Below are 115343 nucleotides of genomic sequence, written 5' to 3'. Positions count from 1 at the left end.
AGCTGAGAATACCGAGCAAGGCCAGGAACACCGGCACTATCAGGGTGAACAACTTGCCCCACTCCGGGTTCAGGTTGCCCATGCCGGAAACGAAGGCGATCACCAGGAATGACTGCGCCGTGAGGTAGGCGTCGGTGCGGTTGGCCAGGATGGTGGTTTCGTATTGGATTTCGCGCCGGTAAAAATCCAGGCGGTCCTTGGGCGAGCCGAAGATTTTCGCGTTGTGTTCGCTGTGATCGGTCAGGTTCGCTTCCGGGGTGTCGGGTGAAATGATTCTGGGCACATCCGTGCTCCCTGCTGGGCTGAGATACCTTAGAAGAATCGGGCTGGGGTGAAGTTCAAGTTTGTTCATGCGCCGATAGGAAACCTGCTGCGACTTGCGTAAGACGTTGTCGTGATAACAGCCAGATAATGAACTGCGCCGTGAAGGAACCAATTCAAGAGCCAGAGCGACATAGGGTCAGCGCCACGGAGGCACTTCAGAGCAGGAGCCCCGCCGAACCCTTCCATTGGCAAGTACTATGAACACTGTTTCCAGTCAGCCCCCTACAAAACCGCAGTTTTCGCTCCCACAGAGCATGCCCGCCACGCCCCCACAAGAGCGTGAGGCTTCCTACGCCCCAGCGCCACCAGCGGGCTCGCGCATCGAGGGTGATCGCGAGCTGACACGCGAGTATCGAAATGCGCTGTTAAGCACTGCCGATCACCGGCCGGATGCCAAGATCCATCCCATCCCTCCCCACTCCACATTCGGCCAGTGGTGGGCCCAGTTGCACGGCGCTTTCCAGTCACCCGACGTTAAGCAGTGGATTCAAGACAAAGGCATCGCCGTTGGGTCGATCAGACTCAACCCGGAAACGGGTCAAATCTCGTTTTCGCTTCAACGCTCGCTGGATGCAAAACAAACGATCCATACCCTCGGGCAAGACGATCCGCACTGGCGCGCGATCAGCGGGCCTATCCTCCAGGCCGCACGGGTGCTCGCTGCAGGACACCTCGACACGACATTCGCGCCGCCGGTAAGCGATATCGCTGAGCCTGTTCCATATGAGCTGGTGGGGCGTTTTTATAAAGAGAGGTTGGGCCTGACGGAACCGGCAATGCGCAAACGTGCTGAGGAACTCGCCGAAACCAAGACGTTTACCGCTCTCGACCCGACCACTGATACAAGTTTGATCGCATCGCGCAGCGAGAGCGCCCTTCAAGACCAGAAATCGCATTTGGGCGACCTGGTCAACCGGCAACAAATCGTTGTAGAACTGCAACACTTGGCCGCCAACGCAGACGCAGGGTCCATTGAGGATCAACTCAAGACCAAGAGGGTCAACCTGGCCTCCGACAGTACCTATCCTGTCAAAACCCACGCAAGCCTTCAGCAACTGCTGGAGGATCATGGCTGGGATATCCCCACCACTCGCGAAGAGGTGTTGAACCTCGCAAAATCCCTGTCGACTCCGGCCTCCAACGCACCACCGGATGGCAACCTGGGTGGCGCGTTGAACTGGCCCGTACCGCTTGACCAGAACAGCCAGCAACAATTGCAGGCGGATGTACGTGCGGGCAAGTTCGGCGATCTGGTGTTGAGCCCCTTTGGCAACGTGTTGGACTACCTGCTGAACGGCAGGCAAATTTCTCCAGAGGAGCAACGTGATCCGCGCAAGTTGATCAACGAATTAATCAATTCACCCAGGGGCAAGGCATTGGGCCAGGCCATTCAGGCGACCTTCGAGGCCCGTTCGGTTAAGGGCAGTGCCACCGACTGGTTGCTGGCGGCCTTGAACGTGACGAGCAGCAAAGGCGTCGGCACCCCGGCGTATAGCCGTACACCGGGCGTTATTGAAGGTTACCGGCCGGTCTCGGCCGACAACATGGGTAAACCTCCAGCGACGGTCATTCAGCAGTTGGCTAACCACCTGGTCGCCACAAGCAAAGCGTCATCTCCCGAGAATGCTGTGATCCAGGCACACATTTTACTGGCTAGCCAGGCACCGGAGTTCCTGGTCAAGGACATTCCGGAACAAGTGTCAGTGGGCACCCACAGCTGGGTCAGCTTCACCACGGCGGTCGCCCGTATGGAAGCAAAAGTGCCAGGCTCGACAGCGATGGCGAGCTACGCGCAAATCATGCTCGAAGCCGACATAGCACCGATCACCGAAACAGAGCGCGCTGTCGAATATGCGGCTCAGAACGAGGCTATCAAGCAATGGGGGGTCGCCAACGGCATGAGTTATCCGGTGACGGAAACTGCGATAAAGGCCGTGCGCGAGCAATTCACGGCACAAGTAAGCGAACTGAAAGCCGCAGCCGAAACCCACGTCACAGAAATGCCGACTGTCGAGTCCATTGCTTTGGAACAGCTGAAGAACGCCTTTCCAGACATGGACCCGGTACTGTTCGAGCAAAAAAATATAACGTTGCATCCTTCAAACCGGCATTACCCTGGGCCCTACTCGATACTGGATCTCTATATCGATGGTCGAGCGCTCCAGGGTTCTCCCGCGTCGGCGGATAACTGGGGTAAATTTGGTCGTACTTTTGTGCAGGTAACAACTTTAGGTGTAAAAAAAATTGATGCAGATGGAAAACCGACTGCGTGGGTCTCCTCATCGAGCGAGATAGACGTACCGAATATCCTGGAAAAGCTTAAACAGCTGCCACGCCCGGATGCACTGTTCCAGGAACCGTTTAGCAACTACGCCAATGCGGTCAAAAAAACCACTGCCGCACACTTCAAGTACCTTATTTCCAAGCTGCCGCCGGAAGACCGTGAGAATTTGGAGCATGGTAAATTAACCCCCCTCGAAGAAGTTAGATACCCTGAAACCAATCAACGCGATCGAGTGGCAGATGGCGTGTTGATATTTCAGACTGAGCGAAATGGCAAGGCCACCTACTACGAGTTTGATCGAACAAAGGGTTCCATTTCAAAGCTTCCAGAAAAAGATTACATACGGCACGCAGACCTTGTTGCTAGACCTAGCCACACCGGGATATTGGTCGAAAGAGTACAACGTGAGGGAGAGCACTCACCTGGATTACTGGATGAAAAAACCGGTATGCCAACCGTACAGAATTGTTTCGGAAGTGCCAGGACCCAGTACATTGTCAATACACTGATCGCGGACATGAACTTCCCCGCAGTAGAACGTTATGCCAAAGGCGCAACCACCTTTGACACCGAAGTGCCAGTGCATGAAAAAGTCTCGAAAGTTGCACTTGATTTTATCCCATTCTATTCAGCCATCAAAAATTTCAAATCGGGCAATATTGGCGGAGGCACTTTCGATTTGACCCTCGATATCTTCGGTTTCGCGGTCGGCTTCGGCAGTGCCTTCGCCAAGGGCGCCAAAGTCGTTGCGAGCACAGCGTCCGCACTGTCAAAAATAGGTAAGGTTGGCAGGATCGTTGGGCGGGCGGCGCTTGGCGCGCTCAACCCGTTGGACGGTGTGGATGATCTGGGGCGTGGCGCCCTTAAACTCGGTCGTGTGGCGACGGGAACTGCCTACAAAGGCGTCAAAAGCCTGCGCGGTTCCTACCAGAGTGTAAATCTGCTTGAACTGTCGAAGCGGCGTGATATCGCCGAAGGCTCGTATAAAGCCGCCAATGGCGCCGCTGAAAGCAAAACCCTGGCTAAATTAGATGAGGCGACCAACAAGTGGTACGCCTATGATCCGATCACGCAGCAGACTTACGGCAAGGCGCTGGATAACTTTGTCAGCGACACCCCCTCGGCAAACGCCCCCGACAGCTTGGGTGCCGTGGCCCACCCTAGTAAGTCGGCATCCAGTCGGCAAAGGATCGGCCTGAAGTCGCAGAGCAGTGTAAAGCCCGGCGAAGGGGCAAAACCGAATACTGTCATCAGTCAAAGCACCTTTGCACAGATGGGCGGAGCGATGAATGAGGTTCACGTGCTGGGTGGCGCAGTTCACACCTATACGGATGCCCACAAGGGCGGCACGCGACTTAATGTGGTTGCTCACGGCGTTGACCGCGGGATACTGGACAGGCTGCAGAAAAAGCCCGCTCTGGTGGAGGTTGACGACAAGCATTACACCGCAAAAGAGTTGGTTGCTCATTTGAGGAGTAAAGGCATTGATCCGGCAGACTCGCGTTATAGCAATATCCGGCTTTTGATCTGTTACTCCGCAGATGGCGCAGATAACTCGTTTGCCAAAGAATTTCAAAAAGAGGTGGGTAAGACTGTAAAAGCCTATGAAGGTACGGTGACGTTAAAATTCGGCTCGACAAGTATGGAAAAAATCCGTGACTACCTAGAGACGCAAGTTCGCGGTGAGTTTCCCAGCCTAGCTGAAAACGAAATCCATCTATTGGTAGATAGCAGAATCCAGAATATGTATAGCGGGCAAAAGGTCCAACACATCGAAAAAAACAACGGTACCCAAATACAGATCAACGTCGCAGCTCAAGGCAAAACGCCCGTGTTTGAAACACTCAAAATTGAATACAAACCGGTGCATTTCAGCTAAATCCCCCTGGCGGTAAATCAAGGTAAAAAGGCGTCGGCTCGAACCCATCAATGCCCTATCTTGGGGCGCTCTCAGCAACCCAAGATGGTGCGGCCTTGCCTCGCGCTCAGTGCGTAGCCCAGCGCAAGCAAGCTCACTTTCGCGATCAAGCGCTGAAGCGGCCTACCCTAAGGGCTTAATCAGCGTTACATGCTCATTCCGGCACAAGCATTGCTTTATCCATTCATCTGCCCGGATACAGGAGCATTCGTTACCCCCCGACCCAGAGCCGACCCCATAAGAAAGTAAGGACCAGGTCTGTTGGCACCATCAGCCACGGGCTCATAAAAAAATGCGTTTTTTAAAGCGGCAGTGCCACCCCACGCACCCCTCGGCACTGACAAGGTACTGGAATGGCTCGATCTTTCTTTGATGAAATGAATGATGCAAACGGCGAGTGCCGTGCGCACTATCAGGATTTCTCCCGCTGGCTGGCCAACACGCCGCCGGAACTGCTGGCCCAGCGTCGACGCGAAGCCGATTTGCTGTTCCATCGCGCCGGGATCACCTTCACCCTTTATGGCGACGAGCAAGACACCGAGCGCCTGATCCCCTTCGACATCATCCCGCGCAGCATCCCCGCCAGTGAATGGAGCGTGATCGAACGTGGCTGTATCCAGCGCGTCAACGCGCTGAACATGTTCCTCGCCGACATCTACCACGACCAGCGCATCATCAAGGCCGGGATCATTCCCGCAGACCAGGTGCTGGGCAACGAGGGTTACCAGAAGGCCATGGTCGGCCTGGACCTGCACCGCGACATCTACTCGCACATCTCCGGTGTCGACCTGGTACGCGACGGCGACGGCACCTATTACGTGCTCGAAGACAACCTGCGCACTCCCAGCGGCGTGAGCTACATGCTTGAAGACCGCAAGATGATGATGCGCCTGTTTCCGGAAGTGTTCGCCAAGCAGCGCATCGCACCGGTGGACCACTACCCCAACCTGCTGCTCAAAACCCTGAAAAGCTCCAGCCGCTTGGACAACCCCAATGTGGTGGTGCTGACCCCGGGCCGCTTTAACAGCGCGTTTTTCGAGCACGCATTCCTGGCCCGTGAAATGGGCGTGGAACTGGTGGAGGGCGCCGACCTGTTCGTGCACGACCTCAAGGTATTCATGCGCACCACCGACGGGCCGAAGCCGGTGGACGTGATTTATCGGCGTATCGACGACGCCTTCCTCGACCCGAAAGCCTTCAACCCCGACTCCATGCTTGGCGTGCCCGGCCTGGTGGCCGCCTACTGCGCCGGCAATGTGGTGCTGGCCAATGCCATCGGCACCGGCGTGGCTGATGACAAATCGATCTACCCCTACGTGCCGGCGATGATCAAGTTCTACCTGGATGAAGCGCCGATTCTGCAAAACGTGCCGACCTTCCAATGCCGCAAACCCGACGAGCTGTCCCATGTGCTGGCCAACCTGGCAGAGCTGGTGGTCAAGGAAACCCAAGGCTCCGGCGGCTACGGCATGCTGGTCGGCCCGGCGTCCACGGCGGCCGAGATCGAAGACTTCCGCCAGCGCATCAAGGCCCGCCCCCACGCGTACATCGCGCAACCCACCCTGAGCCTGTCCACCTGCCCGACTTTTGTCGAAAACGGCATCGCGCCCCGGCACATCGACCTGCGGCCCTTCGTGCTCTCTGGCAAGGAAACCCGCCTGGTACCCGGCGGCCTCACGCGGGTGGCGCTGCGTGAAGGCTCGTTGATCGTCAACTCGTCCCAAGGCGGCGGAACCAAGGACACCTGGGTGGTGGAGGGCTGAGTATGTTGAGTAGAACCGCAGCAGATCTGTACTGGATGTCCCGTTACCTGGAGCGCGCCGAAAACCTGGCGCGCATGCTTGAAGTCAGTTATTCGCTGTCGTTGATGCCCCAGGCCGGGCGCAGCGATGGCCTGGATGAATTGGCCATGTCGTTGCTCAGCAGCGGCACGCTGGACAGTTACCTCGAGCGCCACCAGCAGTTGGATGCCGAGCGCATGCTGCATTTTTTCGCCCTCGACGAAGAAAACCCCGCCAGCATCTACAACTGCCTGCGCGCCGCGCGGGGCAATGCCCACGCCGTGCGTGGGCGCATCACCGCCGACATGTGGGAAAACCTCAACGCCACCTGGCTGGAAATGCGCAGCATCGCCGCCGGCGGCCTGGCGCGGCATGGCATCAGCCACTTCTGTGATTGGGTCAAGCAGCGTTCACACCTGTTCCGTGGCGCCACGTCCGGCACCATCATGCGCAATGACGCGTATCGGTTTATCCGCCTGGGCACCTTTGTCGAGCGCGCGGACAACACCTTGCGCCTGCTGGATGCACGTTATGAGATGTTCGGCGAAGAATCTGAAGAAGTCAGCGACTTGTCGGCACGCGGCTACTACCAGTGGAGCGCCCTGCTCCGCGCGTTGTCGTCGTTCGAGGCGTATACCGAGCTGTATCCGAATGCCTTGAATGCGCGCTCGGTTTCGGAACTGCTGCTGCTGCGCAGCGACGTGCCGCGTTCGTTGCATGCGTGTATCGAGGAACTGAGCCATATCCTCGCCGACCTGCCGGGCAGCTACGGCCGCACGGCGCAACGGCTGGCGGCAGAGTTCGAGGCGCGGCTCAGGTATACGGGGATTGATGAGATTCTTGAAGACGGCTTGCACAGCCGCCTCACGGACTTTATCGACACCGTGCGCGAGCTGGCGCGAGCGATACATAGTTCCTACCTGGAAGTGGTCTAGGCCAGACTGAGGACTCAACTGTGGGAGGGGGCTTGCCCCCGATGGCGGTGGTGACTGACACACCGCAATCGGGGCAAGCCCCCTCCTACATTGGGTTTGTGGCGTTTATTGGTTTTTGACCAGGACGGGCTCTGCGCGGTATCTGTCGGGGAAGAGTTTTTTGAGCTGCGCCACCTTCGGCAAATCATTGATCACGATGTACGGGTAGGACGGGTTCTCGGTGAGGAAATCCTGGTGATAGGCCTCCGCCGGGTAGAACGCCTTGCCCATCTCGATTTTAGTCACGATGGGTTTGTCGAAGGCCTTGGCGGCGTCGAGCTGGGCGATATAGGCCTGGGCGACTTTCTGTTGCTCGGCATTCTGCGCAAAGATCGCCGACCGGTACTGGGTGCCGGTGTCCGGGCCCTGGCGGTTGAGTTCGGTGGGGTTGTGGGCCACCGAGAAGTAGATCTGCAACAGCTTGCCGTAGCTGACCGTGGCCGGGTCGTATGTCACTGACACTGACTCGGCGTGGCCGGTGTCGCCTTCGCTGACGGCCTCATACTGGGCCGTACCCGCCGCACCGCCGTCGTAGCCGGACACCGCGTTTTTCACCCCTTGCACATGCTGGAACACCCCCTGTACACCCCAGAAGCAGCCGCCGGCGAACACCGCGGTTTGCAGGTTGCCAGGCTCGCCGGGCAGGTCCATGGCCGGCGGGGCTATCGTGACGCCCTCCTCGGACGATCCAAAGGAAAACGCTGAGCTTTGACCGACGAAAGCGGCGAAAACCAGCACCGGTAAAAATTTGAAGAATTTCATCACAGTCACTCCAGTGCTACGGAATAAACGGGGTCAACCTGTGGGAGCGGGCTTGCTCGCGAATGCGGTGTGTCAGTTGAAGCATTGGTGACTGGTTTAGCGCATTCGCGAGCAAGCCCGCTCCCACATTGGTTGGGTTATCAACTCAGAAGATCAGTTAGCCGAAGGTGAAGGCATACGCCGACACATGCGGATCAAGAAACTCGATGGTGAACGTGCGGTCCTGCACGGCACCCGGCTGACGCACAAGCTGGTACAGGCGCTGCTCAGTCACGGTGCCGCTGCCATCCGGGGCCACGTCGGTGCCGTGGGCATCGCCCGGGGCCTGGCCGTCAATCATCACCTTGAAGCGCACCGGCTTGCCGTCTGCAGCGGGGCCGAGCACCAGGTGCAGGTCGCGGGCATGGAAGCGGTAGACAATGCGCCCGCCGGCCCCGTCGAGGGTGGCTTGCTGGCCGCCGACGTTCCATTGGCCTTCCAGGGTCCAGTTGTTCAGGGCCAGGTTGCCGGCCGCCGGGTAATTCACTACCTGGTTGGTGGCCAGGGTGGCGGTGGTGACGAAGTTTTCCGCGCGCTGGAAGCCCAGGTAGGTTTCCGGCGACTGCGCTTCATTCATGTCCGGCGCCTGCTGCACGCCCTTGGCGTCGGCTTCGATCAAGCCTCCGGCGACGTTTTTCGCCCCGGCTTCACGCAGCAGCTGCTGGATCACCCGCTCCGACTCGGCGTGGTCGCCCTCGCCAAAGTGGTGGTAGCGAATCTGGCCCTTGGCATCGGCAAAGTAATGCGCCGGCCAGTACTGGTTGTTGAAAGCGCGCCAGACCTTGTAGTTATTGTCGATGGCCACCGGGTAGGTGATGCCCAGGTCCCGCATCGCCTGGGTGACATTGTTCACGTCGCGTTCAAAGGCAAATTCCGGGGCGTGCACACCAATCACCACCAGGCCCTGGTCGTGATACTTCTCGGCCCAGGCCTTCACGTACGGCAGGCTGCGCAGGCAGTTGATGCAGGAGTAAGTCCAGAAATCCACCAGCACCACCTTGCCTTTGAGCGCTTCGGCGCTCAGCGGCGGGCTGTTGAGCCACTGCACGGCGCCGTCCAAGGACGGCAACGCACCTTCAATCGGCAGTGCGTCACTGTGGTTGGCGGCGGCCATCATCGCGCCCCCAGCCATCATCGCCCCACTCTTCTGCTGCGGCTTGGCGCTGAGGGTGTCCACCAGGCGTTGTTCAATGCCGCCGGTGGAAGCGGTCGACAGCCGTGCCAGCACACCGGTGTCCAGGCCCAGGGCAATCGCGGCCACACCGGCCAGCATCAGTGCGCCCAGGCCACGGCGCAGCCATTCACCGGCGCCGAGGGAGCGCTTCATAAACCCAAAGACTTTACCGCCGACCAGCAGCGCCAAGGCCAGGGATGTGGCAGCACCGGCGGCGTAGGCCAGCAACAGCAAGGTAGTACCGATACTGGCGCCTTGCAGCGCGGCGCCGGTCAGCACCAAGCCGAGGATGGGCCCCGCGCACGGTGCCCAGAGCAGCCCGGTGGCCACGCCAATGAGGAACGAGGCGCCCGGCCGCGGCTTTGCGTGCGCGCCGGCTGCTTCCGACAGGCGACTGCCGGCGGCCACCAATGGCCGTGTCAGGCGTTCCGACAGCTGCGGCAGCAACAGCGTTAAGCCGAACAGGGCAACGCACAGCAACGCGAGCCAACGCCCGTATTGATTGACTTGCACCACCCAGCCGCCGCCCACCGCCGCCAGCGAGGCGACCAGGGCGAATGTCACCGCCATCCCCGCCAACAGCGGCAAGCCACTGCGCAAAAACGGCTGCCCGGTGCGAGCGAAGACAAAAGGCAGAACCGGCAGGATGCACGGGCTGACGATTGTCAGCACGCCGCCCAGGTACGCGAGAACCAGAAGCCACATGAGATGAACCCTTATAAGAATAAATAAACATCGGCTTAAGCCGCCGTAAACGTCATGGCTGCGCCGTTCATGCAATAGCGCAGGCCGGTAGGTGCCGGGCCGTCATCGAACACATGCCCCTGGTGACCACCGCAGCGCCGGCAATGGATTTCCTTGCGGACCACGCCGTAGGAGGTGTCGACATGGCTGGCCACCGCGTTCTCCAGCGGCTGCCAGAAGCTCGGCCAGCCGGTATGGCTGTCAAACTTGGTCGCCGAGGAAAACAGCGGCAACGCGCAGCCGGCACAGGCAAAGGTGCCGGTGCGGTGTTCGTCGTTGAGGGCGCTGGTGTAGGGCCGTTCGGTGCCCTCCTCGCGCAGGATGCTGTATTGCGCCTCACTGAGCAGGCTGCGCCACTCGGCATCGGTGTGGCTGACCTCGAAGGTCTCGGCGGCCTCGGCCGCGCTGAGCATGTTGACTTGCCTCAGCAAGCCACCGGCCAGGACGGCGACACCCAGGCCACCACCGGCCAGGAGTATTTGTCGACGTGAGTACATAATTGCCTCCTATAGATGACGAGCCAACGATCTTGTGTGGCGAGCGGGCTTGCCCGCGTTGGAGTGCGCAGCGCTCCCGCTTTTTTTGGGGGCCGCTACGCAGCCCAACGCGGGCAAGCCCGCTCGCCACACAAGCTGGTGCACCACAACAGCCCAATAACCACCACATCAACCACAAGCAATGAGCCCATCTTGAGCCTTGGCCGGTCGCGGAATCCTCACGCAGAGTTAAACAATTCGTGATAACTACACTGCGGCAAAAGCCGCACAATGCGCGAACTCCAAAGCAAGGTTTCTCTACATGGATCAGCCCAAACGTGTCCTGGTGGTCGAGGACGATGCCCATATTGCCGACCTCATCTGCCTGCACCTGCGCGACGAGCAGTTCGACGTCACCCACAGCGCCGACGGCAACGAAGGCCTGCGCCTGCTGGAACAAGGCGGCTGGGATGCGTTGATCCTCGACCTGATGCTGCCCGGCGTCGACGGCCTGGAAATCTGCCGCCGCGCCCGCGCCATGGCGCGCTACACGCCAATCATCATCACCAGCGCGCGCTCCAGCGAACTGCACCGCATCCTCGGGCTTGAGCTGGGCGCCGACGACTACCTGGCCAAGCCGTTTTCCATGCCGGAGCTGGTGGCGCGGGTCAAGGCCCTGCTGCGCCGGGTGGATGCGATGGCGCGTAACCTGAAGATGGACGCCGGCAGCCTCGACCTCGGCCAGCTGTTCATCAACCCGCTGACCCGTGACGCGACCCTGCAAGGTCAACGCCTGGACCTCACCCCACGGGAATTCGACCTGCTCTACTTCTTCGCGCGCCAGCCGGGCAAGGTCTTTTCTCGCATGGACCTGCTCAACGCCGTATGGGGCTACAGCCATGAAGGCTATGAACATACGGTGAATACCCATATCAACCGCCTGCGCGCCAAGGTCGAGAGCGACCCGGCCAACCCGGCGCGCATCCTTACGGTGTGGGGCCGCGGCTACAAGTTTGCCGAGAGCCCACCATGAAGCTGACCCTGACCCAGCGCCTGTCGGTGGTGTTTGCCGTGTTGCTGGTGATCTGCAGCGGCACCTCGGCGTGGCTGCAAGTGCGCTCCAACCGCATGCACGAACTGGAAGTGGTGCAAGGCCTGTCCCGTGACCTGGCCGCGCATATTGCCCGTGATACCCAATTGATGGACGCCGATGGCCTCAAGCCCGACGCCGTGCGCAACCTGTTCAGCCAGTTGATGCTGGTGAACCCGAGTGTCGAGGTGTACCTGCTCGACATCAACGGCCGCGTGGTCGGCAATGCAGCGCCCAGCGGGCACCTGCTGCGCGATAAGGTTGACCTGGCACCGATCCGGCGCTTCCTCAGCGGCGCCATGCTGCCGATCCTCGGCGATGACCCCCGCAGCATGGACGGGCGCAAGGTGTTCAGCGCGGCGCCGCTCAAGGCCAACGGCGAGCAAACCGGCTTCCTCTATGTGGTGCTGCTGGGCGAGGCCCATGATGTGTACGACGCCAAGGACGCCACGGGCATGGCCCTGAAGATCGCGCTGTGGTCCATCGGCCTGGTCGCCCTGTTGTGCCTGTTGGCGGGCTTGATCGCATTCGCCTGGATCACCCGGCCGTTGCGCCAGCTCACCGATAAAGTCGGCCAGTTCGATATCAACGGCGCGCCGAAAACCCAGCAACCGGCCACGCCGGCACTCGATAGCGGCGATGAGATCGCCGTGCTCGACCACGCCTTCGTGCAAATGGAAAACCGCCTCGGCGAGCAATGGCGCGCCATTACCCATCAGGACCAGGAACGCCGGGAAATGGTCGCCAATATCTCCCACGACCTGCGCACGCCGCTGGCGTCCCTACACGGCTACCTCGAAACCCTGTCCCTCAAGGACGCCAGCCTCAGCGCCGAAGAGCGCCGACGCTACCTTGGCATCGCCCTGGACCAGAGCCGCAAGGTCGGCGGCCTGGCCCAGTCGCTGTTGGAGTTGGTGCGCCTGGAACATGGTTTTGTGCAGCCGGTAATCGAGGGTTTCTCGCTGCCTGACCTGGTGCAGGACATCTTCCAGAAATTCGAGCTGACCGCCGAAGCCCGCGCCATCACCCTCACCGCCACCCTGCCGCCGCAGGTGCCGACGGTGCTGGCCGACCTGGGGCTGATTGAACGGGTACTCACCAACCTGCTGGACAACGCCCTGCGCCACACCCCGGTAAATGGCGAAGTCGAAGTAATCCTGAGCCCCGAAGCCGGTGCGGTGGCCGTGACCGTCACCGACAGCGGCCCGGGCATTGCTGCCGAGTTGCGCGAAGGCTTGTTCCTGCGCGCCTTTACCATCGGCGGCGCGCGCCGCGATGGTGGCCTGGGCCTGCGCATCGTGCACCGCATCCTGCAACTGCACGGGCGCAGCATTCGCCTGGTGGACCGGCCGGGTCGCGGCGCGACCTTTACCTTCTCCCTAGAAACTCGAGCATCAACGCGTTGACCTGCTGGCCTCTCTCGTTCTGGATCCAGTGACCACAGTTGGCGAGCACCCGCTGCTCCAGGTCTGGCACCGCCTCCGGCATGCGCTTGAGGGTATGCGCTTCAAATACGCCGACCGGGTCACGGTCGCCGATCAGGAACAGCGTCGGCTGCAGTACCTGCCGCCCCGCCAGAATCTCGGTGCGCTGCCAGTTGCGGTCGAAATTGCGGTACCAGTTCAGCGGGCCACGAAAGCCGTGCTCGGCAAAGGTCTGCACATACACATCGAGGTCAGCGGGCGAACACCATTGCGGCAACGCGCCGGGGGGTGAGGTGCCTTCGAGCAAGCGCGCATCCGCCGGTTTCTTCTGCAAGAACACGTCCTGGTCCTGCATGAACAGGCGCAGCGTACGTTCGATATCCGCATTCAGTTCCTGCTCGGCCACGCCCGGCTCCTGGAAATACAGGATGTAGTTGAAGCGGTCCGCGTACAGCTCGCGCAAAATCTCGATCACTGGCCGCCGCGCCCGCCCGGCGAATGGCACCGACAGTGTGATCAAGCGCGTGACCCGCTCCGGCTCAAGCAACGCCAAATGCCAGGCCACCACGGCGCCCCAGTCATGCCCAACCATCACCACCTGCTCGTGGCCAAAGTGATCCATGGCCTGCTGGATATCGGCGCACAGCGTCAGCAGGTCGTAGTCGGCAACCTCGGCCGGTGAGCTCGACTGCCCATAGCCGCGCATTTGCGGGGCGAACACCCGATAGCCTGCCGCTACCAATGCCGGGATCTGCTCGCGCCAGGAGTGCCAGCACTCCGGAAAGCCATGCAGCAGCCAAATCGCCGGCCCGTCCTGCGGCCCGGCGACGTGAACACACAGCTCAATACCGTTGACAGCGATCATGTGGCGCATGGGCGTGGCCTTTCTGAAGGTTTTGCCTAGCCTGCGGGTTTCACGGCGCAGGCACCAGCATCATTGACGCGGGGAATAATTCAATCTACGACCCACCAGCGCGGCAGCAACTGGCGCACCCGCGCCTCGCCGAAACGGTCGTCGATCAACAGCACCACGCCGCGGTCGTGCTGGCTGCGGATCACCCGGCCCGCGGCCTGCACCACCTTCTGGATGCCGGGATACAGGTAGGTGTAGTCGTAGCCGGCGCCAAAGATCGCACCCATGCGCGCTTTCATTTGCTCGTTGACCGGGTTCAGTTGCGGCAAGCCCAAGGTGGCGATGAACGCGCCGATCAAGCGCGCGCCGGGTAAATCGATGCCCTCGCCGAAGGCGCCGCCGAGCACGGCAAAACCAATACCCTGGCTGTGCTCGGTGAACTGGTCGAGAAAGGCCTGGCGCTCGGCCTCGGCCATACCGCGCGACTGCTGCCACAGCGGGATCTGCGGGTAACACTCGGCCAGCAGTTGCGCCACCTGTTGCAGGTAGTCAAAGCTTGAGAAAAACGCCAGGTAGTTGCCCGGTTGTTGCGCGAACTGGCGAGCGATCAGTTCTACGATGGGCGCCAATGACGCCTGGCGATGCACAAAGCGCGTCGAGACTTGATCGACAATGTGCACCTGCAATTGCTCAGCCTTGAATGGCGATTCCACATCGATCCACGCCGTGTCCGCTGGCAGGCCCAACAGATCGGCATAGTAATGACGCGGGCTTAAAGTCGCAGAAAACAGCACGCTGCTGCGTGCGGCGGTCAAGCGCGGGCGGATGAACTCGGCGGGCACCACATTGCGCAGGCACAGGATTGAACTACTGCGCTTGCCACTGAACTGGCGCTTGCTGATATCGAAGATGAAGTGTTCATTGAACAGCTCGGCCACCTTGGCAAACTGCAGCGCTTCAAAGTAGAAGGCTTGCAGATCACCCGCCAGCGCCTCGGGATGGTCATTGAAGTAGTCGCCCATCGCGCTGGCGCACAGGCTCAGGGCCTGCAGCAGTTTTTCCGGGCGCGCAGCATAGGCCTGGTACGGTGCCAGCTGATCCTTGTGCAGCGCATTCCATTCGCGATTCAGGCGCTGCAAGGGTTTCTTCAAGGGCTCGGGCGCCATCTCGCGCAGGGTTTTGAGGCTGTACTGGTCGAGGCTCGCGCTGTACATCGAACGAGCGCGTTCTACCAGGTTGTGGGCTTCGTCCACCAGCACGGCGGCGCGCCACTGGTTAAGCTGGGCGAGGCCGAAGAGCATGGCGCCAAAATCGAAATAGTAGTTGTAGTCGGCTACCACCACGTCGGCCCAGCGCGCCATTTCCTGGCTCAGGTAATAGGGGCACACGTCATGGGCCAGGGCCACGTCGCGCAGATTGCGCTGGTTCAGCAGGCGCACCTGTGACGCGGCGATCCGTGCGGCGGGCAAGCGATCGTAGAAACCCTTGGCCAACGGGCAGGAATCGCCGTGGCAGGCTTTGTCCAGGTGTTCGCAGGCTTTGTCCCGCGCCACCAGCTCCAGCACCCGCAGTTGCAGCTCGGGGCTGCTGGTAAAGAGCACCTGGGAGGCATCGAGGGCCAGCTTGCGCCCGGGCGTCTTGGCGGTAAGAAACAACACCTTGTCCAGTTGTTGCGGCGCCAGGGCCTTGAGCAACGGAAAGATCGTGCCGATGGTTTTGCCGATGCCGGTGGGCGCCTGGGCCATCAGGCAGCGCCCGGTGGAGGCGGCCTTGTACACCGACTCGGCGAGGGCGCGCTGGCCGGGGCGAAAGTCAGCGTGGGGAAAACTCAAGGTTTGCGCGGCAGCGTTGCGCGCTTCGCGGTGCTGCATTTCCTGTTGGGCCCAGCCGAGGAACAACGCGCATTGCCTGTTGAAGAACGCTTCCAGTTCGGCCGCCTGGAAGTGTCTGTTGAGCTGTGTTTCGCCTTCGCCGACGATGTCGAAGTACACCAGCGCCAAGTTGATTTCCGTGAGGCCGAGCTTCTGGCACATCAACCAGCCGTACACCTGGGCCTGGGCCCAGTGCAGTTGTCGGTGGTTGGCCGGCTGGGCGTCGAGGTCGCCGCGATAGGTCTTTACTTCTTCCAGGCGGTTGGTGTCGGGGTCATAGCCGTCTGCCCTGCCGCGCACCTTGAGCTGCTGATACTCGCCGTCCAGGGCCACTTCATGTTGATAGTGCGCACTGCGCCGCGAGGCAACGGTGCGATGGCCGGCAATGCCTTCCTGAGCGCTGGGCGATGGCGTGAAGCGCAGGTCCAGGTCGCCGACCTTGGCCGTAAACTCACACAGCGCGCGTACGGCCACGGTATAACTCAAGCCGGCTGCTCCGCCCAGCGCACATAGCAGACAGTGACCGGCATCTGGTATTCGCCGCAGAACTCCAGCCAGCGCAGCTGGTTGTCTTGCAGGCGATCGCCGGGGCCCTTGACCTCGATCATGCGGTAGGTCTTTTGCGCAGGCCAGAACTGGATCAGGTCCGGCATACCGGCGCGGTTGGCACGGATGTCCAGCAACAGCCGTTCGAACCAGTGGCGCAGGTGTTCGGCGGGCAGGCAGTCCAAGGCCTGGTCCAGTAGCTCCTCGGTGAGCAGGTTCCAGAATACGAAAGGCGACTGTATGCCCCATTTCTCGGCAAACCGCTGGCGGATGCTGGTCTTGTAGCGCTCATCCTGCAGTTGCTCGAAACACGCGGCAAACAGCGGTGCGCGCCGCGAATGGAAGTCTTCGCTGTGCAAATCCGCCGGCCCACGCTGGAACGGGTGGAAAAACGACCCCGGCAATGGCGCGAAAATCGCCTCCCAGCACAGCAGGCCGAACAGCGAGTTGATCAGGCCATTTTCCACATAGTGCACCGGCGCCTCGGGTTCGCTGAGGTGGGCCTGCACGCAGTATTCCACCGATACCAGCGGTTCGAGCAAAGCGATTTCCAGGTCAATGCGTGTGACGGGCCGGGGCTTGGCCTTGGGCATCGCCGGCTCACCGAGCTTGCGCCGCAGGCGTGGCAACACCCGCTGCAGGTGCTGTTGCTCGGCGGGGGTTTCCGGTGCCAGGTACGCGGCGCTCGCCAGGGCCATCGCCTGGGCGTAATCCTCCTGGCGTTCCAGCACGCGGATCAACCGCGCTCGAGCGCCGGGGTAAGCGCAGTTGCGGTAGATCTGCTGCGCCAGGGCCAGCTCGGCGATGCGCTCGCAATGCTGGCCGATCTGGAATAACAGCTTGGCCCGGCGTTTTTCCAGCCAGGGGTTGTCCGTATTCAGTGTTGCCATCCGCGTCAGCACGTCTTCCAGCGCTTCGCCGCTTTCAAATGCTTGCTGGCACTGGTGCAGGAACAGGTAGCCGTGCACATCATCACGGCTGCGCAAACCACGGGATTCGGCGCAAATGTCGACCTTTTCATAGGTGTAGATGCCCAGGTCGGCCAACACAAACTCGGACCAATCCTGATACAGATTGCCGAAAAACATCAGCCGCAGGCGGTCGCACAAGTCCATGATGGTGAGGCTGTACAGGCTGTCGGCGAGGTCGGGGCACCACTCGGCAAAACTGCGCTGCTCGGTGAACTGCGCGGCCAAGCCGTCCAGCCAGTCGGCTTTATTGCCCTTGGGCTGGTCGATCCAGGGTTTGAAGGCTCCCAGCAGCTCGCTCTTTTGCAGCAAAGCGAAGAGCACTTCAAATGGCAGCGGGCAATGTGCCTCAACCCAGCCCTGCGTCAACAACGGTTCGGCTGCGGTATGGGCGCAACCGATCTCTGCGTAATTGAGTTTGCCCGCACGAAAATGCACGCCCTTGCGCATGACCATGCGCACCAGCAAGGCCTGGGAGGCTTGCGGCAACCTGTCAAATTGCTGAATGAAATGCACTTCTTCAGGATCAAGCAGGTCGGCATAGCGTTGCCCCAGCCAATGCAGGACCTGGCGGAAGTTATGCAGGTAATAGAGCGGGTCTTCGAGGGGGTTGGCCATGGTACGCAAGGATCAAATACTGGTTATGTATACAGAGTGACGACGTAAAAGCCTTGTTGCAATCGGTAATGGATAAATGGCGCAGGCAACTTTCTGGATAAAAGTGATCAGATGGGTGAGTCGATGGCGTAACATTTGTGGCCCGCGCCCATGGCGTGGGATTTTTCAGGGTTAAAGGTAAGGGTTATGAACATGAAGAATTTGGGTCTGCCACTGGTTGCACTCACTTTTCTGCTATTGGCCGGTTGCGCGACGCAAACCGTAGTGACACTGCAAAACGGCACGCAGTATTTGACCAAGGATTCCCCAAAAACCAAGACCGCCGACGGTTTCTACGAGTTCACTGACATTGCCGGCAAGCGCATCCGCGTCAAGGCCGACGACGTCGCCACCGTACGCAAAGAAGACTGATTCAGCCAATCAAATGTGGGAGGGGCGGTGCGACGACTCGACTAGCCCCCTCCCACAGGTTTAACCGATGATAATCCCCTCCCCCGTCAGCCCAACCACCCCCACCAACGTCACTGTATCCGCGCCGAAGCTGATCACCGTATCCGAGCCGTGTTCGCGCACGTCCATATTTCTCTGCACATCTTTAAACACCAGCGTGTCCGTGGGCTGATAGCCAATCACCCGGTCCTGGCCAAAATCGCCGCTGAACAACAAGGTGTTATGCCCGCTGTTGTCGCGAATCGTGTCATTACCCTTGCCACCCTCGATAAAGTCCGCGCCCTTGCCGCCCTGGATCAGGTCGTTGCCGTCGCTGCCGATGATAAAGGTCGGGCCCTTGTGCGGCTCGGCATTGCGGTTGAGGTCCTGCACCCAGGTGTTGGCCCGGGCCGGGTCGGACAGGTTGGCGACGATAATCGTGGCGTCGCGGGTCATCTGCTCATAGAACCCGGACTCCAGGATGCGCGTCATGCCGTCGCCATAACCGCTGGGCAAATGCGAAATCCAGGTTGGCAGGTTGGTGATGGAAAACGGCAGCACATTCCACAGCGTCGACGCGTAGTGGTCGTTGAAGCTGACAATATTGTCGGTGGTCGAGGCATGGGGTGTGTCGTGCACGCCCAGGGATGACCAATTGAAGGATGAGCCATCCAGCGCGCGAAACACCGGGTCGTTTTCATAGCCGACATTGAACACCTTGTCGCCGGCGCTCTGGGTCGGCGAGGCGTAGGCCACGTAGTGGGCATCCTTATAGAAACCCGCCCATTGGCTGCTGCTCAAGTCGGCCATGCTGTTGACAGCCAAGCCGCCCAGGCTGTGGCCGCTGACCAACACGTCCGCACCGCTCAGGCCATGGGCGGTGGCATAGTCGGCGACGTTTTTGAGCAAGCCGCCAAAGGCTTCACCGGCGTAGTTCCGCGCATAATCCTTGGGCCCCAGCGCTGCGAGCAGGTCGCTGACCAGGTCGCCGATGGAATCGCTGATCAAACTTTCCCGTGGGCCGGAGGTGCCACGAAAGCCAATGCCGATTTCCAACAGTTGGCCCGCGTCATCGTACTTGCCCAGCACCTCGACCTGGGCCGTGGTGTAGCCGGCCTTTTCACCAAAGAACGTGCCCCTGGCGTCAACCTTACCGGCGTAGCCCAGGGCGCTGGCGCTGATGGGCGTCCAGCCGGCTTTTTGCACCGCGTCGAGGGCGGCTTTTTCCGAATCGGGGTTCCAGGGGATACCCGGAATTACACCCTGTGAGTCGCTGCTGCCGAGCAGCGCACCGACCAGCGTGGCCGGCAGACCGAGACCCAACCCGTTGTGCTGATAGCCCACGGCAAAGCCGTTATCCAGGTTGTGGTAGGTATACAAGGTGATCGCCATGGCATCGGCGAACAGCACTTTGGAGCCCTCGGCCCCGAAGTTTTTATAGTCAAACACACCCATGGTATTGCCTCTTTTGTTATTGGTCGAAGAAGCGAATCAGTGCGGTGTCGGGCCAAAGGCCTCGTCCACCTTGGCCAGGTCGGTGTCACGCAGGTTGCCGGCGTAGTAATGCAATTTGGTCCAGGCCATCAAATAGTCGTAGCGCGCCTGGGCCAAGTCGCGACGGGTGCTGTAGAGCTGCTGCTCGGCGTTCAAGGCATCAAGGTTGACGCGCTCGCCACCGAGGATGCTTTGCTTGGTCGACACCACCAGCGCTTCCGCGGACGCCAGGGCCTTTTGATAAGCGCGCAATTTGCTCACCCCCGACAGGCACGCGCTGAACTGCCGGCGCAGCTCGATCAGGGTTTCGCGGGTCTTGCCTTCCAGCTCGTACTCGGCCTGCTCCATGGCGCGGCTGGCCTGGCGCGTGGAGGCCGAAATACCGCCACCGGCGTACAGCGGCAGGCTGACCTCGACACCAATGGTATTGGTGTCATAACGCTGGTTGTAGGTGTTGCCGCTGTCAGACTCCTGCTGGCGCGAGCTGGCATAGGCGGTGACCTTGGGCAAATGCCCGGCACGGTTGCGCTCCACTTCAAAACGCGCCACTTCCAGCGCCTGGCGTTGGGACGCGAGCGTGGGGTTGTTGCTGATCGCCAGCTCATGCCAAGTGTCGAAGTTGGCCGGTGCCAGGGTGAACGCGGCGAAACCCTGGTTCAACGGCGCAAGGTCATGGATGTCGACGCTCTGCACGCCAATCAATGCGCCCAGTTCACGTAGCGAAGCATCCTGCTCATCCAGCGCCTGGATCTCTTCGGCCGTGGCCAGTTCATAGCGCGACTCGGCTTCGAGAATATCGGTGCGCGTGCCCTCGCCCTGCTCGAACAGGTGCCGGTTCTGCTGGAACTGCTGCTCGAATGCCTTTTTCTTGGCGCGGGCAATGTCGATCTGGTCCTGGGCAAACAGCGCCTGGGTGTAATAGCTCAGCACCCGCACCAGCAGCGCCTGGCTCTTGTCGCGAAAGCTTTCATCGGCGAACAGTGCCTGGGCCACGCCCTTGCGGTAGTTGGCGTAGGCCTCGTAGTCGAACAGCGGCTGTTGCAGGCTGAAGGTCGAGCCGTAGCTGTTGTAGTTGCGGTCGTCGTGGTAACTGCCGCCGCGCCCGTCGGGCAAGGTCGCCTGGGAGTTGTTGCGGCCCTTGTTGTAGTTGTAGGACAGCTTGGGCAACAGGCCAGCGCGGCCGATAGCACGGTTTTCCAGGCCGGCGTCGCGCGCCTTGAGGGCGCCGAGGAATACCGGGTCGTTGCGCAGGGCCTGCTCGTACACATCGAACGGGCCCATGGCCGCCTGGGCATTGGCGCTGACCAGCAATAAGGCGATGAACACAGGTTTCATGCTCATTCCTCGGTCAACGCGGAGCCGGCGCGATCCAGCAGCGGCTTGAACAGGTAATTGAGCAACGACCGCTCGCCGGTGCGCACGAACATTTCGGCGGGCATGCCCGGCTTGATCACCAGGCCCTGGAGTTTCTCCAGCGCCGCTTCGCTCACCGTGGTGCGCAGCACGTAATACGGCGCGCCGGTCTTCTCATCCAGCATCTGGTCGGCGGAAATCAGGCTGACCTCACCCGGCACACGCGGGGTGCGGCTCTGGTTGAAAGCGGTGAAGAGGATATCCACCGGCAGGTGCGTGCCGACCTTATCCACCAGGTGCACCGGCAGATGCCCCTCCACTTCCAGCTGGGTGCCCTGGGGCACAATCTCCAGCAGGGTTTCACCGGCGCGCACCACGGCGCCCTCGGTATGCACGCTGAGGTTGACTGCAATGCCATCAGCCGGGGCGTTGATGTCGCTGTGTTGCAGGTCGAAGCCGGCCGAGGTGAGTTGCTGCTCCAGGGTCAGGCTGCGCAACTGCGCGTCGGCGAGCTGGCTGCGTACCTCCTTCTGGTATTCCTCACTGTGCTGTTGCAATTTCAGCCGCGATTCAAGGATGCCCTGCTCCACCCGGCCACTTTCACCGGTGTTCTGCGCCAGGTCCTGTTGCACCTGGGACAACTGGCGTTGGTATTCCATCAGCCGGTTGCGCGGGATGTAGCCGTTGTCGGCGAGGGGTTGCAGGTTGGCCAGTTGGTCGCGCAGGGATTGGGCCTGGGCATTCAAGTCGCTGCGGGCACGGCGCATGCCAGCGAGTTGCGCGGCGGCGCCGTCGATATTGGCGCGGATGCCCCCCTGCTCACGGGCAAAGGCTTCGCGGCGGCTGCTGAACAACTGGCGTTGGCCTTCCAGCACCAGCGCCAGGGCTGGCTCGGGGTTGGCGCTCAGCTCAGCGGGAAAGCGGATGCTGGCGTGGTTGTCACGCTCGCTCTGCCAGCGGGCCACACTGGCCCAGGCCATGCGGTACTGGGCTTGCAGGGATTGTACGTCGGCCTGGCTCTGGGTCTGGTCGAGACGAAACAATGGCTGGCCCTGCTTCACCGCCTCGCCCTCCCTCACCAGTATCCGGCTGACCACGCCGGGGCTGAAGGTTTGCACCGCCTTGCGTTTGCCCGACACCACCACCGTACCCTGCACCGGAATGCCTTGGTCCAGTGGCGCCAGGCTGGCCCAGAGGAAAAACCCACCGGCGCCGAGTACCGTCAGCCACCAGCCCAAACGCACGAAAAACCCCGCGTCGCGTTGCTCAAAAGTGATGCTGCTCATGCGCCTGGATTCCTTCCGGCTTGATACTGACGACTGAAACTCACCCCGGTCTTTTCCTTGGGCGCCTCCTGCTGGCCGGACAACGCGCGCAGCACCTCCTGGCTCGGCCCGAATGCCTGCAAGTGCCCTTCGCTGAGGACCAGCAGCTTGTCGGCCTGGGCCAGTGCCGAAGAGCGGTGAGTGACCAACACCACGCTGCTGCCCTGGGCCTTCATCTGCACGATGGCGCTGGCCAGTGCGGCTTCGCCGACGGTATCGAGGTTGGAGTTGGGTTCATCCAGCACGATCAGGCGCGGCCCGTCGTATAACGCACGGGCCAGTGCCACGCGTTGTTTCTGCCCGCCGGACAGGCCGCCGCCGTTGTCGCCCAGCAGCGTGTCGTAGCCTTGGGGCAAACGCAGGATCAATTCATGCACACCGGCTTGTTGTGCGGCCTGCACCACTAATGCCGGGTCAGCCTGGCGAAAACGCGCGATGTTGTCGGCGATGCTGCCGCTGAACAGTTCGATGTCCTGGGGCAGATAGCCGATGTGCGGGCCGAGGTCGTCGCGGTCCCAGCGATGGATATCCGCACCGTCCAGGCGTACGGTGCCGGCCAGGGTTGGCCACACACCCACCAGCACCCGGGCCAGGGTCGATTTGCCGGAGCCCGAGGCGCCGAGCACGCCCAGCACTTCGCCAGCGCTAAGGTTGAAGCTGACCTGCTGTAGGGTGGCCAGGCGCCGCCCCGGCGGGCCCGCGCTGACCTGTTCGAAACTAACCTGGCCCTTCGGCGCCGGCAGTTTCATCGGCGCACTGTCCGGCGGGCACTCGCGCAGCAGCTCATCCAGGCGCTGGTAAGCCAGCTTGGCCGAACTCCATTGCTTCCACACCGCAATCAACTGGTCGATGGGGCTGAGCACCCGGCCCATCAGGATGGAACCGGCGATCATCATCCCGGCGGTCATATCGCCCCTGATCACCAGCAGCGCCCCCAGCCCCAGCACCAGGGATTGCAGGCACAGGCGCAGGGACTTGCTCAACGCGGTGATCACCGAGCCGGTGTCACTGGCAGTGTTCTGCAACCCCAGGAATTTCGAGTGCACGGCAAACCAGCGGGCGCGCAACGCGCCCAGCATGCCCATGGCCTGGATGGTTTCGGCATTGTGCAAATGGCTGGTGGCCAGCTGGGTCGATTGCTGGGAGTAACCGCTGGCTTCGCCCAGGGGCTTTTTGGTCAGGTACTCATTGAGGCACGCCAGGCCAATCAACAGCACCGCCCCGGCGGTGGCCAACACGCCAAGCCAGACGTTGAAGAGGAAGATCACAAACAGATAGATGGGAAACCACGGCGCATCGAAAAACGCGAACAGTGCCGGTCCGGTGATGAATTGGCGAATATGGGTCAAATCCCCGAGCGACTGCCCGGCATGCCCCTGGCCGCGCTGCAGGTTGCGTTCAAACGCGGCCTTGTACACGCGCAAGTTGAAACGCCGCTCCAGCTGGCTGCCGATGCGGATCACGATAAAACTGCGAATAACTTCCAGGGTACCAATAAACGCGAAGAACCCCACGACCATCAGCGTCAACATCACCAAGGTGGTTTCATTCTGCGAGGACAGTACACGATCGTACACTTGCAGCATGTAAATCGAGGGCACCAGCATTAACAGGTTAATTAATGCCGTGAAGCAGCCAACACTGATCAAGATACTCTTATATTCACCCAGCGCTTTGAATAAAGGCGCCACGGCAGTGGGCTTGGCCATCTCTAATGATCTTCCTTGAACCAAACGACGCGCAATAGTTGCCCCGGCCCCTGATGCGGGGCGGCCAACTAATAAATACCGGTTTAACGCTAACTAAGGCACGCGCTGCAATACAACTACCGCGCCGGACGGGGTACGCCCCTGGTATTCACCTTCTTTCTGCCGATTCAAATGGGTAATGCCGCTGCCTTCGGCGTTCATCAGCCAGATGCCATCGGGTGTCGGCGACCAGCTCAGGGGTTTGTCCCCCAGCCATTGCGCAACACAGGCCACATCACCGCCCAGGGCATTCGCCGCTTCCAGCAGGTCCACGGCACATACCTGGCCTGCCTGGTGCAATTGCCAGTGCCCGGCCAACTGGGCGCTGGTGGGTAAAACAAGACTGCTCGCCATGACGTGGGCTCCTGCCGACACGAACATCACCTGCAAAACGCAGGCGATCAAGTTGAAAAAACGCTGCATCTTTACGCTCCCTGGGCAAAGCGCGGCGCCGAAACGCCGCGCTCTTGCATCACGCCACGATGTCGCTGACCGCCGCCTGGCCTACGGTGGTGACGAGGAAATCCGCCACGCCGTGCCCGGAAAAGTCGACTGCCAATGTCCCCAGGTTGCTGCCTGCCGCGTAGGTCAGCACCGCATCGCCGGCATGCCCGGTGAACGCGTTGACGAACGTCAGGCCTGCGCCTTTGGTGATGCCGCTGAGGTCGATCTTGTCCGAACCGGAGGTAAAGTCAAAGATCTTGTCCGCTGCACCCGGCTTGGAGTCAGAACTGGCGCCGAACACAAAGGTGTCGTTGCCGGCGCCGCCCCACAGCTGGTCTGCACCGCCACCGCCGTAGATCAGGTCATTGCCGGCGCCGCCCTTGATCACGTTGGCCGCATTGTTGCCGATAATCAGATCGTTGCCCGCGCCACCGAAGGCGTTCTCGATGGTCACGCCCTTGGCGATGGACACGTTGCCGACCAGGCCGCCAACGTCGGAGAACGAGGCCTCATTGAGGTTGATCTTCTGGTTCTGGGTAAAACCCGAGAAGTCGAGGGTGTCATTGCCGCCACCGTCCCAGACCGAGAACACCAGCTTGTCGGCGTTGGAGGTGGCGCTGAGGAAATCCCGCCCGGTGTTGGAATTGAAGCCGTAGGTGGTGTCACCGGCACGGGTGTTGTAGTTGGCGCCGTAGAGCTTCTGGATCGCCGCAATATCGTCGATCAGCGGCCCGGACGCATAGGCCTCGACCCCGCCTTTGCTGAAGTTCTGGTTGGTGTTGCTCTCGCTCCAGTAACTCATGAGGCTGTAGCCGCGCGTGTCCTGTCCATAGGTCGCGTCGTTGTAGGTCGGGTTGCCATTGCCGGCGTTGTAGTCGCCAGGGTGGGCCAGGCCGAGGGTGTGGCCGATTTCGTGGGTGAGGGTCTGCCGGCCGTAGTTGTTCAAGTCCGGGGTCTTGTTCGGCGTGTAGCTGCTGTTGGTCAGGTACCACGAGGTGCCGTCGTAGCCCGCGCCGGTGCCGGGCAGGTAGGCGAAGGCCGCAGCGCCGTCCTGGCCACCGCTGTAGTTGCCGAAGGTCATGTGGCCGTCACCGCCGCTGGCTTTCTCGGTGAAGGTAACATTGGCCACATCGGCCCAGGATTGCATGGCCAACACGGCCTGGGCTTTCTGCTGGGCGTTGAACTGGCTGAACCCGGAGATGCCATGTTTGTTCATGGTGCTCGAGGAGGCCGAGGTCAGGAAGGTGTAGGTCAGATCGATCTTGCCGTTGCCATCAGCGTCCCGGTAAGCGGCACCGTCACGCAGCAGCTGGGTTGCTGCCTGGTCGACGGAGTAGGACGGCTTGCCATTGACCGTGAGGTTGCCGCCACGGTCATACAGATGGCTGAAGCTATCGATTTGCGAATAAGCGGTGCTGGCTTGCGCCGCCGACACGATAGCCTTGTCTTTAACTTTTGACATAAACGTACTTCCTTGTTTGCAAGTGCATCAGTCTTTGATCGATAGGAACCCCGCGGGCGAGATCGTCCTATCACTCGCCTCTTTTGAAGGCGTAAGAAAACTGACACAACTTGAAATCATTCGTCTACATCTATTTGCGCGGCAAAAACATGCTGCGCAAATAACATCAGGAAGTACGAGGCCGTATCTATTGGGCGCCTTCAATTTTGTCCGACAAAAGACAGCGGGACTTATTTAAATATTAAATAGAGGTAAAGCCGCCCAAGTTGGGCGGCCTAGTTGAATAATGGATCCAATATATTGTCACGGTGTCATTAGCAACATTAAACAGCCACTACGGCTAATATAATTACAGTTGCCCCCGATAACCGGGACACCCATGTTATTTGTGGCGAGCGGGCTTGCCCGCGTTGGGGCGCGAAGCGGCCCCAGCAAAGACCAATGCGGTTTGTCAGGTAAACCCGGTGGCAGGTCTCGGGGCTGCTGCGCAGCCCAACGCGGGCAAGCCCGCTCGCCACACAGAGCCACGCCCTTTCTTCAGCGGCCGGTACGGATGGTGTTCCACACTCGCGTACGGATCCGGTCGATATTCAACGGCATCGCCTCCAACGCGAACAACTTGCCCATCATTTCCGGGCTCGGGTACACCTTGGTATCCGCCTTGATCGCCGGGTCCACCAGGCTGTCGGCGGCTTCGTTACCGTTGGCGTAATGCACGTAGTTGGTGATGCTGGCCATCACTTCCGGGCGCAGCAGGTAGTTCATGAACGCGTAGCCGGCTTTTTCGTCGGGCGCGTCGGCGGGCATGGCGACCATATCGAACCAGATGGCGGCGCCTTCCTTGGGAATGTTGTAGCCGATATTCACGCCGTTCTTGGCTTCCTTGGCGCGGCTTTCAGCTTGCAGGATATCGCCGGAGAAACCGACGGCCACGCAGATATCGCCGTTGGCCAAGTCCGCGGTGTATTTCGAGGAGTGGAAGTACGCCACGTAAGGCCGCACTTTCATCAGCAGGTCTTCGGCCTTCTTATAGTCCTCGGCCTTCTTGCTGTGGTGCGGCAGGCCCAGGTAATTCAACGCGGCAGGCAGTAATTCGGGGCCATTGTCGAGGATCGCCACGCCGCATTTTTGCAGTTTGGCCATGTTCTCGGGCTTGAAGATCAGGTCCCAGGAATCTACCGGAGCGTTATCACCCAACACCGCCTTGACCTTGTCGATGTTGTAGCCAATGCCGGTGCTGCCCCACAGGTACGGGAAGCCATGGGCATTGCCAGGGTCATTGTTTTCCAGGGCCTTGAGCAATACCGGGTTGAGGTTTTTCCAGTTGGGCAGCTGGCTCTTGTCGAGCTTTTTGAGGGCGCCGCCCTGGATCTGCCGGGCCATGAAATGGTTGGACGGGAACACCACGTCGTAACCGGATTTACCGGTCATCAACTTGCCGTCCAGCGTCTCATTGCTGTCGTAGACGTCGTAGGTAAAACCGATGCCGGTTTCTTTCTGGAAGTTCTTGGTGGTGTCCGGGGCGATGTAGTCCGACCAGTTGTAGATTTTCACCATCTCGGCGGCCTGGCTGAGAGAGGCCACCAACATCAAGGGCAACAGGGCAATGGCTTTCATGGTTCGATTTCCTGGCGGTTATAGGGCTGTTTTTATGGCAGGCGATCAAGGATCAAAGCGTTACAGAATCAATACGTAGGTCTTGCGCACGGTTTCCTGGATATCCCAGATACCGGTGCTATTGGCCGGCAACATCAGTGCATCGCCGGCTTCTATGTGAACGATTTCACCGCTGTCGGGGGTGAAGGTGCAGCGGCCCTGGATAAAGTGGCAAAACTCCTGGGATTTGATCTGCCGACGCCAGCGGCCCGGGGTGCATTCCCAGATGCCGGTTTCGACGCCGTCATTACGCTCCACGCTCAGGGTCGAGGCCACGGCGACTGGCTCGCCCAAGGGCACGGCCACCGGCGATGAGTCCGGCAGGTGGGCGTTCAGGGTGTCTTTGAATTGAGTGATGCTCATGGGTTTTCCCGTGTGAGTGAAACGACTTACTGCATGAACCCTTCCATGAACCCCGCCACGCCAGTCGCCAGCTTGCGGCGCCACGGCGCGCTATTGGGGTTGGCCAGCACTTGGTCTTCATGGACAAAACTGCGGATGATCGCGTTGTAACCCAGCCAGCGGCAGGGCTCGGGCTCCCAGGCCTTGAGCGCGTCCAGGCCGCGCTCGCGGATGACCCAGGGTTGTCGGGTCAACGGTGTATCGCGGCCCAGGATCAGGTCGGCCAGGGTCCGGCCGCCCAGGTTGGTGGCACCCACGCCCTCCCCGCCATAGCCGCCGGACAAGGCGACGCCGGTGTTGTTATCGCAGAGCATGTGCGGTCGGAAATTACGCGACATGCCGAGGTTGCCGCCCCAGGAATGGGTAATCCGCACGTTCTTAAGCTGTGGGAAGAGTTCACCGAACAGGTAGCGACGCAGTTCCACCTCGCTGTCGGTCAAATCAAAGTTATGCCGCAGCTTGCCGGCGAACTGATAGCCACCCCGGGCACCGAATACCAGGCGGTTATCCGCCGAGCGTTGGCCGTAGGTGACTTGGCGGCTGCTCTCGCCAAAGGCCTGGCCGTGGCTCAGGCCAATTTCATCCCAGGTACTGGCCGGCAATGGCTCGGTGGCGACAATCAGGCTTTGCACCGGCAGTTGAAACCGGCCCAACGGCGGCAAGGTATTCGCATAGCCCTCCACTGCGGGCACCACCCACGCGGCACGCACGCCGGCATGGGCGGTGCGCAGGCTGCCGGACTGCCAATGGGTGACCGGGCTGTTTTCATAAATCGTCACGCCCATGCTTTCCACCACCCGCGCCAGGCCACGTACCAGCTTGGCCGGATTGATCGTGGCAACATGGGGTGCATAGATACCGCCATAGGGCTTGGCGATGCGGATCTGTTCAGCCAATTGCTGCGGGCTCAGCCAACGGTAGTCGGCCTCGGTGAGGCCCTGGGCATGGAGTTTGTCCAGGTAGCGGCGCAGGCTGCCTTCCTGCTCGGGGTAGCGCGCGGCACAGTACAGCGCGCCGCCTTTGCGGTAGTCGCAGTCGATGCCTTCACGGGCCAGCACCTCGGCCACTTCGTCAGGGATAGCGTGCAGCAGGTCGTAGGACGCGCGGCGTTGTTCGGGCGCCAGGCCGGCCAGCAGGCGGTCTTCACCGAGCAGGTTGCCCATCAGCCAGCCGCCGTTGCGGCCAGAGGCACCGAAACCTGCGGTTTGCGCCTCGATGATCACGATGTTCAGCTCAGGCGCCTGGCGTTTCAGGTAATAGGCGGTCCACAGGCCGGTGTAGCCGGCGCCGATAATGGCGACGTTGACGTCCAGGTCATGGGCCAGCGACGGCCGTGCCTGCAGCGGGTCGTCCAACTGGTCCATCCATAAACTGATATTGCGCCATGCTGGCATGCCAAGCTCCCCTACCACGTTGCGATAGGGGGGATCCTAGAGCGCAGTGTCAGGGGCTGTCTTGCGCGCGTGCACGCAGGGAAATTTGTTTAACGTAGGCCTTGGGCGATTGGCCCGTATGCTGGCGGAACGCACTGTAGAACGCCGACAACGAGTTGAAACCGGCGGCGAAGGCCAGGTCGTCGACCTTTATCGGCGGCACGGCGCTGTCCAGCGCCGCGAGCAAATGCTGGAGCCGTGCGTGGTTGACGTAGCGATAGAAGCTTTGCCCCAGCACCTGGTTGAGCAAGTAGGAAATCTGATTACGGCTGTAGCCACATTCCCTGGAAACCCGTTGCAGGTCCAGCTCCGGGTCCAGGTAGGGTTGCTTGAGTTCGAAATACTGCTGCAGGTCATTGGCCATATGCCCCAGTTGCTGGGGCGACAGGCCGAGTCGGCTGACCGTGGGCCGCGATGCCTGGGCGGGCCGTTCATGCACCAGGGACGCGTATTCATTGACCCGCCAGATCAGCCCGTCACGCACAGTGATGGCCTCGCTGGTGCGAAACGACACCAGGCCCTGGCTCCCCCGCAAGGTGATGCGGTACTGGATAAACGCCGTGTCGCCATCGGCGCGGATACGGTCGGTGTGTTCAATCGCCTCGTCGGCCTCACGGGGCATGCTGGCTTGCAGGTACGCACGCAACTCGGCGTAGTCGATGACACGGTTCTGGAAGAAATCGTGGTACTGGATGTCCGGGTGGTAGTAGGACATCACCCCTTCGAGGTCGCGATGACGCCAACACAGGTGGTGGCGCAACACCAGGTCGCCCGTGGCTTGGGTGTGCTGGCAATCATCGTCTGGGGCGATGTCGGGCATGGACGGCTCTGCGGCGGGTAAACCTTGGAGATTGCCGAATTTTATCGGCACGTTCAATCACAGATTGGCGGTTCGGACTAATGGCCTTTTGCCTGGTTTTTTCCGAGGACATGACCTGCATCAAGTTAATCAAAAACAACTGCCGAACGGAGCGAAAAAAGTGCGCTCGGGGCTGCGAACGAATGCTATTTTTAGTGCTCCGACGCCACGACCAGTGACGGTCATGGCCCCCTGCCGCGAGCTAAAGGAAGCGCTCAATGAACAAGGTGGGCAAGATGAACAAAGTGACGTTCCCCAACGCCTGCCAGCTGATGCGCTGGCATTTTCATCCGATGGGTTTTGAGGGCAGCATGGATGCGCCGGGCAGTATGGTCGCCCGCCTGTTCGACCGCGCCAGCGGTGAAACCCTGATCGCGATCGCCGGCATCCCGTGCGCCACGGTGATGAACGCCGCTGATGTGGAACGTATTATCGAGGCGGTGGAGGATGAGTTGGAATGCTTTGTGCCGCCGCTATCGTTGCGGGCTTGAGCACGATTCAAAGTGGGAGGGGCAAGCCCCCTCCCACATTGGTTTCAGTAACCTTCAAGTACGCCGGTCGTCGAAGAACGCTTTTTTGCCATCCACCCGCTCCGACGCCTTCGGCACATTCACCGCCTGGCCTTCGGGCTTCTCCACATACCAATAGCAATGGCTGACCGCCCGGGTAATTCCGACATAGGCCAGGCGCAACACTTCGTCCTTTTGCGCGCTGTCATAAGGCTCGCTGTCGCCGTCCTTGCCCAGGCCCGCCATGCGATAGACCTGGTTCTTGTAGGGCGAGCTGGTCATGTGTTGGCAATCCCCAAGCAGAAACACTGCATCCGCTTGCAGGCCTTTGGCGCTGTGATAAGTCAGTTGCTTCAGGCGACGCGCTTGAGGCGGCAAGCTAGAATCTACATTAACTACAGACTGAATATGCTCTTGAATCAATAGCTTATCGCTACTTTTTCGATACAGCATCAACACCGAGTCACCCTTCTGATAGTGCTCCAGCAATTGCCGGCCCAGCGCGGCATCATCTCGCTCTTGCACCACCACCGGCACCAGCGCCTTGGGAATGCCACTGGCCTTGGCCTTTTTGCCAGGGATAGCCGGGGCGGCGCGCACGATATGCTCGGCCGCATCGATGACGTGCTGGTGACTACGGTAGTTCTCACCGAGCATCACGCGTGTGGTGCTCGGCGAAGGAAACTCCTGGTTGAACTCCATAAAGTACTTGGGCGAACTGCCGCGCCAGCCGTAGATAGACTGCCAGTCATCCCCCACGCACAGCAGCGAGGAGCGTTGCGCGCCACGGCCCACGTGCATCGCCGGGCCGCGACTACGGATTTCGCGCAGGCTGGCACGCAGCCACGAGACAATCTGCGGCGAAACGTCCTGGAACTCATCGATCATCAGGTGTGACATCGGCCGCAGCAGCGGGTCACTGAGCAGCTTGAGGTTCTCCGGGGTGTTTTCGCCAAACAACGAGAACATCCGGTTGTAGGTCATGATCGGCGGGGATTGGTCGAGCAGATGGTCTTCCAGGGCTTTCCAGAAGATGCTCAGGGCTTCAAAGAAGAAACGGTCCGGGTCGTCCTTGGCGAAACTCATCTGGCCAACGGCGGTTGGCACGTCGAGCCCGAGGTTTTCGATAAAGCCGGCTGCGGCGACGAAACTGTCCAGCAGCGGCGCCGACGCCAGTTCGCCCTTGACCTTGTAATCAAAGCCGGGACCGGCGCTGGCATCACCGGCCAGGCTGCTTAAAAGACGTCTTGATGAGTCGTAACTATCTAACCATATCAATGGCTTACGACAGAAAGCTTGAAACAGTGTGCGCTTTACCGCCCACTCTGCGCGCACCGACAGTTTTGCATTGGGGCGGCTGACCTGAGGGTTTTCCCGCGCATCGAAGCCCAGCACCACCCACGCGTCCAGCTCAGGGATGTAGCCGTGGCAATGAAACTGCGCGCCATTGATCTCGAAGGTTTCGCGGCTTGGCTCAATGCCTTTGATCGGCCAGGCGCCGGCGCGAAACCACAGGTCTTCGATCACATCGCACAGTTCTTCATCACGTTTGGCGGCCAGTTCGGTCACCGCTACGCGCTTCTGCACGTCCGGGTGGTCGCGCTCCAGCTCCCGGAGTTGCAGGCCCTGGCGGGCCAGCGGGGTGATCAGCTCGCGAAAACGCGCATGCTGGCCATGCAACCGGTGATAACAGGCGTTCATCTGCTGGCGCTGGGCGTCGCTGATGCGCAGGTCAAACGGATTGCTGTCGGCTTCTTCAACGCCGCTGCTGAGGTTCTCGAAGGCTTGCAGGCGCTCAAAACCCGGCAAGCTGCGCACCATCGGCAGGATACGTGAGTGAAAGGTACGCACCACCGCCTGAGCCTCTTTGAGACCAAGGGGTTGGCCCCACAGGCTGAGAATTTCCATGAGCTTGTTGACGAAGTCTTTGCGCGACTCACGGGTAAAGGTCACCACCGTCATCGAGCTCAGTTCAAAGCCGAGGTAATGGGTGAGCAGCAAGATACGCAGTACCAGCGAGGTGGACTTGCCCGCACCGGCGCCGGCGATCACCGACGTCGAAGGTGTATCGCTGAAGATCATCTTCCATTGTGCTGCGCTGGGCTGGGCCTGTGCCGGCAGCAGGCGGGCCACATCGGCCTTGATGCGCTTCTTGATATCGGCGCTCAGCGGCAGGCGCCAATCATCGAACAGGCTGTCATCCACGCCAGGCGCACGGTGCTCATCCGGGCGAAAGTCGCGAATCAGCAAGACCTGCCGGCCTTCTTCGATGCCGTCTGCCTTGCCTTCACGGTAACCGTATTCAACACCAGCCTCATGGCCACTGCGAAAACCGTCGGCTTGCCCATGCAACCAGGAAAACCGGTGCTGGGCGCGCAGGCGCGTCAGGCCGTGGCCGAACAGGCGCGCGGCAAGGCGCTTGAATAGCGGCATGTCTGCCAGGGGGCGCAGTTCGGGAGGCAAATCTGGCTTTTGTTGCGGCACGCGGACTCCTGCGATGAGCTGGGTTTCAACAAGTGCGCCATGGTCGCCGGAATCGACGTTCAGTTCCAGCCAATTGCTTTGCTGTCATGCAGTTAGGCGATGAAGTGAAAGTCAAAACGCCAGTAACCAATCTAATCGGTCGATAGGAATTAGGCACTTTTTACGCTTTTTATCGATCATGGGCTATTGGATGATAGGTGCATCAACAGGAGGCAATCATGCTTGAACTTCGACCTTTCAACTCTTTGGGCGGCGCCCACCATGGCTGGCTTGACGCCCATCACCACTTTTCATTTGCCGAGTACCACGACCCCAAGCGCATGCACTGGGGCAACCTGCGGGTGTGGAACGACGACATCATCGCCCCTGGCACCGGCTTCCCGCAGCACTCGCACCGCGACATGGAAATCATCACCTATGTGCGTGAGGGCGCCATCAGCCATGCCGACAACCTGGGCAACAAAGGCCGCACCGAGGCCGGCGATGTACAAGTGATGAGTGCTGGCACCGGGATCGCCCATAGCGAATACAACCTGGAGGCCACGCCGACCAAGATTTTCCAGATCTGGATTATCCCGAATGAAGCCGGGCTGCCGCCGTCCTGGGGTGCCAAGCCATTTCCACAGGGCGACCGCGAAGGTTTTGTAACCCTGGCCAGCGGCAAGGCCGGTGACAGTGAAAGCCTGCGTATTCGCGCCGATGCACGCCTGGTGGCGGCCAACCTGAAAGCCGGGGAAAGTGCCGAATACCGGCTGGACAGCGGGCGCCGGGCGTATCTGGTACCGGCCACGGGCGTGATTGAAGTCAATGGCTTGCGTGCGCAGGCTCGAGACGGGGTTGCGGTGGAGGATGAGCAGGTATTGCGGGTTACCGCGATTGAAGACAGTGAGATTGTGTTGGTCGATCTGGCTTGATCTCAACCCTGACCAATAACAACTGTGGGAGGGGCTTGTCCCCTCCCACATTTTTACATCAGGGTGTCAGTTATTCCGAAATGGCGCCGTCTACCAGCACCTGTGCCTCTTCCACCAGCTGCTTGAGGTGATCTTCGCCAATAAAACTTTCGGCGTAGATCTTGTAGATGTCCTCGGTGCCCGATGGCCGTGCGGCGAACCAGCCGTTTTCGGTCATCACTTTCAAGCCGCCAATCGCCTGGTTGTTGCCAGGCGCGTGGCTGAGGATCTGCTGGATGCTTTCGCCGGCCAGTTCGGTGGAGGTCACCTGCTGTGGCGACAGCTTGCCCAGCAAGGCTTTTTGCGCCGGGGTGGCCTTGGCATCGACACGAATGGCGAAGGGCTCGCCCAGCGCGTCGGTCAGCCCACGGTAGATCTGGCTGGGGTCCTGGCCTTTGCGCGAGGTCATTTCTGCCGCCAGCAAGGCCGGGATCAGGCCGTCCTTATCGGTGCTCCATACAGTGCCATCCTTGCGCAGGAACGAGGCGCCAGCGCTTTCTTCACCGCCAAAGCCCAGCGAGCCTTCGAACAAGCCATCGGCGAACCACTTGAAGCCCACCGGCACCTCATACAAGCGGCGACCCATGCGTGCGGCCACGCGATCGATCAGGCCGCTGCTGACCACGGTCTTGCCCACGGCCGCGTCGGCGCGCCAGTCAGGACGGTTCTGGAACAGGTAGTCGATGGACACCGCCAGGTAATTGTTCGGCGCCAACAGGCCGCCGGACGGGGTAACGATGCCGTGGCGGTCGTGGTCCGGGTCGCAGGCGAACGCGACGTCAAAGCGCTCCTTGAGGCCGATAAGGCTTTGCATGGCGTAGCTGGAGGACGGGTCCATACGGATCTGGCCATCCCAGTCGACGCTCATGAAGCGGAACGTGGAGTCGACTTCAGTGTTCACAACCTCCAGGTTCAGGCGGTAGTGCTCGGCAATGGCCGACCAGTAGCGCACCCCTGCTCCGCCCAACGGGTCTACGCCCAGGCGCAGGTCGGCGCTACGGATAGCATCCATGTCGATGACGTTGATCAGGTCGGCCACGTAGCTGTTGAGGTAATCGTGACGATGAGTCGTGTCGGCCTTGAGCGCCTGGGCGTGGGAAATCCGCTTGACCCCGGCCAGTTTATTGGCCAGCAGCTCGTTGGCTTTGGCTTCGATCCACTTGGTCACATGGGTATCGGCCGGGCCACCATTGGGCGGGTTGTACTTGTAGCCCCCGCTTTGCGGCGGGTTGTGGGACGGGGTAATAACAATACCGTCAGCCAGGCCGCTGGTACGGCCACGGTTGTAGCAGATGATGGCGTGGGAAATCGCCGGGGTTGGCGTGTACTCATCGCCTTCGGCCAGCATCACGTGCACGCCGTTGGCGGCCAGCACTTCCAGCGCGCTGGCACCGGCGGGCGTCGACAGTGCGTGGGTGTCCAGGCCTACGAACAGCGGGCCATTGATGCCTTGGGCTTCACGGTACAAGCAGATGGCCTGGCTGATGGCGAGCACGTGCCATTCGTTGAAGCTCAGTTCGAACGAGCTGCCGCGATGCCCGGAAGTACCGAAGGCCACGCGCTGGGTGGAGATTGCTGCATCAGGCTGGCCGGTGTAATAGGCCGTGACCAGTCGCGGGATATCCACCAGCAACTGGGCTGGCGCCGGCTTGCCCGCAAAAGGACTGATTGTCATGCATAAACCTCGAAAAGAAGGATTTGGAAAAAATGGCAGTTTACTGAGAGTTGGACTGCTGCGCGACGGTATCGATCCTACAGCATCAAGAGAAACTTCACGCACTCAGCCTATCTGGGCCTGACGCAGTGCTTCGCTTAATGCCACCAGGGCCTCATGCAGGTTGGGCTGCCCATGAAATGTATGGCTCATGCGCAAATGCTGGTGGTGCAGGCCACTGACGCTGAACAGTTCGCCGGGCGCCATCACCACCTGCCGGGCCAGCAGCTGCTGGAACACCTGGCGCATGTCCACGGCCCGCGTGGACCCCAGCCAGAAGGTCGCCCCGGCGGCTGGCGGCCGGTAGGTGATCTGATCCCCCAGATGCTCGTCCAGGCGCAGGCACATTTCTGCTGCCTGCTCCTGCAGTTGTTGACGCAGCGCACGCAAGTGCCGGTCAATCCGCCCACTTTGATACAGGCGGGCAATGGCGCGCTGGCGGATCGACGACAGACGGAATGAGCGCAGCAGGAACTGACGCTGCAATTCACTGCTCATGCGCCGCGACAGCAGATAACCATAGGGGGCTTCCGGCCCCAGGACTTTCTCGAACGAAGAAAATACGATCAACCGCTCCGGGTTCACCAACTCCCGCAACGCTGTTTGCGGCTCGGTGAAACTCAGGTCGCCAACGGTGTCGTTCTCCAGCAACCAGCAGCCATGTCGGTCCAACAGTTGCGCGACTCCCAGCCGGTCGCTGGCAGGCATGGCCACCCCCGAGGGCAGGCTTACCGCCGACGACAACATCACCAGTTGCACCGGCTCATCGCGTAATAGTTGATCAAGTCTCGCCAGGTCCAGGCGCCCTTCGGTTGTCCAGGGCAACTCGATGATGTGCACTCCGGCATCCTGGAACAGGCGCAGGATCAACCACTCGCAGGGCGACTCGACAATCACGGTGGCGCCCCTCAGGCCCAGCACATCAGTCAGGATGTCAAGCACACCACGCAAGTCTGCGCCGATATAGACATCGTCGGCGTGCCAACAGCGCCTGGGCGATGAGGTATAGCGTGCCGCCAGCATCGCCCGCAGCTCCCACACGCCGCACGGCTGGGACCAGGGTTGCAGATGCCGAGGATATTGGCGCACCAACTCTCGTTCCTGTCGCAACAACGTTGCATCCAGGGACGCCAGCAGCGCCGGCTCGTCGCCGCTGAGCACCACCATTCCTGGGCGGCGTGCCGCAGCGTAGAGCCGGTCAAGCAAATCACCACCCGCCCAGTTCGACGGGTTTGTCGACATGGGCCAGGCGTAATAGCCCGACTTCGCTACGGAATAGACCCTACCCTCCTTCTCCAACAGCGAATAGGCATACTGGATCGTCGAGATCGACACATTCAGGCGCCCAGCCAATTGCCGCAGGGATGGCAGCTTTACCCGCGCATCGGTGCTGACTTCGTTGATCAGGTTGATCATGTAGCGATAGACCGCCTGATAGGCGAAGTCGGCCTGCCGCTCGCCGCGCAGGATCATCGGCCGGACAATTGAAAGGCCTGCGCAGTGTTGCGCGCCGTTGCACGGGCAGTGCGCAGCATGCCGTTCGCGCCGGCCAGCGGCCGTTTGCGATACAGGTGCTGCAACAAGGGCATGGGCAGGCCGCTGGTGTCCATAGCCCACTGTTGCAACATTTCGGCGGATGGCTTGCCTTGCAGCACCTTGTGCAATTCGGGGAGTGCCACCAGCATGCCTGGGTGGCACTGGCGCAAATACCCTTCCAGCCTTTCGCCATGATGGATAAACGGCGAGAACAGCAGGCAGGTCAACTGGGTTTCGTCCAGACCAAAGAACTGGCTGGCGGAAGTGCTCGACAGCATTCGCCCTTCACGGGTGCTCGCCTCGGCCAACAATTCCTCGGACAGTTGCAGGCGACGCATATAGGGCACCGCCTGTTGGATAAAACCTTCCACCCCCTCTTCGTAGTCCAATTCACGCAGGCTTTGAGCCTGCAACCCACGCAGGTGAGCCATCAGCAACGGGTTGGAAAACGACGGGTGGCTAAAGTGAAAGCCCAGCGGGTCAGGGGCATAGTCCATGAACTCGCACAGCAAGGACGATGCCCGCAGGTCAATGTCGCCCAGCAGGTCGGCAATGCCGATGTAAGCCAGGTTGCGGTGCCCGGCGCTGCTCGGGTTGTCATGCGCTACGTAATGCTCGCCATACACATCCCGGTAGTAGCCGGCGCTCCACTCTTCCATTCGCGCGAATAACCCGTTGAGCGACGGTGGCCAGCCTTTGGAGATAGGCACACCGGCGCCCTGCGCGGTTTTCTTGAGCCAGGCAAGCAGGTGGCTTTGCTTGCGTGGCGAGTCACCACTGACCAGTGCATGCACCCCGCCGTGCCAGGTGGAGGCACGCTGGTAGAAATCCCCCAGGGCCAGATACGTATCGTTGCACAGCATCGCACGGCAGTCTCCGGAGGTCAGGTGCCCCATCATCAGCCTATTGCGCTGGCTGATCTCGCGGCCGACGGCCGAGGCCGGGCGCAAGTGGTTGAAGGGCTGGACTTCCTGGTTTTCCACCATCAGCAGCTCAACCCGGGGATCGTCGTGGAGAAACAAACGACTGTAGCCTCGATTGACGGTTTCGAGCCTGCCCTCGGTCATGCCAGCGTGCCGCAAGGTCGCGACACGCAGGTGAAAGGTACGCGGAGCGCGCCCGGCAATGGACAATTGCGCCGCGCGTAGCATCGCCAGGGCGTAGCTGCTGGTTTCGCCGCCACCATGGGCGATCAGCACCTTGTAGTCCCCGACCTGCTCCATGCCCCCGGCCGCCACAACGATTCGCTGGATCAGCAATTGCAGCGCCGTACGTTCAGCGCGATTAAAGTGTCCATTCAAGCGTTGCAGAACTTGCTGGTAAACATAACTCATAGCCTGTTCGTGAATAGTGCTCATCGTTCTACTACCTGAGTTGAAATATCAGTTTCAAGCAAATGCTTAACGTATTCGCTCGACTTATTTTACGCGGGCTAAGAAGTTCGCGCGTCATTACACCCGTCAGTGAATAGACACTAGCACCGAAGAACAAAATGACACGCTTAACCTCAGGTGCGGCCTACACGCCACAAGCGCTTCAACGCCCGGGCTTGCTGGGTCAGCGCGATCCAAGGCTGCAGCCTTAGGACCGTTCCGACAAGGTCCTACACATCTTTCACCAGCAATTTAAAGAAGTGTCCGACAAATAGACGCAAGTAACTTTCCCACTTGCCGACTGGATACAGTTTTGCGTGTGCGCCTATTTCCCTGGCACAACACTGGCGCTGCCCTATTAGTTCGAATAACTCGCGACCGACAAGCTGGGTATTCAATCATGGCTCAATCCTTGAGATGAAAGTGAAGGCGCAATTATCAGTGCTTGAATAATGATTAATAGATACAGAACACGCGCATAAACCAGTGCAGATGCGCAACGGCCGAACTATGAATGGCGCACACACAACAACGCCGCGCTGAAATCCAGAGCGGCGTCCAAGGGTAACGGTAGGAATCAGGGGCTGAAGCGCCAAACCGGTCACTTGTCGCCTGTACAGGATCAGCCCTGTAAATTGGCGCATTTGCCCCATGCGCCAGCGGTCAGGAATACTCGTTTGCGAATATTCCTACGCTTTAAACAGCTTCGACCTGCAACGCCACACGCTCACGGCACGGGCATTCGTCCATGTAACGGTGCGCTTCCACGAACTGATTGAACGGGAACACCGTGGTTTTCAACGGCACCAGCACGCGGTCGGCCGTGAGCTGGTTGATATCACGCAAGGCACGCTGCAAGGCTACCTGATCCTGGATGATGCCCAGTTCTGGCTTGCCGGTGAAGTTACCGATGCAATGCACGAAGAACTGAATGTTCTTCTGGAACGCTGCACACGCCGGGAACGGCGTCTGGTTGCCACCCTGCAGGCCATACAGCACCAGGCTGCCACGGGGCGCCAGCACATCACCGAGCAACGACATCTGCGGGCCGCCCAAGCCATCGAACACCACGTCTACGCCGCGATTGTCGGTGAACTTGTTGATTTGCATCAGCAGGTCCTGCTCTTCGGTGACGATGACCTTTTCCGCGCCAAGGGAGAGCAGGTACTCACGCTCGTCGCTGTCCTTGGTGGCAGCAATCACGCGCACCCCCAGGGCTTTGCCCAATTGCACAAACGAAGGGCCGGCGCAGTGGCTGGCGTCAGTCACCAGGGCGAATTGCCCGGGTTTGACCCGTGCCAGGTCTACGTAAGCAAAGTAGGCGATCAGCAGCGGCGTGTAGTGCACGCTGGCTTCAATAGGGCTCAAGACATCCGGATAACGGGTCAGGGCCGAACGGGGCAGGACGATCTGTTCGCCATACACCGGGTAATCATTGGGGCTCTCGGCCGGAAAACTGGCCACCTTATCGCCCACGGCCAAATCATCCACGCCGTCGCCTACGGCAACCACAACCCCGGCCATCTCATGGCCAAGGCCGGACGGCAGGCGTGCATGGGAAGACGCCAGGTTCTGGCGCCACAAAATGTCATACCAGCTGATGCCAATCGCTTCGACACGCACCTGCACTTCGCCCGGTGCGGGCTGCGCGGCTGCATGCTCTTCGCACTTGAGCACCTCGGCCGGACCAAACTTGTGAAAACGGATCGTGCGGGACATCGCAAACCTCGTCAAAGTAACCTCTAATGCCATGAACTCTATCTGGGCTTTCCGGGTAAGACCACCGGTCGCCGTTAATAGTCGACATGTCTGTCATTGATTCCGCAACTGAGGGATAACCCTCAAACAACGCAGGAAAACTCAATTAGCCGGTGCAGAGTACCAGTCTTTACCCGTAAGATTCATGCCGGTCATGCGTCTAATAGAACCTGATGGTTCTGATTATGGCCGCTCTCGTCAAGTAAGCTGACTCTTCCAGGACACAAGATGAACCGTAACGACCTGCGTCGTGTCGACCTTAACCTCTTGATCGTATTCGAAACCTTGATGCATGAGCGCAGTGTGACCCGCGCGGCCGAGAAATTGTTCCTTGGCCAGCCGGCCATCAGCGCGGCGTTGTCACGCCTACGTGGGCTGTTCGACGACCCGCTGTTCGTGCGCACCGGACGCAGCATGGAGCCTTCGGCCCGTGCGGTGGAAATCTTCGCCCTGCTCTCCCCGGCCCTGGACTCGATTTCCACGGCAGTCAGCCGCGCCGCCGAGTTCGACCCGGCCACCAGCACTGCGGTGTTCCGTATCGGCCTGTCCGACGACGTCGAATTCGCCCTGCTGCCACAACTGCTCAAGCGCCTGCGCGCCGAGGCCCCCGGCATCGTGCTGGTGGTGCGGCGCGTCAACTACATCCTGATGCCGGGCCTGTTGGCCTCCGGCGAAATCTCCATCGGCGTCAGCTACACCGCCGACCTGCCAGCCAACGCCAAGCGCAAGGTATTGCGCCGCAGCCTGCCAAAATTGCTGCGCGCCGACAGCGTACCGGGCTCCCTGAGCCTGGACGACTTCTGCGCCCGCCCCCACGCCCTGGTGTCATTCGCCGGCGACTTGAGCGGGTTTATTGACGAAGAACTGGAAAAACTCGACCGCAAGCGCCACGTCGTACTCGCCGTACCGCAGTTCAACGGCCTGGGCACCCTGCTCGCCGGTACCGACATCCTCGCCACCGTACCGGACTACGCCGCCGAGGCACTGACCTCAGCCGGCGGCTTGCGCGCCGAAGACCCACCGCTGCCGGTGCGTTCGTTTGAATTGCATATGGCTTGGCGTGGGTCGCAGGATAATGATCCGGGGGAACGGTGGTTGCGGTCGCGGATTCAGATGTTTTTTGGGGACCCCGATAGCTTGTAATGGAGTTCCAGTAAATTCCATAAAACTGTCTTATAACAGGTGCTTATTGGTAATTTCGGTCCATTGCCGCCTGTCCAAATCCAATGAAATCCACGACTCATGGGGGCATAATTGGGGGCAAATTTCGGTTCCTTAAAAAGGATGCCCCCACCGATGCCCCCTGATAATGCGGTTGTTTTGAAACGAAAACTCAGCGATGCCTTGATCCGCTCGCTGACCGAACCCGGCAAACACGCCGATGGCGAAGTTCCTGGCCTCTACTTGGAGGTAAGGGCGTCGAGCAATGTCGGCAAATCCCCTTCCAAGTTCTGGCGCTTGAAATATCGGCTGCATGGCAAGGAAAACCGCTTCTCAATCGGCGCTTACCCCGAAATAGGCTTGAAAGAAGCAAGGGACATTGCCCGCGGTGCACGCCGTGACGTGGCTAACCACACCGCTCCGCTCAAAGCTAAGACTGCCAAAATCGAGGCGCAACTCCTCAACGAGGTGCGCACCTTCGAGTATGTAGCCAAGCAATGGTTGGCATTCAAATCTGCCGAACTGGTGACTAAATCCATCTCAGGGTTTAGCGGAGCGCTGAACAACCACATCTTGCCTGCCATTGGTAAAAAACCGGTCACCGAAATCAAGCTGGAGCACATCACCACGATCATTACCGAACTGCGCCGCCAGCGCACAATGGCGATGGCCCGGCGCGTGCGCACCATCATCCGTGCCGTCCTGGGATTTGCTGAAGGGCGCGGCTGGGTTGAACGCAACGTAGCGCTCAGCAACACTGAGGAATTGAAGATACGGCATGTCGTCACCAGCAATCCGGCGATCGAAAGGCCAGCCGACCTAGGCAGGTTTCTCCTGCGTCTGGATGACTGCAACGACGGCAGCGTTGCCTCCGCGATGCGCCTGCTGATTATGTTGCCGGTCCGACCAGGCGAACTGGTGCAGATGCGCTGGGAAGATGTCGACTTGGTGGGTGCCGATTGGCGTTATGTGGTGAGCAAGACCAAGCACCTGGACAAGAGCAAACACATCGTGCCGTTGCCTGAGCAAGCCTTGGTTCTGTTACGCGAGCTACATAAAACCCGCGTGGTGGATGAAGAAGGCAAAGGCTGGGTGTTCATCTCGCCAGTCTATCCGGGTCGCCCCATAAATCCGACCTCCATGCTCAAGTCCTTTCAGCGCATCTGGCCAGAGTATGACATCACAGCCCACGGCTTTCGCGCAACCTACAGAACCATTGCCCACGAGCACTTGGGGATTGATCCAATTGTGCTCGAACTGTCGTTATCCCACCGGATGCCGGGGGCGCTAGGGGCTGTATACGCGCGCGCCCAACTGCTGGTACAACGGCGGGCAGCGGCTCAACAATGGGCTGACTATTTAGATCAGTTGCGGCAAAACGCTGCGCGAGTTACCACAGATTGACGATACAGCGAATAAAAATCAGTAGATTGAAGCTGGAAACGAGACTCGCATCTGGTATCCGCCCCATTGAAATCTAAGGGGTTTCTTTTCCACCCGGAGCAGAAAAAGAATCAATTCTGGACTTGTTTTTGGGGTGTTTCAAGAACGAAAAAAGGGATAATTCTAAGCAAGGCTGTTAGCTTCTACCCAAAGCCAATGGACGAACTATTATCAAGCTGGTGTCATTTTCACAGGATCAACAGGGTACAAGCCACCCGAAAAGACGTACCCAACTCCCCCGCTCACCAGTCAACTCAAAACCGACGAATATCGACCAACGCAGGCAACTCTTCGGGCTGGTAGACCGTAAGCAGATGTTCTGGAGCCCCCCGCCCTTGGTTTAAAAGTCATCAGCTCAGTTAGCGAACATGACCTGCGGAACTTGGTACGATCCGTAATGGCTCGAGATCCAACTCGTCAGGCCATGAGCCTCTTTTCGGATATCGTTCAGATGTTTGGATGGGCCCAGAAACGGCAACTATGGCGAACACTACTGACTGACTGAAACCCAGCAGACTTGGTAGAAATCCATAAGCTTGTACCCATTGACTACTAGGAGAAGCGAACTCGGATCCTCTCCTCTATCGAGCTTCAGCAGCACTACCTGCCGGCGCAAAGTACAATGGGATTCGCCCACTCAAACTAGAGCCCCAACTTGCGCTTTGCATCTGCCTGGGAACGCTGTGCCGGATCGGGGAGCTGCTTCAGACAGAATGGAAAAACATCCATCTGGAATATGGCGTTTGGTTTATACCCGTTGCGAATGTCAAAGGCAGCCGGAGAAAGAAGCAGACCACCACGTGTTCCTATCTGCGTTTACAACTCACTATTTCATCAAGCTTCGGCAGCTGACAGGACATTCTCAATGGTGCTTCCCCGCAAAGCATCATGACGGGCATGTTGATCTCAAGGTCATCAGCAAACAGGTTGGAGACCGACAATCACGCTTTAAGAATCGCAAGCCGCTAGCACGTCGCCGACATGATGACACCTTGGTGCTGTCCGCTGGTTTGAATGGCGAATGGCCCGCTCATGACTTGAGACGAACTGGGCAACCATGGTGCAAGCCTCGGGGATAAGCCTTGATGTATTAGATCGGTGCCAGAACCACGTGCTGGCAGGTTCCCGAGTCCGTCGCCACTACTTAGACCATGGTTATGCTGCAGAGAAAAAGCTGCTTGGAACCTGTTGGGCGAGAAGCTCATCGACATCTTGATCGACCAGGATGAACTTGGAGGGATTTGAACACCCAAATGAGGAGATACTTTGAGTGTGGGCCGCGAAACGAAACTCGTACCTAGCATCCGGCTCATTAAGATCTAGAGGTTTCTTTTGCTGACATAGCAGGAAAAGACTTAATTCTGGATTTGTTTTTGGAGAGTATCAAGGGCGAAGAACGCGTGATTCCGGGCTATGCCATTTTCTTCGCCCCATTGCCAGCCGGACGGAAAGGGGTCGTCGGCGAAGGATGATGTCCACCCCAGGCCGAGCATCTCTCAATTGACAATGTCGCAGTCCGATGGGAGTCCTGCCATCTCAGCCATTTCGCAGCTTAGTAACATGAGCTGCTGCCTAGTTACCGTCCCACGCGTCACGCGCCGCTATACCGCCGCGTGTTATACGCGAAACTGATCCATCAGCTTCATCTGTTGATTGGCCCGTGCGTTGAGCTGACTGCTGATCTGCGCCGATTCGGCGGCCTGTTCAGTCAGGGTCTCGGTCACACCGCGGATGGTCGAAACGTTGCGATTGACCTCTTCGGCTACTGCACTTTGCTCCTCTGCCGCGCTTGCAATCTGCAGGTTCATGTCGCTGATCACCGTTACCGCGTCGCTGATCTTGCCAAGCGCCTGCGCGGCCTGATGGATCTGCCCGGCGTTGTCCTGGGCGAGCGTCTGGCTGGAATGCATGGTCGCCACCACGCCCCGCGTGCAGGTTTGGATGCGTTCGATGACCATGCGGATTTCTTCGACGGAATTCTGGGTGCGCTTGGCCAAGTTGCGTACTTCATCGGCCACCACCGCAAAACCCCGGCCACTTTCCCCGGCGCGCGCCGCTTCGATCGCGGCGTTGAGTGCCAGCAGGTTCGTTTGCTCGGCAATACTGCGGATCACTTCCAGCACCGAACCGATCTTCTCGCTGTTGACCGCCAGGGCTTCGACTTCCGTCACGGCCTTACTGACCTCGCGGGCCAACGCATTAATGTCCTGGGTGCTGCGCTCAATGAGGGTGATGCCTTCCCTGGACGCCTGGTCGGCACCGCGCGCTGCCTGGGCGGCACTCGAGGCGCTGTGGGCGACTTCATGCGCAGTGGCGCTCATTTCGTTGGACGCAGTTGCCAGTTGGTCGATCTCGCGAAATTGCACCTGCATCCCTTCACTGGTCAGCCGCGCGATTTCCGAAGACTGGTCGGCGGTACCGCGCGCATCGGTAATGCTCTGCTTGATCTGCGCGACGGTGGGCTGCAGTTTGTCGAGGAAACGGTTGAACCAGTTCACGAGCTCGCCCAGTTCATCTTTCTTGCGGTAGTGCAGGCGCTGGGTCACATCGCCGTCGCCACTGGCAATCGCCTTGAGCATCTGCGCGACACTGTTGATCGGGCGCGTCACCCCGGAGGCGGTGAACCCGATGAGCAGCAGGCCCAACAGGCCTGCGCCTATGGCCACGAGCAGCGACTTCAGGGTGTCGCGGGTTTGGGTCTGATCAAGCAAGGTCTGAAGCGCTACCGAGTCGGCCAGCAATACTTGTTTGGGCAAATCAATCACCACCCCCCAAGCCGGCGCATCGGGGATTGGGGAGACGGGGTAGACGGCGCGGATCAAATCATTCTGTGCCAGCACCAGCGGTTTTTTTTGCGTCAATGCTGCGAGTATCGCCTTGCCGTCCTCGCCCATAGTGATGCTGACAGGTTTGCCGACCTGACCTGCGTCCTTGCTGTAGGCTGCGAGTACACCACTGCCGGATACAATCAGCATGCTTCCAGAGCCTTCGAACAGGGTACGCTGAGCATCGCTTGCGGCCGCTTGTAGGGCGCCGAGTGCGAGGTCTACGCCCAGGGTGCCGATCACCTTGCCATCGGCAATCAACGGCATAGACAGCGTAGTCATCACTTGGGCTTGCCCGTCCAGGTTGACGGCGTAAGGCGCCGTCAGGCACGTGCGCCACGTGTCTCGGGGGCAGGTGTACCAACTGTTGTTTGCGGTGCCGCTAATGCTCAGCTCGGTATTCTGCAGATCGATCTCTGTAATCATCAAGCTCATCGATTGGCCGCCACCCCGATTCCAGGCGCTGCTAAAGCGTCCGCTTTCGTTGGAGGCGCGCGCTGCGTCGTTAACGAACTCGCTGTCTTTACCGTCCAGCGCATTCGGTTCGTACACCAGCCAGAACCCAAGAATCTGCGGATTGTGCTCGAATGTTATCTTGACGCTATGGTTCAGTTCCTCACGCAATGTAGCGGCCGGCAACCCACGCTGGCTGGCCATGTTACGCAAGTTGTTCACCTGGTCGGCCAGAGCAGAGATAAGCAGCAAGCTGTTACCGAAGACATGCTCGAAGTTTCTAGCCTGTTCGCCGGCCTTGGCCTGCAGCAGACTCTCACCGCTGTCGGTCAGCATCTTACTACTCGAAGCACTGATCAATCGGTTGTTCTGGTCGCCTTGATAGAGGTTCATGTAGACGATCAAACCGATCACCCCCATGAGGCACAAGCCGGACAGCAGGATGATTTTCAAGCGGATGGAGAGTGCGTCGATCATCGGAGTATCTCGTGAGTGAACAGCGGCCAGTTGACCATCAGGTGGCCTGGGCCACTGACTTCTTATAGGTGATGTCATTACACCGGCCGGTCTCGCGATTTAACGAGACCGACTTGGTGATTTTGAACTGTTGACTCATGACTGCCGCTGGTCTTTACGCCGTTACTTCGCATGGTTAGTTAGTTCTGGCCAGCGGCTCGACGGTGGTGCTGGCGATGTTCGCCTACAATATTCAGCAGATCGCCCTAGGTGTGCTAGGTGAGTCGCCTAGATTCAATACAGGAATCTAGGGCCGAACATCGCTACGAAAATGTTCCCCAACCTTTTGAGACTTGACGTCGATGGTGTGAGACTGCTCGAGCGTAGCGTTTTGAGAGGCCGTCGAACATTCGTTACTCTCGTCGTCAGTCATTGATTTGCGAAAACCCTTTATGGCTTCGCCAATGTCTCCGCCCAAACCTTTTATCTTCTTTGTCCCAAAAATCAAAATCACTACAGCTAGGATTACTAGCCAGTGTTTCCAATCAAAAACTCCCATGGGTAAAGCCTCTCTCGGTAAAAATCTTGAAGAAGCGAAATTCGCTTTTTTGCGCCTAGGTCACGAAGCCATTTGGTGGCAAGAACAACGGGATAGGAAGCAATGCATATATCGTTGAGAGACGTATCGCCTCCCTGCATTCAAAGACTTCACCCCTCGAGCGCGCGAACTCGCTCGTGACGTTGCTGTTCTTTAGGTTGATCGGATAATTGAAGCGTAAAGTCGAAATCGATCTCAGCGAAGCGGCCAGTAATGCCATACGCTGCAGCGCGCTCAGGATCATCGGTAAAAATGATCTTCGCGATCAGTTCATCACGGGTGGCGTAGGCGAAATCGTCATGCAGATACCGATCGCCATCCAAATTGATTTGCGTGGTCAGATGGCGATGATCGGGCGCCGAGATGAAAAAGTGCACGTGCGCCGGGCGCTGGCCATGACGACCCAACTGGTCCAGCAATTGCTGCGTAGGGCCATCTGGGGGGCAGCCATAGCCCGAAGGAACGATACTACGAAAACGGTAACGGCCGTTGGCATCGGTAACGATGCGGCGACGAAGGTTGAACTCCGATTGAGTAGTATCAAAGTAAGAATATGTGCCGAGGGTATTAGCGTGCCAAACGTCAACTACCGCACCTGCCAATGGTTCGCCGGAGGTATTTCTAACTTGGCCTTGCATGAATAGCACAACACCTAGATCGGTACCGTCGTCTAATCGTGCCTCAAAATCCGAGAGCGGCGCACCTGCGACGTAGAGCGGACCTTCAATGGTCCGAGGAGTGCCGCCGGACTTACCCGCCAGCTTATCTTCAGCATCCATGAGGAGGTCCAGGTAATGCTCAACACCGAGTCCTGCAACCAAAAGACCGGCCTCTTGACGAACGCCAAGAACGTTGAGGTAGTTAACCGCTCTCCAAAACTCCTCAGGAGTTACCGAAAGGTCTTCGATAATTTTCACGGAGTCGCACAGAATTCGGTGAATCAGAGTTTTGACTCGTGGGTTGCCGGCACTGTTGGTGAGGCCGCTAGCGTCCTCAAGAAATTTCTGAGCATTGCTGGTATGTGAAATCATAACGGCCATTTTTTATCCTCCTCTTGTAACTCTTAAAACAGAAAAATTAAGAAAGTCGGACTTAGAGGTCACCTTCAAGAATCGACGAGGTTTGCTGGTATAGCCGTACAACCTCAATAGCCTTGAGGGTCCCTAAGAAGAATATATAAGCAGCGCATAGGCACATCCCTCAAAGGGACGGGCCTTGCGCCTTAAAAAACTTAAAAATGCGTGAGAAAAAGAACCTGACTATAAATATTACGTCGATCAGTACCGATTTGAGAACCACCTTCTAAATCAGAAGCATCAGGCTTATAAATACCCAACAAAGGCACCACTGTAAGTTCTTTAGTTGCCTGCCAACTTGCATATATATCCACCTCATTTCCGCCAAGGTTAGAAAATGTTCCAGCCCTCTTACTTAATGTATCGAAATTATATAGAAGCACACCCAGCGAGAGCGACTCAACGGGGGTGAATGAAAGAGCAACCTGATGAATTCTTGTATTAGAGTTAAATGGGCCTGCGTAATTCGAAGCCACTTCGCCCTGAAACCAAGTTCCAAGCCCGCGAATATTTCCAAAGAAGAAAGGATCGTAACCTTCAGAGAATCGGCTGTAACGATAATTTACAGAAGGTGTACCATATACATCCGAGAACTTCCAACCTGCCTCAAGATACCACGCACTTTCATTGCCAGCAGGGCGGTCCTGCCATGCATATTCGCCAGAAAGAAAAAGATCTGGGTGGCCTAAGCTACCTTGGCCTCTAACGGTATAGGTCTTAGTTCCGTTTCGACGAATTAAATCAAACTTATCATCGGTATTCAATACATCCATATATGTGAAACCGACAGTTCCTTTTTCACCCACGTTTTCTAACGTGGCGACGAAGGACTCTGCTTTGGCTTGGGCAGGGTTATCTGACTTCAACCACATCAAATCACTGCGCAAACCTTCACGCCCACCGATCCGAAGGACTGCGGTCTGGTCAAACGCCTTACGTGGAGTGATGTAATACGCACCACCACGATTCAGAGTTCCGTTAGAGATCCCTTTGCCAAGGTTCAGCGCGTCACCGCCAATAAGAAATCCATCGCCCACAACAATATTTTGCCGACCAAACGATAAATCAATTCCGTCAAGCCCAAGCGCGGGAAAGTAATTTCCCGATTTCCAGCCAAGATATGCGTCTTCGACTTTGGTAGTCCGCTCTGTGCCATCAGTCCATCCGGCAGCATCTCCTTGGCCGAACGTCGCACTACTAACCCAGTTTAAAGCACCATACACTTTTTGCTTCTGTTCGCCCGCAGAAACCCAACCGGATAATCCGTACTTAAAATATGCCTCTTGCCAATCAGTCCCCCCTTTCTTCAAAGTTCCAGACTGAGCATAATTTTGTTGGCTATGATAAATTCCAATACCGCCATCCAGATCGGCATTTAACCCGTAGCTTTCGTCCGAATATAATTCCAACGCGCCTACGCCGCTAGAGCACAGAGAAAAAGCCATAAAATAGAAACTAACTGACACGGTTCGAAGAGACGTATTCATAACTACCCTCAACATATTAGGCTTTTTATTTTTAAGCAAATCGAAGATTCGATTCACTCCTCAATAAATCATTTCAAGCTACCCAGGAAATCGAAAAAAACGGCGTAAACAAGTGGAATCGTCCCCACTACTGTTTACGTAGTTATGAATCTTCTTAACTTGATCACTAACGTAAATTGCAACGAGGTTCCACATGAGAGAAAGGATGCTGCAAGTGGCAGCATCCTATTGCGAAACTAGCTATTGCTGCCCTGAAGATTGGGCAACAGTTGATTTGCCTTTCCAAGCCAATACGCCGAGCCAAAAGAACCAGATAGGGGTTGCGTACAGAACACCCTGGAGACCCAAGCCGGCAATTTCACCGGCATCTAGTATTTTCGCAGCACTCGATAACAACCCAAAACAGCCGTTCAAAAAAGTTACAGTAGCGAAGCCTTTACGGTGCGGCCAAATGACCAACGCTAGACCTACGTACCAGACCCCGGAAAGGAAGAACTCTAAACGCCCCCACATGCCGTCCTGAACAAACATGGTGATTACACGAAAAAGCTCCGTGTAAATTTGAGCGGCGGAAGGATCCGATGCGGTAGCTGTTGCAATCGTAAGCACAGGCCACGCTACAGACAGAATCGATGCACCAATAGCACCTACCAATGCGAAAAATATGCCTGCAACTGTTGCCAGCGATACCAGAAACGGATTTTCCTGCTTAAAGTTCATCCATAGATAAATAGCAGCAGGAATGCTAAATAGGTAAAAACCAAACGTATCGCTCAGCATCATCCATTTGAGGTTGGCAGCGCCTGCGACACCAACTTGCAACTGCGCGGCAACATCACCAGCGGCCTCATATTCGAAACTACCGGCTTGGATTGCCAAGTATGTTGTCAACATACAGAAACAAATAGCTAACCAACTGGTCACTGAGACCAGCCTATTTCTACTGAGAACAAGCTGTTTGTCTAAACTATTCACAATGGGTGCTCCAATCTATATTTATAAGGTTAAGTGGACTTTATTTTGCAGATAACGGCCGCTCTGTCTTCGGGGTTTTTAAGGCCGCTAAAAGGCATACGCGTTTGAGGCACTACATCTTGGGGAGCGGCCAAGAACGCATCAAGCTTCTCGATCGTAAACACTACATCCGAGGCCTTCATCGCTGGCGAATAAATAAACCCCTCGAGCGAGCCCGCTTTTCGGCCAATAACGCCATGTAGGTTCGGGCCCAGCATCGAGTTATTACCCTCTGCAAGAGAATGACAAGCTGCACACTTCCCCCACGCTTTTTCTGCGGTCTCTGGCGAACAGTTAGCAGTATCCGCTTCTGCCAAATTCGAAACCAACATAAAAGTCAGAACCAGTGTTGTTTTTTTCATCTGAAGCCCCTCACCCCAACTGCTTCAATACAATTCTTGACGCCCGCAATCCTGTTTCAATCGCACCGTCGATAAACCCCCGCCATCCATTGGCTATGTCGGAGCCAGCAAAAACCACGCGGCCCTCGTCTTTGCGCATATCCTCGCCATACTTGCTCCACATCCCCGGCTTGTAATCGCACCAGGTCCCCTTCGAATACGGGTCGGAATTCCAGTCGTAGGCGAAACTTTCCATGATTTCGGCTCCCGGTAACAAACGAGTAAATGCTTCACGAACATTATCGTCGTCGTTTACATCGAAGCCGGGCACTGAATATCCCATAGCTACAAACTTGGTATGATGGTCAGAAATATAATCGGTATATACCAAGTTGATAGGATATCCGGAGGATGCCATACCTTGATAGCTACCTTTGTTGCCCTTAACCTTAACCTTCAATTCAAAACCAGAACCCACGTGCCGTTCTTTACTTGCAGCTACTTTTCCTGGAGATAGAGCAGGCAACCACTCAATATCGTTCCAGCAGTTCATAGGCAACGCGACGATGCAAGACTTAGCGAAATAGGTTTTGCCGTTTTCCGCAGTTACTTTTACTCCGCGCGAAGACTGCTCCACCTTTTGCACTGGCGTATTCAATTTTACTTCAGCACGACTGTCACGAAACAACAATTCAATAAGCGAAGACGTACCGGTACTAATTTTATATTGAGTACACGCCCGTAACAGACGATCCATATCGTTGCCTGCGCGCGCATACCAATGAATCTGATCCAAGTACCCAGCCTGCTCGATAGGGCCGTTCACAGCAGTAGTGAAATAAGATTCGAGAATTGCTCGGGTTTCATCAGAAACATTGATCTGTTTCATTCGCTGAGCAATAGAAATATTATCGGTCTTTAAGGAGTCCGGATTGAAATTTGGGTCATAGGGACGAGGAAACAGATCAATCACATCCTTACTAAACACTTGCATGCCTAGGTTTAACAGCTCAAAGGCCTTAGCAGGATCAAAGGGTTCGAGCTTACCATTTACCACAACACCGTAAGCAGTTGGACTTGCACCTGGCGTTTCAAGCAGCTGCAAACCATAACGTTGCATTTCCGCCCAAACATGCGGCTGGATCCAGTGGATCCATTGACCACCAACGTCTGCACGCTCGCCAAAGACCTCTGTAGTGAAAGTGCGGCCACCTGTTCGGTTGCGCGCTTCTAATACTAAGCATTTCTTGCCTCGAGTTCCCAACTCTCTTGCTGCTGTAGCCCCCGCCATACCGCCGCCGATAATAATCGTGTCGTAGCCCCCGTCAGCCGAAGTTTTTTCCGGAACATCGGGCGCAGGCTTTATCGAACTTGCCATCGCAGAATTCAGCACAGAAGCGGCAAGCACTGTGGTGGCGCCTGCGGCAATCCCTTTTAGGGTTTGGCGACGGTTGTAAGTAGCCTTTAATAAGTCATTATCGTTGTCAGTCATTTAAGTCTCGCCATTACTTTATTGGTTTAATTCCCAGGCAGTCGGACAAACAACCCATCAACTAGAGTTATATGCTTTTCGACAGCAGTTAGCACGCAAGAGATACAAATCCCAGCACCACCTAAAACCCACAGATCTAACTAATGCAAATTTATTAGACGTCAAAACCCCTATGACGTCTATCCTATTTATACTTCATTCTCATCCAAAAAATCGGCCGATTTTGACAACTCAACACCGCACTATAGAGATATGTCAGCGCTATTTTGATTTCGACTTGTAAATTCATGCTTAAACCGGCAATAGCTTTAGAGAAATCCCCCCCACAGTTAAGCGCGGTAGCTCGCTAAGTCGCTACCTGCCACAGTTAGAAATGGATCTGTATGACTGAAACTATACTCTAAAGCCCTTCTACAAACTCAACCCCTTTGGCTATAGCACTAGAACTCTCGTGACTTCTAGCCAAAGGTCACTCAGTCACCACATCGAGCTCTTATCCGACGTCGCTAATAGCGAAATGCAAGCTTCGGACACTGACACCAGCCCCCAAAGATCTCTTGCATAGAAAAGCCGTCCCATATCAGAGAAACCTTTCCCTATTCATTTCACCGCGATGCAATGTCGAACTCGGTGTTTCATTGAATAGTTTACGATACTCAATCGCGAATCTTCCCAAGTGATTGAAGCCCCAGTCAGTGGCAAGTAGTGACAAACTTTTAACCGGACCACCCTCTAAAATCTCTCTACGAACGGCAGTAAGCCTGTATTTTTTTAGATACGCCATAGGCGGCATACCGAAGTACTTTTTGAAACCATCAAAAACCTTGAACCTTGATACGCCCGAAGCTCGCTCTATATCCTCCAGACAAATATTTTCACGAGCATTATTGTGAATATAATCTCGCGCCTTTATAAGATAATAAGGGAGCTGACACTGAAGGTGCTCATTTATAAGGTCGCTATAGTTATTGCGCTGAGACAAAATTAAACCTTTGATCAGAGCAGCCTCAATATCTCGAGAAAATATAGCATGCTCAAACACACCACCGCCGCGCTCAAACTCTTCTGCGAAGTTTCGCACTAAGCGCCACCACGAAGCTGTAGCACCGTTAATTGCATCAATAACAGGTTCAAATCGAAGAGGAACGTCTAGGGTACGATGAAGCATTTCCTCAAGTGTCTGCCGCATAGACATCCGAGGAATTACAATAGAGAGTTTTCTACAGTTACCAGCCATCCACAACTCTTGTGTTTCGTGCGGAGAAACAATTAAACCGCTACCTGTATAAGAGTTAAACAACTTACCATTTTTCATTAGCTTTTGCTCTCCCATCAACGGGAGACTGAGGCTGTAACTATTTAAACAATCAGATTCTTCAATTCTTACAGTGACGTCAGCGCCATACTCCATAAAACCTAGCGCAGTGGAAAAACTGTTAAAAACCTTAGCACTATGACGAAACCGGATATCCTGAGGTTTGGTTGCCCGGAGCGAATGCGGCCCGCAAATTCGCTCCATCCATGCTTGCGCGCCGGAAAAATCAAATTGATCAACACGAATATTACCAACGACGTGACTATTCGTTTGCATGATAAGGCACTCACGGCTATTTTTTCACGCTCTAATCGGCGTGACTCAGCGCTATCCAAGCAAGTGTTGTGCCGACGAACCGCTCAACCTTAGGAAAAAAAATATCGGGATATCAATATGAAAATTTACGGATAACCCCACTCAAAAAAATCAGTTCCTGGGCCGATTCAGATCAATAAATTATTCGATAGCACCAAAACAGTGCTCATTTTTTTAGCGACTAGACCTACGTCGTTACCATCATTCCCGACTGCCCAGACTAGGTAACAGATGCCTCGTAGCTCAGTGTGACGCTACAGCGGCTCCGACAGCTCTTGATCACCTGGCGTCATCCGGAAACGATCCAAATGCAGCCCGAAAAACTGGCTCAGGATAGCGGTTTCGAAGACGTATGCCACCGAGCCACCCCCTCATTAAAGCCAACCAATTTGGATAGTATCAGCGGAATAATCGGACAACTTCGCCTATATAGCCCGTAATTTCCACCTGAAGCATTATTGCGAGCACCATTCATGATCAAAACAAACGAATTTGCCCTGCATCCTACCGGAGAAAATTGCCCTGAATAACGGGTCGACACCATTCTACTCAAGACAAGTAACACCCCCCCCCACAAACAACAATGATTATCACTATCAATTACGGCAATCGTCAAATTGCTGCTCTCATTTCGGATGTTTCTAATCTCATTAAGTGGCTTTAAGTCATCAATAAATTGGATAGACCAATCGGCGCCCGCCACCTCTAATAGGAACCCTGCATAACCGCACGATTGAGGATCTACCCATGAGCCGTATGCGTGATATTAACCAATGGAAAGAATATATCGAGAGCTGCTTGGATTTTCGAAGCGAGGAAGGCATCTATCGCATTGCCCGTGATATGTTCACGGAGCCAGAACTTTTCGATCTGGAAATGGAATTGATTTTCGAAAAAAACTGGATCTATGCCTGCCACGAAAGCGAGATCCTAAACAAACACGACTTCCTTACAATGCAAGCAGGCCGTCAGCCACTTATTATTACGCGTGATGGCGAGGGCAAGTTAAACGCTTTGATTAATGCGTGCCAACACCGTGGCACTACTTTGACTCGCGTCGGCAAAGGTAATCAGTCGACTTTTACCTGCCCTTTCCATGCTTGGTGTTATAAGAGCGATGGGCGACTTGTAAAAGTCAAGGCACCTGCTGAATATGGGGAAGACTTCGATAAAGCCACTCGTGGATTGCAGAAAGCCCGTATCGAAAGTTATAAGGGTTTCGTCTTCGTCAGCCTTGACGTGAATGGCACTGATTCGCTTGAAGATTACTTGGGCGATGCCAAAGTATTCTTCGATATGATGGTCGCCCAATCGCCCACTGGCGAACTGGAAGTGCTGCCGGGCAAATCCGCCTATACCTACGATGGTAATTGGAAGCTGCAAAACGAGAATGGTCTTGATGGCTATCACGTCAGCACTGTCCACTATAACTATGTGTCGACCGTGCAACACCGTCAGCAAGTTAACGCCTCCAAGGGGCATAACGCCGGCGAATTCCTCGACTACAGCAAGCTAGGCGCAGGGGATGCCGAAACCGACGATGGCTGGTTCGCCTTCAACAACGGCCACAGTGTCTTGTTCAGCGACATGCCGAACCCGGAGGTTCGCCCAGGGTACGCAACCATTATGCCGCGACTGGTGAAGGAATACGGCCAGGACAAAGCCGAGTGGATGATGCATCGCCTACGCAATCTGAACGTCTATCCGAGCATGTTCTTCCTTGATCAGATCAGCTCACAACTGCGGATCATCCGACCGATTGCGTGGAACAAGACTGAAATCAACAGTTTTTGTCTTGGAGTGAAAGGCGAGTCCGATGCCGACCGCGAAAACCGCATCCGCCAATTCGAAGACTTCTTCAATGTGTCCGGCATGGGAACTCCCGACGACCTCGTCGAGTTTCGTGAAGCGCAGCGTGGATTCCAGGCGCGCCTGGAGCGCTGGAGCGACATCTCCCGTGGTCGCGACAAGTGGACAACAGGACCGACGAAAAACACGGACACCATTGGCATTTCTCCCGCCATGATCGGGGCCGAATTTACACATGAAGGCCTATACGTGAATCAACACGGCAACTGGCAGAAGTTCCTGCTCAATGGTCTGGCGCGCAAAGCAGCCGATGCCCAAGCGCTGAAGTTGAAGGAGGTATAAGGCAATGAACGTCGAACTTCAGTATCAAATAGAACAATTCCTTTACAAGAAAGCAGAGCTTTGCGATGACCAGGATTGGGACGGCTACCTCGCGCTATTTAGCGAAGATAGCGTGTTCCACCTTCCCCAATGGGATTCCGAGCACATCTACACCACCGACCCCAAGCGCGAGATGTCGCTGATTTATTATCCCAATCGCGGGGGCCTGGAAGACCGGGTATTTCGAATTCGTACAGGCAAAGCGGCCTCTGCGACACCGCTGCCAAGGACATTGCATCAAATAAATAACGTGCGGATTAACCCGTTGGAGGGTGGCGATCTTGAAGTGCGCGTTAATTGGCAGACTTTGTATTACCGCCAGTCCTTGTCTGAGCAATTCTTCGGGCGTGCTACCTACACGCTTCGACCGCATGGCGATAGCTGGTTGATCTCCAAAAAGCACAGCGTGCTGCTGAATGACAAGATCAATTCAGTGCTGGATTTCTACCATATTTAAGTCCGAGAAAGGTTAAATCATGTACAAGGTTGCGTTGAACTTCGCCGACGGTAAAACACTGTTTTGCCCCGTCCAGCCTAACGAAATTTTGCTGGACGCTGCGCTCAAAAGTGGGATCAAAATCCCTCTGGACTGCCGCGAAGGGGTTTGCGCGACCTGCCAAGGCCGTTGTGAATCCGGAAGTTACACTCAGGATTACGTAGACGAAGAGGCCCTTTCCAAACAGGACTTAGCGGATCGCAAGATTCTATCGTGCCAAACAAGGGTGTTGTCCGACGCATCCTTCTATTTCGACTTCGACTCGACACTGTGTGGAAGTACTGGAACCTCGGAATTGATAACGACTGTCACTGACGTCATTCAAGTGTCTGATAGCACCGCAATATTGAAGGTAGAGTTGGCCTCCGGTGCTGCTCCACTCAATTATCTACCCGGCCAATATGCGCGCCTGCAAGTGCCGGGCACCGGTCACAGTCGCTCCTATTCGTTTGCCTGTGCACCCGGAAGTAGAACACTTGAATTTCTGGTTCGGCTTCTACCCAGCGGGGTCATGACCGACTACGTGCGCGATCGTTGCAAAGTAGGCGACATCATCAAGATGGAGGCGCCATTGGGAGCCTTCTACCTAAGACATATCGACCGTCCGGTGTTGATGGTCGCAGGCGGAACCGGACTGTCCGCCTTCCTCGGCATGCTCGACCAGTTGGCAGAGCAAGGTGGGGCCGGGTTCCCTGTCCATCTTTTCTATGGCGTCAGGACAGAACAGGACCTGTGCGAGATTCCGCGTATCGAGGCGTATAAATCAACGATTCAAGCCTTCGATTTCACACCGGTCCTCAGCAATGCCGCTGACGATTGGCAGGGTAAAAAGGGGTTTATTCCTGAACACCTCGCCCCCTTTGAGGATTCAGACAGCCCCTTTGACCTGTATATGTGCGGCCCTCCCCCAATGGTAGAGTCTGTAAAAACCTGGCACATGGAAAAAAAACTTACTTTCGTCAGAATGTATTTTGAAAAGTTTACGGAAAGCAATACCTAGGTTCATTCAAACACTGCCGATAACGCGGGGAAGACTTCCCTGATTTGCATTGTTTTAATGATTAGCGGCACCGCAAGCCCAGCTGATTTTATTGACTGCTAGTTATGTACGCAGGTTATTTATGTCCACTTTATCAGTAAAAATAGAAAGCATTGAGGCGCTTACTCCCCGCATTCGACGCTTGGTATTAGTTGCTCATGACGGTAGGCGGCTGCCTGAATTTACCCCAGGCGCCCACCTTGAGCTGCACATCCCAGGTGATAGAAAGCAAAAGCGTGCCTATTCAATCGTGAATGTGTCGGCAGGCGACCACTATGAAATAGCCGTGCAACTCGATGACAAAAGCACGGGAGGTTCGAAGTGGGTACATACACTTACTGAAGGTCAAGTCATTGAGGTAGAAACACCTCGCAATCATTTTCCACTGGTCGACGAGGCGAAACACATACTGTTGATAGCCGGTGGAATCGGTATTACACCGATGCTGAGCATGGGCCGCGCACTGCAAGCGTCCAAAAAGGCTTTCACCCTGCATTACGCTGGCCGCGATGCCACCCACATGGCGTACCTGGATGAAGTCCAGTGTTTGGGCAACAGCCAATGCTGGATAAGCGGCGGAGACGCCAGCAAACGTTTTGCCGCATCCACTGTATTGGCGACACCATCCGAAGGCACTCATCTGTATATATGTGGCCCCGTAGAGATGATCACCTCGGTCATACAAATCGCTCGGGAACTTGGCTGGCAGGAAGATCACATCCATTACGAACTGTTCGCCGGTGCCCTTGAAGAAGATGGCGACCAAGCGTTTGAAGTAGAACTTCGCGCCAGTGGAGTAACGCTTGCAGTGAACACAGGCCAGACCCTCTTGGACGTGATGATCGAGGCAGGCCTGGACCCGATGTTCGACTGCCGACGTGGTGATTGCGGAGTATGCGTAACTCAAGTCATTGAGGGTGAACCCGATCACCGTGATATCTGCCTGTCTGATCGCGAGCGCTCCGGCGGCGCCTTCTGCACCTGTGTTTCTCGTGCCAAGACTGCCAAGTTGGTACTTGACCTCTAATAAGTAAAGGAGCGAACAATGATTCCCAGCAATGAACAAATTGCCGATTTGATCCGGCCCGACAGCGTTCATAAAAGCGTGTACACCGACCCTGTTCTCTTTCAACTCGAAATGGAGCGAATTTATGGGCATGCCTGGATTTATGTGGGCCATGAGAGTCAAGTAAAGAACCCTGGCGATTACCACACAACCCGGATCGGCGACCAGGATGTGGTGATGGTTCGTGCGCCTGACGGCAAAGTAAACGTCCACTACAACCGCTGCCCTCACAAAGGCGCAAAGTTGGTGGCGGACGGTGACGGCAATGTCGGCAAATTCTTCCGCTGCCCCTACCACGCCTGGACATTCAAGTTGGACGGCACTCACCTGTCGGCGCCGCTGAAGAGCGGCTTCGAGGGCACATGCTATGACCCGAAACATCCGGATTTCTCCATGGCCAGTGTGGCCAGGGTCGATAGCTACCGCGGCTTCGTATTCGCCAGCCAGGCGTCCTACGGCGAAGACCTGAAGACGTTCCTTGGCGGCGTCGTCAGCTCCATCGACAACATGTGCGACAGATCTCCGGTGGGTGAGCTTGAAGTAGCGGGCGGTATTTTCCGCGTCCAACAACGTTCCAATTGGAAAGTTTTCTACGAAAACCTCCACGACACCATGCACGCACGTGTCACCCACGAGTCATCAGTCGATGCAGCTCGGGAACAGGCTGAAGCCATCGGCGAGATGCCGTTCGAACTGCTGATCATGGATGGCAATGGCGAGCCCTATGACTTCTGGGAAAAGCTGGAACTGCGCGCCTACCATAATGGCCATGGCTACATGGAGGCGATCTTCGATCCGGATGCCGCCGAGAAGGACGAAGTTTCCCGCGCGCACTTTGAATGTTTGAGCGAAGCCTACGGAGCGGACCGCGCCCGTGAAATCATGGGCATGAACCGCCATAACACCGTGATTTACGGCAGCGGATCGCCTCATACCGTCTTCATGCAATTTCGGGTTATCCGCCCGGTTGCTGTCGATAAAACCATGGTGGAGATCCAGACGTTCCGCTGTAAAGGTGCCCCAGATGTAGTGTTCGATCGGGCACTAACTTACGCCAACGTCATCAACTCCCCCTCTTCCAATGTCATGCCGGACGACGTTGAAGTGTATGCACGCTGCCAGGAGGGCAACATGACCCGAGGCGGCAACTGGATCAGCATGCACCGTTATGTCGGCACCGACACCCTTCTTGAAGACGGTGCAGTCTCTACCAATGGCACCAGCGAACTGCCCATGCGTAATCAGTTTGCAGCCTGGAAAAAGTTCATGACCGGAACAATTATCGCCAAGGAGAGCAATAATGTTGCTTGACCGCGCTTTCAACGTAAATACATCCGACCTCAAGCCTGCACTTGCCGAAGAAGCCACCCTTCGCTCGGTCGAGCAGTTTCTGTTTAAGGAAGCTCGTCTGCTGGATACATGGAAGTTCTGGGAGTGGGACAAACTCTTTACCGACGATGGCATGTATTGGGTGCCGCAAAAGCATAACCAGGTAAATCCTTTCGATCATATTTCTCTGTTCTGGGAAAACCGCATGCTGCGCGAGACGCGTATTCGTCGCGTGGAGAATGCGCGTAACTGGTCACAGCAACCACAAACTCAAACAGCGCACCTGGTTGGGAATGTGTGCATCGAAGGTCTGGACGAGGATGATTACCTTGTGGTCAGCGCGGTGTTCCAAGCCACGGAATGGCGCTTGGATCAACGTCAGCTCGCCGGGCGTTACACCTACAAACTTGCCGGCAATAAAGTGGAAGGTTGGAAGATCAAGCTCAAGCGTGTTGACCTGGTCAATTGCAATGATGTGTTTGCCAACCTGGAGGTATTTGTCTGATGGAGCGGCCCGTGGTTATCGCGCTCCACTATCAGAATGATGTCCTGCATCCGGAAGGACGTATCAAGGTAGGCATGGACGAAGATGGGGCCGTTCGCGCGAATCTGATTGCCTCTGCGACGGCATTACTTCGTGGCGCGCGATTAAACGGCTGGCCCATCCTCCATGCGCGTGTCGCGTATCGAGGTGATTACTCCGACTTGATTGCCAACGCGCCCATCTTGAAGAACGTAAAGAAGATAGGTGCCGTGATTGACGGCACGTGGGGCGCCGAATTCCTCGACGCGTTGAGCCCCCATGAAAACGGCAGGGAATTCATCATTACCCACAAGCGGATCAATGCGTTTTACGGGACGCATGGGGAAGCACTTCTAAACATGCTTAACGCGAGGACGCTGATCATTGCCGGCGTGGCAACTCATTCGGTAGTGGAAAGTACCGTAAGGCACGCCGTGGACTGCGGTTATCACGTAGTCGTCCCTGCAGATGCCTGCTCTGCCGCAGAACCGGCGGCGCATCAAGCGTCGATTAATAGCATGAGCTTAATCGCTGAAATTTCCAGCGTTGACCAATTGTTCAAGGTGCAATCATGAGCCTGACAGGAAAAGTCGCAATCATCACGGGAAGCACCCAGGGACTTGGTCTGGATATTGCTAAAGTCATGATAGCCCAAGGGGCGGAAGTCATGCTGGTTGGTCGCAACGCCAGTGCCGGAAGAACATTATGCGACGAGCTGGGTCCATGGGCTTCCTATACAGAGTGCGACGTGGAAAACGATCAAGATATTGATAAGTGCATTGACAATACAATCAATCAATTCGGGAAAATTGATATTCTGGTCAATAACGCATGTATCTACACTGATTTGGGCATCCAGTCTTCAAGGGAAGATTGGCACAAAAGCCTGAACGTCAACGTCATCTCTGCCGCCATCTTCGTGCAAAAAGTATCTCCGCTTCTAAAGCCTGGCAGCACGATAGTGAACATCACCAGCACGGGTGGGAAATTCGGTGCAGCAGGCCGCGCACTCTACCCTGCGTCTAAAGCCGCGATGCTTCAATTGACCAAGAATTTCGCCGTGAGCTTGGCACCCAGGGGCACGCGCGTGCTGAGCGTCTCACCGGCGTGGACCTGGTCCCCAACCGTAGCCAACCTGACCAATAACGATATTGCGCTCGCTGACCGCGTCGGCGCTGACTTCCACCCTCTAGGGCGTATCGGACGCGGTGAGGAAGTCGGGAATGTGGTCGCTTTTCTCTGCACACCCGGCGCCTCTTGGATGACCGGTGTGGATATACCTGTAGATGGAGGTTTTTCCATCCTGGGTCCAGACAGAGGTATATCACCTCGTGTGTGGTTCCAGCGTCATTCCGATTCTCAATAGTTTGATCGAGAGGAACATAAAAATGGGCGAATTCATCGGTATCCAGACCCTGGACAAAGCACAAACGTTTCGCGGCTATCTTGCTGTTCCCGCGAGCGGAAAAGGCCCGGGACTGGTTCTTGGTCAGGAAATTTTTGGCGTCAACGCAAATATGCGGGCCGTTGCAGACCTCTATGCTGAAGAGGGATATGTGGTACTGGTGCCCGACCTGTTCTGGAGAATGGAGCGGGACGTCGACCTCGGTTACACGGAACAGGATTTTGCAAAAGCGATCGATTTCTTCCAGCGCCTGGATTTGGATCTGGCTGTTGATGATATTTCTGCATGCTTTGCCAAGCTCAAGACCCTGGACCAGGTCGAAGGTGATGACTTGGGTTTCGTCGGTTTCTGCATGGGCGGCAAACTGGCGTATCTCACGGCCACACGCACCAAGGCTGCTTGCTCCGTCGGTTTCTATGGCATGGGTATCGAAAACTATCTCGACGAAGTGGATAACATCCAGGGGCGGCTGGTTCTTCATTTTGCCGAAAACGATGCTTACTGCGACGCCCGAGCCCGCGCCAAAATCAGCTCAGCATTAAAAGGCAGTAAAGGCTCGGAGATCTATGTCTATCCGAATGTCGACCATGCTTTTGCACGTGTAGGTAGTGACCACTTCGACAAACCCGCTGCCCTTATGGCCCACGAAAGAACCATCGCCGCGTTGAAGCGGGAGATTGGTCCAAACTTCAACCTTTCTGATTTGTGGGACGAGCATGTAAAGCATGAGTTCGATACTCGGGACGTTCCTGCAACGATGGCAACCATGGTCTCGGAACCCTACGTCAACCACATTCCGACGATGACTGGTGGGGTTGGCAGCAAGCAACTGAGTCGTTTTTATCAGCACCACTTTGTCCACGGAAACCCGCCGGACATGAAACTGATCCCCCTTTCCCGGACGGTCGGTGCGCTCCAGATCGTCGATGAATTCATCATGTGTTTTACCCACACGACGGAGATCGATTGGATGCTCCCGAACGTGGCGCCTACCGGAAAGTATGTCGAAATCCCCATGCTGGGGGTCGTCCGATTCAGGGGCGACAAGCTCTATCACGAGCATATTTACTGGGATCAAGCGAGTCTGCTGGTCCAGGTCGGTCTTCTTGACCCGAAAGGCTTGCCTGTCGCAGGCGTGATCACTGCGCAGAAGCTTCTGGATGAGGCACTGCCTTCGAATACGCTGATGAATAATTGGAAGAATAGCGAAGCCTTGTAATGCGCCGCTGGAGAGTCCTAAGGACAGGGACGCGCAGCCCATATCCAGTTCGTTACTTCAACAATAATTTACTGCGCAAACATGACCCATAGGTGTGCTGCAATGACCGACTTAGCCCTAAAAGACCTAAAAATCTACCACCCTTATATCAATGGTAAATCCTGGCAGAGCGAAGACCAGCCGGAACAGGTCGTGATTAACCCCTACACCCAAAAAGCTATTGCACGTGTGAAGCTTGCAACGGCAGCAGACATCGATAGCGCTATCGCGTCAGCCTTCGAGGCGCAAAAGGCCTGGGGGAAAACCCTCGCCAAGGAGCGCGAAGCCATTCTCTGCCGTGCTGCGGACATCATCGAACGTCGTCGAGGCGACATTGCGAAGATCCTCATCGAGGAAGGTGGCAATGTGTTCGGCAAAGCCATGTTCGAATGCGACTACATGGTCAGCACATTTCGTATAGCGGCAGGACAGGCGCGGGATATCCGTGGCGAAACCATGCCTGCCGATGGTGCGGGTCGTATCTCGATGTCCATAAGGCAGCCGCTGGGTGTCATTGCGGGCGTTGGTCCTTTTAACGCACCGCTGCTCTTGAACGGGAAAAAGCTTGCACCAGCCCTGGCCGCCGGGAACGCGTTCCTAATGAAGCCTGCCCCGCAAACCCCGCTGATTGGTTTGCTCTTCGCTGAGATTCTGGAAGAAGCCGGCGTCCCTCCAGGCGTGTTCAGCGTGCTGCCCACTACCAATGAAGCGTTAGGGGATAAGTTCTTCTCAGACAAACGCGTGAAAATGGTGACCTTCACGGGGTCGGCGAAAGTCGGTCGGTACCTGTCCGAGCTGGCAGGGAGGTTCCAGAAGCGAATTGTCCTGGAACTTGGCGGCAAGAGTCCCATCGTCATCCTCAATGATGCGAAGCTGGACTATGCCGTCAGCGCCGCTGCATTCGGAATTTTCTTCAACCAGGGCCAGGTGTGCATGGCCAACTCCCGGATCATTGTCGAAGACGGCATTTATGAGGCGTTTTGCACTGCGTTCGTTGAGAAAGTCCGCTCCATTCGGTGCGGTGATCCTACCGACCCCACCACGATAGTGGGTCCACTGATAAGCGCCAACCAGTGCGAATTTATCCGTGGTCAGATCGACGACGCCATTGCCAAAGGTGCAACTCTGCTGACGGGTGGTGAATATCTGGGAAACCTGTTCCAACCCGCCGTATTGACCGACGTCACGCCGTCGATGGCTGTCTATGATGAAGAGAGCTTCGGACCGTTGGTTTCCATCTACAAGGCCAAAGACTTCGAGCACGCCATTGAGCTGGCAAACGATACTTCCTACGGCCTTTCTTCAGGCATCGTGACAAACGATCTTCAGAAGGCATTCGATTTCGCACTTCGTATCGACGCGGGTTCGGTACATATCAATGATAATTCTTTTGACGACGACCCCAATGCGCCTTTCGGAGGTTTCAAGGATAGCGGTCACGGTAAGGAAAATGGTCGTTATTCAATTCACGACATGACCGAGCTTAAGTGGGTGACTTTACAACTGGGGGAGCGTGCCTTCCCTATCTGATGAGCAATGTATGGCCCCATCCTGTCGGATTGGGGCCATTGCACTAAACCACACAGTCGCTGGAGATGGGTTTCAGAAGACGGAAATAATGAGCACTGAGCGAGAACTACTATTTCCGAGAAATTTTACGCGTAAAAAATCGTTTAACTGGAAATGGAGTGACCTCACCGAGTTGGTCAACCGAGGAAAAAGCTAGCGTGAATAGCTAGTTTTGATTTTTTGATAGTCGGTGTGAGGCCTACCCATTAGGAATGGAAGTCCGCCGCAGATGAGCGTTTATGTTTTCAATCCACATAGCAAAAGCTTCTATCGCCCTGTAGACGCAGCATTGCGCTGGTGCAATCTCACTCGCTACGAATCCCAAATAGTTCAGGCGGATTGGTCTCAGCCCGAGAAGCTTGCAGTCCTATTTCCCCAATGGCCCAATCTTCACATGGCTTTCGAAAGGATTTTAGACGCCATACGCAATGGTGAGCTGCCGTATGGCTGTCTCGGCATTTCTGTTCCTTTGGGAAGCTATGTAGAGCCCTATCAACTGACCATACGCCATTCGGACTTACGCCGTTGGATGGAGATTCATTACCCCGACCACAAGCCCAGTTTCTTATTCGAGTCTGGTGAAGATGCGCCTTCAAAGGTCAGTCTAGGAACTTTTCTCTCCTTGAAAGCAGATCGAGATGAGTTATCGAGAGCGTTCAAAGCGCAACAGCATCGCATTCAAGAAATCTTGGGAGAGCTCCAGTCGATTGGACTTGAAAGAGATGATCTCAAAGCCTTGGCCAAAACGAATGGTCAACTCAGCGAGCGCAGCGAACTGACCTATCACAACATCATTGGGGCATTGGTCAGCCTTCTCTTGGACCGTTCGCCTGCCGGAAAACCTCTTTCGGTATTCACGAATCAAGCAGCCATCGTTGACGCCATTGTCGCCCGCCACAAAGATGTCCCCGGCCTCAGCAAGCGCACGCTGGATGAAAAGTTTGCCGTGGCCAATCGTAGCCTCAAGAAAAACAACTGATCCAGTCAATTGCGTTGCAATGGGCTTGATTGCAATGCAATGACTCATCCCGCCTTGTGCGATTCAATCCATGTCACTTCCCACCACGCGCCAATTGGCGCCAGGAGTGACTAACATGTCCAACCAACCTGTCACCTCAGTTGAAGCACCTCAACCCCAACGCCACATCATGCGACGTGACGAGGTTGAACAAAAAACCGGCTTCAAACGTGCGCACATTTACAACCTAATGAAGGAAGGCAAGTTTCCGCGGGCGAAGCGTATTGGACTGCGCGCAGTTGGCTGGGACTCACTGGAAATCGAGCACTGGATTGCAGAACGCCTTTCGCGACAGGAGTGAGGTGATGCACGTGGTCTCTGTGGTTTCCACCAAGGGTGGGGTAGGCAAAACTACAGTAGCGGCCAATCTTGGTGGTCTGTTGGCCGACGCTGGCCTGCGTGTTCTGCTCTTGGATCTGGATAGCCAACCCACCCTCTCCAGTTATTATTCATTGAGCCAGAAAGCTCAGGCAGGTGCGTACGAGCTCATTGCACTCAATCTAACAATACCTGAACGAATAATTTCTAGGACTGCAGTCGTCGGTCTCGACCTGATTTTCTCCAACGACGATCAAGGTCGACTGAGCACCTTGTTGCTGCATGCCCCTGACGGACGACTGCGCCTGCACAATTTGCTCAACGAGTTGTGTCTCAATTATGACCTGCTTTTGATCGATACTCAGGGAGTACGCAGTGTACTGGTGGAAATGGCAATCCTGGCCTCCGATCTCGCCCTCTCTCCCATCACGCCGGAAATGCTCGCTGCCCGCGAAATGCGCCGGGGCACCTTGACGCTACTGAGTGAGCTCGAACCGTTTCGCCATCTAGGTATAGACCCGCCGCCGTTACGGCTCTTACTAAACCAAGTGAACGTCAATCGACTGGACACCCAGATGATCATCCGGAGCCTGCGGGCGACTTTCGCAGAGGCTACCAATATCTCGGTGCTAGACACTGTAATCCCGGACAGGGTGGCGTATCTCAATGCCGCCTCCCTCGGCTTACCGGTCCACCGAATAGACGCTCGCCCGTCGAGTAAACGCCGACGCTCGCAATCTGCGCTAGAAGTCATGCAGGCGCTGGCCATCGAATTATTCCCTGAATGGCGTGAAGCGATCTCTTCGGTAATGAGGTGTGCGGAGCCTCGATAAAAAATCACCCAATCAGCATTTCACCGATTTTTTTGTTTGATCGACCTTGAAGCAAATAGAGCTTGGTAAGGAGTTTTCTAATGTTGGATCAGTTTCCTATCGTTGTTCAGCCTTCCATTCGACCACGCGACGCGGCTTGCGAGGAATACTGCACCGTGGTTTTTCGTTTGCAAGGTGGGCGCTCGGCAATGGTGTGGTTCCTCGCAGAACTCTCCGAACATTTCGAAGGTTCAGGGACTGCCGAAATCGTGAAATTCGAGGTCGGTGACCATTTACATAGCCGACGTTAACCGAGGCGGTTGAGATGAAGAAGCTCAGTCAGGAGGAAATCACCGACAAGCTGCACCAGGACCACTTCACTCGAGGTCCAGAACTGGAACGCCTGTCCGATCCCGTCATAGACACTCCCATGCTGGTCACTCTGGAACAGTTACGTCCCTACGAACACAACCCACGCTTCATTCGTAACCCGCTTTATGACGATATCAAGGCATCGATCCGTGAACGCGGGCTGGATCAACCGCCACCGATTACCCGTCGCCCGGGTGAAACCTCTTTCATCATCCGCAACGGCGGTAATACGCGCTTAGCAATTCTCGGCGAGCTGTGGCAGGAAACTCGCGACGAGCGTTTCTTTCGGATTCACTGCCTGTTCCGACCTTGGAGCAATGAAACCAACACCCTACTCGGCCATCTGGCGGAAAGCGACCTGCACGGCCAACTCACGTTCATCGAAAGGGCCCTGGCAGTAGCCAAACTCAAAACCATGCTTGAGTCGGATGGCCCAGAGCTCTCACAACGGGAGCTGGCTCGACGTCTTGCCGCTGGAGGCTATCCGGTTTCGCAGTCGCATATCAGCCGGATGCTGGATACCCTCGAACACTTATTACCTGCCATTCCACAAACTCTGTATGCCGGCTTGGGTAAGCCTCAGATAGAACGTCTGATCGGTCTACGTAGTCAGGCTGAGCGAACCTGGAACCGCTATCCAACCGCCACAGTCGCGTTTGCAGAGTTCTGGCTGGAGACAATGGGCTACTTCGATAGCGATCCTGAATCTTTTGATCTTGAGCAGATCCAGGACGAATTGCTCGAACGCATGAGCCACTTTCTCGGACAGTCCTACCGTATGCTGGCCCTGGAGCTGAGCGATACCCAACGGGGCGTCTCTACGCCTTGGGCTGTCCCCACCACGCCCTCAGAAAGCAGCCATCGGCCAAGCGTGCATGAAACTGCGGCAGAGTTGCCCTACTCCGATACAAAACCCGAATCAACTGATGCCAAGAGCAAGATAGAGCCAATTTCAAAGGAACGGCTCAACGAACCCGAAACAAATACTTTACCTGCGGTCAGTCACCTATCACGCGTTCAACAGATTCGTGAGCAAATCGATCGCGAGATCATTACCGAAGCGGAGTCTTCATTCGAAACTTGCACAATCGACGACCTCTGGACCATCGCACCAACGCTGGATACGCCCGAACAACTGCGTTTAAGCATTGCAGGACTGGCTCGGGAAATGGCGGCCTATGCCGGAGATGCCGAGTGCATCATAGATCAAAAGCATGGCTTGGGCTTCGCGTTGGACATTGAGCGACTCGATCTTTCAGCACCTCGCTCGACCGGCGTTCACCTAATGCTCCTGGCCCTGCTACGCGCTCAAGACGAGGTGAACTGGGAAGATCGCAAGCAAATACCTTCCGCACTATTCGGGCAACTGTTGTTAGGGGTCTATCAACTCTATCTGCCAGATCGACCAGTCACGGACGTGGGGCTGGAGCGACTGCCTGACAGTCTGTTAATTAAGCTGTTTCGCCTGATACGCCTGGCCCGACGTCTAATCGACTTAACGCTTCCCCCTGAAGCGGAGTCACCGGAGAAGTTGCTATGAGCTTGTCTTTCAATGTGCTCAACCAAGCCATGCTGACTCAGGTGCTGCATGAGCTGCGCCTGGGTAATCTGCAACGCTGCAAAGCACTCGGACTGGGTGAGGACGACATCTATCTGTTGCAATCCTTACCGCCCACCACGCTGTCGCGCCTGGCCCATGCCACAGTGTCATGGGTCGAGGTCAAGATCGACTCGTCGTTGCTGCATCGGTTGATCGAGCAAGCCGAACGCGACGAGCAGAACGAGCGCTTGATCAATCGCGCGCTCAAGCTAGGCGCCAGCAGCACTATCATGTACCAATGCTTCGGCTTGGCGCATTCGGAAACCGCCCTGCGCCGAAGACTACTCAAGATAGAAACCCGTAAGGGCCGCCCTCAGCATTTGAGCGAAGCGCAGGAACATGCGCTTTGGCAGCGTTGGTGCCAGCTACGCGCTCAAGACGGTACCGGGGATCAGCTCGACGCCATGATGATGCTGGCGGAAGAGCAACAAATCAGCTTGACTATCGTTTGGCAGCAGATCAACCAATACAGCAACGGAACATGAACACCGCACTTTCCAGTCGCTGGCAGCGTGTCCTGCAGCAATGCACCCAGCAGCTGAGTGACCGCAGGCCCGCACGCGCTACCACTGAACAACCATCCAACCAGGCTCTGCAGACTGGCTTTCTGTTCAGTGGCCAATCACATGAAGTCGTGCCGCGTCGCCTGCTGTTGGATCATCGGCTGACACCATTGGAACGTAATGCCTGGCAGGTATTTCGACTCATGCTCCAAGGCCAGGGCGTGATCACACCGCGCTATGAGGATTTGCAGCCTTACCTCTCTAGCGTGCCCTACAGCGCGTCAACCTCACGTGAAACCATCGCTCGCGTCTTGACGATGCTCAGGCTGACGCGCTGGCTCAGCTTGGTGAGTCGCGGGCGCGATCAGCTCAGCGGACGCCTGCAAGGTTCTCTGTACGTCCTGCACGATGAGCCGTTAACCCCCGCCGAAGCCATGGAACTGGATCAGGAGTACCTCGAGCTGGTCGGACATGCCCTCGGTCATGCGACCAAGGCTGTACGCATTGTCGCTCAGCATGTTCTGGAAGAAGTTCGCCAGGACACTCGTATCGATTTAGGTCAGCTACCCACACGGCTCGATAGTTGGGGCGAACACTGGATGCAGCAAGGATTGGATCAGGCAATCGACGCCAGCATGCGCGATTCCGAACTGGGGGAAGATCACCTTGTTCGGAATCGTGTGGTACCTCGTTCGGATTCCGAACCGAGCCTGAACACCAATGTTTCCGGCGCTGTTCGGAATCCGAACGCCGCCTGTACCGTATTAAAAGAAAGTACTTGTACTGTACCGCGCGCGACCCCGGCGGTGGATAACCTGCACTGGCCCGATTCGCTGCACATGAGTCCAAGCGAGCGTCAGGCCGTTGCCGTGGCGCTGAACAAGCTCAAACCCGCGGATCGTCAGGCGGTGCTCAATGAAGCGGGGGCACGCTGTACGGCTGGAGGTATCCGCAAGCCAGCGGCGTATCTGATGGGTCTGATCCAGCGCGCACTGAACGGCGATTTTCGGCCTTGGGCAGGTCAGATAGCGCCCTCACCCGTTACCGAACCGCCCCCCAATGCACCATTACGCCCACCCCGAAAGCAGGGTCAACCCGCCTCCGCCCTCGCCCAAGCGTGTCTGAATGAGCTGCGGCAACTGCGCGGAAAACGCCCTGGACCTCAGTAGATTTGATGCCAGTGGCATCAAATCTACTGAGGTCTAATGGGAGTTCGCAAAGGATCGAATCTGCGCAGTCCGGCCGTTACAGCCATCGCCATCCCTGGAAATGATGCCACCGACGTCACTCACGAACGTCTCCGAAAATAACCCGATCAAACCGAACAGACCGCATTCAGCTTTTTGGCTGCCCTTGACCCTCATCTGTTGCAACGTTTCCGTCCAAGCCAACGCGAGGACAACATTGTGGCCGACCACTATCAACTCAATCTGGGTTCATTGCGCAGCAGCATCACCCTGACCCTGCACACTCACCACGCCGCCCGTATCTGGCAAGGTCGAAACGCACGTGAAGGCGTCCACTCGATCATGGGCATGGCCGGCTACATCAGTATCACCAACCTGATCAAACAAACCGCGGCCCAGGACGATCCCTATGCCGACTGGGCCATGGTGCAACTCGAAGAAAAACTGATGCAGGCCAAGGCTGGGATGCTGGAACTGACCCAACAGCTGGATCGGATCAGGCAGGACCTACCGACACAGATCGACATGGGCGACAACCTCAACATCCACCCCGTCACCTTGCCGTTGTACATCGGCAGCCAGCTGGGTTTTCTGGCGGTCTACTTGCTGACCGACTACGACACCCTGGTACGTCGTACCCTATTGGCCCATCACACAGCCCTGATTGGCCGCGTCGACATGGAAGCCTGGATCGACGACGGTGCCCATCTGCTGCGTAGTCTGTTCGGTCAGGCACAGCGCTATCGGCATGCCGGCGTCACGCGTGATGACATGGCGGCGAACAACGCCCGTGCCCTGGCGGCCATCGAGAAGTTGGGTTTGCCCCCGATGGACATTCTTGAGGGTCATCGCCGCTCCCAGTTCGCGCCACCGATCATTCGTCGTGGTGCTGTGCCAGTGAATGACAATGACGCGCCGGCAGAGGAAGCAGAAACCCCATCTGCGACAGTGGATGAGTCGGAGGACGAAGGATGAATCCCATGATCCCGGCTCAACCAATGCCCTTCGAAGCATTGACACCGGATGCCTATCGACAGCTCGAACACGCCGCCTCCCTAAAAGGCCTTTTAAAGCCCTTTAAGGGTAAGGGGGAGTTGGAGCACCTGGCGCAGGTGGCGAGGGAAATAGAGGCGCAGTTATGTCACCTGATGGAGGCAGTGGTGCAGCAGACCGGACAGCCCCCTTACTCACTGCTGGAAATTCGATTAGTGCTGCAGAGCACCAGTGCGGGCAGCTCCTTTTTGCGTTGGCGCACCCGTGACTTCGCCCGCATGGGGGTTGCGGTCTGGGAACACCAGGTCTGCAACAAAGCCCTGCCGCAGGTCGTACGCGAGGGATTGCACCGTTTCGAATGCGATCGCATTGCACTGAACCTACAGATGAGTGTGGTCCATTCGCTCTACCGCCAGGCCTCGACCTGTGCGATCAAAATAGACAGCGCCGAACGGCTGCTGCGCCAGTTCACAACCGCAGTGGAGGTATCACGATGAGTACTTTTTTCGTCGGCGAAGGCAATATCGGCAGTGCGCCAGAGTTCCAAGAATTTCCATCAGGCAATGACGAGCCACGGCGCTTGCTGCGGCTGAATGTCTACTTCGACAACCCCGTGCCACGCGAGGGCGGCTATGAAGATCGAGGCGGTTATTGGGCGCCGGTTGAGCTCTGGCACCGCGAGGCTGAACACTGGAGCACGCTGTACCAGAAAGGCATGCGCGTGCTGGTTGAAGGCCGCTCCGTGCGCGATGAGTGGGAGGACAGCGAAGACAACGCACGGGTCACCTTCAAGATCGAGGCCCGCCGCGTCGGTATCCTGCCTCATCGCGTGCTCAGCATGGTCATGCGGGACCGCTCCAGTGAACCGTCGTCATCTGCCTCACCCGCCGGGCAAAATACAGAGCAGGCCAGTTCACCTGCGTCGAAACCCAAAAAGCGCAGAGGATAGCCACCTACGGGCTGACAGACTTCAGACATAAAAATTGCGCCTTTGCGCGAAGTTGCTGGCCTATTATTACTCGCTGCTCGTGAAGACCCACACTGTCGTCCATGCTAAAATGGAGGAGCAGTCTCGGATCTTCAAGGCTGCCCTCGCCGACTAATATGAGGAACCTGCCATTCAGGTTTCTCATATCTCGCCACCGCTGTTTTCAACAACGCTGCTCCGAACTCAATCCGGAGCAGTTCTATGCGTCTCTTCCTCTGCGAGAAACCTTCCCAAGGTCGTGACATCGCCAAGGTTCTCGGAGCCAGCCGGCGCAGCAATGGCTGCCTGATCGGACCCGAGACTATCGTCACCTGGTGTTTCGGCCACCTGCTGGAGACAGCACCGCCTGAAGCTTATGGTGAACAATTCAAGAGTTGGTCGCTGGATCATCTACCGATCACTCCCGCGCAGTGGCAGGTCGAGGTCAAACCCAAGACTGCGGCACAGTTCAAAATCATCAAGCGCCTGCTCAGTGAAGCGACTACCGTCGTCATCGCCACCGACGCCGATCGCGAAGGTGAAATGATTGCCCGCGAATTGCTGGAGCTCTGCAAGTATCGGGGCCCTGTTCAGCGCCTCTGGCTGTCCGCACTCAACGAGACGTCAATTCGCAGGGCACTGTCCGCGCTGAAGTCTGGTCAGGAGACCTTCCCGCTCTACCACTCCGCCCTCGCCCGTAGCCGCGCCGACTGGCTGATCGGCATGAACCTGAGTCGTTTGTTTACCCTTCTTGGTCGGCAGGCGGGCTACGACGGTGTACTGTCGGTTGGGCGCGTCCAGACACCCACTTTACGTCTGGTGGTCGATCGGGATCGTGCGATTGCCAGCTTCGTCTCGGTGCCCTACTGGGAAGTGGAGGTGCACCTGTCCTCCATGGGGCAACCATTTATCGCGTCGTGGTTACCACCCAGCTTAGGACAAGATGAAGCCGGTCGTTGCCTGCATCAGACGCTTGCCCGTCAGGCAGTCCAAACAATTATTGACGGTTGCGCCGCCACAGTTCTCTCATTGCAGACTGAGCATTTCCGCGAAGCGCCGCCCCTTCCCTTCGACCTGAGCACCCTCCAGGAGATCTGCTCGCGCAAGCTGGGACTCGGCGTTCAGGAAACCCTAAACATCGCCCAAGCCCTGTATGAAACCCACAAAGCCACCACCTACCCGCGCAGCGATTGCCGCTATTTGCCAGCAAGTATGTTCGACGAGGTACCCGCGGTATTCGATGCTCTGCTCAAAACGGATCCCGTACTGCGGCACGCACTCGCAAGCCTCGATCGATCATTGCGGTCACGGGCGTGGAACGATGCCAAGGTCACTGCGCACCACGGCATCATCCCCACCACTGAGTCGGCCAACCTTGCGCGGATGTCTGAACTAGAGCGCCAAGTCTACGAACTGATCCGTAGCCACTACCTCGCGCAATTTCTCCCGCACCATGAGTTTGATCGGACCCAGGTCGAACTGGAGTGTGGCGCAGAGCGATTGACCGCTGTTGGCAAACAGATCCTGGTTCCGGGCTGGAAAGGCTTGCTCTACGAAAACACCGAGGAGGATGAGCCCAATTACAAGTCCCAAGTCTTACCCGTCTTGCAACAGGGTACGCAGTGCGCAGTGGACGACGTCGAACTCAAGTCCATGCGCACCGCCGCCCCCAAACCTCTCACTGAGGGCGATCTGATCAAGGCGATGAAAAATGTGGCCAAGCTGGTCAACGATCCACGCCTGAAACAGAAACTTCGGGACACCACCGGTATCGGTACCGAAGCCACGCGTGCCAGCATCATCAAGGGATTGATTGATCGCGGTTATTTGCTGAAGAAAAAACGCGCCTTAATGGCCTCGGCGGCTGCCCATACCCTGATCGAAGTGGTACCAATAGCGGTTGCAGATCCGGGTATGACCGCGATCTGGGAGCAGGCGCTGGACGAAATCGAAGCGGGACGTCTGACCCTGGATGCATTCGTCGCCAAGCAGGCAAACTGGATTACGCAATTGGTCGAACACTATGGATCGCTCACCTTGTCGATACCGATCAAAGCCGGGCCGACCTGCCCCATGTGCAATGCATCAATGATCAAGCGAAAGGGGAAATCAGGGCCGTTCTGGTCATGCTCCCGCTACCCAGACTGCAAGGGCACTGCCCCGATCAAAAAAGATACGCCTCGCCCATAACGCGCCATTGGAGGTCAACATAAGCATTGGGGTCAATGTAGTGGTCAGTGCATCATCAACGGTGACTGATCCCTCTCTAAGTCGATTAAGGGTTGTCCGATTTCACGGGCCAGGGCGATGCCTGTCGAAATCCATATCTGCCCCAGTTCGTTGAACGCTTTCAGGTGATCAGGATTTTCGTTGAGCCAATGAACAAGGCTGTCGAAGTGTTCGGGGTTCTCCGGGCAATCATGGATCTTGATGAACAGCTCCAGTGTTCGATCCCAGATCTGATCCATGACGTTCTCGCTCTTCTCTTCCATGCTCAACCGTTCCTCAGTTTGGCCCTTTCAGACCGCTCATTCTCACTGACCACCTCGGACTCTGATTCCTGGAGGAATAGAAGCCACGTCGCCTTACACAGCGATTTCAGCCAATATAACAACCCTATAAGTCGATACTCAACCTATAAGGATGTTCATGTCAACGGGTCTTTGCTCAACCATTCGGGTTGAACTGGAGAACTCATCACTTGGCACATAAACATCCAACCCAAGCCCAAATCGGGCGCATGATCGCGAAGCACCGCAGCGAGCGTAATCTGACTCAGGAAGAGGTGGCTGAACGCTTGGGGATCGGCAGCGAAGCTGTATCGCGTTTAGAGCGAGGTGTGGTGGAGCTTTCCGTGGTCAAGCTGATGCAACTGGCGGATATCTTCGACTGTCGGATGGATGAACTGCTGACGGCGTCGAGCAATCGCCCCAATGACCAGGGCCAGATGATCGCGAGTCTGCTGAACGGTCTGAAAGAAAGCGACCGTGCCTTTATCTTGTCAACCGTCGAACAATTAGTCGCTCATCTTGCCAACAAGTGAGTTCATTCACTCGCATCCGATACCGGGGTCTTTGAGGCGGCGCACTCTGCCTTGACGTCGTCCCACCCTCTCTGCTGTAGTGCCTAAGGATCATCGCCAACCGCGACCCAAGACCGATTCGCTCCGGGCAGCTCGGTCAGACTCTTAGAGTTCGGAGCCTTCTCCTCTGCGGGATTTCGTTCCCGTTTTGTGCTCGACCTGATCGTCGTGGCGGATGACCACTGTTGCCTCTACAAGGCAACAGCGGTCATCCGCCTCGGCGATCGTATTCAGTCCCGGAGCCCACCGGGGAAACACTGGGCACCCTTTGTGCGCGGATGCGTGCCAACAGGTTCCGACCCAGGCCACGACAAGGGTCGGTTGGCGAATCATGGCGCAGTTAAACCAGGTTTTGCGAGAAGCTTGTCGACTGCGTAGGACCGCCAAAGGTGGCTTTTCTCTTCCTCGCCTGGCACCCCGCCAGGCCAGCTCTTCACTTTCTTCAGTCCAGTGACTACCACTATATTCCAGGCATAAAAAATCGGGTTGCAGCGTCTTGACGCTCCCCTGTGACAAGCTTATACAAAGGGCGTGGTTCGCTGTCGTTGACAGCCCAGCCCAGGTAGCTTGAACCTACAAGGCTACGCCACGTTCGTGGTGGTTTACCCAAGTGCGATCAGCGTTCGGAAGCTCGCGCGGTTACCGCTTCAGCGGTGATGAATGCCCACTACCCCCTGCCAGCGGATCACCACCGCGGACGTTTCTCTGCTGCACCGCTATTCCCCCAGACGCATCGTTCTGATCGTCATCGGCTTGCCGGTGGCGAGTCGTTCATTGCTCACCTTACCCACCCTGACGGGGGCTCACTTCCCCGTCAGGGATTGTGCGCCGCCGTTTTCCCTAGAAACAGGAGAACCACCATGGCCCATGCCAACCAATCCCAAGAAGCGACCACTTACTTCAACCTCCACACCGTCGGTATCGGCTACCTCAACCGTGTCCGTGAAGTACAAGTCCGTCGCGGTCAGCCATTCATGGCCTGCGATATCGCAGCCCTGCACGGTGCCACCGATGCGGTGGAGTACACCCGCTTCGACTGCAAAGTCGCTGGGGGCGAAGCTGAACGCTTGATTCGTCTCTATATGGACGCCGTCAAAGCCGAGAAAAAGGTCTTGCTGTCGTTCCGTATCGGCGACCTGTGGATCGATCCGTTTCTCTACGAGAAAGGCGATAAACAAGGCCAACCGGGCGCCAGCCTGAAAGGTCGTTTGCTGTTTATTGACTGGATCAAGGTCAACGGCACGTTCGCATACAAAGCGCCCGCCAGGCAGGAAGCAACAGCACCTGCTGAGCAAGCGCCAAACAGTGAGCAATCCCCACCATCGGCTGATGCCGAAGCTGAGGAGACCGAAAACCCAACAGAGGCTCGGGTCAAACCTGAATCTCCACCCACTCCCCTCACGGCCCGCCGTGATGCCACCCGTACTGTTCAGTCCGCCTGAACAGTCCACGATGTTTCTCATCAAGGCGCTCCGTCGAGCGCCTTTTCTTCTATACACACGGGGGAACCCCCATGGAATCCTTCTGGCTTTGCGACGACTGCCTGTTCGCTGCGGCTTACGAGGACTACAGCACGCTATCGCTCTACTATACGACGAATGAAATCGAGAAACGCATCGCCGCGATGCAACATGGGTTAGTTCGGCTGATGCCCTTCAGCGCCGACTTCGATCCCGACGCCGGCTGGGGAATAAAAGCCTTTTCCTCGTTGCCCTGCGACAGCTGTGGTGCACACCTACACGGTCAACGCCACCGGTTTACTCGGCTGTAAATAGCACACCACCTGTTAACGCCCGCGACTCCACATCCACCTCGGGGATACCACTCCCCTCGGGCGTGTACCCCTGATTGTTCCCTTCGGAGGTACCGCCATGAACACCCAACTCACATTGATTGAGACCTCGGATTTCGAGGCTGTTCGCATTATCCAAGAAAACCAGCTGATCGACGAAGCGCTGCATATTCTGGATCGTCGGCTGTTCGCCCGCGGCCCTATCCTGACGTCGCCTGACACTGTGGCCTCATACCTAAAACTGCACCTTGCGCAACAAGAGCATGAAGTCTTCGGTGTGATCTTTCTCGATGCCAGGCACCGGGTGCTGGCATTCGAAGTCCTCTTTCACGGCAGCATTGATGGCGCCAGCGTTTACCCCAGACAGGTCGTTAAACGCTCATTGGCGCATAACGCTGCGGCCGCCATTTTTGTTCACAACCACCCCTCAGGGTGTACGGAACCCAGCCAGGCAGATCGCGTCTTGACTGCACGGCTGAAGGAGGCCTTGGCCTTGATCGAAGTGCGTGTACTGGATCACTTCATCGTGGGTGAAGGTCGTCCTCTCTCCCTTGCCGAACATGGCTGGCTTTAACCCTCACAGGCGTCTTCGGGCGCCTTTTCATTCTGGAGAGCCCTCATGAACCTCACACACCAGGCCCCAGCCCTACTGGTGGCCTCAAATCCATTTGCTCGCGGTTACGACAACCTGCATATCGAACGGCTGCTACTGATCACCTACGAAAACGACTGCCCCCCTGCTTTCGACCCGTGCACGACTCACAGGCCCATCTGCCCGACGATGAACTGCAACTGTTCCCCTGCCTGTTAAATGACGATTTCGCCTTGATCAGCGAAGGTCAATCCATTCCTGAAGAGTTGGATGAACGCTGCCAGTCCACCGGACTGGTGCGCCAAGTGATCTACGCCGTGATGGGCGAGATGTTCAACGAGCAGCATCACGTCGGCGATCTGTACTCCCTGGAAGAAGCCCAAGCCATGGTCCATCGCTTGCGCTTCGAAACGGGACACTACAGTCGAGCCTGGGAGATCAGTACCGCACACCTTCCTGAAGAAGCGATGTTCTATCTGGAAGGGTGGGTAAGTCACTCCGCTCCGAGGCAAATCGGTCTTTTGTTCGAACTTTTCGCGTTGCCGGATTGCTGCGGCATCGGTTGCAAGTTGATCGGCACACCATGGACGGACGAGAACTTGCTGAACATTGAGGACAAACGTTATTCAAGCTTGAGACAAGAGCAATTTGACGCCGGCACACCGGAAGCCCTAGTCACGGTGTTATACCTGGCGGCATTGGCGGATGTGCGATTGTTGATCTTCGACCCCAACGCCACCGTCTTGGATGGACTCGCCATTTTTGATGAGTAACAACGCGTTCTGCTTTAACACGACCCGCTTTGAATCAACTTTCTCACTGAATCGCTCCTTCACCTCATGTCAGGTTCTGCACTGAGTCTGACATGAGGTTTTTTCCATGGAGCGTTTTTTCACCCCTGTCTGCCTACTGGGTTTGTTGAGCGCCTGCACCGCGCAAATTCCCACCCCATTGCCGCCCCATCCAGAAATCGGCAGCGGCTCCAATCAGGCCCCGCACTCGAGGGGTACAGCCGAAGAAAGCCATCCGGCGGAACTTCGCTATGGCCGCTACACGCTGGTCAGCACCGAGCCCACCACGGAACAACGCAATCTTCTTGCCCAAATCATTGACGTGAGCATCCCGTCCAGCCTGAGTCCTTCGGTGCAGGATGCGTTGCAGTACGTATTGCGACGCTCGGGCTATTCGCTCTGCCCCGCTACTGCGTCGGTGAGGGTGCTCTTTACTCGGCCCCTGCCCGCGGCTCATTTCCGGCTCGGCCCGCTCTCTTTGCGCAACGCGCTACAAGTGCTAGCTGGGCCCGCCTGGCAACTCACGACCGATGAAGTCAGCCGTTCGGTCTGCTTCGAACAGCAGAAAACGGAGGCTGGCGTCGTGCGGGCCACACCAAGCTCATCCCATCAGGCGGAGGCACATCCATGAAAGCCTCGACGTTTCAAACCCTCATTATTGGATTGCTTTGCCTGGCGGCCTCCGGGCTGAGTGGTGGATTGTATAACCAGTATCAGCGCGTGGCGGAACTACAGAGCACGAACACGCAATACCGACAAACCCTGGATACCCTGCAACGTGATTCAAGCGCCCTCAAGGACACCCAGGAGAAGCTGCAGTACGCGCTGAAAGACCTGAAACAGATGGTCGATACCGGCGAGCAACAGGCCAATACCCTCGATCCGATGTTGGATCAGTGGGCGCAAGAGATACAGGAACTGCGCGATGGCCTCGCAGCCCGCGCCACCTTGGCAGACCTGACAGCGCTGCGCGCACGCCTTGAGCACGTCGAGCAGCAGCTCCTGGACCTCAAGGCTCAGCCTTCCCCCCCACCGTCGACGCCTTCCGCAACCAAACCGAAAAAGACCGCTCGCCCCAAACCTGCCCGACTGTCGCCACCGTTCTCGGTGTTGAGTGTCGAGTCCCGTGGTGGTGAGCATTTTCTGGCGGTCGCACCTCATGACAGTCGCTCTCTCACGGATGTCCGGCTGCTGCATAGCGGTGAGCAACTGGGGGCTTGGCACCTAAAAGTACTGGAACCGAACTCAGCCGTCTTCGCGGTGGCCACTCAGCCAGACCAGACCGTGCAAGTCCCTTGAGAAGCGATCATGAACAAAGCGTCACTACTCCCCGTCGCCTGCCTGGTTTCGCTACTGACCACAGGTGCTGCGATGGGTAACCCCGTCACGACACAGTCACGGTTCCAGGACACACAATCCGCTCCGCTGGGACGCTCTGACTCTGTACAGGCGGCGAGCTGGGGTCTGACGGAGCAGGAGTGGACGCGCTTCGAACAGATCCAAGCCGGCCCGCGCGGTTTCTGGAGCCCGAACCTCGATCCGTTGACCGCACTCGGGGTCGAGGCCCAGACCGAGCAAGAGCGCCAGCGCTATGCCGAATTACAGGTAGCGCTGGAAGCCAAACGCGCCGAGCGCGAGTTGGCCTACCAAAATGCTTACACCGCGGCCTGGGCCAAGCTGTTTCCCGGGCTGCTGCCGATCCAGCGCATGGCATCCCCGTCCCCTGCCAGCTCAGCGGTCATGCCGCGTCAAGCCTTGTTTGTGGAGGACCACTGCCCAGCGTGCACCGCCGAAGCGCAGCGTCTGCAAAGCAGTGACATGGCGTTCGATATCTACCTGGTGGGCAGCCAAGGCGAGGATGAACGCGTCCGTAACTGGGCTCGGCAAGCAGACGTCGATCCGGCCAAGGTCCAACGCCAGCAGATCACCCTGAACCATGACCGTGGTCGCTGGTTCAGCCTGGGAGCCCCGGGGCCATTGCCTGCCACATTTCAAGAGGTGAATGGACAATGGCAACGCCTCGACTGAGTGGTATTGCGATCCTGCTGATGGTGCTCGCCGTCCAGGCTGACGAACTTCCGCCTCCGGCCTACCAATTGGCGGCGCATGACGCCGACATTCCTTCTACGGTGCTATTCGCGATCGCCCTGCAGGAGAGTGGTATCCACGTCCGTGGTCGACTGTTGCCCTGGCCCTGGACACTGAACATCGCTGGAACACCCTACCGCTTCGCCACTCGCCACGCCGCCTGTCACGCTTTGCTTCAGGCCCTCGCCCGACATGACGCCAAGCGGGTCGATGCCGGACTCGGCCAAATAAACCTGGGTTACCACGGACAACGTTATTCCACCCCCTGCGAAGCCCTTGATCCCTACCGAAATCTGGCCGTGACCGCCGCGCTGTTGCAGGAGCATCACGCCGCCACCGGTGATTGGGTGTCAGCTGCCGGACGCTATCACCGCCCGGCAGGAGGAGCGCCGGCCGCACGTTACCGCGCAGGTTTTTCCCGGCAACTCGAACGACTGCTGATTGCCTTCAAACAGGACACACCACCATGAAGCGAATGCCCCTTACCTGCTACTTCATCCTGCTATTGGCACCTTTCGCCCAGCCGGAGCTGACCGTAGCCGGGGATCAGCCTAGCGACTTCAGTCGACCCCATTTTCAGGTTGCCAGGCCGCTAATAAACAACAAGATCCAGCCTGATCGGGCCATGCATGCGGACCTGTCCACGTTTGCCGATGAAGCTTGGATACTACCCGTCCGCAGTTCTCGCTTGAGCCCCGGCCAAATCACGTCTCGCGCCCTGAACATGCCAGGCTTACGGCCATTTTTCCTGGTGGGTGAGGATCCCCAGTCGCTGGCTTGGTTGCGTCAACGCGCGACTGAACTGCAGGAAATGGGTGCGGCCGGCCTCGCCGTCGAAGTGGCCGACACCGAAGCGTTGGACCGAATTCGAGCAGCGGCTCCCGGCATCACCATCCTGCCGGTCAACGGTAACGACATCGCCACTCGCCTGCAGATCGAGCATTACCCCGTCTTGATCACTGCCACCTCACTGGAACAGTGAGTCCAGGTCATGGCCGAGCATGCGATGGAGTCCAAGCTCCGGCCAGCAGTGGAGCTGTACACCGTAGCGATCTGCATCACCGCCGCGGTGTTGTGCGTGTACTCGCCCTGGGCTGTGGCCCTCTCACCCGAGATTGGGCGGGCTGCGGCGCTGGCCTATACCCTGTTCGGCCTTATCCGCCTGCGACAAGCCTGGGATGTGCTGCGCTATCGGCGCAATATCCGCCGACTGCCCCGCTACGAACTGACCAGTCGGCAGATTCCGGTCAGCCGTAAGCGTTTGTTTATGGGGCGCGGCTTTCGCTGGACCCGCCTGCACACCCAGCGCTTGGTCGAGGCCCAGGATCCGGCAGTCGCCCAATATGTCGACCAACCGACCAGCTATCGCCTAGCCCGAGAACTCGAACGACGCCTGGAATATGCACCGTTTCCGCTCTCGATATTGGCCCTAGTCACGGCTTGGGACAGTGCCTTCAATCCGTTGCGCCCTTTGCCCCCAGTCGGTGGCTCGTCACTTCTGCACGGGGTTGAGCCCGACGAAACGGAAGTCAGTCTGCCGCTGGGCGAACGGGTCGGACACACACTGGTGCTGGGCACTACCCGCGTCGGCAAGACGCGGCTCGCCGAGGTGTACATCACCCAGGACATTCACCGCGTCGAGCATGAGGTGGTGATCGTCTTCGATCCGAAGGGTGATGCCGACCTGCTCAAACGCATGTACGTCGAAGCTATACGCGCCGGGAGGGAGAAGGAGTTTTATGTCTTCCATCTGGGCTGGCCAGAAATCTCGGCCCGCTACAATGCCGTCGGACGTTTCGGTCGTATCTCGGAAGTGGCGTCACGCATCGCCGGACAGCTTAGCGGCGAAGGTAACTCTGCGGCCTTCCGTGAGTTCGCGTGGCGCTTCGTCAACATCGTTGCCCGCGCATTGATCGAGTTGGGCCGGCGTCCGGACTACCTGCAAATCCAACGGCATGTGGTCAACATCGACGCACTGTTCATCGAGTACGCCCAGCAGTTTTTCGCCAAGACCGACCCGAAGGCGTGGGAGGTGATCGTTCAGCTTGAAGGCAAGCTCACCGAGAAGAACATCCCCCGGCATATGATCGGGCGCGAAAAGCGTGTTGTGGCCATCGAGCAGTACCTGGCGGTGAAGCGGGTATTTGATCCGGTACTGGACGGACTGCGTTCGGCGGTGCGTTACGACCGTACCTATTTCGACAAGATTGTCGCCTCGCTGCTACCTCTGCTGGAAAAACTCACCACCGGCAAGACCGCCCAGTTACTGGCTCCAAACTACACCGATTTAGATGACCCGCGGCCAATCTTCGACTGGATGCAGATCATCCGAAAACGCGGCATCGTCTACGTCGGTCTGGATGCACTGACCGACGCCGAGGTGGCCGCCGCGGTGGGCAACTCCATGTTCGCCGACTTGGTCTCGGTCGCCGGACACATCTACAAACACGGCATCGACCATGGCCTGCCCCAATCGGGTAACAACAGTGACAAGTTGCCGATCAACCTCCACGCCGATGAGTTCAACGAGTTGATGGGTGATGAATTCATCCCGCTGATCAACAAGGGTGGCGGCGCCGGTATCCAGGTAACCGCCTACACCCAGACCCTCAGCGATATCGAAGCACGTATCGGCAACCGCGCCAAAGCTGGCCAGGTGATTGGCAACTTCAACACCCTGCAGATGCTGCGGGTGCGCGAAACCGCCACCGCTGAACTGCTCACCCAGCAGTTACCCAAGGTTAACGTGCTGACCAAGACCCTGGTGTCGGGTGCGACTGACACCTCCGATCCGGAGGCCAACACGGACTTCACCTCGTCCTCACAGGACCGTGTCAGCAGCACCAGTGTGCCGTTGATCGAGCCTGCTCACATCGTCAGTTTGCCCAAGGGACAAATGTTTTCCTTCCAGGCCGGTGGGCAGCTCTGGAAGGTTCGCATGCCTTTGCCAAGACCCTCCAACGACGATGCCATGCCCAAGGACCTGCAGGAGCTCACTCAGCGGATGCGGGCCGCCTACAATGAGCAGGCGGGACAATGGTGGAGCGCCAGCGGTGGCGGCCCAACCACCAACTTCGATCTGGATCAGGTGGGGTAGCCCGGACCCGCCACAGGTTTCGATTCAGCAGAAAACGATCCAAAAGGCGTCGCGACGACACCAACACTGCAAAGCGCAATGGAGTGAACGATGGCGAGTTCCGTCCGACACACGCAGCCACAACCGATCCAGCGTCCGGGATTGATCATCTCGGCGATTGGCTTAGTTTTACGCATCTTCGGTTTGCTGATCGCCTCATTGCTGTTTTCGATACTCATCGAGTTCGCCGGCTTGCTGCTGTTCTGGGGCGATCAGGGTTGGCGGCACAGCCAAGCCATGTTCGCGAACGAACTAGGCTGGCTGAGTGAGCACTTCAAATCTTCTCTCATCCTCCAACAACCTGGACAGACGATTGTTCAATGGCTGGATTCTCTCAATCAATGGCTATTGATTAAGACTGGCTTTGCGGATTTTGCCCGGCAGGCGCGGATGTCGAGCCAGGGCAACGGCTTCTGGGGCTGGATCAACCAGCCCTACGTGAGCATTGAGGATTTCGTAGTGGCCGCAGTGTATGTGACCTTTACCTTCGTGGTGCGCCTGACGATTCTAGTCCTGGCTACACCACTATTTTTGTTGGCCACGCTTACCGGTTTTGTTGATGGTTTGATGCGCCGCGACCTGCGCAAGTTTGGAGCCGGGCGAGAAAGCAGTTTTGTCTATCACCGCGCTAAACGAGCAGTGCTACCGCTGCTGATCGTGCCCTGGATCATTTACCTGTCATTGCCCTTTTCGCTCAATCCCATGGCCATTTTTTTGCCTTGCGCAGTGATGCTCGGAGCAACGACAGCTATCACCGCGGCGACGTTTAAAAAATACATTTAATAAAATGTAACGCTGACGTGTTAAACCATTCCGGTGAATTTGGCCAAAATCGCGACGACATAACCGCCAATAATAGACAAACCAACAATACCCAATGGCCGCTGCCACCAATCACCGCTAGGGGACGGCGGCATAGACTGCTGATAAAAATTGATCTGCCCGATCTGATTTGCGTTGACTTCGGTGGCTGCTCTATTTTGCATCGAGTTGCGCCACTGAGCTTCCTCAAGACGTTCGAGTTGAACCTGAACACGTCTCTTGAGTTGGCTAGCGGAAAGGAAAATTTGCTTTCCAATAATCATCACACCCAGCAAACCGAAAAACAGCAAATTTCCATAGCTGAGCGGGTTTTCCTGGCTGAGGGTAGGCGCGTGCTCCCATACAAAACCGATGTAGGGTGATGTGGTCTGGTAAACATCGGCTACTAAATTTTGCACAACCCCTCCCAAATGCCCAAAAATTTTTGTGCTCGCGAGAATCTCTGCTTGATGGTGCAGAAAAATCAACGATGAAACCAAATAAAATAGAGCCCCGAAGACCATCAAGGAGAAGCCCACGGCCTGTCGAATACGGTACCGCCGAATTGCTTGTTGGATGTTCACTCTCTGCAATCACTCTTCGTTAACTGATTTCGTCCGCGCTTATCTGCGCCCCGCTAACAATGTTGTTAGCGGAATCAAACGTTAACGGCTACTAATCGTTTTTCATGAGTAACCAATGCTGTACTCGCGGTCCAATCGTGTCATTTTTCCGCGTTTCGTAGCTCTCGACACGGTGTTCGAACTCGCTACACGATCAAAGACTGTATCGAAATAAAATGACGCAGCGTGTTTCGTGTTTCTTACTGCTGAGTCCTGGACGTTAGTTGAATGCTGGCCCCATCTCCAAATGGGCTATCCACATGCCGACTACATTTTTCCGAGTCTGCTCACTGTTCATATTGATGACGTTCCATAGCGGCGGCTATGCCGCATCTGCTCATGAGCGCGAACAGCTCAGCCTAGTTCAGCAGCAGCTCGACACTATTGAGCGCCTTGCGGCGCGAGCTAAGGTAGCCAGGACCTCTGAACCAAACGAACGCTATCGCTTCGACTATCCCCGCCTGTCTCAGGACATCCAACGCATTCGCCAAGGAGTGCAGAACTATCTGTCGCCCTCCCGTGCTCAACCTCACGATCCTGGTGAGCTGGTGGGCGATTACCGCCTCGGCACCCCGTCCGTGGAACCGTCGCCATGAGCATGACTGATGCCCAGATCGCCGCGTTCCAAAACGCTTCTGGCTTCTCACAGCAGAGCAGCTCGACGCTCTGGCTGTCTCTGGTTCTCGTTCTGGCTTTGCTTTGGTGTGCCTGGGTGATGTGGACGGCATACCGGGGATGGGCAACAGGCAGTGTGCGCTTCGGCGCGTTTGGCGGCAGCGCCGCGCGCGTCCTGCTCACCTTGCTGGTTCTGATGTTCTTCACCCTGCCCTAACACCGGAGATCACCATCATGCTCAAGTACCTTGTCCCCCTAAAAAACAACCTGCGTGATCGCGCCAGTCAGCGCCTGATCGGTCTGTTGTTGGTGCTCGGTCCAAGCCTTGCTTTTGCCGAACTCCCCACCATGGAGGCACCTTCACGCGGTGAGGGTTCCGGGTTGATCGAAACGATTAAAAACTACGCTTACGACGGCGGCATCCTGCTCGGTCTGCTGATCGCCCTACTCGCTTTTTTAGGGGTGGCCTGGCATTCGCTGACCGTCTATGCCGACGTACAGAACCAGCGCAAGACCTGGAAGGATCTCGGCGCCGTGGTCGGTATCGGTGCCCTGTTGGTGGTGATCATCATCTGGTTCCTGACCAAGGCTGCCGCGATTCTGTGAGGTCGATATGAACGACACTATCGAACGCCTTGTCGACGGCACCTTGGTCTTTCTGCCGGAGCGACTCAATCGTGATCCCGCCGTACTGCGCGGGTTGACCAATGATGAGATGTGGATGGCCCTCGGTGCCGGCGCAATCATTGGCCTACTGCTGGGCGTTCCTCTAGCGATCGCCACCGCCTCCATTGCCGTGGCACCGACCAGCATGATCGCAAGTATGGCGCTGGTGTTATTTGCCGGTGGTACGCTTTTACGTCGGGCCAAACGGGCTCGCCCCGAGACCTGGTTTTACCGCAAACTCGAATGGATACTCGCCAGCCGTTGGCGCCTGGGGCGCGGAAGTTTGATCCTACACTCCGGCGCCTGGACGATTCGCCGTTCGCGTCGACTGCGCCCTGCCCTGTCCCGGTGGCAACCATGAGTCGTTTTCGGAACAAGGTGGATGCCCAACAGGCACATATCTTCAGCCTGCGTCTAGCGGTAACGATCCTCGCCCTGGTCTGTGCCGGTCTCTGGTATGGCTGGCGCTCGGCACCGACCGATCTGACCGTGCATGTCCCCCCCGATCTGCGCTCGGGCAGCACTCGTAAGTGGTGGGATATTCCCTCAGAGAATGTGTATGCCTTTGCCCTGTACATCTTTGGTCAGCTCAACCGCTGGCCCTCGGATGGCGAGCAGGACTACCGCCGCGCCATCTATGGCTTGCAGCCCTACCTGACACCCGCCTGCAAGGCCTTCCTCGATGGCGACTACGAGTACCGCAAGGCCGCCGGCGAACTGCGCCATCGGGTGCGTGGCGTCTACGAAATTCTGGGCCGAGGTTACAGCGAAGATCCGGAACTCAGGGTCAAACAACTCGATCGCGACAGCTGGCTGGTCAGGCTCGACCTCAATGCCGATGAGTATTACGCCGCCGAACCGGTGAAGCGGGTGGTGGTGCGTTATCCATTGCGCGTGGTGCGGTTTGATCTTGATCCCGAACGCAATAAGTGGGGGCTGGCCCTGGATTGTTATCAGGGCACGCCGCAAAAACTCGCCTTGCCTGGAGGCCCGTCATGAAGCGGATTTTTGTTATCGGGACAGCCGTTGCGTTGACACTCTTCGGGATTCTGGCTCAGGCCGTCGAGTTGATACACTGGGAACGCCTACCCCTCACGGTCCCACTGGTGATCGGTCAGGAACGAGTGATCTTTGTCGATGAGGATGTTCGAGTCGGTGTGCCCTCAACCCTGACGGGCAAGCTGCGCGTGCAATCAACCGGCGGCACGCTGTATCTGCGCGCATCGGAAGCCATTGCACCGACCCGACTGCAACTGCAATCGGGCGCGACCGGCGAGATCATCCTCCTGGATATCGCAGCCACGCCTGGTGATCAACCGCTGGAGCCCGTGCGTATCCTCAAGAATGCTCAGGTGCAAGCTACCGAGGCTGAATCTAGCACCGTCCCTGCTCCAGAACGTATACCGATCCCGGTCGCTTTGACGCGCTACGCCGCGCAAAGCCTGTACGCGTCTCTGCGCACCGTGGAGTCCCTGCCCGGTGTACGCCGCATCCCGCTCAAGCTGCGCACCGAACTGCCAACCCTGCTGCCGACCGAAAACGTGTCAAGCAGACCGATCGCCGCCTGGCGACTCGGTAATTACTGGGTGACGGCGGTGAAGTTGCGCAATCGTGGTTCAGAGACTCTGCAACTCGACCCGCGTCGGCTTCAGGCCAAGCTGTTTGCCGCGGCCTTCCAGCATGCTTTCCTCGGGCGTGTCGGCAGCGCTGAAGACACCACGATTGCCTACCTCATCACCCGCGGTGCTGGCCTCGAACAAGCCATGATGCTCCCGCCCGTTGCGCGAGGTCCTGGCGATGAAGGCTAATGCATTGCTCAAATGGCTGGTACCGACTGCGCTGCTGGCCGTGGTGGTGATCATCCTGAAAACCTGGGTAGCGGGTGGCAGCACGCCCTCTCCAGAGCACCCAGTTGATCAGGGCAATATTCAGTTATCCACCCAGCAAGCCCAGGCGCTCGGCATTGCCGGCGATACCCCACGCGACACGGTCGCCACCCTGGTCGGGCAGGTGAAGGCCATGCGCAGCGACATGCTCAGTTTGAAGAAACACAACGAGTCGCTGCAGACGGAGAACAACCGCCTGCGCGAGCGCGAAAACAGCGTCGATTCGCGTATCCAGACGGCGCTTGGAAGCGTGACCCAGCAGGTCGACGAAGGCCGCCGCCAAGCCAACGAGGCCCGACTCAAAGCGGAACAAGACAGTCGTCAGGCCCATGGGCTGCTGACAAAGTTGCAGGATCAGTTGTCCGGACTGACCGGCAAGGGTCAGGATCTGCCGGTCGGACTGGGGCTTCAGCCAGGCGATGGCGCTCAGTTCGAGGGAGGCCATCCTGCCGGTGACACGATGCAGTGGATTGAACCCTCGGATACTCTGCCCACCGACACCCGAGAAAAAACCAAGACCTCCTCCGCACTCAGTCTGCCTACCGCCTTCAACTCATTGGAGGGTTTGAAAGATAACGCTATTGATCGCAGCCAGAAACAGCTACGAGCAGTCAGCAAGGGTGAGCGTGACCTGACGCGATCCGCTGATCGTACCGAAGGCGCGAAGCCGGTCTACACCATTCCCGAAAACGCCACACTGATGGGCTCGGTCGCGATGACCGCGCTGATCGGCCGAGTACCGGTGGACGGCACGGTGAATGATCCCTACCCCTTCAAGGTGCTGGTCGGCCCCGAGAACCTGACTGCCAACGGTATCGAGCTACCGGACGTCGCGGGGGCCGTGATGAGCGGCACAGCCTCCGGTGACTGGACCCTGTCTTGTGTACGCGGACAGGTCGAGTCGATCACCTTTGTGTTTACCGATGGCACCATCCGCACGGTGCCTCAGCCGAAGGCGGTCGCCAGCCGCAATGCCTCCACCACCCAGAGCTCAAACACCGGCAAGATCCGTGGTGGACTCGGTTACCTGTCCGATCCGTATGGCATTCCTTGCATTGCCGGCGAGCGCCGCTCGAACGCCCAGCAGTACCTCAGCAGCCAGAGCCTGATCACTGCGGCCGGCGCGGGTGTCGGTGCCTTGCTCGGGAACCAGCAAAACAACAGCAGCTTGATCAGTTCGGGCGGCAGTGCGTTCGGGGTCACCAGCAGCAGTGGCAATAGCGCACTGAATTCAATTCTCAGTGGTGGGGTCAGCGACATCCGCGAGTGGGTCAACAAACTGTATGGCGAAGCCTTCGCCGCTGTTTACGTGCCGCCCGCAGCACAGGTCGCTCTGCACCTCGACCATGAGATCACCATCGACTACGAGCCCAAGGGCCGGAGCGTTCGCCATGAAAAAGACCATGCTTCTTTGCCTGACCTGGATTAGCGCGCTCTGCTGGGTCCTGACGGGGTGTTCCACCGACAAAGACACGCTTTTGCCCCATGGCGAGCAAACCATGCTGGACATCTGGAACGGTGCCGGTTCGCAAGGCACTCAGCAGCAACTGCTGGATGCTCGGCAGCAGTTACGCCGTCCGCTGGCCCAGGCGAATTTCTCCGCCGCTCTCCAGGAACCATACACTCGCACAGCGGCGAACGAGATCCGTAACCTGTTCCCTCGCTTGCCCAATCCCGATCTAGTGCTGTACGTGTATCCGCATCTGAGCGGCACCGAGCAGGCACCGGTCCCGGGTTACTCGACCGTCTTTCCGTTCTACCAACGGGTGCAGTACGCATTGCCGGGCGAACGTCAGGAAGACTTGTAGTGCGTACCGGCGATTTGGGCAACCACACTGCCGCGTGGAAAGCCTGGCGCAATCCATTGCGCCCGCGCGCCACCTTGGCCGATGAAGCCGCACTGTATGCGCGCAACCCCAGCTTCACCGATCACCTGCCGTGGGTCGAGTACCTCGACACCAAGCAGTGTTTTCTGCTCGATGACAATCGCTCGGTGGGTGCGGTGTTCGAGTTGCTGTCCATCAGCACTGAAGGGCGCGAACCCGATTGGTTGATGGCGGCCCGCGATGCCCTTGAGGATGCCCTGCAGGATAGCTTTGACGAGCTGGATCAAGCGCCTTGGGTGGCGCAGTTTTTCTGCCAGGACGACAACGACTTCACCCCCTACCTGACCCGGCTCACCGATTATATTCAGGACAGCGCGCGAGGCACGGTCTTCACCGAGACGTATTTGGAACTCAGCCGCCGTCATCTGAAGGCCATCGCCAAGCCGGGAGGTCTGTTCGAGGACAAGGCCGTCACGCGCCTGCCCTGGCGTGGCAACAACCGACGGGTGCGTCTGGTGGTCTATCGCTGGCTTGAGTCTGACGGCGAGGAGACAGGACTCACCCCGGCGCAATCCCTGCATCAGGCTTGCGAACGGGTCGCGGCTTCGTTGCAGGCGTGCGGGGTGCAATCGACGCGAGTCGATGGCCGCGGTCTGTATGCCTGGCTGCTGCCCTGGTTCAATCCAGCCCCCAGGCTCACCGATGAAGCGCCCGAGGAGTTCTACCAACTCGCAGCCTATCCGGAGTCAGGTGATGGCGAGTCGCTGGAACTGCCCTTCGATCATGACTTTGCCGAACGGCTGTTCTTCAACGAACCGCGTTCGGATGTAGAGCACGGACTCTGGTTTTTCGACCATCAGCCCCATCGGGTCATGGTGGTGGACAAGCTGCGCCGGCCGCCGTTGATTGGTCAACTCACCGGAGAAACCCGTAAGGGCGACGCAGTGAACGCGTTATTCGACCAGTTACCCGAAGGTACGGTGATGAGCCTGACCCTGGTGGTCAAACCACAGGATGTACTCGAGGACCAGTTAAACCGCCTGGCGCGCAAAGCCATCGGTGAAAATCTGGCCTCGACCCAGACCCGTCAAGATGTTGAAGAGGCCCGCGCGATCATCGGTCGTCAGCACAAGCTGTACCGGGGAGCGCTGGCGTTCTACGTGCGCGGTCGTGATGAACAGCAGTTGCACCAGCGTTCGGTCAGCCTTGCTAATGCACTGTTAGGTGCGGGTCTGCAGCCCGTACGGGAAGGCGATGAAGTCGCCGCCTGCAATAGCTACCTGCGGTGGTTGCCGATGGTTTACAACCCGGCCCGCGACACGCACAACTGGTACACCCGCCTGATGTTTGCCCAGCACCTGGCGAATCTGGTTCCGGTCTGGGGTCGCAGCACGGGCACCGGCCACCCGGGCATCACCCTGTTTAACCGTGGCGGCTCGGCGTTGAGTTTTGATCCGTTGTCACGCCTGGACCGGGCCATGAATGGTCATCTGTTGTTGTTTGGCCCCACCGGCGCCGGCAAATCGGCGACCCTGGTCACCTTACTGATGCAGGTCATGGCCGTGTACCGCCCTCGCCTATTTATCGTCGAGGCCGGCAACTCATTCGGGTTGCAGGGCGACTACTTCGCGACACAAGGCCTGTCGGTCAACAAGGTCCAATTGAAACCTGGCGCCTCGGTCAGTCTCGCCCCGTTCGCCGATGCCTGGCGCCTGGTCGAGCAACCGGATCAAGTGGCGAGTCTGTCGATCGATGAGTGGGACGAGGATGCGGTAGCCAGTCGCGAGGACCAGCGCGATGTTCTCGGTGAACTGGAAATCACCGCCCGGCTGATGATCACTGGCGGCGAGGCCAAGGAAGAAGCCCGCCTGAGCCGGGCCGATCGCAGTCTGATCCGCGAGTGCATCCTCGATGCGGCACAGACCTGTGTCGCGGCGGGTCGCCAGGTCCTGACCCGCGACGTGCGCGACGCCTTGCTGCGCGTCGCCGCTGACACGCACTTGCCGGAGAAACGCCGCGAGCGTGCCCAGGAAATGGGTGAGTCCATCGACCTGTTTTGCCAGGGTTTCGAGGGCGAACTGTTCGATCGCGAGGGTACGCCTTGGCCCGAGAGCGATGTGACCATTGTCGATCTCGCCACTTACGCTCGCGAAGGCTACGAGGCCCAGATGTCCATCAGCTACATCAGCCTGATGAACACCGTGAACAACCTCGCCGAGCGCGACCAATATCTGGGGAGGCCGATCATCATGGTCACCGACGAGGGCCATATCATCACCAAAAACCCACTGCTGGCGCCATTCGTGGTCAAGGGGACGAAGATGTGGCGCAAGCTTGGTGCTTGGTTCTGGCTCGCCACGCAAAACCTTGCCGATTTTCCCACGGCTGCGCAGACCATGCTCAACATGATCGAATGGTGGATTTGTTTGAACATGCCGCCCGCGGAAATCGAAGAGATCGCACGGTTCAAGAAACTCACGCCGGCGCAGAAAGCCTTGTTGCTCTCCGCCAGTAAGGAGCCGGGGAAGTACACTGAGGGGGTCGTGCTGTCGAAGAAGCTCGAGACACTGTTTCGAGCCGTGCCACCCAGCCTTTACCTCGCCCTGGCCATGACCGAGCCCGAGGAAAAAGCCGAGCGTTGGACGCTGATGCAGGAGAACGGCTGCTCAGAACTCGAAGCGGCGTATAGGGTAGCTGAACGGATCGATAGAGCGCGAGAAATAGAACCCGCATAGGGGAATCTATTGAGGCTCTCGCTCTAAAGCGAGTGACCGGTTATTGCGGTACGCCCCGGAGCCGCTGCTGAATCCTCAACAGGAATCCGGCTTCGAAGGCATCCTGGCAGTCACCGACAGGAAAGGTCTTGCGGGTTTGCGCCAGCGCCCACCACAGGGGAACCTCGCCGGGCGTATCAAGCCAAGCCTGAGCACATTGCACGCCACGTTCGATCATCGAGGCAAACTCGTTGCCCCAAGGTGTCAGAAGACTTGGGCAACCATCCACCGCAGGAATTGAAATGTAGTTTTCGTCCATACACACCCTAGATTTCTGAATTATTGTTAGACAAGGAGTACAGCTTCGAAAAGCTTAACGAAGCCAAATGAACGCTCGATAACAGGCATGAGCATCAAATGGCCTAGATCAATGCCAATGTAGACTATATCCCGTGGATTGAGAGTCCCTCAAGGCGCAATTTGCGCGCATGACTCAAGACTACGAACAGCTTCGTCTGCAGCTGGCGGAAAACATCCGCTTGATGCGACGCGTGAAAAACCTTACCCAAGAGCAGCTGGCGCTCATGGCCGAGGTGGATCGCACCTACGTCAGTCAAATCGAACGATGCACGGGCAACCCGTCGCTATTGGTCCTGTGCAAGCTCGCCAATATTTTCGAAATTACCGCAGATCAGTTACTTGTGGAACCCGATATCCTGCGCAGCGCCCTTCACGTCAAATAATAGTCTCACATTTCACAAACCCGATAGATCCGCCTTCATAATCTCCACTGACAGTCTTCAATCCCTAACCGAACCTGACCAGGCCATACACCAAGAGCCTGGATCATGCCTGCTGCCTGCTCGTCAATCCCACCCACAAAGCTAAGGCCCTTGGCGCTGAGCCTCCTGCTGGCGTGCGGCCCTAGCATGGCGCTGGACACCGGCAGCATCACGTCTTCTGTGTTGTCGCCGAATTGCCTTGCATACAGGGTCGTCGGTATTTGTTTCTGGCTCCTGTGCACACCCTTAGGCTGCAAGGTCAAAACCTCGACCAAGGTACGCCATTTCATTCCTGAACTCGTGGTCTCGAGCTACGCCACCACCGGCAATAATCCCTGGACCGAGATGACCACCCTTTCCTCTCCCATCAGCGGTGCGGAAGGTGGCGGCAACCTGATCACCCCGAACACCCACCGCGACAACCTACCCCGCTTCAAGAACGTCGATGGCATCGGCCATCCCGGTGGCTGGGTCGCAACGCAACTGGCTTCGCAATCCGGCTATGCCTGCGCCAGCGGTGCAACGGCATTCATGCCCTACTACTTGAGCACCCTGGACTCACTGGCCTGGCGCCATGGCATCCCGGAAAGTCTTTACCCCGAGTCGCTCATGCCGGGGATCCGTGAAATCGGACGTCAGGCTTCGGGAAACATGTGGGGCAACGTCTATCCCCGGCAGGGCTTTCTGGTACAGCCCGACGACTTCAAGGCCGCCGCAGTCATGGCGCAACGGGCCGGCGATGTGACTACCAGCAACTGGCAACCGCATGTGTATGTACCGCTCACGCCCGCCAAACGCGACGGCTACTGGCCGCCTCGCCCGATCGTTGAAAACGACGCTTCAACCCACAAATGGCAATTGCTCTACCCTCAGGTTCAGCCCACGTGCGCCATCTTCCCCAGTGATCCGGTACAGAGCTCGGATGGCGGCTACGCCTGGTCGTTGTGGCGTCCCTACAGCTGCTGCAAGCGCGAGGGGCAGACCTTTCTGTTCAGCATCGACTTCGAAGGCGGTGCTTCATGAGTCGGCTTCTCGGACGACCATGGTTGGGCGTGACGAGTCTGTTGCTCTGCGGGCTGCTCACCATGGCCACGCATGCCGACGCCGCCGAAGGTGACTACCGCCTGGGCACTCAAGGCGAAGTACTCGACGACCGAGTGATGTACACCATTGGTGGCGGCTCGGCGGTCGGCTCACCGAGTTCGCTCTACCGACCCAGTGGTCTTGGTGTCGGCGGGTCATGGCGAGCGAACATGATGTGCGGAAACATGAGCCTCACCAACACCCTGCAAAACCAACTGAATGGCGTGACCGAAGGTTTCCAGCAGATCATGGGCAGCATCGTGCAGAACGCGACCCAAGCGGTAATGTCGCTGCCGGCGTTAATCATCCAGCGTGCCAATCCTGGCCTCTATGAGTTGCTGAGTAACGGGGTGATGCAAGGTCGTATCGACTTCGACCGCTCCAAGCTGACCTGCCAAGCCATGGCCGAAAAGATGGCGGACAAGGTCGGTCAGGCCGGCTGGGGCTCGCTGGCCAAGAACCAAGAAATGCAGGGCAATCTGGAGCAAACCGGCGGCGATGCGGTGGCCGCGGTGAAAAACACCGAGGCCCATAACGGCAACAATGGGGTGTCCTGGGTCGGCGGCTCAAAGGCCGGAGGTAATGGGCAGACGCCCATTCGGGTGACCTCCGACGTAGTGCGCGCGGGCTACAACTTGCTGCATAACCGGACGGTGGATGACAGTGCGTCAATCAGTAGCAGCGACTGTTTGGGTGGGGCCATTTGCCAGACCTGGGCTTCGCCCCAGGAGGAGTCCGAATGGGCCGTTCGCGTGCTGGGTGAGAGCGAAGTCGCGACTTGCGACACCTGCGAAACCCTGCGTGCGACCGCTGGCAGCGGATTGACGCCGCTGATCCAGGAGGCCTACAGCGAACGTCTAAAGGCCCTGCAAGGGCTGCTGTCCGGCTCACTGTCGCCTACCCCCGACAACCTGGCTAAAGCCTCCAGCCCAATGCTGCCGGTGACCCGTGCTGTGATCGAAGCCTTGCGCGACGATCCCGACCAGGATCTGTTGGCACGGCGCCTGGCCAGTGAGACGGCCTTGTCCAGCGTACTCGACAAGGCACTGCTGCTACTGCGCACCCTGCTGGCGGGTAGTCACGAGCCGAACATCGCCGCCGTCGAGCCGGCCCAAACCGCCTTGACGAAAAATATCGACGCCCTGGAGCGCGAAATCCGCCTGCTGCAGACGGAACTGCAGGTCCGGCAGATGCTCGCCACCAATACCGCCAGCCTGGTACTCGACCGGCATGCCGGTGGCGCCGATGCTTCGCGCACCGTCGAGCAAGGCGACCCTGAGCCCGGTCGACTTAATGATGCTGACGCCAGGCACAAGTGAGCCATGAAACGCTCACCGCTATTCACTCTGCTTTCAGGTCTGGGGATTGCCGCGGTGATGATCCTCACCGCCGCACTGGTCGCCTGGATCGGCCGCACTGCGCTGGGTAGTTTCGAGGTCTGGCAGCAGGCATTCGAATCCGCACGACCCAATCTGCGGTGGTGGCGCGCCCTGCTCTACGCCGCCCTCTTTGCGCTCTGGTGGGATCTGCTTCGGCGCTACCGCCATCGACCACAGGATCGACTGCGCGTGAAACGCATCGGAGCATTAGGGCTCGTGCTCTTTACCTGCGTCGAACTCACCCGACTGTGAGGTCACCACCATGCTCATGAGCACCAACAGCTACCTGGAGTTTTACCTCTCTCTGCTGGCCTGGATCATCAACAACGGCCTTTGGAGTGTCCTGTCCGACACTGGGCTATTCGCGGCGCCGTTCGGTGCGATTATCCTCCAGGAATGGCTGTCAGCCTGTCAGCAAGGCGCGGATGAAGGCAACAAGGGACTGCTCTCGGTACCGCGGATCGAGAACCGGTTGTGGCTGGCCTACATCGTCGTCTTGTTCGGCTGCGCGCCGATCTTTCCGTTGAGCCTCTCGTCAATGGCGTTCGATGATGCGGCGAGCCAGCGCTGCGGCGTGAGTGTGGCCAAGCCAGCGGAAACCGCCTGGGGGACGACCTTCAATACCATTGGCGAACGCTCCGCCAACGTACCTATCTGGTGGTTTCTGGTGCATGCCTTGAGCAAAGGCGTGACCGCAGCGGCCACCGCCTCCATTCCCTGCGCACCGGACATCCGGCAGATGCGCATGGAGATCGACAGCTCGCGCATCGACAGTCAGGTACTGCTGCAGGAAGTTGCCGACTTCACTCGCGATTGCTATGGCTACTCCCGTTCTCGGTTGTTTACCAATCGCCCGCAGTTAGACAAGGCACAAAGTCACGACGCGTCCTGGATCGGCTCAAGCTATCTTCTCGACACACCCGGCTACTACGATATGGATCGCTCACGCACACCGAGAGTCAACTGGCCGTATGACGACAACCGCGACGTTTCCTTGCCGCGGCTGGAGAATGGCGCGGGCTACCCCACCTGCAAGCAGTGGTGGAGCGACAGTGGTGTCGGGCTACGCGAGCGCTTGATCGAGCAGGTCGATCCTTCGCTGCTGACTCAGCTGAAAGGTTGGTTGACTGGGCGTTCGAGCAACGAGATCGAAGACGCCACCCTGCGCGAGCTGGTCAGCCCGCGCCAGCAATCGATGTCCATGTCGCCCGGACAGGTGTATCAGGACTACGGCTCCAGCGCTCGTGGCGGTTCGATCAATCAGGGGCTCAATAACCTAGCCACCAATACCGGGTTGGCCCTAGGTTCCTTCAGCAACTTCCCGGCAATGAATGCATTACGCGCCGCCTTGCCGATGGTGCAGGCGTTCCTGATCATGGGCGTCATCATCAGCTTGCCGTTGATCTTGCTGGTCAGTACCTACCAGCTAAAGACCGTCATGACGGTGACGTTCGCGCTGTTCACACTGCACATGCTGAGTTTCTGGTGGGAGTTGGCCCGCTGGGTCGACTCCAGCATGCTCGAGACCTTGTACAACCAGGTTTCGGCTTCCAATCAGGCGCTGTTGTCGCTGCCCACTTCCGGGTTTATGGATGGGACTGTCACCGCGCAGGTGATCGAGTACGTGATGGGGTCGATGTTCATCGTGCTACCGATGCTGTTTCTAGGGGCCATGAGTTGGGCAGGATATTCAGTCGGCACCGGGATTCAAGGTATGTTGGCGAACGGTAGCAAAGCCGCAAGTGATTCAGCGAGCAAAGGCACAGATCAAATATTGGGTGCTGCTAAGCGCTCAATTAGATGATTTGCTGTCGCCTATATAATGCCCATTGTCGTCGAAGTCACCAATGTAGAGATCAGCACCTAGGTAGTCTGGCCCTGGACTTTCCTCTTGATGATCGGAACCAACAAAAGCCCTGAACCAAAGCAAAGTGATGACAGCCAGCATCATCACAAAAAAAGTAACCAGCCAAACACTGACAAAGAGCAATCCTCCGATCAATGCCAGTTTGGCAGCCAGAAAACTCCCGCGAACAAGTAATTTACCTGCGGGCATACCTACCGTCTCCGCACGCTCAACCACGCGGAATTCAAAGGTTTTCAACCTACGGTAACCACGCTTCACCGACATACCACAGACGTACGCCCAGCGGTGGGCACGTGAACTCTGAACAGGTTGCTGAATCGGCATGGTCTCGCCCTCTTCCGAGCGTTTTCATGGTTGAGACAGGAGTAATAGCGTACTACTTAAATTGGCCCGTGCCTGACCGTTTATCAGTTTGCCCCAGCCGAAAAATCTTCGCTGGAAGACAGAAGACAATCTCCGTGAAACAGCGTCTCTACAGTCATTGACACATACAAATCGTCCGGTTAAATACAAGGTACGGATCGCTGTTATCGACAGCACTTTCCCAGGTAGCCAGAACCTTCAAGGCTACGTCACTTCAATGATGGTTCTCCCCAAGTGCGATTAGCGTTCGGTGGCTCGCACAGTGACCGTTGGTACGGTGATGAACGCCTACTGCTCTCCTGAACGCCTTTCGAGCGCTGCTCGTGAGATAAGCCCTCTTGTTTTTCTTTAACCCACGGCGGGGGAATCTTTCCCCGCACGGGACAGGTTTCTTCGCGTTTTCAACGGAGACATACCATGCCCGACTCACTGACACCGAAAACACTGAACGCCCTTCGGCTGCCCATTGTGTTCACCCCTCGCGCGTGGCAACGCGCAGTACTGCTCGATCACTCAGATTACGCTGAGAAGCTGCAGGTCGATCGGCTGAGCCACGTATGACGCGCTCACCTGTCCTCTCCACACGAGCCCTATGTGCTGTTCGAGGTAGTCCACATTCAATCAACAGATCACTTAGACCACGACCCGTCGCTGCAATTGAGTCTCACCCTACTCCAAGAATTGGGTCAACCTGGCGCCTTGCTGATAGCGCTTGCAGAAGAGGCCAACGCTAAACGCAGATAACCCTATCTCGGCTCTCAAATCCACATTCGGACAACATGCAGGACCTGAATCAATCCAACCTATCACCCACCGGGGAACCCTCCCCGACGGGCAAGGCGTTCCTCCGTTTTCTCTCGAGGAAAATGCCATGCGCGATATCTACCAAGACGTGACTGACAAGATCGTTGCCGCTTTGGACCAAGGCGTTGCCCCCTGGATCAAACCCTGGTCCTCAAGTGGCTCAACTGACGTCGGTCATCATCAACCCTACCCCATCAACGCCATCACGCGTCGTCCGTATTCGGGCATCAACTTACCGTTGCTCTGGGCCGAGGCCAGGTTGCAGGGGTTCACTCAAGATCGTTGGCTGACCTTCAACCAAGCTAAAAAGGCCAGTGGGCACATCCGTAAGGGTGAGCACAGCACTCTGGCGGTGCTCTATAAGCCGATGGAGCGCGAGGAACAGACAGAGTCAGGCCAACCCGTACTCAATGAAAACGGTCAGCCCAAGGTCGCTCACTTCGGCATTGTCAGGACGCATTTTCTGTTCAACATCGAGCAAACGGAGGGGCTCGAAGCGCTCAATGAAACCCTGTTCGAGACGGAACCGAGTGATCCCTTCCAGGCCAACAGCTCTGCGGAAAATCTACTGTTACGTTCGGGTGCACAAATCGTTCATCGGCCTACCGACGAAGCCTTTTACCTTCCGGTTGGGGATCTCATCCAACTGCCGACAAAAGCGCAATTTCACGATGAAGGTGGGTACTACGCCACCGCACTGCACGAGCTGACGCACTGGACCGGGCATCACACTCGGTTGCAGCGCGAAGGCGTGACGTCATCCTGTCCGTTCGGCTCGCCAGGCTACGCGTTTGAGGAGTTGATCGCCGAAATGGGCGCGGCGTTTTTATGTGCCTACACCGGTATACAGGGAGAGCTGAGGCACGAGGGCTACATCGAGTACTGGCTCAGCCTGCTCAAGGCTGACAAGCGCGCAATCTTTCGTGCCAGTGGCCACGCCCGAAGCGCCTCGGAATATGTACTCAACTTGGAGCAGCAACTGAAACAGACGGTAATGGATGACTCGCAATGCATGAGCGATGGAGCTTAATCGTTACCTCTCCGCTGTAAACGCTTCACAGGGCCCAACGCGAGTTGAGCCCTTTTTTCTGCGCCCAGAAAAAGCCCCATCCCGCGGGGCTCTGAGGCAAAGAATCAGAGATGGGTAAACACCCGCAACCTGTCATGACGCATCCAGGTTCTGCGCCAGAAAATCCACTAGTTCAAGCGGACTCCGGCTGTCGATCACCTTGTAGATCAGATCGCGTTTACTGCGCGGCAACTTCTTGACCACGCTCTTCGCCGAAGCCCTGACAGCTTCGTCTGTCCCATGGATACGTGCCGCAAGCAGCAGCACGAGCGTGGCGTCAGTGAGGTTCATTGCAAGACCCAAAAAATATGCACCGCAGTGTACCGACTCTTTTCTTTTCCGTACTAGCCCCCAACAAAACGATGTCTAGAAGAATCAATATTTCCATTGCCGCACAAAGGGACACGAGCCAAAAGGACGGGAAAGGGTTGGAAGGGAATGGGGACTCAAGGGTAAGAGCTCTATCCGAAAAGGCTAAAAGGCCACTGACCCAGCCACTTCCCGGAGGTCGCGATGCTCAGTCTGTTTCGCCATAAAAGGCAGAAGCTCCCTCCGCCACCGACTGTGAACGTCGCCGAAGGTTACCTGCCCATCGAGTCAGCCCGCAGCTTGTTAGCCGCGGAGCACCGCCGCCAGTTGCTCGATCGCATCTGGCAGTACACCGCCCTCTCCCACGCGCAGTTCATCCAGCTCTATTTAAATCCGATCCATCGCTACGCCGAACAGGTCCAGCAACTCCCGGCCAGCGAGTCGCACCACCATGCGTATCTCGGCGGCATGCTCGACCATGGGCTGGAACTGGTCGCCTGTGGTTTGAAACTGCGTCAGTCGTATCTGCTTCCCACCGGCGCCGCGCCCGAAGATCAAGCCGCCCAGATTGATGCCTGGTCCGCCGGAATCGCTTATGGTGCCCTGCTGCATGACATCGGCAAAATCGCCGTGGACCTGCTGGTTGAACGCCAAGATGGCCGTCGTTGGCATCCTTGGCAGGGCCCGCTGGATCAGCCCTACCGTTTTCGTTACATCAAGGGGCGCGACTATCACTTGCACGGCGCCGCTGCAGGTTTGCTCTACACCCAGATTCTCGACCGGCCCATCCTCGATTGGCTCAGTGGATTTCCGTCGCTGTGGGCCAGCCTGCTGTATGTCCTGGCGGGCCAGTACGAACGTGCCGGCGTGCTCGGTGAGTTGGTGATGCAGGCCGACCGGGTCTCCACCGCACAGAACATTGGCGGTAACCCTAGCAAGGCGCTCCTAGCGCCGATTCATTCCCTGCAACATCACTTGATCAGCGGACTGCGTCATCTGGTTCAACACGAGCTGAAACTCAACCAGCCAGGTGCCGCGGGATGGTTGACCCAGGACGCGCTCTGGCTGGTCAGCAAGACCGTCACCGACAAATTGCGAGCCTATTTGCTGTCGCAATCGATTGAGGGCATTCCCTCGTCCAACATCGCGGTGTTCGACGAGCTGCAGTCGCATGGGCTGGCCGAGTCGACCCCGGAAGGCAAAGCCATTTGGACCGCTCTGGTTGCGCAGGGAAACTGGCAGCAGACCTTTACCTTTCTGCGCCTTCAACCGGCGTTGATCTGGGGGAACGAAGACAGGCCTGAGGCTTTCAGCGGAACGGTGAGTGTTGCAATCGATGCACCCCCGACTGATGCTCCTGTATCACTGCGAGCGTCCAAGTCAGTCAGTACGAGATCAACTCAAAGCCCATTGCAGCCCGAGCCACCGGAGATGGAGGATACCGACTACCTCGGAACGTTGCTGGATATGTTCGAATTGGCAGAACCCGAGGTCAGTGATGCGCCGTCAGAAAGCATTCTCGAAATCCCAACGCCCCTTTCGAGTAACCCTGGTCAGGTTTTTGTGAATTGGGTCAAGGAAGGCATCCAGAGCCACAAGTTGATCATCAACGACAGCAAGGCCAAGGTGCACACGGTGCGCGGTTCGGTGTTTCTAGTAACACCTGGTCTCTTCCAACGCTACGTTCAGGAGTTTCCTGGTATCTCACAGGGTGCCAATCAAGAAACTGAAGAGTGGCGCTGGGTGCAGAAGGAGTTCGAGAAACTGAAGATCCACAGGAAGCGAGGCAACGGCTTGAATATCTGGGCGTGCAAAGTGCAAGGTCCCAGGAAGAAAACGACCTTGAAGGGCTATCTGATTTCGGAGCCGACGTCACTTTTAGAATCGCTGCCGCCAGATAACCCTTTTCTCGTGCTTGATGATGGCTAACGACGCTAATCACATCCTTCAGACGTTTGTTGTACTCGCGCCGCAATCCTTGCTTCCTATTTGCCTCCCTGTTCGAGGCCTGTGTCACCGAATCTTGACGTTATCTGGGCTCACTCCAGACTGGAGCGAGCCCAGTGTGATCATGCAGGCACTTCCGCGGGACGGTCAGCGATGAACCCACGCTTGCGCCAAGTGACCCTAACGAATGATTGGAAATCAGCTTCACCACTCAGCTCAAGTTCATCGGCGTGATCGGTGACGATTATCTGGGGCATGATCCCAGTCGCTTCTTTCGTTTCCTGGCAAAACTCTACGAGCTTGTCGAACATATTGGTGACAGACCCGATGTCCTCATCAACCTTTTCCACCCGATCGGTGAGCTTCGCCAAGGCCAGGGCGTTAAAGCCCTGCTGCCCGTGGTCGATCTTAGCCGGAAAATAGACCTGCGTTGGTTGATCCAGAAATAGTATTGGGGGGATCTTGCACCCATCCTTGTGCTTAAGTGCAAATACCGAATGCAAAGCCAGGAATAGCGTCAGGTGCGAATACAGCCAATTCGCACCACTGCCCATAGAGCGAAGGTACAGGTTGCCCATCTCGACGCTTTCATGCCACAAGTCGAAATTTTCGAGATCAAATTTCAGGTTTATTGGCATATAAGCAGGCTCGAAATCAAAGCCAGCACCAATTCGCGCCATTTCATTATTAATTAAGTCGCTCAGGTCGCGCATTTTCCCGGGCACGTCATATCCATCCAAGATGGGTTTAAGCTCAGCCATCTTGGCTTCAATTGTTTTCCGCGTGCCTTCAAACTCTGACTTCGGTTTATTGGAGTAGTTTTCAATCTCCAATTCCAAGCGATGTTTCACTCGCAGCGCAATCTCATCGACCGTTTTACTCTTCTTAAGATCTTCAACCTGCTTCTCCAAGCGAGTAATTCTCGACTGGATACTAGACATAGTTTCTTTTTGGTCTGTGAGCTTCTTAGCTATCTTACCCTCCTCATCGCGCAAGCTCTCACGCGCATAGGAAGAAATTTCCTGCCCGGCGCGGCCAAAGTCGCGCAATTCGACAGCAAGACCGGCAAGGCACTGCGGGTGCTGCGCTTCGATAAGGACATCCTGCCGCCCGGCACGGTCATGAATGACCTGCGGGTGTTTGATCATCGCGTCTATATCACCGACGCCGACATTGGCGGCCTGATCATCCATAACCTGGACACCGGCAAAACCGTGCGCCGCTTGAGCAACCGCCCGATGCTGCGTCAGCCCGTGGACAGCCCCTTGCTGGCAACCCATGGCCGCCTGTATGAGGACGAGCACGGCAAACGCCCGCAGGTGCACGCCAACATGCTGGAAATCACCCCGGATGGTCAGTGGCTGCTGTTCTCCACCCCCAGCAGCCCGATGTGGAAGATTCCACGCAAGCTGCTGGATGACCCGTCCGTCAGCGATGCCGAACTGGAACGGCATATTGTGAAGGCTTTCGACAAAGGCACTATCAACGGTACTTGCATCGACTCGCTCGGCAATCTGTACCTGGGCCTGGTCGAGTCGCGCAGCATCGGCATCGTTGCACCCGATGGTCGTACCGCAACGTTGATCCAGGATGACCGGCTGATCGGCCCGGATGCGCTGTTTATCGACGCCAACCGCCGCCTGCTGATCCCGGCCACGCAGGGCGAACTGCTGGCTAACTTCAACCGTGGCGTGAATGCGACTTCAGGCACCTTCAGTGTCTATTCAATGGCACTGCCGACGTTGGTGGAGGGCATCCCGCTAGGGCACTCAATGTCGTTCCAAAAGTAAATCCAAACTAACGCAGGCGCCTCTGACATAACCCGTCAAGGGCGTTCGGCTGAACGCATTTCATGGATCATGCGATACTCTGCGCCTCTTTCTTCAGAGCGCCTGACCTCGCCCATGAAAAAACCCTTCACGACCCTGGAAGATGTGGCCCTGGCGGCCAATATGTCCCGTGCGCAAACCTCCCGCGCCCTGCGTGGCGACCCCGGTGTGCGCGCCGAGACGCGTGAGCGCATTGCCGCGATTGCCGCCGAGCTCAACTATCGGCCAAACCTGGCCGCACGCAGCCTGGTATCCGCGCACTCCTCCATCGTCGGGTTGATCATTGGCGACCCGAGCAACCCTTTCCATATCCAGTTGGCCCAAGCCGTGGATCGCGCCCTGCTGGACCGTGGCTTCGAGCCCGTGACCACCCTGCGCTCGGCCGAGGACGGCTCGGCAGTGAACGAGACCGAGCGGCTGCTGCGCTTTCGGGCGGCAGGCGTGATCCTGATCGCGCCGCTGATCACGTCCAAAGCCATCAGCACCATCGCCGATAGCCTGCCGTGTGTGTACCTGGGCAGTCAGCGCGTGAACCATCCGCGAGTCACAGTGATTACCGTCGACGACAATGGAGGCGTCAGAACGGCCATGGAGCACCTGCTCTCCTTAGGCCACCGGCGTATCGCTCACCTGGGCGGTGGCAATGAAGCGTCTGCGCGGGAACGCACCAAGGCCTATTGCGAGGTGATGGAGGAAGCCGGGCTCGAACCGTTTTTCCTGCGCGGCACCCATGATGCGGCCTCGGGCCGACGCGGCGTCGACGCACTGTTCAGCGACGCCAACCCGCCGACGGCGATCTTCGCCTCCAATGACTTTCTCGCCCTGGGCGTACTTGATCGCCTCAAGGGCATGGGTTTGTCTGTGCCGGAGGATGTCTCCGTGGTAGGTTTTGACGATATTCCCAGCGCCGCGAACTCGGTGTTTTCCCTGTCGACCCTGCGCCAGGATATCCACGCCCAGGCGCAAACAGCCGTTGATTCCCTTGAGGCAATGATTGCCAACGGCGCCAAGCGCATACGTCGCCACGTGATGCCGGTGGAGCTGGTTCTGCGCCATTCCTGCGGCCCCGCAAAAGCGTCCTGACCTGCACACCCGGGGCGTTTCGCGCTCGGGGCGGATTGACGCGACATTGTGTCGCGGCCTAGAATCGCCGCCTGCCAGCACACGGAGCAGTCTTCTGCCCAGCGGTTGCTGGTTTTTTTTCGTCACAAAATGAGAACGCTCTCTTTTTCAGGTAGCGTTTATTTTTTCATAGAAAATGAGAGCGCTCTCTAAGCGTGCCATGTTGCACGCAAACCCAGCGCCGATCGCCGTACCTGAGAAGGAGTAAAGATGGATCGTCGAAGTGTGTTGAAAGCCGGCATGGTGCTGATCAGCACCAGTGTGGCTGCCTCGATTTTTCGACCTGCCGGTGCAGCGCTGCGGGTCCTCAACGGTGGCACCAAGTGGCTGGCAAAAGAAACCTTGCCGCCCTCCCCGGTTGACCCGACAAAACGCATGTTCCTGACCGACAAAGAATTCGCCCAGGTCACGGCCATTTTCGACCGCCTGATCCCGGCGGATGACATCAGCGTCAGTGCTTCGCAAGCTGGCTGTGTGGTGTTTATCGATCACCAACTGGTCACGCCCTGGGCCGCCGGTGCGTTGCGTTACCTGAGTGGCCCGGAAGAAAAAGGCAGCGACACCCAGGGCAACCAGTCGCTGAGAACCCCGGCGTATCTCTACCGCAAGGGCCTGGCCGAGCTGGACGCGTACTGCCACGCCCACCTGGGCAACAGCTTCGAGGCCCTGAGCGCCGAACAGCAGGATGAGCTGCTTGAACATATGGAAAGCGGCGACGTGCAGCTGGCGTCCATACCCTCGAACGCGTTGTTCACGCAATTGCTGAGCAACGTGCAGGAAGGTTTCTTCGCCGACCCGATCTACGGCGGCAACAAGGACATGGCCGGTTGGAAAATGGTCGGTTTCCCTGGCGCCCGTTACGACTACCGCGACTACGTCAACCTTAAAGGCCAGAAGCTGGACATTATCCCGGTCAGCCTCATCGGCCGCATCTGAATCGAACTTCATCCCAATGACGCCGTATAGGCGCATGCCTGATCTGGAAAGCATTCATGAATTACACACGACCTAAAGCCGATGCAGTGATCGTCGGCCTGGGCTGGGCCGGCGCGTTGATGGCCGAAGAACTGACTCGCGCCGGCCTGAATGTGGTGGTGATCGAGCGTGGCCCGTGGGAGCAAACCCACCGCAATATGCCGCCTAGCATTGCCGCCGACGAATTGCGCTATGGCGCACGACGCGAGGCCTTGCGCCCGCCCAGCGTCGAAACCCTGACCTTTCGCAACAACCGCCATGAAAAAGCCCTGCCCGGCCGCGACATGAATAACTGGGTGGTCGGCTACAGCGTGGGCGGTGCCGGCAAGCACTGGTCGGCCAACGCCTGGCGCTTCACCCCGGCGGACTTCACCATGGCCACGCGGGTCAAGGAACGCTACCCGCACATGAAGCTGCCTGAAGGTCTGATCGTGCAGGATTGGGGTGTGACCTACGAAGAGCTGGAACCGCACTACGATCGCTGGGAAAAAATCTCCGGCATCTCCGGCAAAGCCGGCGTATTGAATGGCCAGGTGCAACCCGGCGGCAACCCGTTTGAAGGTTCGCGCAGCTCGCAATACCCGACCCCGCCACTGGTGCGTTCGCGCTGGAATGACATCTTCCACCAGACTACCGAAAAAATGGGCCTGCACCCGTTTCCGATCCCCGCCGGCACCATCGGCGCAGCGTACACCAACCCGCTGGGGATCAATCTCGCGCCCTGCACCTACTGCGGTTTCTGCGGGTTCTACGGCTGCGGTAATTGGTCCAAGTCATCGCCCAATGCCTGCGTGATCCCGGCGCTGATGACTCGGCCGAACTTCACCCTGCTCACCGAATGCACCGCGCTCAAGGCTGAGAAAGCTGCCGACGGCAAGACCGTTACCGGCGTGACCTTTCTTGATTCGGACAAGAACATCGGCTTCCAACCGGCCGATATCGTGGTGTTTGCCGCCTTCCAGTTCGACAACGTGCGCCTGATGCTGCTGTCCGAAGTCGGCACCCCGTATGATCCGCAAACACGCAAGGGCACCATCGGCCGAGCGTATAACTTCCAGACCATGTCCTATGGCTTCCTGTATTTCGAAAACGAATACATGAACCCCTTCATCTCCACCGGCGCCCTATCGACCCAGATCGATGACTACAACGGCGACAACTTCGACCACACCAACCTGGGTTTTCTGGGCGGCGCGGGCATCCAGGCACTGAGCGACCAGGCCACGCCCATGGGCATGACCGACCGCGTGCCGGCCGGCACAAAAATGTGGGGCTCGCAGTGGAAAAAAGCCTTCCAGCACAGCTACCAGAACTACGCCAAGATCCAGGGCCAGGGCACCTCTTACGCCCACGTCGAAAGCTACCTTTCGCTGGACCCGAACTACTCGGACGCTAACGGTCAGCCCTTGCTGCGCATGACCTTCGAGTACAACGAAAACGACCGCAAAATGGCGCGCTTCGTACGCGACCGGATTGCCGATATTTGCCGTGTAAGCGGGGCCAAGACCTGGGATGCGCAGGCGTTCCCGGATCAACCGTTCTCACCGTCACGCGCGTACGACAGCGGCCATACCATCGGCGGCGCGGCCATGGGCCTCGACCCGGCCACCTCGGCCCTCAACCGTTACCAGCAGAGCTGGGACGCCCACAACCTGTTCGTGATCGGAGCATCGTCGTTCCCGAACAATGCCGGCTACAACCCCACCGGCACCCTGAGCGCGCTGACCTTGTGGACCGCTCAAGCCATCATTAACGACTACCTGCGCCAACCTGGCCCGCTGACCCGCTGAGGAACACACCGTGAAAAAGCTCACCAAGCTCGCTGCGGTCGTTGCAGGCTGCGGCATCCTCGGCGCGGCCGGGTTTATCGGGTTTGCCATCTACGGCGAACACCGCACCTTTGCCCCCGTGCAGGCCGACAACAGCGGCCCTCTGCAAGGGCAGATAAAACGCGGTGAATATGTCGCCGCCATGGGCGACTGCATGGCCTGCCACACCGTACCGGGCGAGCCGCCGTACGCGGGTGGGTACGCGCTGGAAACGCCCTTCGGCATAATCAAGGCATCCAACATCACCAGCGACACCGAAACCGGCATCGGCCACTGGGACCTGGAGCGCTTCGACAAAGCGGTGCGCCACGGCATCGGTAGTCACGGTTATCTGTACCCGGCCATGCCGTACACCGCTTACGCCAAGATGACCGACCAGGACATCGCCGATCTGTGGGCGTACATGGGTACCGTCGCGCCGGTGAAGCAGAAGGTGGTGGAGAACGAACTGCCCTTTCCTTATAACCAGCGCGTGTTGCTGGCGGGATGGAACCTGCTGTTCTTTCGTGATCAGCCCTTTACGCCGGTGCCCGGGGTGACCGCCATCATCAACCGCGGCGACTACCTGGTCAACGGTCCCGGGCACTGCGCTGCCTGCCACACCGCCAAAAATGTCCTCGGTGGCGATGTCAGCGACGCGCTGCACGGCGGGACTTTGCAGGGCTGGCATGCGCCTGACCTGACCGGTAACCACAAGGTCGGCCTAGACCAGTGGACCACTGACGACATCGTCAGCTACCTGAAAACCGGCGCCAGCCGCCAGGGCGTGGCCTCCGGCCCAATGCAGGAAGCCGTGGAATATTCCACCCAACACCTGACCGATCCGGACCTCAAGGCCATTGCCGCCTACCTGCAGCAGTTGCCAGCCAGCCCAGCGCGCAACACAGCGGCTATCGCCGCAAGCGACCCGCAAATGGTTACCGGCAAGCGCGTGATGGAAAGCCAGTGCAACGCCTGCCACAACACCGATGGTTCAGGCGTGCGCCACATGATCCCCGCGCTGAGCGCCAGCGCCCAGGTAAACGCAGAAGACCCGGCCAACCTGCTGCACGTAGTTCTCAAGGGGGCCGAAGGCCCGGTCACCACAGGCAATCCGACTGGAGCCGGCATGCCGCGTTTCGACTGGCGCTTGCCGGACGACAACATCGCGGCGGTACTCACCTACATCCGCAACAGCTGGGGCAACAGCGCACCGCGCGTAACCCCGGACGATGTGAAACACGCGCGCACTCAACTCGATGCGCAGCCATGGTTGAACCATTAATAACAATAATTGCCGGCAGTAAGCGCTGCGCCCTGCCCGGCACCACCCTTGACCCAGGAAGACCCACCTATCATGGAATTCAAGCCTCTCCGCGCACTGCCACACGGATCTGCCACCGCCCTGCTGCTCTGCCTCTGTGCCACCAGTGGCACAGCCAGCGCCGACGCCTTTGGCGCCGAATCCCCCTGGATGACCGGCGACTGGGGCGGCCTGCGTACCGACCTGCTCAAGCTGGGCGTCGATATCAAGATGGGCTACCTCGGTGAAACCGCCACCAGCCTGCTCGGCGGCTACAGCCGCCACGAACACCCGACACGCTATTCGGACCAGTTCAACCTTGGCGCCGATATCGACCTGCAAAAGTTCATGGGTTGGGAAGACGCGCTCTTCAGCGTGGCGGTCTCCAACCGCAACGGGAAGGAACTCGGTGAAAAGACCGACGACCCGAGGGCGCGCGGCATGGGGTCAACCCAGGAAATCAATGGTCGCGGCAGCGTCACACGCTTGGGTGAACTGTGGCTGAGCAAAGGTTGGCTCAACGATCGTATCAACCTCAAGGCCGGCCGCTTTGCGGTGAGCGACGAGTTTGCCGCCGAAGATTGCGTGTTCCAGAACCTGGCCTTCTGCGGTTCGCAGCCGGGCAACTACGTCGACAGCATCTACAACGGTCCCATCAGCCAATGGGCGGCACGCCTGCGCTATCGCTTGAGCGATGAGGTATATGCACAGGTCGGCGCGTTCAACGTCAACCCGTCCAACCTGGAAAACGGCAACGGATTCAAGCTCAACACCGCCGGTACCAGGGGCACGCTGGTGCCGGTGGAGTTGGTGTGGACACCCCGCGTCAACGACCTGCCGGGCGAATACCGCATCGGTTACTTTCGCAGCACGGCAGATGGCACAGACCTCTACAAAGATGACGCCAGCCAGCCCGCCGCGCTGACCGGCAACGACTACCGCAGCGTTTCAAGCCGCCACGGTTACTGGTGGGTGGGCAAGCAGCAGGTCACCTCGGTGGACGGCGACCCGTCGCGCGGCATGACCCTGACTGCCAGCGTATCGTTCTACGACCGCGCGACCACTCCCGTCGACAGCTACCAGAAAATCAGCGCACTCTACAAAGGCCCGTTTGATGCACGCCCCAAGGATGCCCTGGGTTTCGGCGTGGCCCGCGTGCATGCCAGCTCACACCTGCTGCGCAATGCGCAAACGGCCAATCAAGCCAGTGGCTTGGGCTATGACGCGACTGGCTACGTGCCAGAGCAACACAGCATGTACGTCGCAGAACTCAACTACCGCGTGCAAGCCACCCGCTGGCTGAGTGCGATGCCAAACCTGCAGTACATCAAGCACCCTGACGGCGTGCGCGAAGTGCCGAATTCGCTGGTGTTTGGCATGGAAGTGCAAACCCTGTTCTGACCTCGTGCAGGGTGCGATCAACCGCGCCCTTACGATCAGGTGAAGTCATCCGCGGCCTTGTCGTGACCTTGCCCAGCGCGTGGATTCCATTGGAACCCCGACCGGGCCACCACTCCCGCCTTCAGGCGTTGATCGTCGCCATAGTCTTCACGCGGGTGAAAAAACAGCGGTTCAACCTCATCAATAACCTCGAGCACCTGCTTGTACCTCTGCAGGTAAATAATGCGTTGTTCCTCAGACACATTGCCCGGCATCCAGGCAACGTAGGGTGGCAACACGTCAAACCCCAGGTAGCGAAATATCCCGTTGTGGATCGGCCAGAGAATATGGGTCATGCAGCCATCGATCCCATCGGGCTGATATAGGCTTTCGGCGGTGCCGGTGGTGACGCAGACCATGGCTTTGCGGCCGTTGAACTTGCCGTTGTCGTATTTCTCACCGGACGCGTACGCAAAGCCACGGGTCATGGTGCGGTCGACCCAGCCTTTGAGCACGGCTGGCATTGAGAACCACCAGATCGGGAACTGGAAAATCAATAGATCACACCAAAGCACCTTTGCCTGCTCCTGTTCCACATCAAAGGTCGGGCGGCCTTGGATGAACATGTGCTCCTGTTCAGCAGGGAGATTCAGAAACTCTGTGTTCACCCGCGGCGTGGTGATATCGGCGCCGTCGAGGGGCGCCTTCCATTCCAGTGCGTAAAGATCACTCACTTGAACCTTGTGTCCCTGGGCCGTCAGGGTTTCACTCGCCAGGTCTTTCAGTGCACCATTGAAGGAACGAGGTTCCGGGTGGGCATACACAATCAGGACATTCATCTGCATTTCCTCAAGACCAATGATGCCTGTGATTCTTACGCCTGACCCCGAGCACGACAAATCATCATTTTTAGCCGTATGAAAGAGAAAAACTGCGCCATGAAACCTGAAGTCCCCCTCAAGGCCATCGCCTGCTTCGACGCAGTCATGCGCACCGGCAGTGCAGCCCTGGCTGCCGAGCAGATGTTTGTCACCCCGGGTGCCGTGGCGCAGCAGATCCGTAAGCTTGAGGGTTGGCTGGGCGTGTCGTTGTTCACTCGCACCGTGCGCAAGCTGAATCCTACTCAGGAAGCGTTGGCCTACTGGAAACAGGTGCAGCCCGCACTTCAGACGCTGGAGAACACCAGCCTTGCGCTGCGTCACCGGCAGGGCCAGGAAGTGCGCCTTAGCCTGCCACCCGCCTTTGCCAATTCGTGGTTCGCTCGGCGCATGCCGACACTCACTCGCCAGCACACTCAACTCAAGCTGCACCTGAGTGCGAGCACCGATCTGGTTGACGTCAACCACGATGGAGTTGACCTTGCCGTACGCCATTGCGATGGGAAGGTTCAAGGGTTGGTGGCCGAGTTGTTGCTGGCGGATGAGGTCCGGGTGTATTGCAGCCCGCTGTATCGCGAGCGCCTGCAGTTACGCTCGCTCGCCGACCTCACGCGCACGACGCTGCTGTACACCACGTCGCATGCGCACTGGCCCGCGTGGCTCGCACAGCTCGGTATGGCCGATGCACAAATGGCATCCGGCCTGCGTTTCGACCAGCCCGAACTCGCCATCGATGCGGCGCGGCGGGGTCAGGGAGTGGTGCTGACCAGTCCCTGGCTGGTCGAAGAGGCCGTGGAGCAGGGGCAACTGGAGCAGGTGTTCGAAGCAACCCTGTCCGTCGGCAAGGGTTACTATCTGGTTCACCGCGCTAGCGCGCCCTTGCGTGCACCCGTCGAGCAACTCCGGCAGTGGTTATTGCAATCGGCACTTAGTTGCTCGCCTCACGTGTAGCCCGGACCAACCCATTCAACCAGTCCTGATGGCCATTGATCATCGGGTTGGGCCTAGCCATGGCCAGTTCTACTGCCGGCTTACCCTTTTGGGTTTCCTGGGTGAGGACGCGTACGCGCCCCTGCGACAGGTCCTCGATGAGCCACGCATGATGAACATCCAGGCGGGTATCGCCCTCGCCCGCCCAACCATGCCAGGCAATCCGACCTGGCTGGCCGTCCGCCGGGGGGACGAATTCATTACACTGCGCTTCGACCGGGAACCCGAAGGTTTCAAAGTAGAAGCGCATACCGTCTTCTAGCTCAGGACCCACGCCGTCATGCAAGCGCACATTCGCCGAGTTGGCGTAGTAGCTCGGCCATTGCGACGCATGGCTCAACAACGGCCAGATATCCGCGGCGGCGAGGCCGGCGACGATGATTTCATTGGAGACAAAATTCTCGGTGAAGCCTGGCAGGTAGTCTTGCGGCCAGATGATCTCGTTCATGCTCAGTACTCAGTGGTAATGGACTGGCGCCATCGTCGGTATTATCGTGAAATAAAACCAATCGTCATCTTTTATGCAGAGCATCATGAATTCTGATATCAGACACCTCGACCTCAACCTGCTCAAAGCCCTCGATGCCTTGTTGGATGAGCGCAGCGTCACCCGCGCCGCCGAGCGCTTGTCGCTGACCCAGCCCGCCGTCAGCGGAATGCTCACTCGTTTGCGCGAAAGTTTCGGCGACCCTGCAACCCCAGGCATTTGACCCGCTCACGGCGACGATGACGGTTGCGCTGGCGTCCACCGACTACGCGTTGCGGGCGGTGGTGGTGCCTTTCCTGAGCGCACTGCGCGTACAGGCGCCGAATATCCGCATCGCGGTGCAACCCGTCGACCCGCAACAGCTGCCTGGCCAGTTGGACAGTGGGGCCATCGACTTGGCGCTGGTGACACCCGACAGCACCCCGCCCGGCCTGCATTCGGCGGCGCTGTTCGATGAGCGTTATGTGTGTGTGATGCGCGCCGATCACCCTGAATTACGGCATGAGGTACTGACCCTGGAGCGCTTTTGTGCGCTGGATCATGCGCTGGTCTCCCCCGCCGGTGGCGCCTTCGAAGGGGTAACCGATCACGCGCTCGCCCGTATCGGCCGATCACGGCGCGTGACGGTTTCGGTGACCAGCTTTCTGGTGCTACCGGAGATCCTGCGCACCAGCGACCTGATCGCCGTGGTACCCCGGCGCCTGGCGTTGCACGCCGATGGGCTGGTGTTGCGCGAACCGCCGCTGGACATTCCAGGTTTCAGCAAGACTGTGGCCTGGCATGAGCGCACCCATCACGACCCCGTTCACACTTGGTTACGCAGCCTGTTGGTGGACACCTGCCTGGCACTCGACTGAACGCCTTCAAGCGCTAAGCTGCGCCTTGACCTTACTGACGATAAACGCCCCGATAGGAATTGCCGACGTAGCCGCCGGCGACGGCGCGTTACACACGTTC

General features: G+C 57.7%; 105 protein-coding genes and 6 pseudogenes (2 of these 111 only partly in view). 70 read left to right on the top strand and 41 right to left on the bottom strand.

Annotated elements, in window-relative coordinates; translation table 11 throughout:
* Window positions 1–283 carry the 5' portion of a hypothetical protein gene (locus CXQ82_RS15250; RefSeq protein ID WP_101270357.1) on the bottom strand. Its footprint begins 263 nt before the window's first position, so only the first 283 of its 546 coding nucleotides appear in the window; the start codon lies at window positions 281–283; its stop codon lies beyond the left edge, outside the window.
* Window positions 284–521: 238 nt separating this feature from the next.
* On the opposite strand from CXQ82_RS15250, the gene CXQ82_RS15245 reads away from it, so the two are divergent.
* The 3 genes from CXQ82_RS15245 to CXQ82_RS15235 all read left to right on the top strand — a co-directional run bounded on the left by CXQ82_RS15245 (window position 522) and on the right by CXQ82_RS15235 (window position 7242).
* The gene (locus tag CXQ82_RS15245) at window positions 522–4487 is read left to right on the top strand and encodes a hypothetical protein (RefSeq protein WP_101270355.1); all 3966 of its coding nucleotides are present in this window, start codon (window positions 522–524) and stop codon (window positions 4485–4487) included.
* A 392-nt stretch (window positions 4488–4879) separates the two neighbouring features.
* Entirely contained in the window at window positions 4880–6289 is a 1410-nt protein-coding gene (locus tag CXQ82_RS15240; protein ID WP_101270353.1) for a circularly permuted type 2 ATP-grasp protein, read from the top strand.
* Between the two features lie 2 nt (window positions 6290–6291).
* Window positions 6292–7242 carry an alpha-E domain-containing protein gene (locus CXQ82_RS15235; protein WP_003217078.1) on the top strand — a complete coding sequence of 317 codons (951 nt, stop codon included), beginning with the start codon at window positions 6292–6294 and terminating at the stop codon, window positions 7240–7242.
* Window positions 7243–7347: 105 nt separating this feature from the next.
* Here the strand turns inward: CXQ82_RS15235 and msrA are convergent, their stop codons facing one another.
* The 3 genes from msrA to msrB all read right to left on the bottom strand — a co-directional run bounded on the left by msrA (window position 7348) and on the right by msrB (window position 10497).
* Window positions 7348–8043, bottom strand: a complete 696-nt coding sequence (gene msrA, locus CXQ82_RS15230; protein WP_101270352.1) for a peptide-methionine (S)-S-oxide reductase MsrA — start codon at window positions 8041–8043, stop codon at window positions 7348–7350.
* 157 nt (window positions 8044–8200) lie between these two features.
* Window positions 8201–9961, bottom strand: coding sequence for a cytochrome c biogenesis protein DipZ (locus tag CXQ82_RS15225; protein ID WP_101270350.1), 1761 nt, complete (start codon window positions 9959–9961; stop codon window positions 8201–8203).
* A 35-nt stretch (window positions 9962–9996) separates the two neighbouring features.
* Window positions 9997–10497: a peptide-methionine (R)-S-oxide reductase MsrB gene (gene msrB, locus CXQ82_RS15220; protein WP_101270348.1), complete on the bottom strand. Its 501-nt coding sequence runs from the start codon at window positions 10495–10497 to the stop codon at window positions 9997–9999.
* A gap of 301 nt (window positions 10498–10798) precedes the next feature.
* Between msrB and CXQ82_RS15215 the strand changes: the two genes are divergently transcribed.
* The gene (locus CXQ82_RS15215) at window positions 10799–11509 is read left to right on the top strand and encodes a response regulator transcription factor (RefSeq protein WP_101270346.1); all 711 of its coding nucleotides are present in this window, start codon (window positions 10799–10801) and stop codon (window positions 11507–11509) included.
* On the top strand, window positions 11506–12972 hold the full coding sequence (locus CXQ82_RS15210) for a HAMP domain-containing sensor histidine kinase (RefSeq protein WP_101270344.1): 1467 nt from the start codon (window positions 11506–11508) through the stop codon (window positions 12970–12972). The genes CXQ82_RS15215 and CXQ82_RS15210 overlap by 4 nt, the downstream gene beginning before the upstream one ends.
* On the opposite strand, the gene CXQ82_RS15205 is transcribed toward CXQ82_RS15210, so the two are convergent.
* From CXQ82_RS15205 to CXQ82_RS15195, 3 genes are all read right to left on the bottom strand, one after another.
* The gene (locus CXQ82_RS15205; RefSeq protein WP_101270342.1) at window positions 12935–13864 is read right to left on the bottom strand and encodes an alpha/beta fold hydrolase; all 930 of its coding nucleotides are present in this window, start codon (window positions 13862–13864) and stop codon (window positions 12935–12937) included. The two genes, CXQ82_RS15210 and CXQ82_RS15205, sit on opposite strands and share 38 nt — an antisense overlap.
* An 80-nt stretch (window positions 13865–13944) precedes the next feature.
* On the bottom strand, window positions 13945–16200 hold the full coding sequence (locus tag CXQ82_RS15200; RefSeq protein ID WP_101270340.1) for an ATP-dependent DNA helicase: 2256 nt from the start codon (window positions 16198–16200) through the stop codon (window positions 13945–13947).
* Window positions 16197–17846, bottom strand: coding sequence for a VRR-NUC domain-containing protein (locus CXQ82_RS15195; RefSeq protein ID WP_101270338.1), 1650 nt, complete (start codon window positions 17844–17846; stop codon window positions 16197–16199). Before CXQ82_RS15195 ends, CXQ82_RS15200 begins: the two co-directional genes overlap by 4 nt.
* A 186-nt stretch (window positions 17847–18032) precedes the next feature.
* Between CXQ82_RS15195 and CXQ82_RS15190 the strand changes: the two genes are divergently transcribed.
* Entirely contained in the window at window positions 18033–18257 is a 225-nt protein-coding gene (locus tag CXQ82_RS15190) for a YgdI/YgdR family lipoprotein (protein ID WP_101270336.1), read from the top strand.
* Between the two features lie 60 nt (window positions 18258–18317).
* Here CXQ82_RS15190 and CXQ82_RS15185 read toward each other — a convergent pair whose 3' ends face one another.
* The 10 genes from CXQ82_RS15185 to CXQ82_RS15140 all read right to left on the bottom strand — a co-directional run bounded on the left by CXQ82_RS15185 (window position 18318) and on the right by CXQ82_RS15140 (window position 30412).
* The gene (locus CXQ82_RS15185; protein WP_101270334.1) at window positions 18318–19730 is read right to left on the bottom strand and encodes a lipase; all 1413 of its coding nucleotides are present in this window, start codon (window positions 19728–19730) and stop codon (window positions 18318–18320) included.
* Between the two features lie 36 nt (window positions 19731–19766).
* Window positions 19767–21104 (bottom strand): TolC family outer membrane protein, encoded by a 1338-nt coding sequence (locus tag CXQ82_RS15180; protein ID WP_101270332.1) that lies wholly within the window; start codon window positions 21102–21104, stop codon window positions 19767–19769.
* Between the two features lie 2 nt (window positions 21105–21106).
* Entirely contained in the window at window positions 21107–22408 is a 1302-nt protein-coding gene (locus CXQ82_RS15175; protein ID WP_101270330.1) for an HlyD family type I secretion periplasmic adaptor subunit, read from the bottom strand.
* The gene (locus CXQ82_RS15170) at window positions 22405–24156 is read right to left on the bottom strand and encodes a type I secretion system permease/ATPase (protein ID WP_101270328.1); all 1752 of its coding nucleotides are present in this window, start codon (window positions 24154–24156) and stop codon (window positions 22405–22407) included. The genes CXQ82_RS15175 and CXQ82_RS15170 overlap by 4 nt, the downstream gene beginning before the upstream one ends.
* Before the next feature lie 93 nt (window positions 24157–24249).
* Entirely contained in the window at window positions 24250–24618 is a 369-nt protein-coding gene (locus CXQ82_RS15165; protein ID WP_101270326.1) for a protease inhibitor Inh/omp19 family protein, read from the bottom strand.
* Window positions 24619–24667: 49 nt separating this feature from the next.
* On the bottom strand, window positions 24668–26101 hold the full coding sequence (locus tag CXQ82_RS15160) for a serralysin family metalloprotease (RefSeq protein ID WP_101270324.1): 1434 nt from the start codon (window positions 26099–26101) through the stop codon (window positions 24668–24670).
* A 537-nt stretch (window positions 26102–26638) separates the two neighbouring features.
* A complete protein-coding gene (locus CXQ82_RS15155) occupies window positions 26639–27718 on the bottom strand; it encodes a polyamine ABC transporter substrate-binding protein (protein WP_101270322.1) in 1080 nt (359 codons plus the stop codon).
* A gap of 60 nt (window positions 27719–27778) precedes the next feature.
* Window positions 27779–28120, bottom strand: a complete 342-nt coding sequence (locus CXQ82_RS15150) for a cupin domain-containing protein (protein ID WP_101270320.1) — start codon at window positions 28118–28120, stop codon at window positions 27779–27781.
* A 26-nt stretch (window positions 28121–28146) separates the two neighbouring features.
* Window positions 28147–29553 (bottom strand): FAD-binding oxidoreductase, encoded by a 1407-nt coding sequence (locus tag CXQ82_RS15145; RefSeq protein ID WP_101270318.1) that lies wholly within the window; start codon window positions 29551–29553, stop codon window positions 28147–28149.
* Window positions 29554–29602: 49 nt separating this feature from the next.
* Entirely contained in the window at window positions 29603–30412 is an 810-nt protein-coding gene (locus CXQ82_RS15140; protein WP_101270316.1) for an AraC family transcriptional regulator, read from the bottom strand.
* 257 nt (window positions 30413–30669) lie between these two features.
* On the opposite strand from CXQ82_RS15140, the gene CXQ82_RS15135 reads away from it, so the two are divergent.
* The gene (locus tag CXQ82_RS15135; RefSeq protein WP_101270314.1) at window positions 30670–30942 is read left to right on the top strand and encodes a DUF1652 domain-containing protein; all 273 of its coding nucleotides are present in this window, start codon (window positions 30670–30672) and stop codon (window positions 30940–30942) included.
* 54 nt (window positions 30943–30996) lie between these two features.
* Here the strand turns inward: CXQ82_RS15135 and CXQ82_RS15130 are convergent, their stop codons facing one another.
* Window positions 30997–33444 carry a UvrD-helicase domain-containing protein gene (locus CXQ82_RS15130; protein ID WP_101270312.1) on the bottom strand — a complete coding sequence of 816 codons (2448 nt, stop codon included), beginning with the start codon at window positions 33442–33444 and terminating at the stop codon, window positions 30997–30999.
* Window positions 33445–33662: 218 nt separating this feature from the next.
* Between CXQ82_RS15130 and CXQ82_RS15125 the strand changes: the two genes are divergently transcribed.
* Window positions 33663–34358: a pirin family protein gene (locus tag CXQ82_RS15125; RefSeq protein ID WP_101270310.1), complete on the top strand. Its 696-nt coding sequence runs from the start codon at window positions 33663–33665 to the stop codon at window positions 34356–34358.
* 70 nt (window positions 34359–34428) lie between these two features.
* Here CXQ82_RS15125 and pgm read toward each other — a convergent pair whose 3' ends face one another.
* The 4 genes from pgm to CXQ82_RS15105 all read right to left on the bottom strand — a co-directional run bounded on the left by pgm (window position 34429) and on the right by CXQ82_RS15105 (window position 40739).
* Window positions 34429–36072, bottom strand: coding sequence for a phosphoglucomutase (alpha-D-glucose-1,6-bisphosphate-dependent) (gene pgm / locus CXQ82_RS15120; protein WP_101270308.1), 1644 nt, complete (start codon window positions 36070–36072; stop codon window positions 34429–34431).
* A gap of 105 nt (window positions 36073–36177) precedes the next feature.
* On the bottom strand, window positions 36178–37584 hold the full coding sequence (locus CXQ82_RS15115; RefSeq protein WP_101270306.1) for a PLP-dependent aminotransferase family protein: 1407 nt from the start codon (window positions 37582–37584) through the stop codon (window positions 36178–36180).
* Complete coding sequence (locus CXQ82_RS15110; protein ID WP_101270304.1) at window positions 37581–39005, bottom strand: hypothetical protein; 1425 nt, start codon at window positions 39003–39005, stop codon at window positions 37581–37583. Before CXQ82_RS15110 ends, CXQ82_RS15115 begins: the two co-directional genes overlap by 4 nt.
* A gap of 711 nt (window positions 39006–39716) precedes the next feature.
* Window positions 39717–40739, bottom strand: coding sequence for a zinc-dependent alcohol dehydrogenase family protein (locus CXQ82_RS15105; protein WP_025854663.1), 1023 nt, complete (start codon window positions 40737–40739; stop codon window positions 39717–39719).
* A gap of 267 nt (window positions 40740–41006) precedes the next feature.
* Between CXQ82_RS15105 and CXQ82_RS15100 the strand changes: the two genes are divergently transcribed.
* From CXQ82_RS15100 to CXQ82_RS15090, 3 genes and pseudogenes are all read left to right on the top strand, one after another.
* Window positions 41007–41921, top strand: coding sequence for a LysR substrate-binding domain-containing protein (locus CXQ82_RS15100; RefSeq protein WP_028616088.1), 915 nt, complete (start codon window positions 41007–41009; stop codon window positions 41919–41921).
* 153 nt (window positions 41922–42074) lie between these two features.
* Window positions 42075–43343, top strand: coding sequence for a site-specific integrase (locus CXQ82_RS15095; RefSeq protein WP_101270302.1), 1269 nt, complete (start codon window positions 42075–42077; stop codon window positions 43341–43343).
* A 367-nt stretch (window positions 43344–43710) separates the two neighbouring features.
* Window positions 43711–44597 (top strand): annotated as a pseudogene (locus CXQ82_RS15090) (tyrosine-type recombinase/integrase); the annotation flags it as partial.
* A 401-nt stretch (window positions 44598–44998) separates the two neighbouring features.
* Here CXQ82_RS15090 and CXQ82_RS31950 read toward each other — a convergent pair.
* The 9 genes and pseudogenes from CXQ82_RS31950 to CXQ82_RS15050 all read right to left on the bottom strand — a co-directional run.
* Window positions 44999–45526 (bottom strand): annotated as a pseudogene (locus tag CXQ82_RS31950) (methyl-accepting chemotaxis protein); the annotation flags it as partial.
* A 330-nt stretch (window positions 45527–45856) separates the two neighbouring features.
* A pseudogene (locus tag CXQ82_RS31945) lies at window positions 45857–46633 on the bottom strand (HAMP domain-containing protein); the annotation flags it as partial.
* Window positions 46634–47423: 790 nt separating this feature from the next.
* Window positions 47424–47675 carry a Sec-independent protein translocase subunit TatA gene (locus tag CXQ82_RS15080; protein WP_101270298.1) on the bottom strand — a complete coding sequence of 84 codons (252 nt, stop codon included), beginning with the start codon at window positions 47673–47675 and terminating at the stop codon, window positions 47424–47426.
* 149 nt (window positions 47676–47824) lie between these two features.
* A complete protein-coding gene (catA, locus tag CXQ82_RS15075) occupies window positions 47825–48754 on the bottom strand; it encodes a catechol 1,2-dioxygenase (protein ID WP_101270295.1) in 930 nt (309 codons plus the stop codon).
* A 191-nt stretch (window positions 48755–48945) separates the two neighbouring features.
* The gene (locus CXQ82_RS15070) at window positions 48946–50235 is read right to left on the bottom strand and encodes a hypothetical protein (RefSeq protein WP_253400415.1); all 1290 of its coding nucleotides are present in this window, start codon (window positions 50233–50235) and stop codon (window positions 48946–48948) included.
* Window positions 50236–50517: 282 nt separating this feature from the next.
* Window positions 50518–51252, bottom strand: a complete 735-nt coding sequence (locus CXQ82_RS15065) for a hypothetical protein (RefSeq protein WP_101270290.1) — start codon at window positions 51250–51252, stop codon at window positions 50518–50520.
* A gap of 29 nt (window positions 51253–51281) precedes the next feature.
* Complete coding sequence (locus tag CXQ82_RS15060; protein WP_101270288.1) at window positions 51282–51653, bottom strand: cytochrome c family protein; 372 nt, start codon at window positions 51651–51653, stop codon at window positions 51282–51284.
* Between the two features lie 10 nt (window positions 51654–51663).
* Window positions 51664–53124 carry an NAD(P)/FAD-dependent oxidoreductase gene (locus tag CXQ82_RS15055; RefSeq protein WP_253397384.1) on the bottom strand — a complete coding sequence of 487 codons (1461 nt, stop codon included), beginning with the start codon at window positions 53122–53124 and terminating at the stop codon, window positions 51664–51666.
* Between the two features lie 580 nt (window positions 53125–53704).
* Entirely contained in the window at window positions 53705–54715 is a 1011-nt protein-coding gene (locus CXQ82_RS15050; protein ID WP_218274445.1) for a helix-turn-helix domain-containing protein, read from the bottom strand.
* A gap of 786 nt (window positions 54716–55501) precedes the next feature.
* On the opposite strand from CXQ82_RS15050, the gene antA reads away from it, so the two are divergent.
* From antA to CXQ82_RS14935, 21 genes are all read left to right on the top strand, one after another.
* Window positions 55502–56905, top strand: coding sequence for an anthranilate 1,2-dioxygenase large subunit (gene antA / locus CXQ82_RS15045; protein ID WP_101270286.1), 1404 nt, complete (start codon window positions 55502–55504; stop codon window positions 56903–56905).
* A gap of 4 nt (window positions 56906–56909) precedes the next feature.
* A complete protein-coding gene (gene antB / locus CXQ82_RS15040) occupies window positions 56910–57401 on the top strand; it encodes an anthranilate 1,2-dioxygenase small subunit (RefSeq protein WP_101270284.1) in 492 nt (163 codons plus the stop codon).
* 16 nt (window positions 57402–57417) lie between these two features.
* On the top strand, window positions 57418–58440 hold the full coding sequence (antC, locus tag CXQ82_RS15035; RefSeq protein WP_101270282.1) for an anthranilate 1,2-dioxygenase electron transfer component AntC: 1023 nt from the start codon (window positions 57418–57420) through the stop codon (window positions 58438–58440).
* Between the two features lie 121 nt (window positions 58441–58561).
* On the top strand, window positions 58562–59506 hold the full coding sequence (locus CXQ82_RS15030; protein ID WP_101270279.1) for a PDR/VanB family oxidoreductase: 945 nt from the start codon (window positions 58562–58564) through the stop codon (window positions 59504–59506).
* Window positions 59507–59524: 18 nt separating this feature from the next.
* Window positions 59525–60856: an aromatic ring-hydroxylating dioxygenase subunit alpha gene (locus tag CXQ82_RS15025; RefSeq protein ID WP_101270277.1), complete on the top strand. Its 1332-nt coding sequence runs from the start codon at window positions 59525–59527 to the stop codon at window positions 60854–60856.
* On the top strand, window positions 60846–61379 hold the full coding sequence (locus CXQ82_RS15020; protein WP_101270274.1) for an aromatic-ring-hydroxylating dioxygenase subunit beta: 534 nt from the start codon (window positions 60846–60848) through the stop codon (window positions 61377–61379). Before CXQ82_RS15025 ends, CXQ82_RS15020 begins: the two co-directional genes overlap by 11 nt.
* Window positions 61380–61390: 11 nt before the next feature.
* A complete protein-coding gene (locus tag CXQ82_RS15015) occupies window positions 61391–61972 on the top strand; it encodes an isochorismatase family cysteine hydrolase (protein ID WP_253397388.1) in 582 nt (193 codons plus the stop codon).
* Window positions 61969–62763, top strand: a complete 795-nt coding sequence (locus CXQ82_RS15010) for an SDR family oxidoreductase (protein ID WP_101270269.1) — start codon at window positions 61969–61971, stop codon at window positions 62761–62763. The genes CXQ82_RS15015 and CXQ82_RS15010 overlap by 4 nt, the downstream gene beginning before the upstream one ends.
* Window positions 62764–62785: 22 nt before the next feature.
* Complete coding sequence (locus CXQ82_RS15005) at window positions 62786–64021, top strand: dienelactone hydrolase family protein (protein WP_101270267.1); 1236 nt, start codon at window positions 62786–62788, stop codon at window positions 64019–64021.
* A 102-nt stretch (window positions 64022–64123) separates the two neighbouring features.
* The gene (locus tag CXQ82_RS15000; protein WP_101270265.1) at window positions 64124–65590 is read left to right on the top strand and encodes an aldehyde dehydrogenase family protein; all 1467 of its coding nucleotides are present in this window, start codon (window positions 64124–64126) and stop codon (window positions 65588–65590) included.
* Window positions 65591–65858: 268 nt separating this feature from the next.
* Window positions 65859–66608 (top strand): hypothetical protein, encoded by a 750-nt coding sequence (locus tag CXQ82_RS14995; RefSeq protein ID WP_101270262.1) that lies wholly within the window; start codon window positions 65859–65861, stop codon window positions 66606–66608.
* A gap of 115 nt (window positions 66609–66723) precedes the next feature.
* Window positions 66724–66948 carry an AlpA family transcriptional regulator gene (locus CXQ82_RS14990; protein ID WP_101270259.1) on the top strand — a complete coding sequence of 75 codons (225 nt, stop codon included), beginning with the start codon at window positions 66724–66726 and terminating at the stop codon, window positions 66946–66948.
* 4 nt (window positions 66949–66952) lie between these two features.
* A complete protein-coding gene (locus CXQ82_RS14985) occupies window positions 66953–67798 on the top strand; it encodes a ParA family protein (protein WP_101270257.1) in 846 nt (281 codons plus the stop codon).
* Window positions 67799–67878: 80 nt separating this feature from the next.
* Window positions 67879–68088, top strand: coding sequence for a hypothetical protein (locus CXQ82_RS14980; RefSeq protein WP_101270254.1), 210 nt, complete (start codon window positions 67879–67881; stop codon window positions 68086–68088).
* Window positions 68089–68102: 14 nt separating this feature from the next.
* The gene (locus CXQ82_RS14975) at window positions 68103–69689 is read left to right on the top strand and encodes a ParB family protein (RefSeq protein WP_101270252.1); all 1587 of its coding nucleotides are present in this window, start codon (window positions 68103–68105) and stop codon (window positions 69687–69689) included.
* Window positions 69686–70234: a DUF2857 domain-containing protein gene (locus CXQ82_RS14970; RefSeq protein WP_101270250.1), complete on the top strand. Its 549-nt coding sequence runs from the start codon at window positions 69686–69688 to the stop codon at window positions 70232–70234. Before CXQ82_RS14975 ends, CXQ82_RS14970 begins: the two co-directional genes overlap by 4 nt.
* Complete coding sequence (locus CXQ82_RS14965; protein ID WP_101270247.1) at window positions 70231–71421, top strand: STY4528 family pathogenicity island replication protein; 1191 nt, start codon at window positions 70231–70233, stop codon at window positions 71419–71421. The genes CXQ82_RS14970 and CXQ82_RS14965 overlap by 4 nt, the downstream gene beginning before the upstream one ends.
* Before the next feature lie 237 nt (window positions 71422–71658).
* The gene (locus CXQ82_RS14955; protein ID WP_101270242.1) at window positions 71659–72414 is read left to right on the top strand and encodes a PFL_4669 family integrating conjugative element protein; all 756 of its coding nucleotides are present in this window, start codon (window positions 71659–71661) and stop codon (window positions 72412–72414) included.
* Window positions 72411–72929 (top strand): DUF3158 family protein, encoded by a 519-nt coding sequence (locus CXQ82_RS14950; protein WP_101270240.1) that lies wholly within the window; start codon window positions 72411–72413, stop codon window positions 72927–72929. Before CXQ82_RS14955 ends, CXQ82_RS14950 begins: the two co-directional genes overlap by 4 nt.
* A complete protein-coding gene (locus tag CXQ82_RS14945; protein WP_101270238.1) occupies window positions 72926–73381 on the top strand; it encodes a single-stranded DNA-binding protein in 456 nt (151 codons plus the stop codon). The genes CXQ82_RS14950 and CXQ82_RS14945 overlap by 4 nt, the downstream gene beginning before the upstream one ends.
* 240 nt (window positions 73382–73621) lie before the next feature.
* A complete protein-coding gene (locus CXQ82_RS14935; protein WP_101270234.1) occupies window positions 73622–75589 on the top strand; it encodes a DNA topoisomerase III in 1968 nt (655 codons plus the stop codon).
* A gap of 44 nt (window positions 75590–75633) precedes the next feature.
* Here the strand turns inward: CXQ82_RS14935 and CXQ82_RS14930 are convergent, their stop codons facing one another.
* Window positions 75634–75891, bottom strand: a complete 258-nt coding sequence (locus CXQ82_RS14930; protein ID WP_101270232.1) for a hypothetical protein — start codon at window positions 75889–75891, stop codon at window positions 75634–75636.
* Between the two features lie 209 nt (window positions 75892–76100).
* Between CXQ82_RS14930 and CXQ82_RS14925 the strand changes: the two genes are divergently transcribed.
* From CXQ82_RS14925 to CXQ82_RS14870, 12 genes and pseudogenes are all read left to right on the top strand, one after another.
* Entirely contained in the window at window positions 76101–76442 is a 342-nt protein-coding gene (locus CXQ82_RS14925; protein WP_101270231.1) for a helix-turn-helix domain-containing protein, read from the top strand.
* Between the two features lie 899 nt (window positions 76443–77341).
* A complete protein-coding gene (locus tag CXQ82_RS14920) occupies window positions 77342–77923 on the top strand; it encodes an STY4534 family ICE replication protein (RefSeq protein ID WP_101270228.1) in 582 nt (193 codons plus the stop codon).
* Between the two features lie 71 nt (window positions 77924–77994).
* Window positions 77995–78252, top strand: coding sequence for a hypothetical protein (locus CXQ82_RS14915; RefSeq protein ID WP_101270226.1), 258 nt, complete (start codon window positions 77995–77997; stop codon window positions 78250–78252).
* 100 nt (window positions 78253–78352) lie between these two features.
* The gene (radC, locus tag CXQ82_RS14910) at window positions 78353–78847 is read left to right on the top strand and encodes a DNA repair protein RadC (protein WP_101270224.1); all 495 of its coding nucleotides are present in this window, start codon (window positions 78353–78355) and stop codon (window positions 78845–78847) included.
* A gap of 45 nt (window positions 78848–78892) precedes the next feature.
* Window positions 78893–79638: pseudogene (locus CXQ82_RS14905) on the top strand (ABC transporter substrate-binding protein).
* Window positions 79639–79744: 106 nt separating this feature from the next.
* Window positions 79745–80287, top strand: coding sequence for a PilL N-terminal domain-containing protein (locus CXQ82_RS14900; RefSeq protein WP_101270222.1), 543 nt, complete (start codon window positions 79745–79747; stop codon window positions 80285–80287).
* Entirely contained in the window at window positions 80284–80955 is a 672-nt protein-coding gene (locus CXQ82_RS14895) for a chemotaxis protein (RefSeq protein WP_101270220.1), read from the top strand. The genes CXQ82_RS14900 and CXQ82_RS14895 overlap by 4 nt, the downstream gene beginning before the upstream one ends.
* Window positions 80956–80964: 9 nt before the next feature.
* Window positions 80965–81684 (top strand): TIGR03759 family integrating conjugative element protein, encoded by a 720-nt coding sequence (locus CXQ82_RS14890; RefSeq protein WP_101270218.1) that lies wholly within the window; start codon window positions 80965–80967, stop codon window positions 81682–81684.
* Window positions 81666–82214: a lytic transglycosylase gene (locus tag CXQ82_RS14885; protein WP_101270216.1), complete on the top strand. Its 549-nt coding sequence runs from the start codon at window positions 81666–81668 to the stop codon at window positions 82212–82214. The genes CXQ82_RS14890 and CXQ82_RS14885 overlap by 19 nt, the downstream gene beginning before the upstream one ends.
* Window positions 82211–82726, top strand: coding sequence for an integrating conjugative element protein (locus tag CXQ82_RS14880; protein WP_101270213.1), 516 nt, complete (start codon window positions 82211–82213; stop codon window positions 82724–82726). The genes CXQ82_RS14885 and CXQ82_RS14880 overlap by 4 nt, the downstream gene beginning before the upstream one ends.
* A 9-nt stretch (window positions 82727–82735) precedes the next feature.
* A complete protein-coding gene (gene traD / locus CXQ82_RS14875; protein WP_101270211.1) occupies window positions 82736–84841 on the top strand; it encodes a type IV conjugative transfer system coupling protein TraD in 2106 nt (701 codons plus the stop codon).
* Between the two features lie 90 nt (window positions 84842–84931).
* On the top strand, window positions 84932–85663 hold the full coding sequence (locus CXQ82_RS14870) for a TIGR03747 family integrating conjugative element membrane protein (protein ID WP_101270209.1): 732 nt from the start codon (window positions 84932–84934) through the stop codon (window positions 85661–85663).
* A gap of 20 nt (window positions 85664–85683) precedes the next feature.
* Here the strand turns inward: CXQ82_RS14870 and CXQ82_RS14865 are convergent, their stop codons facing one another.
* On the bottom strand, window positions 85684–86265 hold the full coding sequence (locus CXQ82_RS14865) for a hypothetical protein (RefSeq protein WP_101273797.1): 582 nt from the start codon (window positions 86263–86265) through the stop codon (window positions 85684–85686).
* Window positions 86266–86564: 299 nt separating this feature from the next.
* On the opposite strand from CXQ82_RS14865, the gene CXQ82_RS14860 reads away from it, so the two are divergent.
* From CXQ82_RS14860 to CXQ82_RS14820, 9 genes are read left to right on the top strand one after another with little or no spacing between them, the layout of a single operon-like run.
* The gene (locus CXQ82_RS14860; RefSeq protein ID WP_101273796.1) at window positions 86565–86900 is read left to right on the top strand and encodes an RAQPRD family integrative conjugative element protein; all 336 of its coding nucleotides are present in this window, start codon (window positions 86565–86567) and stop codon (window positions 86898–86900) included.
* Window positions 86897–87136, top strand: coding sequence for a TIGR03758 family integrating conjugative element protein (locus CXQ82_RS14855; RefSeq protein WP_101270207.1), 240 nt, complete (start codon window positions 86897–86899; stop codon window positions 87134–87136). Before CXQ82_RS14860 ends, CXQ82_RS14855 begins: the two co-directional genes overlap by 4 nt.
* A 17-nt stretch (window positions 87137–87153) precedes the next feature.
* Window positions 87154–87525 carry a TIGR03745 family integrating conjugative element membrane protein gene (locus tag CXQ82_RS14850; protein ID WP_101270206.1) on the top strand — a complete coding sequence of 124 codons (372 nt, stop codon included), beginning with the start codon at window positions 87154–87156 and terminating at the stop codon, window positions 87523–87525.
* A 7-nt stretch (window positions 87526–87532) separates the two neighbouring features.
* Window positions 87533–87946 carry a TIGR03750 family conjugal transfer protein gene (locus CXQ82_RS14845; protein WP_101270204.1) on the top strand — a complete coding sequence of 138 codons (414 nt, stop codon included), beginning with the start codon at window positions 87533–87535 and terminating at the stop codon, window positions 87944–87946.
* Entirely contained in the window at window positions 87943–88584 is a 642-nt protein-coding gene (locus CXQ82_RS14840) for a PFL_4703 family integrating conjugative element protein (protein ID WP_101270202.1), read from the top strand. The genes CXQ82_RS14845 and CXQ82_RS14840 overlap by 4 nt, the downstream gene beginning before the upstream one ends.
* A complete protein-coding gene (locus tag CXQ82_RS14835) occupies window positions 88581–89393 on the top strand; it encodes a TIGR03749 family integrating conjugative element protein (protein ID WP_101270200.1) in 813 nt (270 codons plus the stop codon). Before CXQ82_RS14840 ends, CXQ82_RS14835 begins: the two co-directional genes overlap by 4 nt.
* A complete protein-coding gene (locus CXQ82_RS14830) occupies window positions 89383–90900 on the top strand; it encodes a TIGR03752 family integrating conjugative element protein (RefSeq protein WP_101270198.1) in 1518 nt (505 codons plus the stop codon). The genes CXQ82_RS14835 and CXQ82_RS14830 overlap by 11 nt, the downstream gene beginning before the upstream one ends.
* Complete coding sequence (locus CXQ82_RS14825) at window positions 90863–91279, top strand: TIGR03751 family conjugal transfer lipoprotein (protein WP_101270194.1); 417 nt, start codon at window positions 90863–90865, stop codon at window positions 91277–91279. The genes CXQ82_RS14830 and CXQ82_RS14825 overlap by 38 nt, the downstream gene beginning before the upstream one ends.
* The gene (locus tag CXQ82_RS14820) at window positions 91279–94032 is read left to right on the top strand and encodes a conjugative transfer ATPase (RefSeq protein ID WP_101270191.1); all 2754 of its coding nucleotides are present in this window, start codon (window positions 91279–91281) and stop codon (window positions 94030–94032) included. Before CXQ82_RS14825 ends, CXQ82_RS14820 begins: the two co-directional genes overlap by 1 nt.
* Before the next feature lie 40 nt (window positions 94033–94072).
* On the opposite strand, the gene CXQ82_RS14815 is transcribed toward CXQ82_RS14820, so the two are convergent.
* Window positions 94073–94330 carry a LasR-specific antiactivator QslA gene (locus tag CXQ82_RS14815; RefSeq protein ID WP_101270189.1) on the bottom strand — a complete coding sequence of 86 codons (258 nt, stop codon included), beginning with the start codon at window positions 94328–94330 and terminating at the stop codon, window positions 94073–94075.
* A 169-nt stretch (window positions 94331–94499) separates the two neighbouring features.
* Here CXQ82_RS14815 and CXQ82_RS14810 point away from each other — a divergent pair, with 169 nt between their 5' ends.
* On the top strand, window positions 94500–94754 hold the full coding sequence (locus CXQ82_RS14810; RefSeq protein WP_003174132.1) for a helix-turn-helix domain-containing protein: 255 nt from the start codon (window positions 94500–94502) through the stop codon (window positions 94752–94754).
* 35 nt (window positions 94755–94789) lie between these two features.
* Here the strand turns inward: CXQ82_RS14810 and CXQ82_RS31600 are convergent, their stop codons facing one another.
* Complete coding sequence (locus CXQ82_RS31600) at window positions 94790–95083, bottom strand: hypothetical protein (protein ID WP_256581951.1); 294 nt, start codon at window positions 95081–95083, stop codon at window positions 94790–94792.
* On the opposite strand from CXQ82_RS31600, the gene CXQ82_RS14805 reads away from it, so the two are divergent.
* From CXQ82_RS14805 to CXQ82_RS14790, 4 genes are read left to right on the top strand one after another with little or no spacing between them, the layout of a single operon-like run.
* Window positions 94974–95816 carry a TIGR03756 family integrating conjugative element protein gene (locus tag CXQ82_RS14805; protein ID WP_256581939.1) on the top strand — a complete coding sequence of 281 codons (843 nt, stop codon included), beginning with the start codon at window positions 94974–94976 and terminating at the stop codon, window positions 95814–95816. The genes CXQ82_RS31600 and CXQ82_RS14805 overlap by 110 nt on opposite strands.
* Window positions 95813–97195 (top strand): integrating conjugative element protein, encoded by a 1383-nt coding sequence (locus CXQ82_RS14800; RefSeq protein ID WP_101270185.1) that lies wholly within the window; start codon window positions 95813–95815, stop codon window positions 97193–97195. The genes CXQ82_RS14805 and CXQ82_RS14800 overlap by 4 nt, the downstream gene beginning before the upstream one ends.
* Window positions 97196–97198: 3 nt before the next feature.
* Window positions 97199–97507 carry a hypothetical protein gene (locus tag CXQ82_RS14795; RefSeq protein ID WP_101270183.1) on the top strand — a complete coding sequence of 103 codons (309 nt, stop codon included), beginning with the start codon at window positions 97199–97201 and terminating at the stop codon, window positions 97505–97507.
* A gap of 10 nt (window positions 97508–97517) precedes the next feature.
* Window positions 97518–99059, top strand: coding sequence for a conjugal transfer protein TraG N-terminal domain-containing protein (locus tag CXQ82_RS14790; RefSeq protein ID WP_101270180.1), 1542 nt, complete (start codon window positions 97518–97520; stop codon window positions 99057–99059).
* Here CXQ82_RS14790 and CXQ82_RS14785 read toward each other — a convergent pair.
* The gene (locus CXQ82_RS14785; protein WP_101270178.1) at window positions 99048–99446 is read right to left on the bottom strand and encodes a DUF3742 family protein; all 399 of its coding nucleotides are present in this window, start codon (window positions 99444–99446) and stop codon (window positions 99048–99050) included. The two genes, CXQ82_RS14790 and CXQ82_RS14785, sit on opposite strands and share 12 nt — an antisense overlap.
* 456 nt (window positions 99447–99902) lie before the next feature.
* Here CXQ82_RS14785 and CXQ82_RS31595 point away from each other — a divergent pair.
* Both CXQ82_RS31595 and CXQ82_RS14775 read left to right on the top strand, forming a co-directional pair.
* Window positions 99903–100229: pseudogene (locus CXQ82_RS31595) on the top strand (hypothetical protein).
* 127 nt (window positions 100230–100356) lie between these two features.
* On the top strand, window positions 100357–101319 hold the full coding sequence (locus CXQ82_RS14775; RefSeq protein ID WP_101270175.1) for an ArdC family protein: 963 nt from the start codon (window positions 100357–100359) through the stop codon (window positions 101317–101319).
* Window positions 101320–101451: 132 nt separating this feature from the next.
* On the opposite strand, the gene CXQ82_RS14770 is transcribed toward CXQ82_RS14775, so the two are convergent.
* The gene (locus CXQ82_RS14770) at window positions 101452–101649 is read right to left on the bottom strand and encodes a hypothetical protein (RefSeq protein ID WP_101273795.1); all 198 of its coding nucleotides are present in this window, start codon (window positions 101647–101649) and stop codon (window positions 101452–101454) included.
* 222 nt (window positions 101650–101871) lie between these two features.
* On the opposite strand from CXQ82_RS14770, the gene mobH reads away from it, so the two are divergent.
* A complete protein-coding gene (gene mobH, locus CXQ82_RS14765; protein ID WP_101270173.1) occupies window positions 101872–103596 on the top strand; it encodes a MobH family relaxase in 1725 nt (574 codons plus the stop codon).
* A gap of 140 nt (window positions 103597–103736) precedes the next feature.
* On the opposite strand, the gene CXQ82_RS14760 is transcribed toward mobH, so the two are convergent.
* On the bottom strand, window positions 103737–104807 hold the full coding sequence (locus tag CXQ82_RS14760) for a DUF3732 domain-containing protein (RefSeq protein ID WP_256581929.1): 1071 nt from the start codon (window positions 104805–104807) through the stop codon (window positions 103737–103739).
* Between CXQ82_RS14760 and CXQ82_RS14755 the strand changes: the two genes are divergently transcribed.
* The 6 genes from CXQ82_RS14755 to CXQ82_RS14730 all read left to right on the top strand — a co-directional run bounded on the left by CXQ82_RS14755 (window position 104694) and on the right by CXQ82_RS14730 (window position 112052).
* The gene (locus tag CXQ82_RS14755) at window positions 104694–105404 is read left to right on the top strand and encodes a major royal jelly family protein (protein WP_256581928.1); all 711 of its coding nucleotides are present in this window, start codon (window positions 104694–104696) and stop codon (window positions 105402–105404) included. The genes CXQ82_RS14760 and CXQ82_RS14755 overlap by 114 nt on opposite strands.
* 114 nt (window positions 105405–105518) lie before the next feature.
* Window positions 105519–106526, top strand: a complete 1008-nt coding sequence (locus tag CXQ82_RS14750; protein WP_101270167.1) for a LacI family DNA-binding transcriptional regulator — start codon at window positions 105519–105521, stop codon at window positions 106524–106526.
* 249 nt (window positions 106527–106775) lie between these two features.
* A complete protein-coding gene (locus tag CXQ82_RS14745; RefSeq protein ID WP_101270165.1) occupies window positions 106776–107501 on the top strand; it encodes a gluconate 2-dehydrogenase subunit 3 family protein in 726 nt (241 codons plus the stop codon).
* A gap of 56 nt (window positions 107502–107557) precedes the next feature.
* Window positions 107558–109330, top strand: coding sequence for a GMC family oxidoreductase (locus CXQ82_RS14740; protein WP_101270163.1), 1773 nt, complete (start codon window positions 107558–107560; stop codon window positions 109328–109330).
* Window positions 109331–109340: 10 nt separating this feature from the next.
* Window positions 109341–110633, top strand: coding sequence for a cytochrome c (locus tag CXQ82_RS14735; RefSeq protein WP_101270161.1), 1293 nt, complete (start codon window positions 109341–109343; stop codon window positions 110631–110633).
* Between the two features lie 72 nt (window positions 110634–110705).
* On the top strand, window positions 110706–112052 hold the full coding sequence (locus CXQ82_RS14730; RefSeq protein WP_101270159.1) for a carbohydrate porin: 1347 nt from the start codon (window positions 110706–110708) through the stop codon (window positions 112050–112052).
* A gap of 35 nt (window positions 112053–112087) precedes the next feature.
* On the opposite strand, the gene CXQ82_RS14725 is transcribed toward CXQ82_RS14730, so the two are convergent.
* Window positions 112088–112870 carry an NAD(P)H-dependent oxidoreductase gene (locus CXQ82_RS14725; protein WP_101270157.1) on the bottom strand — a complete coding sequence of 261 codons (783 nt, stop codon included), beginning with the start codon at window positions 112868–112870 and terminating at the stop codon, window positions 112088–112090.
* Between the two features lie 99 nt (window positions 112871–112969).
* Here CXQ82_RS14725 and CXQ82_RS14720 point away from each other — a divergent pair, with 99 nt between their 5' ends.
* On the top strand, window positions 112970–113860 hold the full coding sequence (locus CXQ82_RS14720; RefSeq protein WP_256581927.1) for a LysR substrate-binding domain-containing protein: 891 nt from the start codon (window positions 112970–112972) through the stop codon (window positions 113858–113860).
* Here the strand turns inward: CXQ82_RS14720 and CXQ82_RS14715 are convergent.
* Window positions 113838–114347: a polyketide cyclase gene (locus CXQ82_RS14715; protein WP_101270152.1), complete on the bottom strand. Its 510-nt coding sequence runs from the start codon at window positions 114345–114347 to the stop codon at window positions 113838–113840. The two genes, CXQ82_RS14720 and CXQ82_RS14715, sit on opposite strands and share 23 nt — an antisense overlap.
* Before the next feature lie 85 nt (window positions 114348–114432).
* Here CXQ82_RS14715 and CXQ82_RS31940 point away from each other — a divergent pair, with 85 nt between their 5' ends.
* The gene (locus tag CXQ82_RS31940) at window positions 114433–114609 is read left to right on the top strand and encodes a LysR family transcriptional regulator (RefSeq protein ID WP_218274444.1); all 177 of its coding nucleotides are present in this window, start codon (window positions 114433–114435) and stop codon (window positions 114607–114609) included.
* 16 nt (window positions 114610–114625) lie between these two features.
* Window positions 114626–115243 (top strand): LysR substrate-binding domain-containing protein, encoded by a 618-nt coding sequence (locus tag CXQ82_RS14710; protein ID WP_218274443.1) that lies wholly within the window; start codon window positions 114626–114628, stop codon window positions 115241–115243.
* Between the two features lie 6 nt (window positions 115244–115249).
* Here the strand turns inward: CXQ82_RS14710 and CXQ82_RS14705 are convergent.
* A pseudogene (locus tag CXQ82_RS14705) lies at window positions 115250–115343 on the bottom strand (L-2-hydroxyglutarate oxidase) (its annotated part continues 248 nt past the right edge of the window); the annotation flags it as partial.

The organism is Pseudomonas sp. S09G 359 (assembly GCF_002843605.1).
Classification (GTDB): Bacteria; Pseudomonadota; Gammaproteobacteria; order Pseudomonadales; family Pseudomonadaceae; genus Aquipseudomonas.
Note: the sequence above shows the minus strand (reverse complement) of the source record. Positions and strands in the feature narration are given on the sequence as shown.

Excerpts from the sequence above, each read along its gene's own strand:
- CXQ82_RS15245 (WP_101270355.1), top strand. The coding sequence starts at position 522 with ATGAACACTGTTTCCAGTCAGCCCCCTACAAAACCGCAGTTTTCGCTC.
- CXQ82_RS15240 (WP_101270353.1), top strand. The coding sequence starts at position 4,880 with ATGGCTCGATCTTTCTTTGATGAAATGAATGATGCAAACGGCGAGTGC.
- CXQ82_RS15235 (WP_003217078.1), top strand. The coding sequence starts at position 6,292 with ATGTTGAGTAGAACCGCAGCAGATCTGTACTGGATGTCCCGTTACCTG.
- msrA (WP_101270352.1), bottom strand. The coding sequence starts at position 8,043 with ATGAAATTCTTCAAATTTTTACCGGTGCTGGTTTTCGCCGCTTTCGTC.
- CXQ82_RS15225 (WP_101270350.1), bottom strand. The coding sequence starts at position 9,961 with ATGTGGCTTCTGGTTCTCGCGTACCTGGGCGGCGTGCTGACAATCGTC.
- msrB (WP_101270348.1), bottom strand. The coding sequence starts at position 10,497 with ATGTACTCACGTCGACAAATACTCCTGGCCGGTGGTGGCCTGGGTGTC.
- CXQ82_RS15215 (WP_101270346.1), top strand. The coding sequence starts at position 10,799 with ATGGATCAGCCCAAACGTGTCCTGGTGGTCGAGGACGATGCCCATATT.
- CXQ82_RS15210 (WP_101270344.1), top strand. The coding sequence starts at position 11,506 with ATGAAGCTGACCCTGACCCAGCGCCTGTCGGTGGTGTTTGCCGTGTTG.
- CXQ82_RS15205 (WP_101270342.1), bottom strand. The coding sequence starts at position 13,864 with ATGCGCCACATGATCGCTGTCAACGGTATTGAGCTGTGTGTTCACGTC.
- CXQ82_RS15195 (WP_101270338.1), bottom strand. The coding sequence starts at position 17,846 with ATGGCCAACCCCCTCGAAGACCCGCTCTATTACCTGCATAACTTCCGC.
- CXQ82_RS15190 (WP_101270336.1), top strand. The coding sequence starts at position 18,033 with ATGAACATGAAGAATTTGGGTCTGCCACTGGTTGCACTCACTTTTCTG.
- CXQ82_RS15185 (WP_101270334.1), bottom strand. The coding sequence starts at position 19,730 with ATGGGTGTGTTTGACTATAAAAACTTCGGGGCCGAGGGCTCCAAAGTG.
- CXQ82_RS15180 (WP_101270332.1), bottom strand. The coding sequence starts at position 21,104 with ATGAAACCTGTGTTCATCGCCTTATTGCTGGTCAGCGCCAATGCCCAG.
- CXQ82_RS15175 (WP_101270330.1), bottom strand. The coding sequence starts at position 22,408 with ATGAGCAGCATCACTTTTGAGCAACGCGACGCGGGGTTTTTCGTGCGT.
- CXQ82_RS15170 (WP_101270328.1), bottom strand. The coding sequence starts at position 24,156 with ATGGCCAAGCCCACTGCCGTGGCGCCTTTATTCAAAGCGCTGGGTGAA.
- CXQ82_RS15165 (WP_101270326.1), bottom strand. The coding sequence starts at position 24,618 with ATGCAGCGTTTTTTCAACTTGATCGCCTGCGTTTTGCAGGTGATGTTC.
- CXQ82_RS15160 (WP_101270324.1), bottom strand. The coding sequence starts at position 26,101 with ATGTCAAAAGTTAAAGACAAGGCTATCGTGTCGGCGGCGCAAGCCAGC.
- CXQ82_RS15155 (WP_101270322.1), bottom strand. The coding sequence starts at position 27,718 with ATGAAAGCCATTGCCCTGTTGCCCTTGATGTTGGTGGCCTCTCTCAGC.
- CXQ82_RS15150 (WP_101270320.1), bottom strand. The coding sequence starts at position 28,120 with ATGAGCATCACTCAATTCAAAGACACCCTGAACGCCCACCTGCCGGAC.
- CXQ82_RS15145 (WP_101270318.1), bottom strand. The coding sequence starts at position 29,553 with ATGCCAGCATGGCGCAATATCAGTTTATGGATGGACCAGTTGGACGAC.
- CXQ82_RS15140 (WP_101270316.1), bottom strand. The coding sequence starts at position 30,412 with ATGCCCGACATCGCCCCAGACGATGATTGCCAGCACACCCAAGCCACG.
- CXQ82_RS15135 (WP_101270314.1), top strand. The coding sequence starts at position 30,670 with ATGAACAAGGTGGGCAAGATGAACAAAGTGACGTTCCCCAACGCCTGC.
- CXQ82_RS15125 (WP_101270310.1), top strand. The coding sequence starts at position 33,663 with ATGCTTGAACTTCGACCTTTCAACTCTTTGGGCGGCGCCCACCATGGC.
- pgm (WP_101270308.1), bottom strand. The coding sequence starts at position 36,072 with ATGACAATCAGTCCTTTTGCGGGCAAGCCGGCGCCAGCCCAGTTGCTG.
- CXQ82_RS15115 (WP_101270306.1), bottom strand. The coding sequence starts at position 37,584 with ATGATCCTGCGCGGCGAGCGGCAGGCCGACTTCGCCTATCAGGCGGTC.
- CXQ82_RS15110 (WP_101270304.1), bottom strand. The coding sequence starts at position 39,005 with ATGAGCACTATTCACGAACAGGCTATGAGTTATGTTTACCAGCAAGTT.
- CXQ82_RS15105 (WP_025854663.1), bottom strand. The coding sequence starts at position 40,739 with ATGTCCCGCACGATCCGTTTTCACAAGTTTGGTCCGGCCGAGGTGCTC.
- CXQ82_RS15100 (WP_028616088.1), top strand. The coding sequence starts at position 41,007 with ATGAACCGTAACGACCTGCGTCGTGTCGACCTTAACCTCTTGATCGTA.
- CXQ82_RS15095 (WP_101270302.1), top strand. The coding sequence starts at position 42,075 with ATGCCCCCTGATAATGCGGTTGTTTTGAAACGAAAACTCAGCGATGCC.
- CXQ82_RS15080 (WP_101270298.1), bottom strand. The coding sequence starts at position 47,675 with ATGGGAGTTTTTGATTGGAAACACTGGCTAGTAATCCTAGCTGTAGTG.
- catA (WP_101270295.1), bottom strand. The coding sequence starts at position 48,754 with ATGGCCGTTATGATTTCACATACCAGCAATGCTCAGAAATTTCTTGAG.
- CXQ82_RS15070 (WP_253400415.1), bottom strand. The coding sequence starts at position 50,235 with ATGGCTTTTTCTCTGTGCTCTAGCGGCGTAGGCGCGTTGGAATTATAT.
- CXQ82_RS15060 (WP_101270288.1), bottom strand. The coding sequence starts at position 51,653 with ATGAAAAAAACAACACTGGTTCTGACTTTTATGTTGGTTTCGAATTTG.
- CXQ82_RS15055 (WP_253397384.1), bottom strand. The coding sequence starts at position 53,124 with ATGACTGACAACGATAATGACTTATTAAAGGCTACTTACAACCGTCGC.
- CXQ82_RS15050 (WP_218274445.1), bottom strand. The coding sequence starts at position 54,715 with ATGCAAACGAATAGTCACGTCGTTGGTAATATTCGTGTTGATCAATTT.
- antA (WP_101270286.1), top strand. The coding sequence starts at position 55,502 with ATGAGCCGTATGCGTGATATTAACCAATGGAAAGAATATATCGAGAGC.
- antB (WP_101270284.1), top strand. The coding sequence starts at position 56,910 with ATGAACGTCGAACTTCAGTATCAAATAGAACAATTCCTTTACAAGAAA.
- CXQ82_RS15030 (WP_101270279.1), top strand. The coding sequence starts at position 58,562 with ATGTCCACTTTATCAGTAAAAATAGAAAGCATTGAGGCGCTTACTCCC.
- CXQ82_RS15025 (WP_101270277.1), top strand. The coding sequence starts at position 59,525 with ATGATTCCCAGCAATGAACAAATTGCCGATTTGATCCGGCCCGACAGC.
- CXQ82_RS15020 (WP_101270274.1), top strand. The coding sequence starts at position 60,846 with ATGTTGCTTGACCGCGCTTTCAACGTAAATACATCCGACCTCAAGCCT.
- CXQ82_RS15010 (WP_101270269.1), top strand. The coding sequence starts at position 61,969 with ATGAGCCTGACAGGAAAAGTCGCAATCATCACGGGAAGCACCCAGGGA.
- CXQ82_RS15005 (WP_101270267.1), top strand. The coding sequence starts at position 62,786 with ATGGGCGAATTCATCGGTATCCAGACCCTGGACAAAGCACAAACGTTT.
- CXQ82_RS15000 (WP_101270265.1), top strand. The coding sequence starts at position 64,124 with ATGACCGACTTAGCCCTAAAAGACCTAAAAATCTACCACCCTTATATC.
- CXQ82_RS14995 (WP_101270262.1), top strand. The coding sequence starts at position 65,859 with ATGAGCGTTTATGTTTTCAATCCACATAGCAAAAGCTTCTATCGCCCT.
- CXQ82_RS14990 (WP_101270259.1), top strand. The coding sequence starts at position 66,724 with ATGTCCAACCAACCTGTCACCTCAGTTGAAGCACCTCAACCCCAACGC.
- CXQ82_RS14985 (WP_101270257.1), top strand. The coding sequence starts at position 66,953 with ATGCACGTGGTCTCTGTGGTTTCCACCAAGGGTGGGGTAGGCAAAACT.
- CXQ82_RS14980 (WP_101270254.1), top strand. The coding sequence starts at position 67,879 with ATGTTGGATCAGTTTCCTATCGTTGTTCAGCCTTCCATTCGACCACGC.
- CXQ82_RS14975 (WP_101270252.1), top strand. The coding sequence starts at position 68,103 with ATGAAGAAGCTCAGTCAGGAGGAAATCACCGACAAGCTGCACCAGGAC.
- CXQ82_RS14970 (WP_101270250.1), top strand. The coding sequence starts at position 69,686 with ATGAGCTTGTCTTTCAATGTGCTCAACCAAGCCATGCTGACTCAGGTG.
- CXQ82_RS14965 (WP_101270247.1), top strand. The coding sequence starts at position 70,231 with ATGAACACCGCACTTTCCAGTCGCTGGCAGCGTGTCCTGCAGCAATGC.
- CXQ82_RS14950 (WP_101270240.1), top strand. The coding sequence starts at position 72,411 with ATGAATCCCATGATCCCGGCTCAACCAATGCCCTTCGAAGCATTGACA.
- CXQ82_RS14945 (WP_101270238.1), top strand. The coding sequence starts at position 72,926 with ATGAGTACTTTTTTCGTCGGCGAAGGCAATATCGGCAGTGCGCCAGAG.
- CXQ82_RS14935 (WP_101270234.1), top strand. The coding sequence starts at position 73,622 with ATGCGTCTCTTCCTCTGCGAGAAACCTTCCCAAGGTCGTGACATCGCC.
- CXQ82_RS14930 (WP_101270232.1), bottom strand. The coding sequence starts at position 75,891 with ATGGAAGAGAAGAGCGAGAACGTCATGGATCAGATCTGGGATCGAACA.
- CXQ82_RS14920 (WP_101270228.1), top strand. The coding sequence starts at position 77,342 with ATGGCCCATGCCAACCAATCCCAAGAAGCGACCACTTACTTCAACCTC.
- CXQ82_RS14915 (WP_101270226.1), top strand. The coding sequence starts at position 77,995 with ATGGAATCCTTCTGGCTTTGCGACGACTGCCTGTTCGCTGCGGCTTAC.
- radC (WP_101270224.1), top strand. The coding sequence starts at position 78,353 with ATGAACACCCAACTCACATTGATTGAGACCTCGGATTTCGAGGCTGTT.
- CXQ82_RS14900 (WP_101270222.1), top strand. The coding sequence starts at position 79,745 with ATGGAGCGTTTTTTCACCCCTGTCTGCCTACTGGGTTTGTTGAGCGCC.
- CXQ82_RS14895 (WP_101270220.1), top strand. The coding sequence starts at position 80,284 with ATGAAAGCCTCGACGTTTCAAACCCTCATTATTGGATTGCTTTGCCTG.
- CXQ82_RS14890 (WP_101270218.1), top strand. The coding sequence starts at position 80,965 with ATGAACAAAGCGTCACTACTCCCCGTCGCCTGCCTGGTTTCGCTACTG.
- CXQ82_RS14885 (WP_101270216.1), top strand. The coding sequence starts at position 81,666 with ATGGCAACGCCTCGACTGAGTGGTATTGCGATCCTGCTGATGGTGCTC.
- CXQ82_RS14880 (WP_101270213.1), top strand. The coding sequence starts at position 82,211 with ATGAAGCGAATGCCCCTTACCTGCTACTTCATCCTGCTATTGGCACCT.
- traD (WP_101270211.1), top strand. The coding sequence starts at position 82,736 with ATGGCCGAGCATGCGATGGAGTCCAAGCTCCGGCCAGCAGTGGAGCTG.
- CXQ82_RS14870 (WP_101270209.1), top strand. The coding sequence starts at position 84,932 with ATGGCGAGTTCCGTCCGACACACGCAGCCACAACCGATCCAGCGTCCG.
- CXQ82_RS14860 (WP_101273796.1), top strand. The coding sequence starts at position 86,565 with ATGCCGACTACATTTTTCCGAGTCTGCTCACTGTTCATATTGATGACG.
- CXQ82_RS14855 (WP_101270207.1), top strand. The coding sequence starts at position 86,897 with ATGAGCATGACTGATGCCCAGATCGCCGCGTTCCAAAACGCTTCTGGC.
- CXQ82_RS14850 (WP_101270206.1), top strand. The coding sequence starts at position 87,154 with ATGCTCAAGTACCTTGTCCCCCTAAAAAACAACCTGCGTGATCGCGCC.
- CXQ82_RS14845 (WP_101270204.1), top strand. The coding sequence starts at position 87,533 with ATGAACGACACTATCGAACGCCTTGTCGACGGCACCTTGGTCTTTCTG.
- CXQ82_RS14840 (WP_101270202.1), top strand. The coding sequence starts at position 87,943 with ATGAGTCGTTTTCGGAACAAGGTGGATGCCCAACAGGCACATATCTTC.
- CXQ82_RS14835 (WP_101270200.1), top strand. The coding sequence starts at position 88,581 with ATGAAGCGGATTTTTGTTATCGGGACAGCCGTTGCGTTGACACTCTTC.
- CXQ82_RS14830 (WP_101270198.1), top strand. The coding sequence starts at position 89,383 with ATGAAGGCTAATGCATTGCTCAAATGGCTGGTACCGACTGCGCTGCTG.
- CXQ82_RS14825 (WP_101270194.1), top strand. The coding sequence starts at position 90,863 with ATGAAAAAGACCATGCTTCTTTGCCTGACCTGGATTAGCGCGCTCTGC.
- CXQ82_RS14815 (WP_101270189.1), bottom strand. The coding sequence starts at position 94,330 with ATGGACGAAAACTACATTTCAATTCCTGCGGTGGATGGTTGCCCAAGT.
- CXQ82_RS14810 (WP_003174132.1), top strand. The coding sequence starts at position 94,500 with ATGACTCAAGACTACGAACAGCTTCGTCTGCAGCTGGCGGAAAACATC.
- CXQ82_RS31600 (WP_256581951.1), bottom strand. The coding sequence starts at position 95,083 with ATGAAATGGCGTACCTTGGTCGAGGTTTTGACCTTGCAGCCTAAGGGT.
- CXQ82_RS14800 (WP_101270185.1), top strand. The coding sequence starts at position 95,813 with ATGAGTCGGCTTCTCGGACGACCATGGTTGGGCGTGACGAGTCTGTTG.
- CXQ82_RS14795 (WP_101270183.1), top strand. The coding sequence starts at position 97,199 with ATGAAACGCTCACCGCTATTCACTCTGCTTTCAGGTCTGGGGATTGCC.
- CXQ82_RS14790 (WP_101270180.1), top strand. The coding sequence starts at position 97,518 with ATGCTCATGAGCACCAACAGCTACCTGGAGTTTTACCTCTCTCTGCTG.
- CXQ82_RS14785 (WP_101270178.1), bottom strand. The coding sequence starts at position 99,446 with ATGCCGATTCAGCAACCTGTTCAGAGTTCACGTGCCCACCGCTGGGCG.
- CXQ82_RS14775 (WP_101270175.1), top strand. The coding sequence starts at position 100,357 with ATGCGCGATATCTACCAAGACGTGACTGACAAGATCGTTGCCGCTTTG.
- CXQ82_RS14770 (WP_101273795.1), bottom strand. The coding sequence starts at position 101,649 with ATGAACCTCACTGACGCCACGCTCGTGCTGCTGCTTGCGGCACGTATC.
- mobH (WP_101270173.1), top strand. The coding sequence starts at position 101,872 with ATGCTCAGTCTGTTTCGCCATAAAAGGCAGAAGCTCCCTCCGCCACCG.
- CXQ82_RS14760 (WP_256581929.1), bottom strand. The coding sequence starts at position 104,807 with ATGGATGATCAGGCCGCCAATGTCGGCGTCGGTGATATAGACGCGATG.
- CXQ82_RS14750 (WP_101270167.1), top strand. The coding sequence starts at position 105,519 with ATGAAAAAACCCTTCACGACCCTGGAAGATGTGGCCCTGGCGGCCAAT.
- CXQ82_RS14745 (WP_101270165.1), top strand. The coding sequence starts at position 106,776 with ATGGATCGTCGAAGTGTGTTGAAAGCCGGCATGGTGCTGATCAGCACC.
- CXQ82_RS14740 (WP_101270163.1), top strand. The coding sequence starts at position 107,558 with ATGAATTACACACGACCTAAAGCCGATGCAGTGATCGTCGGCCTGGGC.
- CXQ82_RS14730 (WP_101270159.1), top strand. The coding sequence starts at position 110,706 with ATGGAATTCAAGCCTCTCCGCGCACTGCCACACGGATCTGCCACCGCC.
- CXQ82_RS14725 (WP_101270157.1), bottom strand. The coding sequence starts at position 112,870 with ATGAATGTCCTGATTGTGTATGCCCACCCGGAACCTCGTTCCTTCAAT.
- CXQ82_RS14720 (WP_256581927.1), top strand. The coding sequence starts at position 112,970 with ATGAAACCTGAAGTCCCCCTCAAGGCCATCGCCTGCTTCGACGCAGTC.
- CXQ82_RS14715 (WP_101270152.1), bottom strand. The coding sequence starts at position 114,347 with ATGAACGAGATCATCTGGCCGCAAGACTACCTGCCAGGCTTCACCGAG.
- CXQ82_RS31940 (WP_218274444.1), top strand. The coding sequence starts at position 114,433 with ATGAATTCTGATATCAGACACCTCGACCTCAACCTGCTCAAAGCCCTC.
- CXQ82_RS14710 (WP_218274443.1), top strand. The coding sequence starts at position 114,626 with ATGACGGTTGCGCTGGCGTCCACCGACTACGCGTTGCGGGCGGTGGTG.